Here is a 99,064-nt window from a genome sequence, read left to right as displayed (position 1 = left end):
CCGGCGAAGTCGCCGAGCGGGCTCATGACATGGAAAACCTTGCTCATCAACCACTGCCAGCCCGAGAGCTTGGGCAAGCCGCCGCCGCGCGGCCCGTGGGTAAGGAAGATCTCCCCGGCGACCTGCGGTGGCAGGAGAGCTTCGAAAAGGACGGGGAAATCACTCGAAAACGAAGGCGGAGCGGGAATCGGCGCAGACTGCATCCGCCCAATCAAAACATCTGTTAGGAAAGTACCAGTGCAACCTGCATCATCCGCCCATCTTTATCTAACAGGTCCTTAAAGGCATTGGGATTTATCCCGCCCGAAAGGTAGGTTCGCCGGTCCTGTGAAGCGGGATGAATCCCGCGCTCCCGGCCCAACAATGACGACGGCATGAAACTACTAAACCCATAATACTCCGCCTCGACTTTCATTCGTCCTCCTCCGGGATCTCCAACTTCTTGACCTTCATGTAGAAGAGTTCGAGGTCCCCACCGCATTCCGCGAGCAGCTTGTGGAACATCGGCACGTGCTTCTGATAGGTATGAAGCGAGACGAGATCGGCGTTGTTGATGTCGCGCGTCAGCCAGCCTTCGAGTCCGCGGCCACCCCACTTGCGCCGGAGTTCGCGGAACCGGTCGCGCAGATCCCCGAAGATCGCGGCCTTCCGACGGCGCATCTCTTCCGGCGGCAGATCGGATGCGTAGAGCTTCTCGATCTCCGCCCGGGTCCGGTCAATCCGCCCATAGAATTCGGCGCGGCGAACGAGCCGGGCTTCGAACTTTTTCAGGTCCTCCATCCGGCCCTCATGCCGCAGCCAGCGCTTCACTCCCTCCTCTGCGACCGCAGTGGCGAAGGACTCGTTGAAGACCGTCGCACCACCCCGGAAATACTTCCGGTGCGTGAGTTCGTGGAAGATCAGCTCGGCGAGATCCACGTCCGCGGAGTGGACGAAGGTGTTCAGCACCGGGTCGTGAAACCAGCCGAGCGTCGAATAGGCATCCACGCCGCCGACCTGCACGTCGTAGCCCTCACCGCGCAACTCATCCGCGAGTTCGTTCGCATCCGCCTCCTTGAAAAACCCGCGATAGTCGAGTTCACCGAGCGTCGGATACCACCAGTGCTTCGGCTCCAGCGAAAACTCCGGCGCGGCATACAGGGTCCACGTCACATACTGGCGTCCCAGATCAGCGTATTTGCCATAACTGTCGTTGCCCGGCAGCGAAAGATGGTCGCTGGCAAACCGCCGGATATTCTCCACCGCGACTAGTTGCTTGCGCAGCTTCGGGTCCGTGTCTTTCGACGCGATGATTGGGCCGCTCGGCCGGCTCTTGCGCAAGATCTCCATCTGCCCGCCGACGGCTTGAGTGTAGAACTCAAGCGTTTGGCAGGAGGAGAGTAACAGGATCACACCGGCTGCCGATGCTCTAACTCCTACGCAAGCCATAGCCGGGATGCCGCCGGTTGTGCCGGAGAACGAGGACGAAGATGTCGTCGCGCCGAATCCGGAAAAGGAAGTGATACGGAAAGCGCTTGAGATTGCAGCGACGAAATCCCGAAGCGTCGATGTGACACCTTTCCGGATCCGCGGCAGCCAGCGCGACATTGCGCATGAAGTCAGCATAGAACTGGTCCGCCAGAATCTCGCCCGATTCTTCTTCGTAGTGACGGACAATATCCCAGACATCGTGCTGCGTTCGACGGTGAAACGAAACCTTCATCGTCCGCGCAAGCGGGCGACTCCCCGCTCGAACTCTTCCAAAGAGATACATGCGGCAGGATCAAGTTCCGCTTCGCGCTCCCTCCGCAGTGCCTCCGCGACCCCTTCGTCTTCCTCATCGAGAACCGGAGGAAGCGACGAAAGAAGCCGGGCGGCAAGGTCCGCCCGATCGCGCTCCGGCAGGGCGAGCACTTGCGGCTCCAGTTCACTGAGCGTGGCCATGGGCGCAGGGTAACCCAAACCCTCCATCGGGCAACGTCGTTCTCACTTCCACGCCTCCCGCCATTGCTCCGCATGCCAGCGCCCCTCGTCCATCTCGATCAGGTCGAAATCCGTCACCGCGCCACAATCCTCCGCCAGCCCGTAGTTGCCGATCTGCGCCGGGATGAATTCGTCAGTCTCATCGTCGCGCCAGCCGCGCTTGCTCATGAAGCTGTTATAGATGAGCACCTCTTCCGCGGTCAGACGGCGGCCATGTTCATGGCACCACGCGAGCGCCTCTTCATTCGTCATGCCCGCGAGCACCTGATGGCTCACCGCTTCATAGCTCACGCCCAGATAGCGGCAGGTGCGCCCGTCGAAGCCCTGGCCGAGCATGTCGAAGTAGTCGGCGGGCAGCTTGCCTTCCGCATGAAGCCGGATCTTCGAGCACATCCGCGCGAAATAGAACATGTCGCGTGTCTTCTCATAGCAGCCGGAAATGCCGTCGATCTTCATGATGCGCGAACAAGCTGCACGGCTTCCCGCCATCCGCCACGCGAAATTCCTGCCACCCAAAATCGCAAACTCCCGGCGAATCCCCGGGGTTGCCACCCGAAAGAGATTCGGCTAACGAACCGTATCCCCGCGACACCAAACACATGAACCTTGACGAAAAAGTGACCATTTCCGCCACCGGACGCCGGAATTTCCTCAGAACCCTTGGTGGTGTGGGAGCCGCGATGACGGCCGCAGCCGGCATGGCGAACGCCCAGGGCACCCCTTCCCGCCCGTCCGGCGCGAAGTACATGGGTGACTTCGCCGCGCCCAAGCTCGAAAAGGTGAAGGTCGCCATCATCGGCGTGGGTGCCCGCGGGTCCGGTCACATCACCCAGCTCGCCGTGATCGAGGGCGTCGAGGTCGTCGGCATCTGCGACCTCGATGAGGGCCGCGCCAAGCGCTCGATGGAAAAGGTCACGGCCAAAGGCCACAAACCGAAGTCCTACTCCGGCGACGAAAACGCATGGAAGAAGATGCTTTCCGAAACCAAGCCGGACGCCGTCTTCATCGCCACCCCATGGCAGCTTCACGGACCACAGGCCGTCGCCGCCATGAAGGCCGGTGCGCACGCCTTCGTCGAGATCCCGATCGCCCTGACCATCGAGGAGATGTGGGACATCGTGAACACCTCCGAGGCCACCGGCCGCCACTGCATGTTGATGGAAAACGTCAACTACGGCCGCGAGGAACTGCTTTACCTCAACATGGTCCGCCAAGGCGTGATCGGCGAGTTGCTTCACGGCGAGGCCGCCTACATCCACGAGCTGCGCGGCCAGATGACCGGGGGCGATTCGACCGGTTCCTGGCGCACGCTTCACTACGCCAAGCGCAATGGCAACCTCTACCCCTGCCACGGCCTCGGCCCGGTGGCGCAGTACATGAGCCTGGCCCGCGGCGAGGATAACTTCCGCCGCCTCGTCTCCTTCGGTTCGCCGGCGAAAGGCCGCAACCTCTACGCCCAGAAGTCGAACAACCTCACCAAGCCGGAGTTCAAGACCCTCGACTACATCTGTGCCGACATCAGCACGTCGATCATCAAGACCACGCTCGGCCGCACCGTGATGGTGCAGTGGGATGAAACCTCGCCGCGCCCGTATTCCCGTCACAACCTCATCCAAGGAACGCTCGGCACGCTCAAGGGCTTCCCGAACGGCATGGCCATCGAGGGCGTCACCAAGAGCTTCCACCAGTGGACCAGCTCGGAAGAGTTCGAAACCATCGCCGCCAAATACGAGCACCCGCTCTACAAGCGCATGGGCGAGCTTTCCTCCAAGATGGGCGGCCACGGCGGCATGGATTTCCTCATGCTCTTCCGCATCATCGAGTGTCTCCGCAAGGGCGAGCCGCTCGACCAGAACGTCTATGAAGGCTGCTACTGGTCCTCGGTCGCCCCGCTCAGCGAGAAGTCGGTCAAGGAAGACGGCATGCCCCAGGACTTCCCGGATTACACCCGCGGCGGCTGGAAGACCACCAAGCCGCTGGCTGTGGTGAGCTGACGTCCTTGGACGTCCGTCCATAGATCATCCATCCTCTGTATTGACATGGACACGGCCTTCACAGGCCGTGTCCTTTTTTATATCTATTTTTCACGCAAAGAAACTTCCGTGCGCGGCGTTCCCCGTCTAATCCCCTCATAGATGCGCCCGGGAATCACACTCGCCGCCCTGATGCTGCCTTGGCCGGTGACGGCCCAGCAGCCGGCCGCGCCCCCGTCCCCACCGGCGACGACCGTGGATTTCAGCGACCCCCTGGCCCGGCTCGCCGCACTCGGCTTGCCGGACATGAAGGGGGCCACCTGGGTGAAGACGCCGAAGGAGGCCTCCGACTTGCCCCAGCAATCCCACCAGTTCCAGAATCTCGGCGCCCGGCTGCACGGCGGCGCATGGAAGTTGGCCGGCGACCCGCCGCGAATGATCGGCTTCGGCACCGCCCATGCGATCGAGTCCGAAGACGGTGGCGAAGGCGAGGAGAAGCCTGCCCCGGATGCCGCAGCCAAGCCGGGACTGCTGGAGCGGATGTTGCGCAATCATGCCGCCAGCCAGCCCCCCAAGGAGGAACCGCCCAAACCCGGGATCTCCGTGGAAGAGGATGCGAAGCGGCTCATCGATGCCTTGAGCGACACCACCACGGTCACCCGCTTGGTCGAGCGCCTGGAGTATGACTCGGACATCCTCGCGATCCCCGCCCACTGCCTGATCTTCGCCGCCCAGCTCCACGCCGCTGGACATGCCGACACGGCCAACCGGCTCGCCGCCGCCGTGTTTGCGGCATTCCCCGATGCCACCCGGAATGTCGATTCTGCGGTGGGCTACTTCGCCGCCGGGGAGTTGGCGAAGGTGACCGACTCGTTTTTCGAGAAGCACGATTGGAAGACCTACCGCGACAGCTTGAAGGCGCTGCTGGAGAAATACCCGCGCGGTTGGAGTGCTGCTTCCGGCATCGCGATGCTGGTGCCCGCACTCGACAAGCGCGTGGCGGGAGAGCAGCCGCCAGTGCCATCTCTGCCTGACATTACCCTCAAGCCCGAGGCGCTGGCCGCCCTCGGGAAATTCCTCGAGGTCGAGACCGCCCCCGAAGGAGAGGCTCCCATAAGGGGACTGCCGGCAGGCATGGACCTCTCGGACATCCCCGCCGAGCACCGGGCCGAAATCCTGAAGATGATGCGCCGCCAGGGAGCGGGCATGAGCATCGGCGAGAGCCGCAGCGGCCTGTGGATCCTGCCACAGGATTCCAAGGAAGCTCCGGCGGGTGCCGTCGAGCAACTCCAGGCCATGGGCATGGACGGCCTGATCGCCTTTGCCGCCGTCGCGGAGGACACCACCTTGGTCCCGGTGCGCAATAGCTCGCACTACTCCGGCGATCCCTTCGACAACGACGACGACGAATCGCCCCAGCAGATCTACGACAGCCTCGACCGGCCGAAGACCCGCGGCGAGATCGCCTGCGACGTGCTCGCGATGACCCTCCCCCGCTCCGAGGACGACGATACCTCCGACCCCGCGACCCTGCGCGTTGCCGCCGTGGATTTCTGGAAGAAGCACCGCACCAAGTCCCCCATCGAGCTGGCGGTGCTCTTCGCCCGCGAAGGCGACGATAACCAGCGGCAGCAGGCCTCCCACTACCTCTCCCAACGTCCCGATGAAGAGGCGCGACAAGCCTTCGAGAAGCTCGTGCTCGGAGCCGATCAACCGTCGGCCTATGCCTCGGTGGTCGAAACCTACCTCGATCTCCGCAAGGCCGAGGCGCGCGGATTCTTCGACGCCTACGCCAAGGTACTGAGCCGCGAACTGGAAGGGGTCAATCTGAACGACGCCCGTTCCTCCAGGGGCCTCTATCAGATCGCCGCGGCCGGGACGGTGGAGAAATATCTCAAGAAGCTTTCCCTCAAGGTCGGCGCGGTTTCGTTGCAGGAGCTGATCGATGAAGCGCTCAAGCAACCCGCCGCGAAGAAAGGACCGCAAAGGTCGGAGTCGCCCATGGCCGCACTCGCTTCGGCGATGTCCAGCGTGCCCGTGCCGGACTGCCTGAAGGCGATCGCCGCTGCGGCCCCGCGGGCCACGCCGGAGCAGTGGCTGGACCTGCACCAGGCATTGCTCAGCCGGGCGTATCGCGACCGCCGCGGCACCCGCTCGTTGGAGCCGGTCAAGCTCCCTGCGGAGCTGATCGATGGCTGGCGCCCCTTGCTGGCCAAGGGCGACGAGCTTCCGCCGAAGCATCAATTCACCTCGTGGGTGAAGGGCTATGGCGGATCCACCTTGGGCGAAGCCTCCATGTTGGTGCTGGAAGTCGCCGCCTTTCCCGCATCCGGCGAACGCTTCAATGAGTACTTGCGGATCTGCGACCCGCCCGACAGCACCGCCACCTTTGTGACGAGCCGGGTCCACGCGTGGATCGACGGCAAGGAACCACCGGCCTGGCCGGATGCGGAAAAAGTGCCGGAAGCACGTCAGGAGGAGATCACCACCAAGCTCGGCAGCCTTCCCGCCGCGGAGATCCGGCCTTTCGTGAAGGCGCTCGATCTCAGCGAACGCCTCGCCGTTGCCGAGTGGGTCTCCGGATTCGACGAGGAAACGCCACCCCCCCCCGGGCTGCTGGACCTCCGCGACCAGGTCGTGGAGCTGAGGCCCTTCAATCTAGGTTTCCCGCATGACCCCGCGATCCTCGCTGAGTTCGGCATCCAAGCCGGCTACAAGGTAGAAGCAGGCGCATTGGTGAAACTCGCGGAGAAGCTGGCCACGGACGCCAAGGCCCGCTCGGGCACCGCGGTCTCCTTCTATCAGGCACCCATGGGCCTCGGCATGTTTGCCTCCGCGGCACGCAAGAATGACGAGACCTCGTTCGCTTCGGATTACTACCTCCAGCGTCAGGCCCATTGGTTCCAGCGTTTCGAGGACGCCGACGCGCTCGCGATGGTGGCCAATGAGCAGTTCGTCGACTTCTGGACGGTCAAGGATGGCAAGGCCGAGCCCGTCCCGCAGGAGGATGCTGATTCATCCGCCATCGAATCCCTGAAGACTCACTTCGCCTCCAAGTCGATGGATGCCCCCTACATCATGATTTCCGTGCTGACCCGCGAAGACGCGGAAAAGCTCATGCCCGACAACTCCGACGAAGAGTTCGAAGAAGAATAAACCAACTCCCTCCGCTCATGTCCACCGCCACTCAAGAACCCGCCGCCCGTTGGGAACAGGTGCAGGAACGCGCCGCCGCCATTCGCCGCGAAACCGCCCGCGTCATCGTCGGCCAGGATGAAATCGTCGAGCAGTTGCTCACCTCGCTGCTGTGCAAGGGCCACTGCCTGCTCGTCGGCGTCCCCGGCCTCGCCAAGACGCTGCTCGTTTCCACCCTCGGCCGCATCCTCGGGCTGAAGTTCCAGCGCATCCAGTTCACGCCCGACCTCATGCCGTCGGACATCGTCGGCACTGAGATCCTGCAGACCGCCGACGATGGCTCTCGCGAGTTCAAGTTCGCCCCCGGCCCGATCTTCGCGAACCTCATCCTCGCCGACGAAATCAACCGCACCCCGCCGAAGACCCAGGCCGCCCTGTTAGAGGCGATGCAGGAAAAGCAGGTGACCGTGAATGGCGTCACCCGCCGGCTCGACGAGCCCTTCACCGTCTTCGCCACCCAGAACCCCATCGAGCACGAAGGCACCTACCCATTGCCGGAGGCCCAGCTCGATCGCTTCTTCTTCGAGCTCCGCATCGGCTATCCGACCATGGCGGAGGAAGAGCAAATCGTCCTACGCACCACCGGCCGCGGCATGCCCGAGGCGCAGCCCTTGCTCGATGCTGCCGGAGTAATGGATCTCCAGGACGCCACCCACGACATTCCGCTGCCGGAGTCGGTCGTAAAAGCCATCCTCAAGCTCGTCCACTCGACCCGCCCGGACTCCGAGCACGCCACCGCGGACGTGAAGAACTACGTGTCCTTCGGCGCCGGCCCGCGTGCCTCGCAATGCCTCGCCCGCGCCGTCAAAGCCCTCGCCCTGCTGCGTGGCCAACCCACCGCTTCCATCGACGAAGTCCGCACCCTCGCCCTGCCCATCCTCCGCCACCGCGTGATCCCGAACTACAACGCCACCGGCGAAGGAGTGACCACCGATAGCATCGTGGCGAAACTGGCAGCCGGCCTCTGACTTCGTCTGCCTTTCACTGATCACCGATCACTGATCACCCGGCACTCTTCCATGCCCACCCACAAATACCTCAAGCCCGAGGACATCCGCCGGCTGAAGAACTACGAGTTCGGTGCCAAGGCGATGGTCGAGGGCTATCTATCCGGGCGGCATCGGTCGAAGCAACGCGGCTCTTCCATCGAGTTCCACGAGTTCCGCCAATACACGCCGGGCGACCCGCTCTCCCAGGTGGACTGGCGCGTCTTCGCCCGCAACGACAAGCTCTTCCTCCGCACCTTCGAGCAAGAGACCAATCTCGAGTGCCACCTGTTCCTCGACGGCTCCGCCTCCATGGGCTTCCCCGAGGACAGCGACCGCCTCACCAAGCTCGAATACGCCTCCTTCTTCGCCGCCTGCCTCGCGTGGCTGGTCGTCTCGAAAAACGACCGCGTCTCCCTCACCCTCTTCGACGATGGCATCCGTAAGTTCCTGCCACCCGGCTCCACTCGAAAACACCTCAACGAACTCCTCGTCACCCTCGAGCGCAACCAAGCGGGCAATGGCACCTCCATCCTCGAAGCACTCCGCCGCGCCAACCCACTACTCAAGCGCCGCGGCACCCTCGTCCTGCTCTCCGATTTCTTCTGCGATCCCGCCGAACTCTTCCAAGCGCTCAATCCCTACCTTCACCGCGGCTTCCGCGTACATCTCTTCCACCTGTTAGACCCCTCGGAGCTCGATCTCGGCGACCGCGGCCTCGCCCGCTTCGTCGACATGGAAACCGGCGAGCGCCTCATCGTGCATCCGCAGTCGCTCAGCCAGGCATGGAAGGACCACATCCAAAACCACGTCCGCGCCCTCCGCTCTCTAGCCGCCTCCCGCAAGGCCGACTACTGCCTCGTCCCCACCACCGAGTCCTACTTCACCCTCCTCGACCGCCTCCGCGACTAACCCAATCACCCCAATCACCTAATTCCCCCAATTATCCCACTTATCCCACTTATCCCAATCCCCCAAATCCCTTGTCCCTATTCCTCCAGCACCCCGCCTTGCTAAGCCTGCTCGCCCTCGCCGGCGTGCCGTTGCTCGTGCACCTGCTGGCCCGCGCAAAGCCACCGCATTACCGCTTCTCGAACATCGAGTTCCTGAAAAAGGTCATGCGGCTCACCTCGCGCTTCCGCAAGCCGAAGGACTGGCTGCTGCTCGCCCTGCGCACGCTGGCGGTGCTCGCCCTCGCCGCCGCCTTCCTCGGACCGCTGTTGCTTTCGAAGAACGCGCCGCTGCCGGGTGAAAAGCGCTCCGTCATTCTCCTCGTCGACCGCAGTGCCTCGATGGCTGCGAAGGAAGGCGCTGCCAGCCGCTTCGAAGCCGCCTGCGCTGCCGCTGGCGAGATCCTCGACAGCTCGCGCCCCGACCTCGCCAATATCGTCTGGCTCGACGCGGCACCGGACGCCGTCTTTCCCGACCTCGCGCCGAACCGCGACTACCTCACCGAAGAGCTGACCAAAGCCATCGCCCGGCCCGAGGCCGGTGCCATCGACGCCGCGGTGGACCTCGCCCTGCGCCAACTCCGCGAGGCCGGCGGTCGCCGCGAGCTGCACATCATCTCGGATTTCCAAGCCACCGCGTGGCAAAACTTCTCGCCCGTGATCCCGGATGGCATCGACCTCCGCATGGTCCCGGTCGCGAAGGAAGACGTGCCGAACCTCGCCGTGACCTTGCTCGTCGCCATGCCGGCCGCACCCGTCGCCGGGCAACAAATGGTCGTCCAGTGCCGCGTCGCCAATTCCTCGCGAGAAGCGCGCCGCGTTTCCCTTACGCTCGATGCCGGTGGCTCACGCCAATCCCAGCCACTCGACCTGCCACCGCAAGGCGAAGCCGAGGCTGCCTTCTCCGTCCGCTGCGCCACCTCCGGCCTGATGCCTCTAACAGCGGAGATGGATGCCGATGGCTTCCCCGGCGACGACCGCCGCCATGCCGTGGTCCGCGTGCGCGAGTCGCTGCGGCTCGCAATCGTCGCGCCCGACGGCGATCCAGCCGCCGCGACCTTGACGCAAGTCGCCCGCGCCGTGCCGTGGCTCGAAGCCGTGCCCGGAGCCACTCTCGAAAAGCTCCCACCGTGCGAGCTTCTGTTCCTGCCCGCGTGGAATGGCATCGCCCCGGACCAACTCCGCGACTTGGCTGCGAAAGGTACGGCAGTCCTAGTACAAGCAGCACCTGATTGCCCCGCCGGTGCCGTCGAGGCGCTCTTCAGCGGGACCACCACAGCCCAGACCGGTCCACTCGGCCTCGAAACCTCCGAACAAGGTTGGGAAGCCACCCCCTCCGCCGAGCATCCCGCCTTCAAGCTCTTCGCCGGCGGCGAGTTCGGCAATCCGCTCGGTGGTCGCTTCCGCCAGCGGGTCCGGCTTGCCGCGATCCCTTCTGCCTCGACCGTCGCCACCTTTGCCGACGGCAAACCCGCGCTGTTAGAAGCCAAAGACCGACCGCTGCTATTGAGCAACCTCTCGCTCGATCCCGCCGGCTCCACCTGGTCGCGCGAGTCGGCCTTCCTGCCAGCGGTCGCGGAAATCCTGCTGCACCTGATGCCAAAACAGGCTTCCGGAAACTTCACCGTCGAACCCGGCGGTGTCATCGCCTGGACCAATCCCTCCGCCGATACCGCCGCCACGCCGGTGCTCGAAGCCCCCGATGGCAGCCGCCCCGAGATCCAATCCAACGGCGCCACCTGGCAAGCCACGGCGAGCGCGACGCCCGGCATCTATCGCTGGCTCGTCTCGGACCAGCCCGTCCACCTCATCTCCGTCCCCTTCCCTGAAAGCGAGTCGCTGCTGCGCCCGCTCGACGCTCCACCCGCAGCCGGGCCGGCGGTCGCGAACAACGACGTCGCCCGCCGCGCCGCGCTCGACCAGGGACTTCCGCTCTGGCCTTGGCTCATCGCCGCGGCGCTGCTCTTCCTCCTCATCGAGGGCATCATCACCGGCCTCCGCTCTGCTCCCAAGCCCGCCTTATCCTGATCACTGATCGTGTGACCCTTCTTCTGTGAATCCCCCCCTTCCACTCCCGATCCTGCTGCCCCTGCTCGCGCTGGCCCTCGTGCTGGCCGACTGGCTGTCGTGGCGCGGCTCGGCCGGGCTGCCGACGGGAAAGCGCGCCATGCTGCTGCTGCTCCGCATGCTCGGCGTCGCGGCCCTCTGCGCACTCCTCCTGAATCCCGGCAAGTGGGTCCGGCCGACCGAGGACCGCAAGCGCCCGTGGCTGGTTTTGTTAGATCGCTCGGCCTCGATGGCACAGCCCGCGGACAAGGGCAGCCGTGCCGATGAGGCGAAGGAGCACGCGGAACAGCTTGCCAAACGAGTGCCCGCTGAAGTGCCAGTCCGCTATCACCCATTCGACACCGTCGCAGCGGCTGCCATCGAAGACCCAACCAAGCTCGAAGCACCGAGCGGCACCGGGACCGACCTTCACGGCTCACTGAAGCGCTTGGTCGAGGAAGCCGCGGCGGCGGGCGATTCCTTTGCCGGAGTGCTCGCCCTCACCGACGGACGCCAGACGGCCCAGCCATCGGACGCCGAGCTTGAATCCCTCGCCCTGCGCCTTCGTTCCCGCAAGACACCGTTCCATGCGATCGCCATCGGCGCCGGCATCCCGCCGCGCGACCTGATCGTGCGTGTCACGCGACCGACAGTCACCGTCTTCAAGGACCAGAAGGCGCGCATCCCGATCGCCCTCGAGGCGGAGGGACTCGGGCCGCAGAAGCCGGACGTCCGCCTGGTCGATGAAGCAGGAAAAGTCCTATCTACGATAAACATCGAAGTTCTCCCCGGGAAGCCGGCCTTCGCCGTCTTCGAGGTCGATGCTCCCGCCGCCAGCGCGCGCTGGACCATCGAGACCGACGCGCTTTCGGATGAGACGAATCCCGGCAACAACCGCGGCCACGCCAATATCCGCCTGCTGGAATCGAAGACCCGCGTCTTCCTCGCCGAGGGCGCGCCCTACTGGGATAGCAAGTTCCTCGCCCAACTCCTGCGCCAACAGAGGCAGATGGAAGTCCACTCGGTGCACCGGCTTTCGGACGAACGCTACTTCCGGATCGACTCCGGCGAAGCCGAACCCACCGAGACCCCGCAGGCGATCTTTCCGGAAACGCTTGAGGAACTCGCGCGCTACGACCTCGTCATCTTCGGCAAGAACGTCGATGCCTTCCTGACGCCGACCCGCCTAGAAGCCCTGCGCAGCTACGTCCGCGACCGCGGCGGCGCGGTCCTCTTCGCGCGCGGCAAGCCAGTCACCGGCACCCTCGCCGGGCTAGATGCGCTGGAGCCGGTCACCTGGGCCTCCACCACCGTCGGCGACTTCCGCTTCCAGCCCGCCGCCGATGGCGAAGCGGCCGGCCTCTTCGGCGAAGCCTTGCCACCTGCCTCGGCCTCGCTGTGGGCGGCCTTGCCCACCTTGAAGGACGCCCGCCAGATCTCGATGGTGAAGCCCTTCACCCGCGTCCTCGCCAGCGGCCGTGACGTAGGCGCCACTGGCTTCTCCAAGGACATCCCCTCCCTGTTAGTGCGACGCTACGGCCAAGGCGTCTGCGGCCTCGTCAATGGCGACGGCCTCTGGAAGTGGGACTTCTATCCCGAGGCGCGCGAACTCGGGAACATGTACGAGGACTTCTGGACCCAGCTGATCCAGTGGATGGCCTCCTACTCCGAGTTCCTCCCCGGCCAGGATTTCTCCCTCCGCCTCCCCGCCCTGCGCGGTCGCGCCGGCGATCCCGTCAGCGTCTCCATGTCCTTCCGCGGCAGCGGCACCGCCCCATCTCCCGTGCTGCGCATCATATCACCGGACGGCAAATCCACCGACCTCCAGCCCGCCGCCTATCCCGACCCCGGCGGCCATCCGCACTGGCGAGCATCCTTCTCTCCCGACTCCCCCGGAGCCTGGAAATTGAACCTCGTCGATCCCCGTGAAAAAGCCCCACCCACACCAGAAGCAAGCTTCCTCGTCCCCCCCCCTCCCGCCGAAACCGACAACCTCGCCGCCGACCCCGCCTTCCTCGCCCGCCTCGCCGATGCCACCGGCGGCAGCCTCATCGCACCCGCGGAGCTGCCCGCTTTCATGCAGAAGTCCTTCACGCCCGAAGCTCCAACCGCCCGCAGCTCCGGTGCCATCTGGCAACCCTCCTGGAGCCGCTGGCCGCTCGCCCTGCTCATCGCCCTCCCGCTGGCGCTGGAGTGGTACCTACGCCGGAGGCAGGGACTCGCCTGAATCACCCCATGAGACTCATTCCGATGACACTGTCTCTTGCTCTGCTTACCTCCTGCGGGAATTCATCTCCCGAAGGTGAGGACCAGATCACGCCGGTCACGAGGTCGAGTATTGATCTCATTCTCAACAACCCTCGGAACACACGAATCAAAAGCCTTCCACTCGACCGTGAATCGAAGCGCGCCTTCGCGTTGGAGAGAGCGGCCGATCTGGTGATTGAGTTCACGGGCGAGGGCAGGTTCGACATCGGCGTGGGCAGGATAAAATCCGCCGATGGAAATAGCTACAGGGACCCGCACTACTTCAGCCTTGGGGAACTGGTTGAGTTCTTCGATGACCAACGCCACAAGGATCTTATCGTGGTGAATTTCCACAAGGCCGCCTGGATCCGGGACTCGTTGGAGTCCGACATCGCTAGGATCAACGATTACTTCAGGGATCGCGGCTACCGGCGGGTCGTGATCTGCCAGTTTACCAGTTCGAGCCGTCCCATTCATTCCGACACCAAATTCCGGCAATGACCTTCCCCTACACACTCAATCGCATCCGCCGCTGGCGGCGCAGCCCACAGGGGCGGATGACATTGAAGCCGTGCCCACCCAAGCTACACTGAAGCATGCAAGTCACACTTCCAGCAGGCCTCGAAAATCAACTCACGGAGCGGGAGGCCAAGCTCGCCATGGCTCTCGGGCTCTACGTGAACGGAAAGTTGAGCTTCGGCAACGCCGCATCATTGGCGGGCGTCTCGCGCCCGGAATTCCAGCAGTCCATGGCGAAGCATCGCCTTCCCATGGACTACACTTTGGAGGACTTGGCGGATGACGTCGCTGCCATCCGACCCCGGAAGCCATGATCGTCATCTCCGACACGACCGCTATCTCGAACCTGCTGAAAATCGGCAGGGAGCGGCTACTACCCGATTTGTTCGGTCGTGTCGTCATTCCACCAGAAGTCCGCGAAGAGTTTCTCCAACTCGCGGGAGAGATTGAATGAGTTCTTCCCAATCACGACTCGCCATGAACTTCCCCTCCACACTCAATCGCATCCGCCGCTGGCGGCGTTGCGGGCGCTGGCTGGCGGCCCTGCTGGCTGCGGTGGCGCTCGCCTGCCTGCTGGCGCTTGGCGCGGGGCTTGCAGATGCCGGCCTCGCCTTCGAGACGTCGGGACGCACCGCGCTCGTTGTTACGATGCTCGTCGTACTTTCGCTCGCCACGCTGGCCGTGCTCGCAGCAGCCAGCCTCATTTCGCGGAAGCGCGCTGCGGAAACAGCCGACTGCCTGCTCGGTTCACCGCGCCGTCCCGCCAGCGCGGCACTGACGCTCGATCCTTCCGCCGCGGAAACACCGCTGGCCCGTCACCTCGCGGAACGCTCGCACCGTGAAGCCGCCGCCGAACTCGCCGCCATTCCCGCATCGCGAATCATCCCGTGGAAGTCCATCGGCCTCGCCGCGCTGGCGTTGCTGCTGGCGTCCATGCCGCTCGGCATCCTGTGGCTCACCAAGCCCGAGGCCTCCCGCACGGTCGCGAAGCGCCTGTTAGAGCCGGGCACCGACCTTCCGCCATGGAGCTCGCTGCGCTTCACCATCGATCCGGCGTCGCCCTCCACCGTCTATGGCGGCGAACTTGAAGTGGCCGTGGAGATCACCGGCGCACCGCTCGATCACCCCGTCGAGCTGCTGGTCCGCCGCCCGGGAGAATCCGAAGTACGACGTTTGCCGTCGTTCCGCGAATCCGACACGCGCTTCTCCCGAACGCTCGACGCGCTGACCGAGCCGGTGTCGATCGCCTTCGCCTGCGGCAAGGCACGCTCGCCGTGGCTGCCGGTGGAGCTGCGGCTCCAGCCAAAGGTGCTTGCGGGAAAGGTCACCATCACTCCGCCCGCCTATACCGGCCGCGAGGCAGCGAGCACCCCGCTCGACACCAGCGAGATTGCCGCCATCGAGGGCTCCCAGGTCGTCCTCGAAGTCACCAGCAACCGACCGCTTGCCCCATCGACGCTGGTATTCACGCCGGCGACGCCTCCGGGAGTCGAGGCCGTGCCCGAAGAGATTCCCGGCGAAGTCGTTTCCACCGAAGCCATTGCCTTCCGCTGGATCGCGACTCGTCCGGGCAAGCTCAGCGCCCTGCTCCACGACGTGCGCGGCACGCCTGCCACCGCGCCTCTGGACCTCACCCTGAAAGCACTGCCCGATCAGGCACCAGTGGTCGATCTCGCGTCGCCACCGCGTTTCCTGCTGGCCACTCCATCATCCACGCTGCGTCTCGTCGGCCGAGCCGAGGACGATCACGCGTTGGCAAAGGTCCAACTCGTCCGCACGCTCGAAGGCTTCCGCGACCGCACCCGCGTGGTGGCACCGGTCTTGCGAGACAAGGCATTCGAGTTCGCCGATGCGGTCCAGCTTTCGACCCTCGGCGTCCATCCGGGCCAGATCATCGAGCTCTTCCTCCAGGCCTCCGACCACAATCCCTCCCTGCTCGGCCAAGGTGCCTCGGAGATCTCGCGCGTGCAGATCATTTCCGAGGACGACTACGCCTACCGCATCCGCGCCAAGACCACGCTGGAGCAATTCAGCGCGCGCTACGCCGCCATCGCCAAGGCATTTCAACAAGCGAAGGAGTCGCTCGATGCGATGGACAAGGCCGCCGACCTCAACGATCCCGCCGCCGTCGAGAAAGCGCGGCAGGATGCCATCACCGCACACCAGCAGGCGGCGGAGATGTTAGAGGCGTTGGCAGCGGACTTCCCGGCCTTCGAGCTCGAGCAGCGCTTGAAGGATCTCGCCGCCAAGGGTGCCGCAGACGCCAAGCAGAATCTCGCCCAGCTCGGGAACTTCGACCCGAAGGGCAGCGAGGCCGACCAACGCCGCGCAATCCGGGAGATGCGTGACCGGCTCGGTGCCCGCGAGCAGGAGCACCAGCAGCTTCAGGAGGATGCCAAGATGGTCGCCGAAGCCGGCAAGATCCTGGAGATGTCCGCCAAGTTCCAGCAGATCTATCAGACCCAGGTTTCCCTCAGCAAACGCATCCGCACCATCGCGGAAGAGATCCACAAGGGCAACGACCAGAACCGCCGCCTGCTGCCGGCACTTGCCGAGACCCAGGACAAGAATCGCGTGGCGCTCGACGAGTTTGCTGCCGAGCTGAAGAAGCGTGCGGATGCCTGCAAGGACCCGGCGCTCGCCCCGCTGGTGGAGTCATCGTTGCAGTTCCTCGAGGCCTTGCGGCTTGCCGATCCGCAGTCGGTCATGGAGAGCGGAGCCAAGGCAGGCCGGCTGGGAGTGGCCAATGATGCCTTCGTCCAGGCCGAGCTCGCGCGCGGCCTATTAGAAGCACTGATGCAGCAGGAGGAGAATGCCTTCTCCAAAGCGTGCCAAGGACAGTGCATGAAATTCTCCATCCCTCGCCCGGACGTGAACCAGACCATGCAGCAGATGCTCGAAGGCCTGATGTGCCAGAATCCCGGCATGTCGCCGAACCAAGGCCAGGGCGGCGGCGGCATGGGTGGGGGGGGCACCGGGCCGACGGGCAATGCCGCGCCCGGCTTTTCCATGATGGACCTGCCCGTCGTCGGCCCACAGCGGATGATGTTCGAGCCCGCATCGATGGGCGGCAGCGCCGATGGCAAGGGCCAGACCACGCCCGGCAAACAAGCCGCCACCGCCGCGGAATCCGAAAGCATGAAGCCATCCCAACTTCCCCGCGAGACCCAGTCCGCGCCCGAACCCGAGTCCGTCCCCGAGCCTTACCGCGAGGCCGTGAAACGCTACTTCGACCCCGAATCCTGAATCCGTACCTGATATCGCCATGAAAGCATTGATCGCTCTCACCCTGGCCCTTTGCCCGCTCCTTCATGCGAAGGAAGGCGCGGTCGAATGCGGCAACCTCATCTACGCCGGCACCAAGACCTCGAAGTGCTTCAGCGACGAGTTCCTGTCCACCGTCCAACAGAAGACCTCGATCGCGACCGAGCGCCGCTTCAAGCCGGTCAAGCTCGCCTCCGACGAACTGTTCAAGATGCCCTTCGTCATCATGACCGGCGAAGGCGACTTCACGCTGGCCGCCGACGAACGCGAGCACCTGAAGAAGTATCTCGAGAATGGCGGTTTCCTGCTCGCATCGGCGTCGTGCTCGAATGAGGCATGGGACGGTGCCTTCCAGCGCGAGGTCAAGCGGCTCTTCGGCAACGACTGCCTGAAGGACATCCCGATGGATCATGAGATCTTCCGCACGATCTTCACCGTGAAGGACCTCAAGCTCGCGAAGTCGAGCGGCGAGTCGCGGCTGCGCGGCGTCTTCCGCGATGGCAAGATCGTGGTGGTTTACTCGAATGACGGCCTCAACGACACCTCGCACACCGAGGGCTGCTGCTGCTGCGGTGGCAATGAGATCCAGAATTCCATGGAGATCAACGCGAACATCCTCGCCTACGCGCTGCTGCACTGAGCCCTGCCCCTTTGCGTGAAACCGCTGCTCCTCCTACTCTGTGCCGCGTTCGCCGTCTCCGCCCAGGAGCCGGTCGCGGATGCCATCAAGGCATTGAAGGCGGAGCCACCGACGGCAGCGACCTTGGCGAAGGCCGTGCCCTTGCTGGCGGATCCCGCGGGGCGGAGCAGCGTGCGGCTCACCATCCTCAGCCTGGAGCCCTTCCCCTCCGCCGAGCTGATGAACTTGCTCTCCCACGCCGATCTCGCCGTGCGGCTCGGCGCGTTGGAGCTGTTAGAGGAAAAGGCTGGCGGCGACTTCGGTTTCAATCCGTGGAATTCCCCGGGCTCACCGGAGAATGAAGGCCCGCTCGCCCGCTGGAAACAGTGGACCGGCGAGAAGCCCGGCACCGCGGGCAAACGGGATCTCTTCGGCGACGAACAGCGCCGCAGCTACCTGCACGACCTGCTTGGCAATGACAGCGACAAGTCTGCACGCGCCCGTCGCATGCTGGAAGCCGACGGGCTCGGCGCGGTGGGTTTCCTCGAGACCTTCCTTTCAAGCTCCGCCACCCTGCCCACCGGCAGCCGTGCGAAAGTACGAGAAGCGCAGTACCAAATCGTGCTTTCCCGTCCGCTCGGCCCGCAGGCCGCCACGACCGCACGCCAGCTCGCCTTCGGCAGCCGCGACCAGACGCTCTCAGCGCTCGGCACCCTGCGCGGTGCCGGTCTCGTCGCCCTGCCGATCTTGCGCGACTTCCTCCAGCATGCCGACCCGCTGGTCCGCGAGACCGCGATCGATGCGATGCTCTCCGCCGGTGGCGCGCAGTCGCTGCCGGTGGTGGCCCCGGTGCTCACCGCGGAGACCGACGTCAATGTCATCCACGGTGCCCTGCGCCGCCTGAAGGAAATCCCCGGCGATGCCTCGCTCAAGCTCGCCGCTTCCTTCCTTTCGCACGAGGACGAGGACCTGCTCGTCTCCGCCATCCAGGCTTGTCTCAAGCTCGCCGGCGGCAGCGAGAACGACATGATGTTCAGCGGCAGCAACCGCAAGCCGAAGCTCGCGGAAGGCGTGCAGGCCGAGGTGAACCAGGCAATCCTCAAGGCGCTCTCCGATCCCCGCTGGCGCGTCCGCACCGCCGCTCTCGAATTCGTCGCCGGCCGCAAGGTCATGGAGGCCAAGCCGCGCTGCGTCGAGCTGCTATCCGATCCCGACGAGTTTGTCCGCTTCAGCGCGATCAAGGCCGCCGCGGCCCTCGGTGCCGAAGGCGCGGCCGAGAAGCTCAAGGAGATGTTCCTTTCCGACCCCGGCATGGTCGGTCCGGTGCTCGAAGGCTATGCGGCACTCAGCAAGGAGCCCGACGCAGCGATGATCGAGAAGCTTTCGGCCTATCCGCCGGATGCCCGCCTCGCTGCCATCCGCGCCGCTGAAGCGGACTCGGATCTCTCGGACATCGTCATCCGCTTCGCGAACGATCCCGACCTGGACGTCTCCTGCGCGGCCATCCGCTTCCTTTCCGCCGATGCCGATCGCGTGAAGACCAATGAAGTCGCGAGCGTGCTGGTGTCCGCCCTCCGCTCTAACAGCCCGGAGAAACGCGCCGCCGCCCTCGATCGCCTCGCCCTGCCGCCGGTGTCGGGCAAGCAACCCGACCCCACGCTTCAGCAGGCTCTGAGACTGGTCGGCAGCGATGGCGAGAAGACCGCGCTCGACCCACTCTACGATGCTTTCTTGAAAGCGGCCGGGCAGCAGGCGGCGGCTCCCGCCCCCGCCGTGCAGGTCATCCCCGGTGCCCAGGCGGAGCTCATGAAGGCGCTCAACGGGATCGCCGCTGAAACCAGCGAATCATCCTTCCGCGCCGCCCTCTGCCTCGCGCGTGCCGGCGATCCCGGCGGCCTCGGCGTGCTCGTCTCGCGTTTGCCCCAGCTTTCGACTGCCCAACGCGCCGCCATCGCCGAGCAGCTCTACAATCCCACGCGCAAGGAAGCCCTGGACCTCCTCCGTCTGCTCCTGCGCGACCCGATCGAAGAGATCCGCGGTGCGGCAGCCGGATCGACGCTGTCGAACGAGAACGCCCCTGCCTTCCTCTCGATGCTGCTAGAGGAACTCGCCGCACCCGGTGCCAAGCTCCAGCCGCAGGAGATCTACTCGTATCACTTCGAGTCCGTGGCCCGCGAAAACAAGATGGTCCCCACCTTGCGGGCTTGGGCGCTGTCCGTGCTCCGCGATGACAAGGCGAGCCATCCCTTGCAGGTGCTCGCGCTCATCTCCCTGCGTCAGAATTTCCCGGCCTCCGCCGCCGAGCCGGTGCTCGCGCTGGCGAAAGGCTCGTCCGACCGCTGGGTCCGCCGCGCCGCGTGGCACGCCATGGGCACGACCGGTGCCGCCGTTTTCCGACAGAATCTCGCCACGCTCGCGGGCGACCCCTCCCCCCAGGTGCGGGCCGTCCTGGCCGAGGTCAGCGGGCGCATGGACTCGGCGTGGATGCACCGCTTCGACGATACCCGCGCGGTGCGCGACAGCTCCTGGTATTCCGAGCGGACCTCGCGTCGCCTCACCCCCGAAGCCAAGTCGGCGCTGGAGAAGATGGCTGCCACCGATCCCGACGAGAACGTTCGCTTCGAGTCGCTGTTCGCGCTGCTCTCCCACGGCCAGACCATCGATGCCGAAGCCTTCGCCGGTCTGATCTCCCGCCAGCCTGAGGAGACTGCGGCTTCCTACCGCATCGCCGACTGGATGGGAGAGAACTCGAGCCGCATCGGCCCCGGTCTGGCCCCGATCGCGGCGGCGCTCGACACCTCCACGATCAATTCGGAGCGGATGCAGACGATCATCGCCCGCCTCGCGCCGAAGGAAGAGGGAGGCGGATTCGCCAGCTTCGCCGCCCTGGTCGCCGGTGCCGAAGCGGTTGCCGCCGCACCGCAGCAAACCGCCGTGGCGGAAGACGACAGCGAGGAAAAGCCCGCACGCGAATCGCTCAAGGTCGTGTACTTCTTCAAGCCCGGCTGCGCCGAGTGCGAGAAGGCGAGCCAGTTGTTAGAAACGGTGAAAGCCGACTTCCCCCTGCTGCAGGTGGAGAAGCACAACATCAACGAGACCGACGGCACCGTGCTCAACCAGGCCTTGTGCTCGCGCTTCCAGGTTCCCTCTAACAAGCACACGATCGCTCCCGCGATCTTCAGCCAGACCGGCTTTCTGGTCCGTGAGGACATCGTGCCACAGGCACTTGGCGGCCTGCTCTCCGCCACCATGTCGAAGACCCAGGACGACTCGTGGAGCGTGATTGCGCGACCGGAAATCGCCGCCGCGCAGGAGGTGGTGCAGGAGCGCTTCAAAGCGTTGACCTTGCCGGTCGTTCTCGCCGCCGGCCTCATCGACGGGATCAACCCGTGCGCATTCGCCACCATCATATTCTTCCTCTCCTACCTCCAGATCGCACGGCGCACGCCGCGCGAGATGCTGATGGTCGGCGCGGCGTTCATCATCGCCGTGTTCCTGGCCTACTTCCTCGCCGGACTGGTGCTACACAAGGTGTTGGCGCAGATGACCGACCGCATCGCCGGCATCAAGCCATGGCTGGACTGGATCTTCGGCGGGCTCGCATTGGTCGCCGCCTTCCTGTCATTCCGCGATGCCTTGAAGGCACGCGCCGGCAAGATCGATGAGATGTCGCTCCAGCTCCCCGGCTTCCTCAAGGACCGCATCCGAGGTGTCATCCGCACGGGTGCCCGCGCGCGGCGCTTCGTGGCGGGTGCCTTCTTCGCCGGCCTGGCCATCTCCTTCCTGGAACTCGCTTGCACCGGCCAGGTCTATGCGCCGATCATCTATCACATCCAACAGGGACGAATGGATGCCGTTGCGTGGCTCCTCGCTTACAATCTCGCCTTCATCGTGCCGCTGATCGTGATCTTCGGCCTCGCCTTCACCGGCATGACCAGCAATGCACTGATCGCCTTCCAGACCAAGCACACGTTTGCGGTGAAGGTTGCGCTGGGGCTCGTGTTTGTCGCACTCGCGTGGGTGATCGTGTTCGGCCAGCAGATGCTTCACACATGAGCGGTGCGGCTCGCCTCAAGCACGGCACCGCTCGAAATCGAGACCGAACTTCGCGAGGTATTTCTTCAAGCGATCCGCGTCATTGGTCACCGCCCGCTTCTTGCGCGACACCGAGAACAATTCGCGCCCCGCCTCCGAAAGCGTCCGCGACTTCCGGCAGATGGCCACGACATGGGCGAGCTGCATGCGATCGAAAGGGTCGATCTCGTCATCCAGCAATCCCTCCAGGGAAATACAATCTACGGCGTCCGCCGTACTTCCCGGCCGCTTCCAGCTTTCCCGCAGGCGCGCAATTTCCTCATCCACCTCCTCCACCCGGATGCGCCCGCGTGGCGCAAGGGTCGCCATGCGGGTGATCGCGGCATTGAGATCGCGGAAGTTCCCGCTCCACAGCGTATCGGCGGCCTCGGCGAACTTCAGGAACGCCTGGCGCGCCTCCTTGTTGAAGCTGGCCTGCTTGCCATTCGCGCGGGCGAAGCGCTCCAGCTCGAACTCCAGATTCGGCGCGATGTCTTCCCGCCGCTGCTTCAGCGCCGGCAGCTCGAAGGTCCATAGATGAATCCGCGCTAACAGATCCTCGCGGAAGCGACCGCTCACCACCGACTCGCGCAGATCGCGGTTGGTCCCGGCGATGAGCTGGAAGTCGCTGCTCACCGGCTTGTCGGAACCGACCGGCAAGAAGGTCTTGTCCTCCAGCGCACGCAGCAGCATCGCCTGCTCGTCCGGACCGAGTTCGCCGATCTCATCGAGGAAGAGCAGGCCGCCGTCAGCTTCACGGAGCAGGCCCGGCCGGTCCTTCTGCGCCCCGGTGAAGGAGCCCCGCACGTGGCCGAACAACGCCGAGGCCGCCGTGTCGCCCCGCAGCGTGGCGCAGTTCATTTCCACGAAGCTGCCGCGCAGGCCGCCGCGCTGCTTGCGCAGTTCGAAGATGCGCCGGGCGAGCTGGGACTTGCCCGCCCCGGTCGGACCGCAGAGCAGCATCGGCGCCTGCGAGCGCAGCGCCACCTGTTCGATCCGGTCGATCAGCCGGTTGAAGCCGGCATTGCGGGTCGCGATCCCGCTCTTCAGGAAAGCCGTCGTCTCCACCGCATCGCGGGCGAAGCGGGTACTAAGCGCGTCGTACTTTGATAGATCGAGGTCGATCACCGCATAGCGCCCGGCCGGATCGGACGACCGCTGGATGGAGCGCGGCGAGGTCTGGATCAGCTTCGCCGGCACATAGCCCGCCTCCACCAGCAGGAAAAACGAGATCTGCGCGATGTGCGTGCCGGTCGTGATGTGCACCCAGTATTCCTCCCGCTCCGGATCGAAGGTGTAATCGCGCGCCCACTCGTGGAGCGCGCCATACACCGCGGCGAGGTCCCACGGGTCCTTGCCGAAATCGACGACGTGCCGGCGGACCTCCGTCTCCGGCGAGACCAGCCGGACATCCTCGGCGACCCGGTTCTGGAGATGGGAGAACTGCTGCTCCGCCAGGAGCTCGAAGCGGTCAAACAGCAGCTCCTCATGCTGGAACAACGACACGCTCGGCCGCCAGCCGTCCCAGCGGTTCGGCTCGACCCCTCCATCGAGCTTCGTTCCAAGCAAACCAATGACCACGCGTTTCACGCTCCCCATCCAATCCTATCCATTCAGATAAAGCACGCGCTTTCTAGCGATTTCACCCCTCACTCCAACCCGGAGCCAAAGCCCCCGAAAAACTCTACCAAAATTTCTTATCCGCTGTATTCCAACACCTTCCATCTCCAATCCACCATCCCACGTCTCACGTTGGCACACCCCCTGCCATACCTCTTCTCATCCGGCACAACCCCCGGATAACCAAAATGGCGAATAAGAACCTCTTCCAAGCGATCCGCGGCGCACTGGTGCCCGCGGCCACCGTCCGCAATGACGCGGGCGCCCCGGCCTACGAGTTGTCGCCAAAGGCCACCCTCGCACGACTCGCGGCTACCGGGTGCCTCACCCGCACCTACTACGCCACTGCCGAAACCCAGCTCGACCGCGTGCTCGAGCTGGCCCGCCAGGTGGACGTCGATTTCCTCGCACAGACCGCCCTCTACGCCCGGCGCAAGGGCTTCATGAAGGACATGCCGGCCTTGCTCTGCGCGGTGCTTGCCACCCGCGACCTCGACCGGCTCGCCGAAATCTTCCCGCAAGTCATCGACAACGGGAAGATGCTCCGGAACTTCGTGCAGATCCTGCGCTCCGGCGTCACCGGGCGGAAGTCCCTCGGCTCCGCGCCAAAGCGGCTCGTCCGCCAGTGGCTCGAGCGGGCCAACGAACGTCAGCTCGTCAACGCGACGATCGGCAACGATCCCTCGCTGGCGGATGTCGTGAAGATGGTCCACCCGCGTCCGGCCGATGCCACCCGCGAGGCCTTCTACGCCTGGCTGGTCGGCAAGCCCTTCGACGCCGCCGCCCTTCCCGAAACCTTGCGTGCCTACGAGGCATGGAAGCTTTCCAAGGAAGGCGAGGTCCCCGACGTGCCGTTCCAGATGCTCACCGCCCTCGATCTCGGAGACCGGGAGTGGTCGATGATCGCCGGAAACGCGTCGTGGCAAACCACCCGCATGAACCTGAACACCTTTGCCCGTCACGGTGTGTTCAAGTTCGGCGGCATGACGGAAAAGCTGGCCGCACGGCTGGCCGATCCCGAGCAAGTCCGGCGCGCCCGGGTGTTCCCCTATCAGCTTCTGGTCGCGTTTTTGAATGCGGACAAGGCGGTGCCGGGAGTGCTCCGGGAGGCTCTTCAGGACGCAATGGAAGTTGCGATCTCGAACGTGCCGGAAATCAACGGATCGGTCGTCGTCTGCGCTGACGTCTCCGGCTCGATGCACGGTCCGGTGACCGGCTACCGGCCGGGTGCCAGCTCGGTCGTGCGCTGCGTCGATGTCGCCGGCCTAGTGGCCGCCGCCTTCCTGCGGAAGAACCGGAACGCCCGGATCATCCCGTTCAAGGAAGACGTCGTCTCACTGGAACTCAACCCGCGCGATACCGTCATGACCAATGCGACCAAGCTGTCGAGCCTGCCACCGGGCGCGACCAACTGCTCGGCCCCGCTGCGGCTGCTCAACACGGAAAAGGCGGCCCCCGATCTGGTGGTCTTCGTTTCCGACAATGAATCCTGGGCCGACCCGCGGGCCAATCGTGGAACCGCCATGATGGTCGAGTGGGAGAAGCTCAAGACCCGTAACCCGAAGGCCCGTCTCGTCTGCATCGATCTGGTGCCAAACACCACCGCGCAGGCGCCGGACCGCAAGGACATCCTCAATATCGGCGGCTTCAGTGACTCCGTCTTCGACCTTATCGCCGCCTTCGCGGCCGGGGCCGATGGAACCGATCACTGGATCAGCGAGATCGAACTCCAGCCTCTAACAGAACGCATGAAACTCGCATGACCGTAGCTGGGGCATCTTGCCCCAGTCCGTTGCGGGAGCGTCTCGCTCCCGAGCCTGATCTGCCGGCGCGGCGGATGCCGGTGAAGACTACAACTCCATTGCTCATGGCACGACCGTCTTCGCTTTCCTCGCCGCCGCGCCGGCCTCGCCTCGACCGTGGCTGCGGCATCTAGCCACAGCCTCTAACAATCCGCCGGCGCGGTGGATGCCAGGGAGACTACACGCTCAAAACGTTCGAGCCTCTCAAGCTCGCTGTCTCCCGAATCCTCGCCACCGTGCCGGCCTCGCTTGATCGTGGCTGCGGCATCTGCCGCAAGCCTTCCTGAAAATTCTGTCGTCACGGCGGATGCCGGTGGGACTACATGTCTACAAACTACATTGGGCTGTGACACGCCCGACGTCTCACCTCACCTCGCCGCCGTGCCGACACACCCTCTCTTGCCGAATGCAGACGAGACTACATCACGCCGGAGGTCGCGGGTTCGATTCCCGCCTCCGCCTTTGGGCGGAGTGGAGCAATGGTAGCTCGCCGGCCATTCATCTCGTCGCCCCTTGTCGGCAACTTCCATTTCCGCGAATGCCCGGGAAGATTACACGGGTCGTTGGTTCGAGTCCAACCCCGCTCCGGCGGGTAGCTCAGTCGGGTAGAGCAGTCATCACGGATCTTCCCAATCTTTGTCGCGGTTCCCTTCAACGCTGAATGCCCGCGGGACTACATGCAGGATTTGCTCCTGTTCCGTAATGAAAGAAACATTCGGGATGACGTCCCGCAAATACTTGTCAGCGCCCCTCTCCCGCGAATGCAGGGAGGACTACATACATTAATCCATTGGTCGCCGGTTCGACTCCGGCCCCGCTCCGGCGGGTAGCTCAGCTTGGTAGAGCAGTGGCAAAACGTCTTTCCGATCCTTGTCGCGGATCTTCCTTTCACCATCGATTCCCATGATCACCAACGTCCACGCCAACGAACGCCCCTCGCGCTTTCTCAAGTCGCGGATCGAGAACTTCGCCGAAGCCCTCGCGTTCTTCACGCCCATGCCCCAGCGGCAGGTGGCGTTCCTGCTCCAGATCGATTTCTGGGACTGGGAAATGGATGAGATCCTCTACGCCGTCTCGAACTTCGGCGACCGGGAACAAGCCTGGCGTCTGAGCGGACGGACCGCCGATGACCTGCTCGGCTCACAAGGCATCCTGCTCCGCGCAAAGACCCGCAAGAGCTACGGTGCGGCCGTGCAAGTCACCAAGGTCGTCGCGCCCCTCGTGGATCTGCGCAACCTCGTTGATCAGTGGAACGACCTCGTCGCACGCTGCGAGGCGCTGCTCGATCGCGGTGAGATCGAAAAGACTCTCATCGTCGGAGGCAAGGTCCTGCAAGACCTCTCCAAGTATCGCAAGACCCTGACCCCTTGAGAAAATCACGGCGAATGCCGGTGAAACTACATCATTCGTAATGACCAGGTCGCCGGTTCGAGTCCGGTCCGGACCTCTCTCGGTCCGGTAGCTCAGTTGGTAGAGCAGGAACGTTTCACCAATCCCTTGTCGCCGATCCCTTTCATCGTGAATGCCGCAAAGACTACAGTGGTTAATACCTGTGCGGGTAACCAATCCCGCCGGGCCTCGTGCCCGTGGCGGAAATCAGACGCACCAGAATGAAGTCTTCGCTCTCCTTGTCACGATGATCCCCTCCAACCCCTCCCTCCCATGACTCCATCTCTTCCCACTATCGAAGCTTCCGATCACGCCTGGATGAATCTTGGAGATTGGAACGATCGGGATACTCTGGCCGGAAATCATGCCGCCTTCGAGGCGCTGCGGAATGCCATCGACAAGCTGCTCTCGGAGACCTCGGAGAAGGTGTATATCCAGAGCGAAGAAATCCAGATCGCCTGCCTGCAACTCCAGTCCGAGCAGCCGAAAATCCTCCCGACTTCCTTCATCACCAAAGTGGCGGGCTTCGGGGTCACCATCCTCCTGGGTCTTGTCTTCTTCCTTGGCATCGCAAGCCTGCTTGGCCTCGTTGCCGCACTTTTCTCCTAGCTTTGAATCATTCCCAGTCTCGTCAGCCCGTGCAACCAGACATCCGACATCCCTGCCCATGCTGTGGCTATCGAAGCTACGCGCTTCCCGCAGGCGGAACGATGCAGCTCTGCCCGGTGTGCTTGTGGGAAGATGCACCGGGCGACGCTCCCTTCAATCATTCCAACGAGGTTTCGCTCGTCGAAGGACAACGACATTTCCTGACTAACGGAGCATGCGAAGCTCAGTTCGAAGGGGAAACCCGCGCTCCACTTCCTGAAGAAGCCCGCTCTCCGCAGTGGCTGTCATTCGATATGCTCCGGGAAAAGATCATCACTTCAATCGAACGAGCATTTCGCAAGGTATCCCGCGATGGAGGAATCACGCTTCATCAGATGGATCTGGTCGATGGAAACTACCTGGGAACTCACATAGCCATGAAAATCGCCGAGGAAGAGGACCCGGAAACTCGCTGGCAGGATATCCCGGCCGGCAAGCTGTCCGAATTCCATGAATCATTGGTCTTCTTGGATGATCTTGGATTCCGGTTCTATCTGCCTGCATTCATGACCCACGCCTTGGCGACGGCTTTTCCCGATATCGCCTACGCCGAGTTTAACGGAGTCCTCTGGTCGCTGGACGGAGGACCTGAAGACCCCTACCGACGGGATTCAATCGCACTGCTCAATCTTGAGCAAAAGCAAGCGACTGCCGCCTTCCTCCAACTCATCGCGACTTTTGCTGACGGTTCCGACGCTGGCTATGCCAAGAAAGGCTTGAGGAAAGGGTGGGACGCCTTCGTTCCGCTCTACGTGACACAGGCCACGCTCTAAGGAAATCATCTTCTCGGTTCAACTTACCCCACCCAATAAACTTTTCCCATGACCATCCACAAGACCGACGAAGCCCTCGGCTTCATTCCGCTCCCCGGCGATGCCGGCAAGCCGATCACCGTGGTCGGCACCGACGCGATCCGCGATTCCTTCGACGAGACTTGCCTCCAGCAAGCCGTGAACTCACGGATGGCGCCGGGCGTGACCGAACTCGTCCTGAACCCCGACGCGCACGCCGGCTACGGCGCGCCGGTCGGCTGTGTGATGATCTCGCCGACCCACATCTATCCCGGCCCGGTCGGCGTGGATATCAAGTGCTCCATGAGCCTGCTCCAGCTCGATATCCCGGAGGACGCGATCAAGGACAAGCAGACCCGCCGTGCGCTGATCGATGCCATCATCCAGCGCACCCCGACCGGTGCCGGCAAGGGCCAGCGCTCGGTGAAGAAGGCGCGCCATGTCGATGAACTCATCGGCGTGCCTGCCGTGACGGAGGGCGCGACCCAGCGCGTGTGCCAGGCACTCGGCATCCCGCCGGAGTGGGCCATCCGCTGTGAGGACTCCAGCCATACCGGCCACGATGGGACCTACGATGCCCTTCGTACTCGCCTGGAGAAGATCCTGGCCGAGGGCCGCATCCGGAACTTCGCCGACAAGATCGGCCAGCTCGGGTCCTACGGCGGGGGCAATCACTTCGGCGAGTGCGAGATCACCAAGGTCACCGACCGGCCGTGGGCGCGCGAGACTGCGAAGTCCTTTGGCATGAAGGATGGCCACGTCTCCTTCCTCAGCCACTGCGGATCGCGCGGCTTCGGAAACCTGCTCGCGCAGGGCCAGTTCCGGGACCTGGAACACAAGTTCCGCACCTGGTCCACGCCCTTCCCGGCCGGCGACAAGCAGCTCGTCTACGCCCCGCTCGGAACTCCGGAAGCAGATGCCTACCTCGATGACATGGCACTCGGCGCGAACTTCGCCACCGTGAACCACCTCCTGATCAACGCCCTCGTGTTAGAGGCATTCCAGGAAGTGCTGCCCGGCGCGAAGGGCAAGCTCGTCTATTTCATCTCGCACAATATCGCGCGGGAAGAAATCCACGAGGGCCGCAAGTCATGGGTCCACCGCAAGGGCGCGACGCGCGCGATCCCCGGCGGCCACTTCTCGCTGGCGGGAACTCCATTTGAGAAAACCGGCCACCCGATCCTGCTGCCGGGCAACCCGCGCGACGGCTCCGTCGTGATGGTCGCCCGCGCAGGTGCCGAGCGCACCGCCTACTCCGTGAATCACGGCGCCGGTCGCCGCATGGGCCGCAAGCACGCGGCGCGAACCCTGGATCAAGTGGCGGTGGACGCCGACTTCGACCGCGACGATATCCTCAGCAACTGCCGCAAGTACCCGATCGATGAAGCACCGGACGCTTACAAGAGCTTCCCGGAAGTGCTCCGCAGCGTGGAAAGCGCCGGCCTGGCAGAAACCGTCGCGAGCCTGAAGGCCCGCTTCGTCATCAAGGATGAGACTGCTGCGGATGACTAACACAAGGAATAGGTCCTATGAGACCCATAGGACCTATTCTCTCCTCTCTCCATGAAACCCCTCCAACTCGACGGCTCCTCCGGCGGCGGGCAGATGCTCCGCACCGCACTCTCGCTCGCAATGGTGACCGGCCAGCCATTCCGCATGACGAATATCCGCGGCAAGCGCTCGCGGCCGGGACTGATGCGCCAGCATCTCACCTGCGTGAAGGCCGCCTGTGAAATCTCCGGCGGCACCGCGGACGGCGCGGAGATCGGCTCCACCGAGCTGGTCTTCCGCGCCGGCAAAGTACGAGCCGGATCGTACCAATTCGCCATCGGCACCGCAGGCAGCACGGGGCTGTTATTCCAGACCCTCTTGCCCGCCCTGTGGCAACCGGACGGGCCGAGCACGCTGCGTCTGGAAGGAGGCACGCACAATCCCCTCGCACCGCCCTTCGATTTCCTCGATCGTGTCTTCTTGCCTGCTTTGAAGAAGGCAGGCGTGGAGGCCGGACTTTCACTCGAAAGCGCCGGCTTCGCACCCGCCGGCGGCGGCGCGATCACAGCCATCATCCATCCTTGCGCCAAGCTCGCCCCGCTCGACCTCTCCACCCGCCCGGAACTCACCGGCTCGCGCATCCGCGTGCTCACGCGACACCTTCCGCTCTCCATCGCCGGGCGGATGCTCGATGCCGCCCTCGAGCTCATCCCCTGCAAGGACGCCGCCGTGGAGAACTGCGAGCCCGGCCCGGGAGCCGGCGTGTGTTGCCTCGTCGAGAGCGAATTCGGAGACTTGCGTGAACTCACCAGCGCCTTCGGTGAACAAGGCACCAGCGCCGACAAGATCGGCCATCGCGCCGCGAAGTTGATGCAGGATTTCATCGGCTGCGGCGCTCCGGTCGGACGCTGTCTCGCCGACCAATTGCTGCTGCCCATGGCCCTCGCGGGTGACGGCCGCATCGTCACGATGTCGCCGGATGCCCACGTGCCGACGAATATCTCGGTGATCGAGAAGTTCCTGCCGGTGAAGTTCCGCGTCCACGATGGCGAGCGGGGCACGAAGGTAATCGAGGTGACCCGCGATTGAAACTTCGTCTCGCGTCCTCAAGGCTTGCGGCAGGATGCCGCAGCCACTTTCATCCGCCCGCGATGAAGCCCGGCCTGATTTTCGATCTCGATGGCACCCTGATTGATTCCTTGCCCGGGATCGCGGCTTCCTTGAATCACGCGCTCGAGCGTTGCGGCCTGCCGGGCCACGTCCACGCCGACGTCCGCCGCTTCATCGGCAATGGCTCGTATGAACTCGCTCGACGGGCGATGCCGGAAGGTTCGCTGCCCGCCGAGATCCTGGCGGTCGAGACCGCCTTCAAGGACGACTATGCCGTCACTTGGCCGCAGGGCACCGCTCCCTACCATGGCATTCCCGCGTGCTTGGAAAACCTCGCAGCCGCCGGCTACCGGCTCGCGGTCCTTTCCAACAAGCCGCACCCCTTCACGGTCGAAATCGTACAACGCCTCTTCCCCGGCCTGCCCTTCGACCCCGTCTTCGGCCAGCGCCCGGAAACCCCGCGCAAGCCGCACCCGGAAGCCGCCCTCCAGATCGCCCGCCATTGGGGAGTCGCGCCCGAGAGCTGCCGCTTCATCGGCGACTCCACGGTGGACCTCGAAACCGCCCGTGCGGCGGGCATGCCGGCCATCGCCGTCGGCTGGGGCTATCACGATGCCCCCGCCCTGCTCGAAGCAGGGGCAACGTCCGTCCTCGCAAAAATGACGGATCTGGACGCATTCCTCGCCGCTTCTTGAGGCTCAGCGAAATCCGCGTCAGCGGCCGGATTTTCACGCATACCCCTTTGTATTTACGATGCAAAGGATGCCGCGATTTCCACAAGAACGGGGTGGCAAAATCGCCACGGATGGTCCAGTCTGCTAGGTGGATAAGGGCGGATAAAACCGCCGTCCATTCACCCACCAACAAAACAGGAGAATAGACTATGCAAACCGCAAACGTGAACCTGCCCATTACGGTCACCGTCCGTCATGAATCCGTGACCGATTCGCTGCGCGAGTACGCCCAAAAGAAAATCGAGGGTCTCCACCTCGACTACCCGCGAATTATCGAAGCGAAGGCCATTCTCGACGTGCAGAAAAACCGCCACATCGCGGAAATCATTCTTTTTTGCGCCAACCACATTACGATCGAGGCCCACACGGAAGGGCAGGATATGTACGCCGCCATCGACGAAACGATCGACAAGATCGCCCGCCGCATGCGGAAGCACAAGACGCGCCTCATGAAGAAGAAGCGCCCGCACCGGAACGACTCCATCCGGCATCTCGACGAGCGCTACTTCCGTGAGGAAATCATCGACCACCCGGAAGAGTCCGAGGCCGATCCCGAGCCATTCCTGGTCCACCCCGAAAAGTACCGCCTCAAGACCATGTATAAGGAAGACGCCGTCATGGAGCTGGAGCTCTCGGAACGGCCCTTCGTCCTCTACAAGAGCGCACGCCGCGGTTGCCTGACCATCCTGTATCGCCGCAAGGACGGCGAGTACGGAGCCATCGACGTGAAGGAGTAATCCTTCCTCTTTTTCCAATCCACGCCCGCCCCGGCCTTCGCCGCGGCGGGTGTTTCGTTTTTTGCAGGTTGATCCCCGCCACCCGATTTTTTTATCGCCCGTAGAGCTCGTCCACCGGCAGCACAATCTTCTTTCGCTCCTCGGGAGGACCATGATACACCGTGATCTTTTCGTCAGTGATGCGATAGGTCGCGAATTTGAAAGTTCGCCAAGTGCTCTCCTTCACGATGTAGAGCCATTCTCCAGAGTAGCGTCGAGGATCGAGGGATTGCTTTCCATGGACCTTCTTACCCCGGATGAGCTTCAACAATTTGCCGTCCTTCATCACCCCGACAAAAACCGCTCGATCGACGTCCCTGTAAAACGCATCCAGCGGATCCGCGGCCATCGAACCGGTGAGGATGAGCGCGAGGAAAGCGTGGATGCTGAACTTGTTCATGTTTTTCCCGGAAACGTCGGGGTGCATATGAGCCGGGCCGGAGTGTCAGTGCAATCCGGGAATGTCACCGGGCAATCGAGCTTCATGGAACGTCAACGCATGCGAGGAGCTTGGTGGAGAGCAACACGCATCTCACCGGCACATCGCCGAAGGCCTTTGAAAGCACCTCACGGTAAGCCGTCATCTGCCCGGAATAGCGTTCGGTCAGTTGCCTTGGCTCTTGGATCGCGTCCGTCTTGAAATCGATCAGCTCAAGAGTGGCAACCTTTCCTCCGGAGTCACGGATGACGTGAAGCCGGTCGATCACCCCGCTCAGCCACTTTCCGTCGAGAATCGCTTCCACCGGCTGCTCACGGAAGAGTTCCACGTTTCGGCCGCCTCGCTCGAAGAGCGCGACAATCTCAGGCCTCGCGAGAAGATCGCGGACCAGCGCCCCAGCGTCACCCGGCAAGAACTTCGGCGTTGTCTCATCAAGCCAGCCGATGGCTTCGAAGGCGGCATGCACCTCGCGACCGAAGATCATGCCCGCAGGAGAAGGCGTGGCGAACTTGTCCGCCTTCGCGCCCGAGGGCGTAATCCGGGCACGGCGGGCCTTCGCCACACCCAATTGAGGAATGGCCAGCTTTTCGGCGGACTCACGATCCGGCACGTCGCACCACCACGACGCGTCGCCGGACTGGAAGCTGTCGCCGGCGGAGCGGGCAACCCAATTCGAGGAGGACTTCCACTCGCCCGGATCCTTCCGGGACTTTGGGACCTCCGGCAGCAGGACGTAGAGCCCGCGCTTGGCCCGCGTGAGGGCGACGTAGAGCACGCACATCGCCTGGTAGCGTTGGTCATCCGCCCACACTTCTTCCGCCGCGGAAAGCGCTGGCACCAGCGAACGGACCCACGAAGCCGGCGGCTCCAGCAACCAAGGACAAGCGCCGTGGAGGCCGCGGGCAACATTGAAATCGCCGTGATTCGGCACCTGCGTGTCCTCGATCTCGGGCAGGACCACGACATCAAAGCCCAGCCCCTTCGATTTGTGAATGGTCAGCACCTGCACCGCCGCGGCACCGGGAGCCTGCGGGATTTCGAGGTCGGCGATCCAGCGCACCGCCTCACGCGGCGTGGCGGCACCCGAGGCGTCGAATACCGCCAAGGCGCCGATCACGTCCCCCGCGCGACGGCGGGAGAACTCGGAAAGCTCCGGCCATAGCGGCTCGATGAGTTGCTCGATCATCGCGGCGAAGCCATGCAGGCGAGCGGTCTTCAGCAGCCCTTCCCACGCCGCTTGCCAGTATTCGCCATAGCGTTCCTTGAGAATCGCCTCGAGCGGCGACATGGCGATCACTTGCCGCGCGAAGGCATCGTTCGGGTCCGCGAGCCAGCGAATCAGGTGCGACAACGTCACGCCCGGGGCATTGTCGACCACCGGCTGGCGACGGCCTTCCTCGATGACGTCGAAGCCATGCTCGCGCAGCAGCGCGGCGGTCGCGCGCACTTGGGCATTCGTTCTAACAAGCACACCGCACGTGAGGTTCTTCCGGCCGATGCCGATTTCCCGCAGCAGCTCGACCAAGCGGGCCTCGCGGTCGTCCTTCGCCACGACTTCCACCCGTGCCTCGCCGGTGAGCTGAGGCTTGGCCGAGACGTGATCTTCCCACGGCCAACGCCGCTCCATCTCCTCGCCGAAGAGATCACGGATGGTCGCAAGATCACCGCACACGGCATTCACCAGATCGAGCACGGCCGGACAGGACCGCCACGACTCCGGCATCGTGCGCGTCGCGAGGCCTCCGCCGTAACGGTGCTCCACCTCGTCGAAAAGGGTCACATCGCCGCCGCGCCAACCATAGATCGCCTGCTTGCGGTCGCCGACGACGAAGAGCGTGCCATCATCGCGCGTCGCCGCCTCGTCTAACAACGGCATCAAGCCATCCCACTCGGCACGACTGGTATCCTGGAATTCATCCAGCAACCAGTGGTCGTAATGGGCATCGAGCCGGAAATCGACCGCCTCGCGCCGCAGACGGGATTCCTCGTCCAGCGTCCACCGGCCCATCAAGACCTTCACGTCGTCGAAGCCTAAAAGACCTTTCCGCCGCAGCCGCCTCTCGCATTCTCCATCGAGGCTGGCCACCAGCTCCGCCACCGCGCGGGTGCGGGCGACCGCCGCGGCGAGCTCGCAGCCGGCCAGCAGCATGATGGCCTCGCGCAGTACCTGCTCGGCGCAGCCGCCGAGGTCGAACTCCTTGTAGTGCCTCAATCGCAGCGGTGAAGTCCCCACGACCAGCGCCTCCGCACACGTCTTGAAGAAATCGCTCGCGACCCTTCCGCTGCCGACCGTGTGCTCGATCAAGCTGGCCGCCACCTGCTGCATTTTTTCCGGCTGCCGCTTGTCCGTCCATGTGATGTCGCGACACGCGGCATCCAGCTTGCGCGCCAGTTCGTGCTTCTGTTGCTCCCATGCCTCGACTCCCGGCAGCAGCTCGAAAAGCCCCGCCCCGCCCCAGCCATCGAGCGGGATGCCGGACTTCCACAGCCCGTGCCAGTTGCCGAGGAACTTCTCGATGTCCTTCAGCACGCACGTGCCTTCCTTGCCCATCGTCGCGCGGCGGAAGGCGCTGAGAAAATCCTCCGCTCCCTCCCGTTCCAGTGCGGCGCCGAGGACCTCCCCGAGCATGTCGGACATCGCGGCCTCGAGCTTGGGGCCCTCGATCAACTCAAAGGTGCCACCGGTCAACCCGAGTTCGTACTGGAACCCTCGTACCACACGCGCGAAGAAGCCGTCCATGGTGCCGAGCTGGAAGGTCGGCAAGGCCCGCACGATACGGGCAAGGGTCGGCCCGGCCGCGAAGGCCTCGCCGATCTGCTGGCCCAATTTCCGCTCCTGCTCCGGATCCATCGCACACTCGGCGAGCTTCGACAGCACCGAGTCCGCGAACTCGCCCGCCGCCTTGCGGGTGAAGGTCAGCGCCACGATCCGTGCGGGATCCACTCCCCGCGAGCCGACCAAGCCAATCACGCGGTTGCCGAGCTGGAAGGTTTTCCCCGATCCTGCGGAGGCGAGGATCATGAGGTTCTTGGAAAGGATGGGAGGCACGCTCACGCGGCACCTCCCTTCCTCGCGACCGCTTCATCCAGGCTGCGGCCCAGCGCGAGCACCGCATAGTCATCGAAATCGACCTTCTCCGCCGGCGGCCAGAATACCCGGTTCTTCACTTGCCCGACCACCCAGCGGGCACAGGCGAGCGCCGAATCGCGGTCGGCAATGGAGAAGCCCTCCCACAGCGAAAGCTTCACGTCGCCCTCCGTCGCACCGAGTTGGAAATAGCCGAGCTCATCCACGTCCCCCAGCGCCGCGGCGTAGAGAGGCACCTGGAGGTTCTTCCAGCGCTTCGGCTTCCCGTCCCCACCCGTGGATAGGATCTGCGGGACATTCTCCAGATGCGCGGGGAAGCGGGTGCTGGCGATGATGCCGGTGCGGTGCGAGCCTTCTACGAGACCTGCCGTAGTTCCCGTCTTGTAGTCGAGCACACGACGGCGTCCGTCGTCGTGACGCTCGATCCGATCGACGCGACCGACGATGGTCACGCCTTCGATATCCAGTTCGAACTTCTTCTCCACCTCCGCGATCCGCCAGCCGTTAGACCGCTGGCATGCCTGCACGCCGGCGAACCACGACAGGCGCTGGCGCATCGATTCACGCTGGATGCGCACCGCCAGCGGCACCTTCTGGCCGAAGCGTTCCGCGATCACCCGATCGAGTTCTTCGTGCACCCATGCCTCGATCGCTTCCGCTCTCGAGAAGTCCTTTGCCTCATCATCGAGCGCCCAGCGTTCCACCACGATGTGAGCGACGTTGCCGAAATCGCGCTGGTTCCATTCCACCCGTTCCGGCGCCGGTTCGCTCATGCCCGCGACATACTTCAGGTAGAAGCGGAAGGGACACGCGAGGTAATCCGCAAACGTGGTCACGCTGATGCGAAGCTCCTTCTCAATCGCGGGCGGCTGCCACTTCCACGCTTCATCGAGCGTCCACGCGAGCGACGAATCCGGTGGCTCGATCTCATGGAAGAGTTGTTTCACCCGTGCGTGTAGCTCGGCCTCCTCCGCCGCCAGCAGCAAACGCGATGGCAGCAACACGTCCCCCTCCGAGCCGGCCTTCGCGAGCAGCAGATCGACACGACCACCGGTCCGGCGCACTTCCATCATTGCCGTGAGCAGATAGGCGTCGCGGGCATGTCGTGCGGCATCGTTCGACAATCCTAACAGCTTGCGCGTGCCCTCCGGCAGCCAGGCATCGGTGCTGGCGCGGCCGGGGACCAAGCCCTCGTTCATGCCACAGATGATCAAGTGCTTCCCGGGCTCGTGGAAAAGCTCCAGCCATCCTTGCACATCGAGCACGCGATCCTCCGGCGCGGTAGCCGCCGCCTCGGGCAAGCTGGAGCACAGCACGTCAATCCAGAACCCAGCTTCGCGGCGCACCTCCGTCGCAACGGAGGCGGTGGCATCGAGCCATTCGAAGATGGCAGCGCTATGCTCACCGCCGGGATCGACTCGTTCTAACATACGGGCCAGCCCCGCATGGATTCCCTCGCGGAGAAAGACCCCGCGATGACGGTGGAGCGCTTCCAGCGTTTCCTCCGCAAGCTGGATTGCCTCCGGATTGCGAGGATTCAGCGCGGTGATCCGCTGCAAGTCATCCCGATCGCGGGCCAGCCACTGGTCACGGGCGGCAGACAGCGCGACGACCCGCTGGGCACGCTTGCCACCGGTCAACGCGCCGGTTTCCACGAAGCCTAACAGATCAATCGCCGCCGCGGCGTCCGGCCGTGAAACAAACTGCCGCCACGTCGCCAGCCACGCCTTCAAGGGCGCAGGCGGCAAGTGCGCCGGATCGTGCAGCACCCAGCCGCCACGGCCAAACGCGCGGACCAACTCGCCCGCCGTGGCCTCGTCGGCGGAGCCGAGCGCGAGTTCATCGGATGGCGTGCCCGCCGCAGCCGCGAGCCGCATCGCTTCCGCAGCCTGTTGGCGCGGATCGGCGGTGAGGGTGACGCTCCCGCATTGCGGCCAAGCGATCCTTCGCTCCGCCCACTCCGGAATCGGCCGGCCCAGTTCATCAAACTCCCCTGCCTCGCTTTCAGGCGCTCCGATTAGAACGATCGCATTCGACAAATGGCGAGCCACCGCCGCCGGGAAATCCGGCACGCCGGCCAACACCACGCGCCGCGTGTCATCGATATCCCCCCCTCGCGCCAGCACACGGCTGCGGCTCTCAAATCTCCAGCGCTTCAATTGCAGCTCCACCTTTGCCTCCAGATCGGCAAGCGCTTCCCAACGCTCGCCCTCCACGGTCTTTCCCAACCGCCGAGCGGCATCGATGAGCAGCAGGGCATTCTCCTGCAGGTTCTTCCTGACCCCCGCGAGCGACTTTGCGAGCCCCAGTGCCCAGCCAGGGGACTCGCCCTCGCCGGGCGGCAGAGGAAAAGCCGCGGCATACGGCGACCAGTCGCGGATCGACTCCAGCACCTCCACCCAGGCCAGCAGTTCAACAGCGTCCGGCGCGGCATTTTCGGTCCGCAGGAAATGCCCAGGCGTCACCACCTTCGGCGCAAGCAAGCCCCCTGCCGCCTCGGCCAGCGCTTCCCGCAACAACCGTCCGGCCTGAGCCGTCGGGACCACCACGAGCATGCCCGGCAGTTCATCCCGCCGTGCCAACAACCACTCGGTCAGCACCCTCAGGAAGGGCCTGCTCCAGCCCAAGAAAACGCGCTCCGCCATGGCGGCATCTCAAAGCCGACAGCCACGGCCCGAAAGAAAAATCTCGGAAACAGGGTTTGGACGCGATTCACCCCGCTCCTTGGCTACCACAGCAGATTCCTCAGCCACGACAGCTTGTAGGCCTTGGTCTTGAGCGGCAGGAACAGGAACTCGTCTTCACCGGCCACCTTCAGCGACAGCAGCGGCTTGCCGCCCGCGTCGTTGACCTTCACCAGCAGGGTCTTTCCCGGTTTCAAACGATCGACGTAGCCCGCCACCTTGCCGTCCTGATAGACCACCAGCCGCTGCGGCGCGCCGGTGTCGTTCTTGATCGCGATGTTGGCGGCTTGGGCGGCTCCAGCGAGGAACAGGCTGGTGAAGAAGAGGGAAAGCGTTTTCATGCGGCGGTTCGGACGCCGGGGACCCTCGCCCCATTCATTCCATTTTCCAGGGGGAAAATTCGGCAATCCAGCCGGCCGTCGAATCGATCGGAGGCAGGCAGACCTGATCCGTGCAGACGATCACGTCGCCATCACCCGGCGAACGCGTCCACACGGCCCGCGGCAACCACGACCGGCGCATGGCTTCGGCAAAGGCAGGCTCGGGGGTGCCGCGGACTTCGATCTTCGTCACGCCGCGCTGGAGAAGATCGAGCGCCCCCAGCAGCACCGGCACGGCGAATGGCTGCACCTGCGCGGTGCGGGATCCGGCGCGTATGATGGCTTCGGCCCGGGTGGCATAAGCGGGCTCATCTAACAAGACGGCCAGCTTCAGCAGGTTCTCCGCAGCCACGTGGTTCGGGGCCGGCTCGGCACCATCGTAGTCCTCGCGGATCACGAGCAGCGGTTCACCATTCAGGTCGGTGCGGATCACGTAGCCGGCCTGATCTTCCTCCCAGTGGTCACGGTCGAGCGCGGATTGAAGCTCGCTCGCCCAATCCAGCCACGCGGGATCACCATCGGCACCGTGCATCTCGATCAGCCCGGAAATGAGAAACGAATAGTCCGCGGCAAAGCCGGGAGCATCACCGCGCTTGCCGCGATAGCTGCGCCATAGCTTCTCACCGTCCCACAATTCCTTGCGGATGAACTCTAGCGCCCCCTTGGCAGCATCGATCAAGTCGGCGCGGCCTAACACCCGGCCACCGCGGGCAAGCGCACCCACCATCAGACCATTCCACGCGGTGATGAGTTTGTCATCGCGATGCGGAAGCGGGCGCTTCCCACGAGCCTCTAACAGCACCTTGGAAGCTTGATCGAGCATCGCACGAATCTCGGCTTCAGACAGGTCGAATTGCTCAGCCAGCCCACTCATACTCACCGCCCGGAAGAGCGTATTGCGGCCTTCGAGCTCGCCATGCGGATCGCTCTCCGGCCGGGAATTACCGCTCTCCTCGACCCCATACGCCGCACAAAAGATTGCCGCACTTCGCGTATCCAGCAGCCGATAGATCTCCGCGGCTTCCCAAGTCCAATAGGCACCTTCCTTCTTCTCCGAGTCACTCGCTGAGATGAGGCTGTCGGCATCCTCGGCCGCATGGAAGGCACCGCTCGGGTCAAGAAGCTCGGTGAGCACATAGCGGAAGATGTCCTCCGCCACCTCACGGTCGCGATCATCGCCAGCAGCCTGCCAGGACTCCAGATAGAGCAAGGCGAGCTGCGCCTGATCGTAGAGCATCTTTTCGTAGTGCGGCACGTGCCAGTAGCGATCCACCGAGTAGCGGTGGAAGCCGCCGGCCAGTTGATCGTGCATACCTCCCGCCGCCATTGCACGCAGCGTGCGGCTGGTCATCTGCAGCGCCGCCTCCCTTTCATCACCGTCAAAACGATCGGCAAGCTGGAGCAACAACCGCGGCACCACCGGCCGCGGGAACTTCGGCGCGTTCCCCCAGCCACCCAGCGCCGGATCGAACATCGACTCACAGCGGTCAATGAAGTCGCCGAAGACTTTCGCCGGCGGCAGCCCCTGAAGCACGGACTCGGCGGCCGACTCCTCGCGAAGATGAGCCATCACCTTCGTCGCGCTGTCTTCCATGCGGGCGCGATCGTCCTGCCACAGCCGGCCGATCTCGGCACAGAGCCGCGGAAACCCGGCACGCCCGTAGCGGTCCTCGGGCGGGAAGTAAGTCCCGCCGACCACCGGCTTGCCCTCCGGCGTAAGCCACACGCTCATCGGCCAGCCGCCCTGACCGGTGGTCGCCTGGACGAAGGCCATGTAGGTCGCGTCGATGTCCGGCCTCTCCTCGCGATCCACCTTCACGCAGATGAAATTAGCGTTCATCACCCCGGCGATCGCCTCGTTCTCGAAGCTCTCCCGCTCCATCACGTGGCACCAGTGGCAGGTCGAGTAGCCGATCGAGAGGAAGACCAGCTTGTCCTCCGCTTTCGCCCGCGTGAATGCCGACTCGCTCCACGGCAGCCAGTTCACGGGATTGTGCGCGTGCTGGAGCAGGTAGGGCGAGGTCTCGTCCGCGAGGGCATTCGGCATGCGGGAAGCAAACCATGGAATGACCGGAAGACACGGATTTTGACAAATGCAGAATGGAACCCGCTCCGGCTCTCGCCATTTGCCGGACATTTCCTCAGATTTCTTCCAAGGAATCCCCCGCCCGCGGGTCTTGAGCAGGAGGTTCTACCACCACCATGAAAGCGACGACATCAAGTAGCACGCGGATCGTGTGGATCACGGGACTGGTGCTCGTGGCCGGATTGGCGCTGCTGCTTCGCCAGCGTGACCATGCCCGTGGACCTTCCGCAGACGGCGTAATCCACGAACCCTCCTCCGGAAAAGCCCCTGGGATCTCCTCACCCGCCAAGAACGGAGAGGGCCCGCCCTCGCTTCCTCGGGAGAGTGGCCCGCGAACATCGCTCACCGTGGATGAATTGGTGGCCATTTATGAAAAGAAGGGCGCGGCGGCGGCACTCGCTGCCGCCAAAGGCATCACCGGACCGGACCGCGACGGCCAGGTAGTCTTCATCCTCACCTATCTGGCACAGATCGATCCCGAGTGGGTTGCGGAAGCCTTGGCAGAAGCCGGGCTCTCCCACGTCCATCAGGGCTTCATCGTCAGCGCGGTGATGAATCACTGGAAGGATGGGGAGAAAGCCCTGGCATGGGCATCCGGCTTCACCGGTGATCTTCGCAAAAGCGCCGTCGGCCAAGCGCTACGCATCCTGGTGCGGACGAATCCCGAAAAGGCGACCGCCTACGTGGAAGCGATGCCCGAAAGCGGCAACCGCAGCCAGGCGCTGACCGACCTCCTTGTCTCCTGGGGCGGACACGACCCCAAGGCGGCCCTTGCCTATCTCGATCGCAGTCTTTCCCCGGATGAACGGGCGCACTCGCTCGAACTCGTGGTAGCCGCATGGGCGAGGACCTACCCGAAGGAGGCGCTCGCTTGGATCGGCACGATTCAGGATAAGACGCTGTCCGCCCGGTTGATCCATGAGGCCGCGCTGAGCTGGTCCTCGGTCTCGCCCGATGATGCCTCGGCATGGTTGGCCACCCTGCCGGACGATGCGCTCAAGGCCGGAATTCTTGACGCCATCGCCGAGCGAGAACGGAACACGATTCGATGCGAGTTCGGCTCGATCCAAGCGCCGGACCAAGGATGGAAAAACAAACCGGTCGCCGAACGGACAGTGGTGGACTTAAGAAACTGGGCAACCCAGGATCCCACCGGAGCTCGCAAGCATCTGGAACAGGCCAGCGATGGCACCGGCCTGAACGATCTCGCGACCTCTGTCGCCGCCGGCATCTCGACCAAGGAGGGACCTGCCGCCGCCTTCGAATGGGCGCAGGGACTGAACGCGGAGTCGAAGGCCACGGCCTTGCGGCTGGCAGTGATTTCATGGGCAGGCAAAAACCCAAGCGAAGCCGCGAGCGCAATTGAAAAGGTGGAGCCCGAACAACGCACAGCCCTGGCAAGCGCGCTCGTCGGAAGATGGAGCACAATCGATCCCGCAGCCGCAGCCGTATGGGTGGCGAACTCTCCGGAAAGCGATCGGAAGCCCTTGATACGCGAACTCTTGCAGCAGTGGTCCGGCTCGGAACCGCGGGAAGCCTATGCGTGGCTAGGATCGCAGCCATCCGGGGAAAGCCGCGACGAGGGCATCTCTTACATGATCGTCCGCGAAGCCTCCTCCGATCCCGCGTCACTTGTCCCTTGGATCGAGATGCTCTCCACCCCCGCCCTGCGCGAGGAAAAGCGGAAGCTGCTGGACCAATACCTCAAGCGAGCGGAGACGGAGTGATCCGCTCTTGACCGTAGGCGCTTTCGCGTAGGCGCACTGGTGACAGTGCGGAGCGGTCCCTCGTGGCGGACTGCTCCCGTGCTCCCGCGTTGCAACCAACGCGCCTACGGAGGGGAGCGTGCGGCCGCTCCGCAGACAAGCGCCTACGGCGAGTAAACCACCACCGGCCCCGTACTCCCCCCTTGCACGCGCCTGAGTTTCTCCACCGACTTCTTCACCGCCTCCGCAGCCGCCATCGCTTCCTCCATCGTGTTCAGACACGAGAAGCCGAAGCGCAGGCTGCTCTTCGCCTTCACGTCGGAAAAACCCATCGCCTTCTGCACATGCGACGGCTGCTGCTTGCCCGTCATGCAAGCGGAACCGGCCGAGCAAGCGACCCCGAGATCATCTAACAAAATCAACAAACCCGCAGCCTCGCAACCGGTGAAGGAAAGATGACTGGTCCCCGGCAGGCGGTGGAGCAAGTCACCATTCACCGTCACACCACTCACTTCCCCGACAATCTTCGCCTCGAAGGCATTCCGCAGAGCCGCTGGATTGACGCCTTGTGAAAGCCGCTCCATCGCCAGCTCCGCCGCCTTCCCGAGACCTACGATGCCTGCCGTATTCTCCGTCCCGCTGCGTCGGTCCTTCTCCTGGCCGCCACCGCGGATCATCGGCTCAAAGCGGCACCCACTGCGGATGTAGAGCGCGCCGACTCCCTTCGGCCCGTGGAACTTGTGGGCGGACAGCGAAAGATAATCCACTGGCACCTCGCGCACGTTCACCGGGATCTTGCCGACTGCTTGGATCGCATCGGTGTGAAACGCGAGGCCGCGCTCCTTGGCCACCGCGCAAGCCTCTTCGATCGGCTGGATCACCCCCGTCTCGTTGTTCGCCCACATAAGGGACACGAATCCACCCCCATCCTTCGCAGCGTCACACGCCGCCTCGATGTCCTCAAGCTTGAGACGCCCTCCTCCATCCACGCCAATCCGGGCGACCTCATAGCCCACCTCGGCAAACGTCTCGCAGGGCTTGAGCACCGCGCTGTGCTCGATGGCGCTCGTAATCACACGGCCGGACTTCCTTCCGACCAGCCGCGCCAGCCACTTCAGCGCGGAATTCGTGCTCTCGGTGCCACCGCCGGTGAAGACGACTTCATCCGACTCCGCACCGATCAACGCTGCAACCTTCTCCCGCGCGTCCTCGATCGCCTTGCGCGCGTCCTTCGCACCTCGGTAGCTGGCATTTGGGTTGTGAAAGCCTTCGCGCAGCCATGGCAGCATCGCGTCTAGCACCTCCGGCAGCAGCGACGTGGTGGCATTGGCATCGAGATAAATCACGCCATGACGCTAGCCGCCCCAGGCCCGCCCTGCAACGGCCTCGTCACCTCCGGTGACAATTCGTCCCGCCGTCTGCAACGCAATTGCCACGTGAGAAAATCGCCACACCGAAAGCGATGCACATTGCGAACGCATCTGTGCCTATCAGCACGGATCGTGGCGTCGCCATGTCATGGTCCATCCCCCAAACGAAAAAAGAAAAAGCAGCGACCATACCTATGAAATCAAACTCCTTGCGCTCCCGCCTCGCACTCACGGCGGCCCTCCTCGGCACCCAGGCCGCTTTCGCTGGCACCGATGTCTGGTTCACCCCGCTGACCCAGTCGGCCCCTGTGGTCCCGGCGAATTCCCTGGGCGAAACTTCCTCCCCGTGGGTCACCCCCGAAGGCATCCACCAGAAGAACATCCTCAGCCTGCGCGAAGTCGAGGACCAGATCCTCAGCCCGGGACAGTCGGTCATCCGCGTTCCCGGCCAAGGCACCAGCGCATCCATGTTCGACATGCTCGCCTATGACCCGACCGGCCAGTATCTCTTCATCCCCCACGAGACGCCGATCGGCGCCGGCTGCACCCGCATCAGCCTGTACGACAACCACGCCGAAGTGATCCTCGCCGGCGACCAAAAGGGCGCCAACGGCGACTGGAGCAATGACTTCGGTGCCTTCGACCCCAGCCGCTGGACTCCGAATGGCACCCTTTTCCTCGCCGAGGAGTGGTCCGGCGAAGGTCGCGTGATCGAGATCCTCAACCCGCTCGCCCCGGCCGCCGAGATCGAGTCCCGCGAACTGAACAGCATCCCGAACGTCTCCCACGAAGGCATCAACTTCAGCGAAAAGTTCGAGGACACGATCTACTTCATCGACGAATACAACTCCGGCTCGATCTACAAGTTCGTGATGAGCAAGAAGGGCGACTACACCAAGGGCCAGTCCTTCGTGCTCTCGGTGGATGCCTTCCTTTCCAGCGGGGGCAATCCGGTGGCAAACTACAATGCCGGCTCCAACGCCACCGCCGTCCGCGAGGGCATGGCGACCTGGATCCCGCTGACCGACAAGAACGGCGTGCCGCTTCCCGGCATCTCCGATCCCTTCGTCAATGGCCCGACCGGCCCCGCCACCCTCGCCGGTCGCAAGGCGGCGGATGACGCGGGGGGCACCCCCTACGGTCGTCCGGAAGACATGGCGGTTGGCCGGGCCACCAATGGTCGCGAGATGCTCTACGTCGCCGTCACCTCGGAGAACGCGGTGATTTCCATCGAGATCCTCGAGAACCGCAAGGGCAACTCCTACACCGCCACCGGCAAGGCCATCGTCCGCGTCATGGCCAACAATTCCACCCCAAAGAACCTCGGCTACGCGCCGACCACCGGCACCATCAGCTCGCCGGATAACATCGCCCTCGACTCGCAGGGCAACGTCTACGTCATCGAAGACGCCCCGAACGGCTCGTCCACCGGTGGCGACATCTGGTTCTTCCGCGACAAGAACAGCGACGGCGTGGCCGAGTCCGTCGACCACTTCATGAGCATCCGCGTCCATGGCTCGGAAGCCACCGGCATGATCTTCAACCCGGCCAACCCGCTGGAGTTCTGCGTCAGCGTTCAGCACCCGACCAGCACCGACCTCGCCGTCATCCCGAACGGCCTTGGCGACGCCGTGTGGATGTTCAACCTCGCGAACATCCCGAATAAAGGCTTCGTGAAGAACCTCGAAAAGGGCCGCACCAACACCAACCAGTAATCTCCGACGGAGCGCATCCGTGACACCCGAGGGCGGGCCCGCAAGGGCCCGCCTTCTCTTTCGTAGGCGCGGTGGTGACACCGCGGAGGCCACCGGAGAAGCGACCTTCACCTATGACTCCCGCGCTTCCACGAACGCGCCTACGGAAGATTCGCCATGTATCAAAATCGCCCCATAGCCGCGATTTCTCTTCCTCGGGTCATTTCTTACGTGACCGGACGCAGCCCCACCGACCGCCCCATGAAACTGTCCCGTCACCTCCTCGCCGCATTCCTCTCCGGTGCCGCCGCGCAAGCGGAGGATTCGCCAATTTACCAACAGATCCTCGACTCGCTGAAAACCAGCCAAGAGGTCCTGCCACGCCAGCCGAACGTAGCTCCCGCCAGTCTGCTCTACAATGCCGAGGGCGTGGTCCCCCCGATGTGCTACACGCGCACCGAGATCCGGAACAACCCCTGCTATGTCTGCCACCAGGATGGCATCGACGGCCGCGAGAACGTGATGAACGACGCCGATCTCCAGCAAGCCTACAGCTTCAGCGACGTCGGCCTGGAGAACCACTGGAAGAACCTTTTTGAAGATCGCACGGAACGGATCAAGGCGATCAGCGACGACGACATCCTGAATTACATCGCCGTCGACAACTACTCAGGACTCCCCTCACGCCTGCGCGCCGCGGATTTCAAGGGCTGGATCCCCGATCTCAAGAATCTCCATCTCGGCAAGGACGCGTTCGACGAACACGGCTTCGCCAAGGACGGCAGCCATTGGGTCGCCTTCAACTACAAGCCCTTCCCCAGCACCTTCTGGCCCACCAATGGCTCGACCGACGACGTGATGATCCGCCTGCCGGAAATCTTCCGCACCGACAAGGCGGGCAATTTCTCCGCGGACATCTACAAGGCGAATCTCGCCATCCTCGAGGCGAACATCAAGGGCGAGCAAAGCATCGGCACCCTGCCGGTCAGCGAGATCGTGATCGGAAAGGACCTCGATGGCGACGGCAAGCCCGGCACCGCGACCCGCATCAAGACCGTCACCGGCTGGGTCGGAGCAGCGGAGGACACCGCGATCGAGAGCTTCCTGTACCCGGAAGGCACCGAGTTCCTCCACACCGTGCGCTACGTCGGCATCGGCAAGGACGGCGGGATCGGCCCCTCCCCGCGCATGAAGGAGGTCCGCTACTCGAAAAAAGCGAAGGCCTACTCGAAGCCGATGTACGCCAGGAAGTACGAGCTCGAAGCGATGGAAAAGGAGCGCGGCAACCTGCCCGCCTACTACGACCTCGGGCACTACGGCCTCGACAACGGGAATGGCTGGGCACTGCACGGATTCATCGAGGACCGCCAGGGCCAGCTCCGCTCTATGACCTACGAGGAAAACTTCTCCTGCATGGGCTGCCACAACTCGGTCGGCTCGACCATCGACAAGACCTTCAGCTTCCCGCGCAAGCTCGATGGCTCGAAGGGCTGGGGCTATCTGGACCTGAAAGGCATGCCCGACGCGCCGAACAAGGGCGAGTCGCTCGGCGAGATCGTCACCTACCTCAGCCGCGCCGGCGGTGGCAGCGAGTTCCGCAACAACGACGAGATGACCGCGAAGTGGTTCAAGCCGGATGGCTCGGTGGACCACGAGAAGCTGCTCGCGGCCAAGGACGTTTACGACCTGATCACGCCATCCCGGGAGCGAGCCCTCGCCCTGAACAAGGCCTACCGGACCATCGTGGAGGACCAGGACTTCATCTACGGCAAGGACCCCGTGCTCACCCCGCCGAAGAACGTTTACGACAAGATCGACAACGAGAACACGCCCACCCTTCCGGAAGAGCGGACCTTCAAGTGGAATATCCTGCTCGATTGGCCGGAATAACGCGGACCCCACTGACCGCTACTCTCGCTCGAAGTCCGCCTCGTGTTCGAGCATGTAGATGTAGAGGAAGAGATCGTCCTCTTCATACTCTCCCGCCTCCACCGGAAGGCCGCCCTCCTGAAGCGCGGACAACTGCCTGCGGAAGTCGTCCCCAAGCGCTTTAATCCGGCTCTTTCTCACCTCCGGATTCCGTTCCATGGCGACCGGGCCCAGAATTGCCATGAACGCCTCCACCCACGCCGCGCGGGCCGGTGCTCCCGTCTCCCGAAATGCCTCCACTATTTCTGCCAAGGAAACACCTTCCAGTTCATCATGCTCCACCAAGATCATGAGATTCCCATTCGAAATCGCGTAGGACGCCCGGTAGGCGATCATCACCGCGCGCTCACGGTCGTTCAAATTCGCGACACCGCCGCGATAAGCACGCCCACCGATGCTATCGGGATGAGGAAGCCCCCGGAGAGCGGCCAATTCCATCCCGGCCCGAGCCCGGACCTCCGCTCCGGAGTCGATCAGGAGTTTCAACAGACGCTCGCCCTCTGACGGATCCACCGTAGCCGCGGCGCGTGCCATCTGCAGGCGAACCGCCACATCACGATAACTTCGCGGTTGCCCGACGGGTGCGTATTCGATGGGGGGCAGTGGCACCTTGGCGTCGTTCATCGCCGAAAAAATGTCGAGGAACAGCGGATGTTCCGCGGTCAAGTACTCCGGCGAAGTCAAGATGCGCATCGCCCAGTCGCGATCGAGTTCGAGTAGCGCTGCCGCGATACCCAATTGAATTCCGTCAGCGGCGCGAGAATCAAGCAATGGCAGCAGCATCTTGAACATCTGGACCCGATAATGAGGCTGCGCATCGCCGCTGGTGCAGGCTTTGATCACATCGGTGGCGACACCGCGATACCTCTTGGCACCGAGGATGCGGGAAACCCATGGCAGGGCGTCGTCTTGACCGGAAGCGATGATCGCCCCACGGACTGAATCGCCGGAAAGCCAGTCGCCGCCATACTTCTCTTCGAGCTGGATCAAGGCAGCCAACCGCTGGGTCGCGGGAAGCTTCTCCGCCGCTCTCAGTGCCCTTGTAGCCGCTTCGATCCGCATCGGCCGCCGAAACTTCCACCAGTGCCGCAGCATCACCGGCTGGCCATGAAACTTGCCAACGGGAAGAAAGCGCCAAAGCAGCCACGCCACCGTGACGACAACCGCTGCGGGAATCACATACGCGGGCATGGAAGGCCACGAATTGAATCGCCGGCGTCACGTGGGTCCAGCAGTTTCACAGAACCGAACGCCTAGGATCAGCTTCGATCTGGCAGGCAAAGCGAATTGCAAGCGACCTGTTGCCGCATTGGTTCCGGTCGGTTAGAGTCCCGCGATGCCAAGCCAGGAAACCTTCGCCGCCATCCTCGCCGCGGGGCTGCTGATTTTTCACGGGCTGGGTATTTTCCTCGTCATCCATGCGCTGATGAACGTGCGCACGTCCCAAGGGACGATCGCGTGGATCGTTTCGCTGATGGCGGCACCATGGATTGCCGTCCCGATGTATTACCTGACCGGCAAGACCCGCTTCACCGGCTACGTGCGCGCGCGCCGCGGCGGGGACGCCGACCTGCGCAAGCTCGCCGAGGACATGCACCGGCGGCTGCGTCACTACGAAATCAAGCCGGACGATGCCTTCGGCAGGGCCGCGGAGTTCCTCGGCGGCCTGCCCTTCACCCGCGGCAATGAGTTGACCCTGCTCATCGACGGCGAGGAAACCTTCGAGGCCTTGTTCTCGGCCATCGCGTCCGCCGAGAAATACCTGCTCGTCAATTTCTTCATCGTGAAGAACGACCGTGTGGGAAAGCGCTTCCAGCGCGCCCTGATCGACCGGGCAAAAGCCGGCGTCCGGGTTTACTTCCTCTACGACGAGCTCGGCTCGAACAAGCTGTCCCGCGCCTACCTGAAGGAACTCGCCGCGGCGGGAATCGCCCACGCTTCCTTCGGCCGGAACCGGCACTGGATTTCGCGCTTGCAGCTCAATTTCCGCAACCACCGCAAGATCGTCGTCGTCGATGGCAAGGAAGCCTTCGTTGGCGGCATCAATGTCGGCGACGAATACCTCGGCCGCGACCAGCGCTTCGGCGCGTGGCGCGATACCCATCTCAAATTGAAAGGCCCGTCGGTACAGGCGATCCAGCTCGTCTTCATCGAGGACTGGAACTGGGCCGCCGACGAGATTCCCGATCTCGAATGGTCCGGTCACGCGGAAACCGCCGACCAGATCGCCGCGGTGATCCCTACCGGTCCGGCCGATCCCGTCGAGTCGTGGCAACTAGTCGTCGCCGAGATGGCCAATACCGCCCGCGAGCGACTGTGGATCGCCTCGCCCTACTTCGTCCCGGACGGCGGCGTGATGACCGCCCTGCAGGCCGCCGCGATCCGCGGCATCGACGTGCGCATCCTGATCCCGGAGAAGGCGGATCACCTGCTGGTCTGGCTTTCCGCCTTCACCTATTTCGAGCCGTCCATCGCGTGCGGCATCAAGCTCTTCCGCTACACCCGCGGCTTTCTCCACCAGAAGGTGATGCTGAGCGACCAACTCGCCTGCGTGGGAACCGCCAACCTCGACAACCGCTCGTTCCGGCTGAACTTCGAGATCTCCGCGCTCTCCGCCGATCCGGCGTTTTCAGACGAAGTAGCGCACATGCTCGAGATGGACTTCGCCCAATCACGCGAGGTGAAGGTGGAAGAGTTCACCGAACGCTCCTTTGCCTTCCGCCTCGCCTGCCGCGCCGCCCGGCTGATGGCACCCGTCCAGTGAATGATGGCCGCGGACTATATCTGCTCTCCAGCCCCAACGCATCGGCTCCTCAGCCACAACGTATCGGCCCTTCAGCCCCAACGGGGCGAGATTCCTCAGCTCCGCCCAACGGGCGGGGTTCCAGCGAGTGACAGGATGGCGGCCTGAAGGGCCGCGATACGCTGACGGCCGCCGAAGTCCAAAATCCACCAATCCGTAGTGGTGGGTGGATTCAAAACGAGGTGACCCTGGTGACCCCGGACTTACTACTTGTCCCCAACATGTGGCAGCGGTCTATTGCGGATCGGAGCAAAAAATCCCCCCTGCTCCGCGCGTCCCTCCCTGGCCATGAAAACTTCGCTTCTTCTCGCGGCGGTGCTCCTCGCTCCGCTTGCCCTTCGCGCCGACCTGATCGGCCATGACTCCTTCCACTATCCCGATGGCCCCATTCAAGGCGCCAGTGGCGGAGCCTTCTGGGACCGCCGGAATGTTGCTCCGGCCGGTCACGATGGCGGCGTTTCCGACTGGGATGCATTGGCCGGCACTCCTCTCATCAGCGGGGGAGCGCTCGTCACCAGCAACTTCGCTTCCGCCATCCGCGAGTACCACGGCCCGGGTGAAGGCTTTCCCCCCAGCGACGAGGCGGATGGCGCGGTGAACGAAGGCCACGTCGCGAAGGCGGTCTATTACCGGGTCAGCTTCACCCCCACGGCCGGCGTGAGCTTCGCTGGCATGAGTTCGTTCGACTTCCCCTCGGAGCAGATCTTTTTCGGCGTGCCCTTTGGCGAGACGAATTTCGGCATCGATGTGGTAGGGGTCAGCCGGAACATGTCGTCCATCCCCGCCACGGCCGGCCAGACCTACACGCTGGTTGCCAAGGTGGACTTCGCCAATGACCTGCTGGCGCTTTACATCAATCCCAACCTGACCGCACCGGAATCTTCATCCGTGCCGGCGGTCACCGTCCCCTACACCGGCACCAATTGGAGCACCGCCGTGCGACTCGCCAGCGGCGGCTCCGGCACTGCATCGTGGGACGATCTCGGCGTGGCCACCACCTGGGACTCGCTCCGGACCCGCATGGTCCTCAATGCCGGCGATACCGGAGCCGACACCCTGCGCCAAACGATTGCTGATGCCATCGCCAGCGGTGGCCGCATCACCTTCGCACCGGGGCTTTCCGGGCAGACAATCGCCCTGACCTCGGGAAACATTGAGTTCACCGGCAGCAGCGGCATTTTCATCGACGCATCGAACCTCGCACAAGGCGTCACTCTCGACACCGGCGGCCTCTCTCACCATTTCTACGTCGGCACCTCCTCGGCCGTGGCGATCAACCGCCTGAAGCTCGTCAACGGGCGGCATTGGTCGATCTACAGCGAAGGGCTGCTTTTTCTCACCGACTGCGCCCTCTCCGGCAACCGTGCTCCCCTGGGCGGCTCCGCACTCCGGGCCCACGGCAGGTCATTCCTTTCCGGCTGCACCTTCACGGACAATACCTCGTCCGCCGACGCACCGGCGATCGCGAACTACGGCCAGCCGATGCAACTCGTGAATTGCACCCTTCACGGCAACACCGCCGGTAGCAACGGCGGCACCATCTACAGCTCCGCGCCGCTGGCCCTCACCCGTTGCACCGTCACCGGCAACCACGCCGGGAACAAAGGCGGCGCGATCTTCTTCGCGTCAACCTCGCTGACCGTGACCAACTCCATCATTTCCGGAAACTCCGCCGCCGCCTCGCCCGGCATCCACAATTTGAGCGGCGCGCTTGTTGTTGAAGGCAACAACCTCATCCAGTCCTTCCACAGTGAAGGCCCCGGCACCACCTTCGGCGGATCCGGCACCATCACCGATGCCGACCCGCTGCTCACCCCGCTGGGCCGCTTCGGCGGACCGACGATGACGCGCCACCCGCTGGTCGGCTCACCGGCCATCGATGGCGGCGGCGGATCCGTCCGCCCCACCGACCAGCGCGGCTTTTCCGGCAGCGTCGGTGCCTTGCCGGACATCGGCGCGGTCGAGGCCGGGCCCTTGTTGCTTGTCACCACCCGCACCGATGAAAACAACGGCTCCTCTGCGGGTGCCGGCCGGTCCTTGCGCGAGGCACTTGCCGAGGCCACCACTCCCGGGCATCGCGTGGTGATCCCGCCGTTCTCGCCGATGGGAGCAATCAACCTGACCCTTGGCGAGCTCTCCATCCCTGCCAACGCCGGGCTGGTCATCGATGCGTCGCTCGGCCCCATCCCGGTCAATGCCGCCAGTCAATCACGCGGCTTCCACATCGGTGCCGGTGCCACCGTCGCCATGTACCATCTGTCTATCTATAACGGCAGATCCTCAGATGGCACGGATGCCACGGAGTTGCCGGTCACTTATGGAACTCCTGGCCAAGACGGTGGCGGGATTCTGAATGAAGGCACTCTCACTGTGATGAATGCCACCATCGCGAACAACCGCTGCGGAGCGGGGGGCGATGGCTTGGTGCTTCCTCCGCCGATTCCAGGAGCTCCGGCGGGTTACATTTTCGGAGGCCGGGGTGGCAGCGGCGGTGCCATCGCCAACACGGGCATTCTGGCAATTCACAGCTCCATCCTCTCGCAAAACGTCACAGGTCGGGCAGGTACACTCAACATCACCGGTCTCGGCGGCTGCATCTCGAATCACGGCATCCTCGAAATCGACACCTGCCACCTCGGCTCGAACTCCACGGCGGATCAGGACAGTAACGGCGGAGCAATTTTCAACGAAGGATCCTTGGCCCTCTTCCGCTCCACTCTCTCCGACAATTCCGCCCAGTCAGGCGGCGCAATCTTGAACGAGGCCACCGCCCGTCTGGAGAACTGCACACTCTCCGGAAATCGCGTCAGTTCAGGCGGCGGAGCGGCGGAGAACACCAGTGGCAGCACCTTGACCTTGTTCCACTGCACGATCTCTTCAAACACCGCTGGCGGGTTCGGCGGTGGCGCCATCTACAACGCGGGAAGCCTGATCGCGAACCATACCATCGCCGCCGGCAACCTCCCTAACAACCTGATCGGCAATCCACTGACCGGCAGCGGAAATTTCACCGCTGGCGATCCGGGACTGTCCCCGCTCCGATTTTGGAGCCCCGGCTTCCCCACGCACGTTCCCCTGCCCGCCTCACCAGTCATCGATGCCACCACGGGCCCCTCCACCGCCACCGACCAGCGCGGCCTGCCACGCGTTTCCACCGCGGACATCGGCGCGACGGAATTCCAAGGCTACCCGGACCTCGCCGCTTTCTGGGAAGAAGACTTCGACAACGACGGCAACACGTTCGGCATCGAGCACGCCCTCGGCACCGACCCGCTGGTCTTCGACCGGTCCTCGTCCCAAAACCCTGCCGTGCGAAACGACGGCTCTAACTTTCAGGTCCAACTCGGCTTCAATGCCGCAGCCGCTCCCTACACCCGCTGGATCCTGAAGCGATCGACCAACCTCATCAATTTCAACGAAACGATCTTCACCTACGACGGCCCGAACAACCAACCTCTGGCCGGTCCCGGTTTCACCTTCAGCCCCGGCGAAGCCTACTTTGGCATCTCCCAGCTCTCCACCCCGCCGAAAGCCTTCTTCCGCTTCGAAGCCGAATTGGTCCCACCATGACCCCGAAAGCAACGGACCGAGGCTCTTGCTTGGAAGCGCAGATATCCAAGCCGGCCCGGGCGAAGAATTTGAACCGCGGAATAGCGCGAAAATACGCGAAATCTGTTAGATAGGGAATTTTCTCCTGCTTTTAGATTTCGCGCTTTTTCGCGTAATTTCGCGGTTCACTCAAAACTTCCAACTCGCCCAAAAAGCTCGAGCCGTTGGCTCTAAACGTCGTCGTAGATCTGCTCGACGTACGTGTGAGTCATCCACGCCAGGCGGCGCGCGAGATTGCGGGCGATTTCCAGCGTGATTTCATGGCTGCCGGCAATCACTGATGCCGCATCTCTCACCACGGCGAAGGTGCAGGGCGTCAGCGCGACGACCGTGGCGGTGGCAGGCACCCCGAGCAGTGCGGACATTTCACCGATGGCCGAGCCTTCCTTGGAGATCCGCCCGATCGAGAGCTGATCGCGCGTGACTTCCACCTCGCCGTTCTTCAGGAGAAAAAGGTCACCCGAGGGCGCGCCCTCCTTGATGACGACATCGCCCTCGGCGAAATGGATTTCAGGGACATCTCCAACAAGTTCCAACAAGCTCGGCATCCCAGAGCCGCTAGGCCCTGCCCATCCTTGCATCAACCCAACAATGGTGACGAAATCGCCCGATCCCCTCAGTTCGGCGGAGCGGCGCTGCGGAAGATACCCATCATTTTCCCGAGCAGCACCGCCGCGAGGCCAGCGCGCTTCTCCTCGTGGTTCTCGTCATGGGCCGCGTTTTCCTTCGCGTGCCGGCGGAGATTGCGGCCGGCGAGATTGTGGCTGAGCTGTGTCATGATGTCGGGATTCGCCTCCAGCAGCGGCGTGACCGCCTGGCGGTCGATCCGGTAGGCCGCGCCGCCGGTCGCCGCACGGATCGTCGCGGTCCGGGGCTCGCCGGTGAGCAGCGACATTTCTCCGAAGTAGTCGCCCGCGTGCATCGAGGCGACAAGCACCTCGCGGCCATCGACGGTGACCAGCACCTCCACCGCGCCCTCGACCAGCAGGAACATGTCGTGATCCTCGTTGCCTTGACGGATCAGCACCTCGCCTTTGTCGAAGCGGACCAGGGCAGCGCTTTCCGCCAGGCGGTCGAGCGAGCCGTGATTCACCCCATGGAAAAGCGCCAGCCTGCCCAGCAGCTTCGCGCGGGCGGCGGGCGTGACGCTGTCCAGAAGCTCCCGCTGCTCGCGATGCAGGATCACCTTCTCCGAAAGCGGGATGCCGGATAGCTGCAGGTGCCGCAGGACGCTGCGCGCCACCGTGTCGATCGCGAGGTCCGATGAATGCGCAGCGGGGTCGAGCCAGAAGCGGATCCAGTACACCACGCCGGACGCCTCCATCCCCGTGATGAGCACATCAGGAGCTTTTCCAGCATCCGGTCCGCCCTCAATGCCGACGGTCCCCTCCACGGCGGCCAGTAGAACCTCGCGCGCCCGGTCGGGATCGAGCTCGGGCGGCAGCTTCACCTTCAGGTCGAAGCGGCTGAGCCGCGATGGCCGCGAGTAGTTCGTGATGATCGCGGTGCTCAGCGTACTATTGGGACACACCACCAGATTGCCCGAGCGCGTCCGCAAGTGTGTGGTCCGCCAATTGATTTCCTCCACCCAGCCAGCTTGCGGGGTCGCACCGCTGCGCCGCGCAATCTCGATCCAGTCACCGATCCGGAATGCCGAGTCGAGATTCGCGCTGAGACCGGAAAAGATATCGAGGATGATGGGCCGCAACGCGAGACCCACGACCACCGCAATGACGCTGGAAAGCGTGAGCAAGCTGGTGAAGGCACCGCTGAAAACGACATTCACCGACAGCAGGATTGCCGCGAACACGAACACCATCCCGATGAGGTGCTTGAGGATCCTCGGCACCGGCCGGCCCTTGGTCCTCGCCACCGCCATGTCCAGCACCACCGTGCAGAACAGCCGGTAGATCAGCGCGAAGCCCAGCAGGATGCAGGACACCGCCGCCACTTTTTGCCAGTCTTCCTCGCTGATGAATCCGCCGCCCCGGTAGCGGTCGAGCACGGCGACCAATACCAGTCCCGCGAACGGAACGGCAGTCTCGCGGAAAATGCGAGCCAGGGGATGTGGGCGGACCGGGGAGGTCATGTCGGCTTCACGATGATTGCGCACGCTGCGCGCTTCCCCAGCGTCGTCTCCAGCACAATTCAGGCCGGAAGCAATTTGTCACAAAAGCGTCACAGCCTTACCCAACGAGCCGCAATCCTCATCCCAAGCTACGATCCCCATGTGACGATTTCATCACGAAGCGAGTATTTGCCTTGTTGCCCCCGCCGACGGGAGGACCATGCGGGGGATGGCCTTCCCCCTCCCTCGGGCCTTGTGGTTGGTGGCAATCTCCGTCGCCACGGCCGCGGCCGAACCCTCAAAGGAGGGGGGTAAAATCGTCGCCACAGAGAACGAGGTCGATCGCTCTGCCGCTCCCGCGAAATGGGTGAAGGCAGCCATCGGCGATGGGATGAAATGGCAGGAGCAGGTCCGTACCGGCGAACTCAGCCGCGCGGCCATCGAACTCTCGACCGGCGGTGTCCTCAGGATGAGCGAACTGACCAGCCTGCGCCTTCAGCCACCGTCGACCGGCCAGGCGGACGGCCGCAGCAAGATCGATTTCGGCAAGGGCGTTGTCTATTTCTTCAGCCGCTCCGATGCGGAGTCAGATATCAAGACGCCGACCGCCAGCCTCAACATCCGCGGCACCGAATTCGTCCTCGAGGCCACCGGTGGAAAGACCGTGGTGACGATGATCGACGGTGCCGTCACGCTCTCGAACCCCATCGGCGCGATCGATCTGGCAAGCGGTGAGCAAGGCATCGCCGAGCCCGGCAAGGTCCCGCGCAAGACCGCCGTGCTGGATGCCTCGGAGGACATCCAGTGGTTTCTCTACTACCCCGGCATCGCGAATCCCGCCGGGTTCCCAGGGCTGGGCGGAAATTTCGCCGCGTCGCGGAAAGCGTATGCGGAGGGCGATCTACTACGCGCACTGGAGTTGCTGCCGGCGGCGCGTACGGCAGAAGAACACCGCTACTCTGCGGCGGTGAAATTGGCGAGCGGGCGGATCGATGAGGTCGAGGAAGACTTGCGGCAAGCCGGTGACGGACCGCTGACCGAGTCGCTGCGCCTCTTGATCGATGTCGTGAAAAGACCCGCGGCAGAAATGGCACACGTGAATGCTCCCGCCACCCTGGAGGGGCGGATGGCGCTTTCGTATGCGCTGCAATCCCGCGGCGAACTCGAGGGATCCTTGGCCGCGGCGAAGGAAGCAGTCACCATGTCGCCGGACTTCGGCCTCGGCTGGGCTCGGGTGGCGGAGCTGGAATTCAGTTTCGGCCGGACCAAGGAAGCCATCGCCGCGGTGGAGAAGGCACTGGCGATCTCGCCACGGAATGCGCAGGCGATCTCATTGAAGGCCTATCTGGAGATGTCGCGCAATCGCATCCCGGAAGCACGGCAGCTCTTCGCGCAAGCCATCGCCATCGATCCCGCGCTGGGCAATGCCTGGCTCGGCCAAGGACTCGCGCACTTCCAAATGCGAAACCGCGAGCAGGGCGTGCGCTCGATCACCATCGCCGCGGCGGTGGAGCCCAACCGCTCGTTTCTCCGCAGCTATCTCGGCAAGGCATTCGCCGAAACCCGCAGGGACGCGCGCGCCGGACATGAACTCGGGCTCGCAATGAAGCTCGATCCCGGCGACCCGACCCCACCCTTCTACCGCGCGCTGCTCGATCAGCGGGACAACGCCTACAACAAGGGCATCGCCGACCTTGAGGAATCCATCGAGCTCAACGACAATCGCTCGATCTACCGCTCCGGCTTCCTCCTCGACAAGGACCGCTCCGTCCGCGAGTCGAACCTCGCCGCCTTCTATCACAATGTCGGCATGACCGAGGTGAGCCTGGAAGAAGCGCGGCGCTCGGTGGTCAGCGACTACCTCAATCCCTCGGCTCACCTCTTTCTCTCTAACAGCGCCGCCGCCCTCCGCGATCCGCGGCGGGTCTCGCTGCGGCAGGAAACGCCATGGTTCAATGAACTGCTGATGGCGAATATCATCTCCCCGGCCGGCACCGCCCTGCTACCGCAGAACATTTCGCAGCAGGAATACACCGAACTCTTCGATACCCGGCCCTTCGGCTTCACCAACCGCACCAACTACCGCGGCGATGGCGAGTTCCTCTCCACCGGCACCGCGATGATGCGCTTCGACCGCACCAGCATCGCGCTCGACTACGACATCTTCAACGCTGACGGCGACCGGCCGAATCAGGACGTCGAGCGCTCCACCGCCTACCTCCAGCTACGGCATGCGCTGACCCCGCAGGACAGCATCTACCTTCACCTGAAGTTCCAGGATTTCGAGGGCGGCGACCTGCGGCAACTCTACGACCCCACGACCTACGATCCGGACTTCCGCGTCGAGCAGGAGCAGTCGCCGGTGACGATGGTCAGCTACCAGCACGAGTGGTCGCCGGAGAGCCGCACGCTGATGCTCGGTGGTGCATTGACCGATCGAATCCGCAGCCGCAACGCCGGTGCCACGAGCTTCGCGATGTTGATCGATCGTGCGAACCCGGGCCTCTCGACACCGCTCTCCTTTACCAGTGACATCACGCAGGAGCGGGAAACCGAAGTCTATTTCGGCGAAGTGCAGCACATTTGGAGCACTGAGCACCAGACGCTGCTCTTCGGCACGCGCTTCGAAAGCGGCAGCTTCCCCACGACCAATACGCTTTCGAAACAATCCATAAGCGGCATCTTGCCGGACGATCCCTTCGTCCTTTCTGCGGACCCGGACTACGAGCGTTGGGTCGCCTACATCTACTACACCCGCGAGCTCGTAAAAGGACTTTGGGCGACCGGCGGTCTCGCCTACGATTGGCAGGAGTATCCCTTCAACAGCAGCCTGCCGCCGGTCTCCAACGCCCGCGAAGAAAGCTCCGCACTCCTGCCGAAAGCTGGCCTCGTCTGGACACCCTCCCACGAGCTCACGATGCGCCTCGGCTACGCGCGTTCGCAGGGCGGCTCCACCTTCGACGAAAGCGTGCGTCTCGAGCCAACGCAGGTCGCGGGCTTCACCCAGTCCTTCCGCACCTTGATCAATGAATCGGTTGTGGGCGGCGTTCCCGGGCTGCTGTTCGACATCGGCGGTGCGAGCGTGCTCTACAAATTCCCCACCCGCACTTACCTCGGCGGCGAGGCCTTCGTTCGCACCGCCGCAGCGGATCGCGGTGTCGGCGTGCTGGCGGTCGATTCCTCGACGTTCACTTACTACGACACCGTGCAAATCGCCGAGGATCTCGACTACCAGGAATGGGGAGGCACCGCCTACGTGAACCAGCTCCTCGGTGAGGAATGGGCGCTCGGCGCACGCTACAGCTATACCAGCGCCGATCTTGACCGCTCGTTCCCGGAACTCACCGCATCCGGGGTGCCGGGCTTTTCCTCCGCCGAATCCTCAGACCTTCATCAAGCCGAGGCCTACCTGATCTGGAACCATGCCAGTGGCTGGTTCAGCCGCTTGAACGCGCGCTTCTTCTCGCAGGATAATTCCGGCTACACGCCCACCCGGCCCGGCGACTCGTGGACGCAGCTCGACTTTTCCCTCGGAAAGCGTTTCCTCGACAATCGCGGCTCGCTCGAAGCCGGCGTCCTCAACCTCACCGGTGAGGACTACCGCTTCAATCCCCTGCTCACGCTGCCCGACTTTCCCCGTGACCGCACCTTCTTCGTCGAGATGCGCTTCGACCTGTAGAATTCCCCGCCCAAGATCATGAAAATCTTCCCGCTTCTCCGAGAAGGCCTGCTCTGGATGCTCCTCGCTCTCGCTACGCCGGTGGCCAGCGCGCAGGTCATCACCAACGCGGGCATCGACGCGACCGTCGCCGACTACGATGACGATGGCTCGGTCACGCTCAAGCTCGACGGCAGCGGTAGCCACGCGTCTCTCGGAGACCCCGCCGCCGTGACCTACGACTGGACCTGGACAGGCGGCAACGCGAGCGCAGGCGGCAACGCGAGCGGCCGCATCACGGAAGGCGTCTTCCCTGTCACGAATTCGCCTGTCACCGTCACGCTTGTCGTCACCGACCAATTTGGGAACAACGCCAGCGACACCCTCCAGGTCACCGCCTATTCCAAGCAAGCCGGACTCTTCACCGAGTTCGTGAAGCCTTCCTACTCTGGCGTCGATCCTTCCACCATCGGGTCGCGGGTCGTAGGCACCTTGAAAGGGAACACCTTCGTCATCGATCCCATCGGCGAAGGTGTGCCCGAGATCTACCGCCTCCAGGCAGGCGTGTGGACTCCGTCGCCCTTCATCGCAAACGTGCATGACATCCGCGCTGTCGAAGAAAACACGTTGGTCAGCGGCCGCTTCTACAATGGGACGAATTTCACCGTCCACCGCTTCGTCTCCGGCTCATGGGTCGCCACGCCGCTCGGTCTCTCCGCGACGCCCCCCATCGTGTCGCGCTTCGACTACGCCTTCGATCCCGAAACGGTGGTCTTCGCCGATCTGTTCAATACCTTTCACGCTTCCGGCGGAGGCCGCGTCTTCGCCTACGACTGGACCGGCAACACCTGGACCCACTCCGAGCTTCTCCCTCCCTCGCCAGGCCCCAATCCCATCACGCCCGGCACGGCATGGGGAGCAGCCATCGACATCGATGACGACTTGATGGTGGTGGTGCACCGGGGACCTCCCGCGCCTTCCGCGAATCTGCATCTATTCAAAAAGATCGCCGGAAACTGGGTCCACCAGATCGCCCTCGCGCCGCCCATCGAGCCGGGTGGCTACGGCCAGTCCTACTTCGGCGAAGTCGTCTCCGTCGGCAATGGCGTCGTCGTCGCGCAGCGGAACTTCCCCCACACCCTTTTCGTCATCGAGTTCAATGGGACCTCATGGACCCAGACTCAGTTGCCGGCCAATGGGATGCCGTCCAATGGCTACACCGGCCTCGACATGGATGATGATGGCAAGGCCTTCGTCGCCCATGACCAGTCCGGGAATTTCGTCCTATTTGAAGACGACCCGCTCACTCCCCTCTGGACCCAGCGTGTCCTTCCGGTGGCCGACTTGACTCCCAGCGACAAGCTGCTCGCGACCGAGTTCTCCGGCGGCAAGATCGTGATCTCGGATCCGCTCGGCGGCGTGGTGCGTATCATCGATAAATCCACCCCCTTCGACACGGCGAATGCCGAGCCCGTCGCCAATGCGGGGCCCGACATCACGACCACCAGCTTCGACGGCCAACCGGTCCGGGTCTTTCTCAATGGCGGTGCCTCGATCGACATCGATGCCCACGCCCAACCTCAGGCCATCTGGTCTTGGAACGGCGGCAGCGTTCCAGGTCTGCAAGCTTTCGCCTCGATCCCTCCGGAAGTGACCAGCATCGAACTGACGGTCATCGACGAGAAGGGAGCGATCTCCCGCGATACCCTCAGCGTGGACGTCAGTCGTCCGCCGGTCGTGAACCCCGGCGCGAATGCCGTGGTCGCGGATTCGGATGGCGATGGCCTCATCCATCTTCATCTCGACCCCGCAGTGGTCTCTCAGGACAATCCCATTGTCTCATGGAACTGGCACTGGCCCGGTGGTTCCTTCAGCGGCCAATCCGGCACCATCACGCTAGGACCGGACGCCGATGGAAAACCGGTCACCCTGGAGGTGATCGACTCCAACGGCTTGTCCAGTTCAAGCCAGTTCTCCTTCGACCTTCTCAAGCCGAATCCGGTGCCCGACATCCTCGAACCGGCGGATGGCAAGGCGCTCGACAACTACGGCTGGTCGGTGGCGATCAACGATGACACCGCCTTCATCGGTGCTCCGGACAAATTGCTCGGCTCCCTGCGGCTCGGCGCGACCTACGTCGCCGGGAATATCAACAGCGTCTGGCAGCAGCTATCGCTGTCGCCTTACAGCATCCAGGGCGACGCCGTGCTGCTGGATGACGACTTCGCCTTCGTGGGCGCACGGGCTCGCACCGATGGAAGCCAGGGCACCGGACGCGTCGTCGTCTATCAGAAATCCTTCGGTCAGTGGGTCGCGGCACAAACGCTCGACCCTCCCGATGCAGACGGGTTATCGTTCGGCGCATCGATCGCACGCAGCGGGAATTTCCTGGTGATCGGCGCGCCGGAATCGACCACCTCGGGCGTCTCGGGTGCCGGTGCCGCGTACATCTTCGAGTTGCTCGGCGGCGTCTGGATCCAGAGGATGCGGTTGCCCGTTCCGACCGGACACACGCCGTCGTCCTATGAGAACTTCGGTGCCACCGTGGCCATCGACGCGACTTCCATCGCGGTGTCGTGCCCGGGCTTCGCTTCACCCAGCAAGGTATTCTTCTACGAGCGCACGGGGTCTGTGATCTGGCTCTCGTCCGGGACGGTGCAGTCCGAGGTCCCCCGGGCACCCCAAGGTCGCAGCGCCATCAGCGAGGGCGACTACTTCGGCGGGGCTCTCGCCATCGCGGGCAACGAACTGCTGATCGGCTCGCCCCAGGACGACAAGGTCTTCCGCTATGCCAGGAACGCCGGCACATGGACCGCGAATGGCAGCATCTATCCCGGCTATTATCGCTTCGGCAAGAGCATCGCCCTGCACGATGGCGTGCTGGTGGTCGGCTCGGTATTGGACAACGTCGGTGCCCCCGGCATCATTCCCGGCAGCGTCTCCACCTTTCTCCTCAACGGCGGCTCCTGGCAGGAGATCGGTTATCTTACGACGAATGCGACCTTGGATCCCACCGCCGGCAGCAGTCCCGACTACGGCTACTCGGTGGCCCATGATGGCAAGGACTTGATCGTCGGCCTGCCGAAGGCGCGCAAGACCGGCAACATCCAGTCCGGCAAGGCTTACATCTACCGCAACTACGCCGCGCTCAATCCCAATGCCAATTACGAGCCCTTGGCAGATGCGGGCCCGGACCTGTTCATCACCGACACCATCGTCCGCGGCCCGGCACCGGGCTACGCGATTGTCGAGCCTCCCGGCTCGGAGGAAGTGGTGCTGGACGCCTCCGCCTCGACCGACCGGGAGAATGCCATCGTCTCCTACGAATGGACCTGGCCCGGCGGCAGCGCCACGGGCGAGAGCGCGATCGCCCGCTTCCCGGTCGGCTCCACCCCCGTGACACTCACGGTGAAGGACGGAGCCAACCTCCTCCATTCCGACACGGTGGTCGTATACATCGGCTTGCCGCAGACGCCGCCTGACAGTGTGCCAGTCACCACCGGAAATACCCTCACCGTGAACCTTCCGGTCCCCGGCGCAAAGTGGCGGCTATCTTCCGAATTCCTCTGGCACGGCGATGGCGAAAGCGTGAATGACGTGGTGCTCGACGAAGACTACCAGGTGGAAATCATCCCGTGGCCCGGTGCCGCGGATGCAGTCACCACCATCGTCACGGTGGATACTACGAATGCCGTAGCAGACCTGAGCCTCGTGTTGCCCGTGCGGCCCTTGACCACCGGCGTCGTCCGCTTCCCGGAAACCGCCCAAGGCTTCACCTGGCGTCTCACAGGCGAGTCCGCGTGGCGCAACGTGACCGACGACAACGATGGCACCGATGAGCTGATCGACTTCGTGCTCCCGGTCGGCGACTACCGCATCGAGTTCAAGCCAGTCTCGGGCTACGCCACCCCGCAGTCGCGACTGATCGGCATCCGCGAGAACCTCGGCCTCGGGCTGAACTGGAGTGATTACCTGCGTATCAACAATTTCGACGCTTCGAAAACCTTCAGCGTCGCAACCCCCGACCTCTCGGCCAATCCCTGGCAATACGTCGGCATGATCCGCACCCCGCTCGGTCGCGGCACCGGCACGGTGGTGGCAGAGCGCGTGGTCCTGACAGCAGGCCACCTGTTCTTCGATTCCACCGGCCTGCAATGGGCCGACACCCAGTGGTTCTCCCGCCAGCAGCAGGGCACCCGGCAGGCCCCGCCGGTCACACCGCGCGGCATCCTCTACCGCACCAGCTATGCGAAACTCGTCGCGCCCGACTCGGTCGAGGGCACCGTCGCGAATTTGCCCGATGACGACCAGGAGGTGGACTTCGCCGTGCTCTACTTCGGCACCGAGTCCGACTGGCTCCAGGGATCCTCGAATTTCCTGCAAAGCAGCAGCGCACGCAATTGGCTCACCGGCCCCGAAAGCAAGCGCGCTGTCGCCTACCCGCAACGCAGCCAGGCCTACGAACAGCGCGGCATGATCTTTGAGAAGAGCTTCACCACCGCGCTGAGTCCGCTCGACTCCCACGCGCTGCCGAAGCTCTACGAAACGGGCGAGGTCTTCGGCGATGGCGGGGCCAGCGGCAGCGCGCTCTTCGTCCAGCCACAGGGAGCGGCGGCATTCTACCCGGCGGCCATCCTGTTTGCCGGCCAGGGCCGCGCGGTCTATCACGTGATCGATGACGACGTCGGCCGCATGATCAAGGACGGTCAGGACGCGGCCTCGGGCAATGACGAGGTGCTCGACAACAACTCCTCGCTCGTGACCTACGGCGGACTCGGCGGCTTCACCACGCTCGCGGTCAATATCGGCACCCCCTCTGTCCTCTCGACCGCACGCTGGTCCGTCACGCCGAATTCCGGAACCGGCTATTCGAATCTCAAGCCAACCCAGCAGGTCGCCTTCAATGCTAACTGGGCCAGCTTCACGATCTCCTTCAGCGCGGTCTCCGGCTTCGTGACCCCGCCACCGCGGACCTTTCTGAAAGCCGAGGTCGCGCCCGGCGGCACCAATACCCTGCCCGTGATCTACGATCCGGTCACCGGCTACGACCTGTGGAAGCAAACCCAAGGCATTGCCAGTGACGACGACGACCGCGACCACGACGGTCGCGGGGCACTCATCGAATATGCGATCAACGGCAATCCAAACTCGGGCAGCGATCCCACGCCGATTCGCATCGCCGCGAATCCCTCGCAAAATGTGAACGCCGAGTTCGAGGTCTTCGTCAGCTCCACTGCCGATGCCGTCCGCTACACCGTGAAGGCCTCCAACACCCTCCCCCCGACCAACATCTCAACCCTTGCGACCTTCACCCAGGCGGACGGCAGCAACGGCTACAAGCGCGTCACCGATAGCCAGCCCCGCAGTTCATCTAACAAACGCTTCGCCTGGGTCGAGATCACCCACGACCGCAGCCTTTCCACCGGACCGTGACGAAGCGCCGCTGGACAAAAAGCCGCAAGCGGATCGCCGCCACCTTCGTGGTGGGACTGGCCGGCCTCGTCTGGGGATGGATGCTATGGCAGCTCAACTTGGGCCAAGGCCTGCGACTGGCGAGCTACGACCTGCCCTTCCGCTTCGGCGAGCACACGCCCCCGGACGACATCGTGCTCGTCTATCTCGACGAATCCTCTCACGCGCAACTCGGGCAGTCGCTTTCGCAACCGTGGGACCGTCGGCTTCATGCACGCCTTGTCGAGCGACTCACCGAAATGGGCGCGCGGATGATCGTCTTCGACATCCTCTTCCATGAGGAGAATCCGGAGCAGGACGCGGCTTTCGCGGCGGCCATCCGCAAGCATGGCAACGTCATCCTCGCGGGCGAGCTCGTCCGCAACGACACCGAAAGCACCGAACAACAGAGCCTCCTGCTCGCCACGCCTGAGCTTCGCCGCACGGCTGCAGGCTGGGGATTGACCGAGCTTCCCGTGGATGCGGATGGCGTGGTCCGGCAGATCCAACATCAGATCCCCACCGACTTCGGCGACAAGCCGGGCCTCGCCGAAATGGTCCGCCAGCGCGCCACCGGACAAGCCCCGCGAACCGCCGCCGGCACCGAATTGATCGCCTTCTACGGCCGGGCCGGAACCTTTCCCGGCTACTCGTATGCCGGCACCCTGGAAGGCCTCGGCATTCCCGGAAATCCCTTCCACGACAAGATCGTCATCGTCGGCGCGCGGCAGAATTCCGGACTCTCCGATGCGGGCAAGGATGTCTTCCCTACGCCCTACACGCCGCTGCCCGTCGAGGAAGGCAAGGGCAAGAAGGTCCGCCGCCTCACCGCAGGCATGGAGATCCAGGCCACGGCCATTGCAAATCTGTTAGAGAATCGCAGCATCGTCACCATGCCTCGCGACCGCGAGAGGCTCGTGGTCGTGCTGGCTCCCTTCCTGCTCGCCGGTCTGGCGTGCTTGCTGTCGCCCGGACGCGGCTTCCCGCTCTGCATCCTGTTAGGCGCTGGCATCGCGCTGGCGGGGATCCTTCTTCAGCAGAAGATCGGCTTCCATTTCCTGTGGACCATCCCCGCCTTCGGCCAGATGCCGCTGGTCGCCGCGCTGTCGCTCGGTGCCCACTACCTCATCGAGTACTCCGCCCGCTGGAAACTTCGGAGGGCCTTCAAGTCCTACATGTCCGACGAGCAGGCCCGGCAGATCGATGAAGACGAAGTGCATTTGGAACCCGGCGGCAAGGAGATCGAAGCGACGATCCTCTTCAGCGATCTCGCCGGCTTCACCTCGATGTCCGAAGGCCTGCCTCCCCAAGCCTTGGCAAAGGCACTCATCGCCTACTTCGAGTCCGCCACCGAGGGCATCCTCAACAACAACGGGACCATCATCAAATACATCGGCGACGCCGTCCTCGCGACCTGGGGCGCGCCCCTGAAAACCGACCGCAAGGCCGGCCGCGCCATCGACGCCGCGATCCAGATGCAGCTCGCCAGCGTGACCCCGGTGACCTTGGAAACCGAGAACGGCAACATCGAGCAAGTGCTGGAAACCCGCGTCGGCATCAATCACGGCATCGTTCTCGCCGGCAATCTCGGCAGCAGCCGGCGCTTCGACTACACGGTGGTCGGCGACAACGTGAACATCGCCGCACGCCTCGAAGGCATGAACAAGATGCTGGGCACCTCGATCCTCGTGACCGGGGCGGTGCTCACGAAATGCACCGAAGCCGGGCAATACCTCACCCGCCCGATGGGCCATTTCGTGATGAAGGGCAAGGTGATCGGCATCCAGGTTTTCGAAATCTTCGGTCGCAGGGACGACCCCGCCGGACCGGTCAGGACACGAAGCGCCGAATACCTCCGGCTCTATCAGGAAGGACTCAATGCCTTCGAAAGCGGCAACTTGTCTCTCGCTGCAGATCGCTTCGGAAAATCGCTCACTCTCCACGACCGGTTCCCGGAAGACCCGGCCTCGCGGCTCTTCCTGGACGCCATCACCGCCGCCGGCTCCGACCTCTCCGGCTGGCGTGGCGAGGTGATTCTCGATTCCAAATAAAGAGCCTCACCACTCGATCCCCACGCCCTCTTCGGGAATCAGGATCTTCTCGCTGATGCCCAGCCGGTCGGCCTCCATCAGCAGGCGCTCGACGGGTTCGCCGATCGGTTCGTTGCCGAGCGGGAAGGTGCCGTAGTGCATCGGGATCATCACCTTCGCGCCGATCTCGGCAAACGCGCGCACTGCCTCTTCCGGATTCAAGTGCACATCACGGCCACTCGGCGCATCATACGCACCGATCGGCATCAGCGCCACGTCGATGTTAGGCAAGCGCCGCCCGATCTCTGCGAAGCCATCGAACCACGCACTATCCCCGCAGTGGAAGACGCTCTTCCCCCCGGACTCGATCAGATACCCGCCGTAGTCGCGGTGGATGTCGTGCAGGTAGCGCGCGCCCCAGTGATGACTCGGCGTATGGACCACGTTGAGGCTGTTGTACTCGAAGTGATCCCACACTTTCACTTCGTGCACGGCGGGAAAGCCGAGTCGCCTCACCAGGTTGCCACTGCCGCGCGGGACGATGATGCCGCCGCGCGATTGCAGGACCTTGAGGCTCGGCTTGTGCAGATGGTCGAAGTGCGCATGGCTCACCGCCACTAGGTCGAGTTCCGGGATCGCCTTCAGCGGCAGGCCGGGTTCGCGCAGGCGCTTCACGAAGCCATGCCAACGCGCCCAGTTCGGATCGACCATCACCGAGTGGTCGGCGAATTGCAGCAGGAAGGAAGCGTGGCCGATCCATGTTACCCGCACGCAGCCATTCTCCGGCACGGTCAGCACGGGATCCTGCTCCAGGCCGCCGCGCTTGGAAAACATCCCGGGCACAATGCGATGCCGGAAGAACTTGTAGTTCCGCCCGGGCCAACCCTTTTGGGGCAACAGGCCGGAATAATGGGCGGTCACTTGACCACTCTTCGGGTGTTCTTTCCTCGGCATCAGTGTGACACGTTAGCCTTTGCTACGGACTCACGCGACCGCTTCTTCGTAGGCTTGGGAAATTCTCGTAGCCCATGAGATTGCGCGGTCGCGGTAGCTATTGCCATCGTCAGCATAAAGAATGCCGCGGGAGACATTGATCACGTCCGGGGCAGTCCGCGCGGCAGCGGCGAGTGCGGCAAGATCACCGCCCTGGGCACCGAGGCCGGGCACCAATAGCGGGGCGTCCGGGATCTTCGCCAGCACACCGGCCGCATTCGTCAAGCCGACCACATAGCCGACATCCGTCGGCAGGCCTTTCGCCCGCTCCCCGAGCGCCGTGACCAACTCGAAGACAGCGCGGCCGTCCGCCAGCGTCTGGCGTTGGAAATCGGCCGAGCCCGCATTCGAGGTCACCGCCAGCAGATAGATCCCCTTTCCCTCCCAGCCGAGGAAGGGCTCGATGGAATCGTAGCCGAGGAAGGGATTGAGCGTCACCGCATCCACTTTCCAGTGGCCGAAGTAACTATGGGCGTAGTATTTCTGCGTCTCGCCGATGTCGCTGCGTTTCGCATCGAGGATGACTGGCACCTCGGAGGGCATTTCGCCCAGCAGCTTTTCGAGGATCTCTATTCCCCGCAGACCCATCGCTTCGAAGTAGGCCATGTTCGGCTTGAAGGCCGCGGCGTGCTGCCAGGTTTCATCCACGACCCGCTTCAGGAAATCCGGCACCGCCTCGATTCCTCCATCACCCGGCCGGGGGTCGAGGCCCACACAGAGACGGGAGCCGGTGGCCGCAATCCTCGCCTGCAAACGTTCGCGGTAGCGCATGCCGGACTTTTAGCAGCGCAGGCCGTGGCGGCAACCCCCGACCCGCGACATCCGGCACCCGGAAACTCAGGACTCGCCAGCCGACGATCGATCCGGTAAATATATTACGTGATTCTGAAATATCTAGCTATCTTCAGTTTCTGTGCCGCCCTTCACGCGGGAGCTGCCGGTCGCGAGACTCTGCCATGGCAGGCCCTTGACGACACCGAGTTGCAGCGCTTCGCCAAGCAGCTCGGCGACCGCTTCGATCCCGAGGAAGTCTTCGGCACCCCGGCCATGTCACGGGTCGATGGGGTCCGAGTCCGCATTTACCCCAAGGGCACCCGCGATCTGCTGATCGTCGAAACCAGCCCGGGAAACAAGGAATCGCCGGAGCTGGAGCGCTTCCACGCCGTGCGGTTGCAGCGCGCCTTCGAGGTCAAGATGATCGGCATGGACGCCGGCACCATCCGCACCGTCTGGGAAATCTGCATCCGCGCCAAGCCCGCGGCGGCGAAGAGCCTGCTCCAGCGCTTGTTGAAGTGAGCGGCCGCTCAGCCCGGCAGCTTCATCTTCGTCCCGCCGAAGACATGCCCGGTCCCTCGCCGGCCCAGCCACCAGAGGATCAGGATCGCCAGCCAATATCCCCCGAACTCCACGAACTTGAACGTGTAGTTCATCGGCGAGCCATCCGGATTCCCGGTGCAGCCGCACGCGATGTTCAGGCCCTTGCTCCACGCATGCCCGACCCCGACGGCGAAGAAGGCCACCAGTCCCGCCAGCGCCAGCAGGGCCCCGCGTTTCCACAGGCCCAGGATCAGGCAAAGGCCCACCACCATTTCCACCCACGGGATGGTGTAGGCGACCACGGCGTCCCATGGAGAATAGACGATCTTGTAGTTTCCGACCGCCCGCGTGAACTCGTTGAGACCGGTCTGAAACACCTTCGCCCACCCGCTCCACGCAAAAAAGCCCCCGAGAGCCAGCCTCAGGGCTAGCTCCAGCCAGGGAGCAATTTCGTTGGTTTTCCGGGATGCCACGGTTGGGCCTTTAGCTTATATTGACCTTCAAGCCAAGCTCGAAAGCATGCAATCTGCCCATGCGGTCCGCCTCCCGGGTTTCCTCAGGGCTTGAAAACGAAGCACAGGTCCGTCGTCGCCGCCAACTCCTCCACCCGCATCCGCCGCGGTTTGTCCCGCCCGGTCCAGCTCTCGAGGAACAGCACTTCCTTCCGCTCCGCGTTGTAGCCGACCACCACCGAGGCGTGCAGTGGCGCGGTCTCGCCCGGCCATGAAGCACGCTCGGCGGCAGCCGCCGGATCCGGCAATGTCGCCGCGGGATCGCGTGAAAGCTGCCGCATGAAGCGGGTGTGAAGCTGGTTCCGGTCGTGGGAAAAGCGCCGCCACACGATCACCGGGAAGCCTTGCGAAATCGCCCGCGACGCCGCGGAGGCATCGAATTTCGTCGTGCGATCCAGCCCCAGCCCGGCCTCCGAGGCCACCGCGTGATACACCTTCACCATATTCGCCCCATCGGCGCGACCGGTATTCTGGAAGCCGGCGGCCACCGCCAGCCAGTCCTCATCGAGGTGCAGGCCGAAGTGGCGGGCCGCCATCGCCAAGCTATTGAGCCCGCAGTAGGGCCGGTAGCCCTGCGGAATCGGCTGCAAATCCGGCAGGCGCACGGTGCCGTCGTCATCGCGCGCCACCGTGGCAGCGAGCTTGGCCAGTTGCTCCCGCTCCGGCAGCGCCGCTACCGCCGGGTCGAGCCACTGGTCGGCATCGGTCGCCGCGATGCTCACCCGCAGCAGCCGGTTGTTCGCCGCCAGCAGGCGGACGTGCTTGCCATTCTTCTGCCACTCCTCGACCGGCGTCTTCAACCCCCGGGTCCGGCCGATCTTCGCCTCCACCGGCTTGGCGTCCCCACAGGCGGAGGAAATCGCCATTCGCAGGTCCGTATGCGCGTCGGTGTAAATCTTCGTGAATTCGGTCTGCTTCGCCGCCAGCCGGATTTCGACCTCCTTGCGAGTCTCGCGCTTGCTCAGGCCCTCCGGCAGTTCCTCGTCGAAGTAGCCGAAGAACGAACCCGCATCGACGAACGTCGCCTCCAGCGATTCCAGCTTCCCCCCGCGCGTCACCGACCGCAGCAGGATCACCTCGTGCCCGAAAAGTTTCGGCCGCGCCCGCAGATGCGAAATCGTCGCGGTGGCGATCTGGCCTTCCTCATTCCACTCGCCGGGCAGCCCGGCCGCATCATCCCACACCCCGGCCGCAAATAACTGGTCGGTGAGATCCTGACCATTCAGCGGACTCTCCGCCGCGAACACCGGCCCGAGGATCGAATTCGGCAAGGCGACCGCGCTCTCCAAAAGCACACCCGTCAGCAACAGCGACGCAAGCACCCGCTTCATCCCGCTATGGATAACCGCATCCCGCCACATTCCAAGCCGCGAAACGTGCAGAGCGAGACGGGCCTCCACCTTGGGATCCAGAAATGGCAGGCGGATGGAAGATGGTAGGTCGTAGTCGGGAGCGGCCTCCCGGGAGCGCCGGTCTTCAGACCGGCTCGAATGGTCCTTCGCTGCCAATCCTAAACCAGACGCTTCCCCGGGACACACGGCGGCCCGCCCCAGTAGTCGGAGACCCGGACTGCGTGCGGCCCTGCTGCCGCCCGAAGCCAGCAGCCCTGCAGCGGGGAAGCCCCCGTGTGCATCCGCCATCACCAAAAAAGTCTGGGTGGAGAACCACGAACCAACCGAAACAGACGAAATTGGATTCAGGCAAGCTCACCTGCCTTCCAGCGCCAACGGCGCGCCATCCCTCAGCCCGGGGCAAGCGCAGCGTCGCCCCGGGTCCATCCGCCCAACACCCGGCGCCCTGAAGGGGCGCGATACCCTGACCGCCGCCAAAACCCGAAATCCCCCAATCCGTGTTAGTTGCCGCATTCAAAACGAAGCATCCCACGACCACCTACCTCCCCGCCGCCCGGAACTTAAACTCCAGTTCCGCCACCTCATCCCTTTCACCACCCTCGATCCAGCACGTCGAACGCACCGTCTTCTGCTCCTCCCTCCCCCAGTCGGTGTGCAGTGCGACCCGGAACGTGGCATCGCTCTTCGAATAAATTTTCACCCGATACACTCCCGGCACGCCGCGACGGATCACGAACTCGGCCACCCCGGGTGCCGCCACCAGACGCCCGCCGATCGGACTCGCTCCCCACGTGATCAGCCGCATCCCGGTCGGATCAACCACCTCGATCTCAGGCTCCACCCCAGCGAACTGCGACTGCACCGTGATCCTCAGGTCACAAGGCAGATTCCCCGCCATCTTCGGGAAAGCATGTGGATCGAGCCGATTCACCTCCGTCAGGGCAATCACCGCGCCCTGCATCGATTCGCTCGCTTTCACCGCCACACCGAGCAAGTCCGCCACCTCGCGGGGAGTGTCCTCCGTTTCCGCAAGGGCAAACTCCACCGGCAATCCACCCTCCTCCGCCGGCAGATCGCGCAGCACCTGCGCCGCCACCGCGGGCTTCCCGAATTCCATCAACCAGAACGCCGCCGCCCGCCCATTCCCGCGCTCGGACAGCGTCGAAATCACCCGCGTCGCCAGCAAATCGTGACCCGCCGCGAACAAACGTCGCGAAGCCTCGATATAAAAGCGGTCCGGCCGTAGCTTGCCGTCCTTCACCGCGAGATACGCGCGAAGCGGCTCCTCGCCCGCCTTCAATCGCGCCTCGAACGCAGCCAGATCCGGCACCTCCGCCTCCGAAGGATCGACCAACCGGATGGTCCCTGCCGTCGCGCGGCGCTCCTGACCATCGCCGATCGCCCCATCCGAAGAACCACCCGCCGCCGGTTCTTCCGTCACCCACACATCCTCATCGCTCACCACCGGCCCCTCGTCCGCGGGATTGGACTCCGGAGCCTCGGCGAAGGGATCCATGCTGCTGGAATCATACGGCTCGCTCTCCACCACCACCATGTCGCCGGGTCTCAGCTCGATGTCCTCGAAGCGCTTGCTCATTGCATTGAAGACCGTCTTGCCGCCGCTCCGATAGAGTGCCACGCGTTCCAGCACGCCATCCCACAGCGGACCACCCGCCTTCGCCACCGACTCCTTCAGGGTCAGCTTGCCCTTCACCCGCACCTGCCCCGGCCGCGCCACCAACCCGCGCACGGACACCACGAGCGGCTTGCCCGCTGGCGGCGGATCGACCGGTGTCTTCGCAAGCCCCGGCCCTTCCGCCATCAAGGCCTCGATCTGTCCAAGCCACGCCTGGTAAGCCGCCTCATCAGGCAAAGCATCCCATCTCTCGATCAAGGCCAGCGCCCGATCATGCCAACCGGTCACCGCAGCAAAAGCCTTCGCATCCAAGTCTCCCGGCTGAAACACCTTCTCGACCGAACTCTTCCACACGCCGATCTGGCGCAGCCGCGGCAGCAGCACGTACTCAAGTCCCGGATAAGCTGTGCCATGCCACGCCAGCCGGCCCTTCCACGCTGCGGCCAGATCATTTCCACGCCGCTGACGTCGGAAGGCGAGTTCCTCATCATAGCGCTTCCTCAAGTCCGGCTCCGGCGGCGGGATCTCATAGGTCAGGTGATCTTCGAAGCGCTCCAGCACGATCAACGACGTCTCGCCACTGACCAAGCCGTGCTTGCGACAGTGCTCGACGATCGTCCCGCGATCGGCATGCCGTTCCAGTTCGGTCAGCTTGTCCTGCGCCCACAGCCGCCGGATAAGCCCCTCATCCGGCATCGTCGCAGGCAATGCCACCTGACGCCGCACGCGCGACTCAGTGCCCACGCCATAGGAGATTTCGAGACTGCCCTTCGTCCCCGTCGTCAGACGACCGCTCACCCGCACCGGCATGCCCGGCGAGATCACGGCGTGCTCCACCTGGAAATCCTCCACGCCATCGCCCGACACGCCGGTCACGCGAAACGGCATCACCTGCAAGCGCCGGAGCGCCACCGCCGGATCTTCCCGGTCCACATTCACCAGCGCCCCGCCAGTCGAGCGAGCCCGCTCTTCCAGCACGGCGGACGTTTCGCCCGCGCCGCGATGCAGCACGAACAGCGGACACTGGATCACCCCCGTCGTCGCGCCACCCCAAGTCGCCGCCCCATCGCCACAGTAAATCACCAGCTCCGAGTCCCCGCGCTCAAGCCCTGCCACCGAAGTCGCGCCGTCGTAATCCACCGCTTCCAGCACCTTCCGGATCGCGCTCCAGTCGCCGCCGCGCACCTCATGCACACCCGCGTCCTCGATCGCGTCCCGCAGCAGCTTCACCGCGACTTTCACCTCTCTCTGCCCGCGGAACCACTCGTCTAACAAGCGGAACGTCGCCGCCGGATCCAGCCGCGCGCCCGACTCCGAGGCATCCCAGTAAATCGTCACCAGCCGCGCCGGTGGCCGCTTCTCTTCCGGCAAGTCGGGAAAGACATCGTTGAGCAGGAAAGCTGGCTCCTTTTCTCCTTCCACCACCAGCTCCGGCCCCGCGGCCAAGGGCACTCGCAATTCCAGCTCGCCCGCCAGCCGCACCGACTCCGCCTTGCAAACCCGCTTTCCTTTGCCATCCGCCACGAAGGACACCGGCACGCTGCCATTCAGCTTCAGCGAGGCACCGTCCGCGACCGTGATCTCGCCCCGAAAATCCTTTAGGAGCCCCTCGAACTTCAGCGGCACCCGGTAGCGATAGCCGTCCGCTTCCCGCGGCAAGCTCTCCACATAGCCGATGCGCAACCGCTTCGTCCCCTCCGCCGGCACCGGGAACACGCGCGTCCGATACACATTGCCCGCCTGCCTCTCGACGATCCCCGGATCAATCATCTGCCGCTTGATGGTTTCATACGCGCGGCTCGCCCGCTCCTTCTCCACCGCTACCGCCTCTCGCAGCGCGCCATTCACCTCCAGCGCATAGCTCGACACCGTCGCGCCCTCCGGCAGCGGCAGCGTGAACTCCCCCTCGACCATCCGCTTCGTGTCGTTGCGGAAAACCAGCTCCATCTCCGTGCGTGCCACCCCGCCCACCACGCGGATATCCACCTCCGCCTTCTCGATCTCCAGGATCGTCTGCGTCCCCGCCACCGTCATCCGCGGCCCTTGCGCATGCAGCACCAGCGCCGCCCCGAGCCACAGCAAGACACCAAGGAGCCGTTTCATGGCTTTGACACGGGCAACACATCGGCCTTCACAAAAACCAACTGCCTGGTCGCCGCCGCCGGCACCGCCGCTGGCTTCGGCGTGAAGACATTGAACAGCTCGAAGGTCCCGGGGACCAACGTGATGGCGCTGGTCAACCGTCGCGTGTCAAAGATCGGCATCTTTACTGAGGCATCACCCCACTCATCCCGGAACTCCATCCACGTCGCGAGCGATTCGAGGTCCACCATTTCGAACGCAAGCCGTAGGTCAATGAAGCCCCCGTCTTCGCTGACCATCGGCTCGATCTCCAGTAGGGTTCCCGCGTGCCTAGTCTCGAATGAGAAATCCGACGGCCGAAGGATGGGAGGAAACTCTTGCTTGGCGTCCAGCGGGAGTTGGGCCCCCCCGAGATCGGGGGGCTCCCACTCCGTCGGATAGATCACTTCCGCGATCGACTCGGTGAGGGCTTTCTCCCCGCTCCTGGCGATCAGCACATTGGTATCCACAATCTCCGCGCCACCGGCGAGCGCGAGCTTCACCGCCCGCTCATGGAGTTCGGAACCGGGTAGCTTTTCGCCGGCCGTCCACTTCGTCAGCTCCGGGTGTGGCACCTCGATCACCCGCAAGGTCACGCGGACCTGCTGGGCCATGGCGCTTGCCGCGAGAAGCATCAGGAAGACAGCCGCTTTCATCCCGGTGAAAAGTTAGCGACCTACGCTCAGCACGTCACAGCGGACGAAAACCATCAGCTTCCGCTTGAAGTCGGGAAAGCCGTTCTCACCTTTCGGCGACAACGCCGCCACCAGCAGCGGCTGACCGTCCAACAGGGTCACTGCAGTGGAGAGACGAGCGGTATACATGCTCGGCATCCGGACGGAGGCATCACCCCTTTTGTCCTTCCACTCGGCCCAAGTCTCGTTGCCAACATGATAGACGATCTGGGGCTCCAGCCGCAGGTCAATGATCTTGCCGTTCTCCGAAAGCGTCGGCGCGATCTCGAGGGAGGATCCGAGATTGCGGGTCTCGAAGGAAGTCGGAGTAGGACCTACCGCACTGTCCCGCGAGATGCCTTCCAGCTTCCCCCCGTTCGCGGTCGTGTGGATTTCTTTCGAAATCTCGGCCGGCTCGTATTCGGTCGGATAAATGTATTCCTTGAGCGACTCCGCCAACGACTTCTCCCCGCTCCGGCCGGTGCACAGCATCGTCTCCACCACCGTCGCCTTGCCTTCCTCCGCCAGCTTCGCGAGGTCCTGGCGCAGCCCGCTATCGTCGGCACCCTCCCGCGGCTTGAGCAAGAGCTTCGTCAGCGTCTCATGTGACACCTCGATGAATTCCGCCTGCACCCGCACCAATCGCGGCAGCTCCACCTTCTCGCCCAGCGGATCAAACTCCGGTGTCGCCTCCTGAGCAGACGCACCGGCACTCAAAATCATCCACGCACCGGCGATGATGCTACGAAAGAAGGGGGAGCGCATGGTCGCGATCTGACGGGATTCGCCGCCGCAGGGTCAAGCGCCAAGGTTCATTTGAATAACTGGGAAAGACCCACGTCAAAGACAGTTTCGGCCGCGCCCGCCCGGGAAACCCATGAACCCGGGCAAGCGCGGCCGCTTTCTCTAACTCCGCAGGAGTCCTGTTACTGGTCTTGGCTGACGCGTAGCTGGGTGAAGAGCTTCGCCGGAGCCGTCCCGGTGATGGTGGCGGTCACCGTCGTGATGCCTGCCGACGGCGTGTTCGCACTGGCGACGAAGGTGACCGTGGTTCCCCCATTGGCTTCACCGCTGTCATGCCACGTCCCGAGATCGCTGCTCCAGCGGTAGGCACCGCTTACATCACTGGCAGGCGCGCCACTTTGCGGATGCTGGAAGGTCACGGTGCTGCCGCTCTTCGCGACTTGCGTGATACCGGCATTCGTGGCGGACGGATCGGTGCCAAAGTAGTTCTCCACGCCATTCGCCAGACCATCGTGATCGGCATCCTGGTCGAATCCATCGAACTCACCCACCCCCGGGTAACCCGCGATCCACGCGGCGAAGTTCGCAGGAGGATTGGTGTTGAGTGTCACGCTATCGAAGCTGCTGCCCCAACGCACTTCGTCCCAAGCCACCGAATTGCTCGCGTAGTCGGAGAAGGCCAGCGAGTCGAAGGCGATGTCGAGGTCGCTCAACGTGCTGCCACCGACCGGCTCACCCGATCCAAGCGCAGGATCGATCCACACCGTCAGACTATCGCCGCCACCCGCATCGCTCAGGTCGAACTTCACCACGAACAGGTGCACGTTTCCATCGACCGGCAGGTTCAGGTTGCCGACCTGCGAGTCGTTGTAACGGAAGCCGAAATTCGTGGTCGCAAAGTCCGCATCGGAAATGCCCGCCTCGAAGGTGCGCCGCGCGGCATCGCCGGAGGGATTCGCGCCGCCGGTATCCTGATAGAGCGAGAGCACCGAGTGGACATACGGCTGGGCCACGGCGTTTTCGTTGCCATTGCGGTACAGCCAGCTCAAGTAGCGGGTGCCGGTCGTGTTCCCGACGACGACTTGGGCGGGTGCGAGCTTCCGGTAAGTGCGGCCACTGTTGTCGGCACCGACGCCGGCCGCGTCCGCTGCCTTGCCCACATGATCGCCCGACGAGCCTAGGTAGAGCGGGTCCGCATAGGTCAGCGATCCCGCGATCACCCCGGGCTCGGCATCGCCGAAGTCGATCTCGGTCCACGCGCCCACGTAGCCGGTGATCGTCGGATCCTGCAGCGGCAGTTCGCCGATCGCGTATCCTGCCGCGGTATCGATCGCATCGTGACTCACCAGGCCATTCCATGGCGGAAACACGACCACCGTCGCATTGTCCGATGTGGACTTCAGGCCCGCTTCGACGCTGTCGGTGACTTCCACGAAATAGACACCGCCAACGTCGCCATCGACATTCGAGAGGGTCAGCGTCTCGGCCGTCTCGCCGCTCAGGAGCGTGCTGTTCTTGTACCACTGGTAGGTCAGCGCTTCATACCCCGTGGCCGAAACCGAAAGCTGCACCGACGAGCCCTCGACCGCGTAGGTGTCCGCCGGCTGGGTGGTGATGGAAGGCTCGGCATAGAAGACATCGAGGAAAGCCGTGTCGCTCGTGACCGAGGTGTTGGTATTGGTCGCGATGACCCGGTAGTAGCCCTCGTCGGCGAAGGTGATACCATTGAGCACGAGCGTTGCCGAGGTCTGGTCATCGATGAGTTCCCAACCGGAAGTTCCATTGGCAGAATACTCCCACTCGTAGGTCGGTGCCGGATCCGCAACCGCCGAGGCGGTGAAGGTGGCGGTCGAATTCACGGCCGCCGATTGATCCTCCGGCTGCAAGCCGAACTCCGGCACCGTGCCCAGGTCGGCGACGACCTGGAAGCCGGCGATGCCCCCCCACTCGTCGTTGTCGCGCATCTGCACCGTGACGACTTGAGAAGCGCCCGTCAGGTTGTCGAAGACGGCATAATTCGCGCCGATGGCATAGCCCCCCGCGGTGGTATCGGTGGCCTGAGTCAGGGTAGCGTTGCTGCCGCTGATACTGGCGGCGCCCAGCATCTTGAAATAGTACGTGGTTACGCCGTCGCTCACCGTGCCCTCACGGTCCGCACCGTCGGAGGAGAAATAGACGATGATCTTGTAGTCGGGATACGGGATCTGGGAGATGGTGACCGATGACGAAGTGACCGGCGGGTTCCAGCCGGCCGGACCGGCATTCAGGTAGCCGTTGAGCAGCTCCTTGTTGGAGCTGCCATCACCATCGACGCCGGGATGACTGGCTTGGATGTTCCAGTTGTTGAACGAGGCGTAGGCGAGGTCGAGCGTGGTCGCCTCGCCGTTCTTGTCGATGAGATTGGTGGTCGGATTGGTCGGCCACGAATTGTTCCAATTCGCGGCGGGGGAAACACCCGCGACGGCGCTGCCGGAAACGGTGCCGTTGCGATCGTAGTTCCAACTCACGGTCGAGGCCTGCGCCGTGAAGGTCGCGGCGAGAACGAGGGCAATCTGCTTTTTCATGGGTTCTGTCTTGGGTTCGAGGAGAGGAGCCGCACTAGGTCCGCGGTTCCGGGAAAGACCGATTCACGCACGACGGCGGCGCAGCAGGCCGAGCAGCCCCAGGCCACCAAGCAAGGCGGCCGACGGTTCGGGCACGGCGACGACTTGGAAGCCGGCAATTCCGCCCCATTCGTCGTTGTCGCGCATCTGCAGGGTGATCGTTTGCGACGCGCCGCTCAGGCTGGAGAAGATCGCATAGTTGGCACCTGCGTAGTCCGAGGTACTGGTCGAAGTCGTCTGCGTCAGCGTGGCATTCGATCCCGCGATGCTGGCCGCGCCGAGCGTACTGAAATAGAAGGTGGTCGAGCCGTTTCCGACCTGCCCCTCCCGGTTCGCGCCGTCCGACGAGAAGTAAACGATGATGTTGTAGCTCGCGTAGGGAATCTGGGAAATGGCGACCGAGGAGGAGGTCACCGGCGGATTCCAACCCGCGGGACCGGCGTTGAGGTAGCCGTTGAGGAGCTCCTTGTTGGAGCTGCCGTCACCATCGACGCCGGGGTGGCTGCCTTGGATGTTCCAGTTGTTGAACGAAGCGTAGCTGAGGTCGATGGTGGTTGATGCGCCGATATCGTCGATGAGATCGGTGGTCGGGTTGCTCGGCCACGAGTTATTCCAGTTGGCGACCGGCACCACGCCGGCCACGGCCGTGCCGGTGACCGTGCCATTGCGGTCGTAGTTCCAACTGACCGTCGCCGCCGGGGCCGTGGTGGCGATCGCGAGACTGAGGAGGATCAGGGTTCGGGTAGTGTGTGTTGGGTTCATGGGTTTGGAGAGTTTTTGCTCAAGGGCGGCTGAGCCGGTAGAAACGCGGGGAGTCCCCGATGGGCACCACGATCGAGTTTCCTTCAGGCTGGGGATCGGCCGGCTCCCAGTCCGTGAGATCGTCGCTTTCCTCTAACAGAATCGTCCCCAGTCCAGCCGGCCACGAGAGCAAGCCGGTGGTGCCGCCCGCCTGCAGGCTGATCTGAAGCTTCGCCGCCGGCAGCGGATCGACCTGGGGCACGATCTGAATCGCCGCGATGCCGCCCCACTCATCGTTGTCGCGCATTTGCACCGCCACCGTCTTGTCTCCCCCGCTCAGCCCGCTGAAGATCGCGTAGTTCGCACCCGGCCATGCCGCCGAACTGGCCTGCGTGGTGCGGGTCAACGTCGCATTCGACCCCGCGATGCTCGCCGGCCCCAGCGTAGTGAAGTAGTAGGTCGTGGTCCCGTCGGTGACCTGACCTTCGCGACCCGCTTGATCGGAGGAGAAGTAAACGATGAGGTCGTAGTAGCCGTGCGGGACCTGCGAGAGCGTCACGGATGAGCGGCTCACCGGCGGGTTCCACGCCGCAGGGCCGGCGTTCAGGTAGCCATTGAGGAGGCGCTTATTGGAAGTGCCATTGCCATCGAGCGCGGGTGAGCTGCCCTGGATGCTCCACGTGTTCTGGGAGCCGTAGGTAATGTCGAGCGAGGTCGGATTGCCCGCGCTGTCGATCAGGTTGCTGAGCGGATTGCTCGGCCATGAATTGTTCCAGTTCGCCACGGGCACCACCCCGGCGATGGCACTGCCGGTGACCGTGCCAAAGCGGTCGTAGTTCCAGCTCACCGTCAGCGGCGCGCCCGCCGGAGTCGCGGCATGGGCTCCCGAGTCCGGCGTCTCCTCTCCGGAAACGATGGCCGACACGACGTAGTAGTAGGTCGTGCCATTCACCACCGAGTTGTCGGTGAAAGTCGTGGCATCCAGGTTGTCGGCGAGCACGGTGAACGGCCCGCCTTCAGAAGTCCCGCGCTTCAGCCGGTAGGATGTCGCCGTCGCAAGATCTTCCCAACTCACGCTGACCGTGCCGTCCCCGGCAGTCGCGCCAATCATCCACGGCGTGGGCAACACTTCGCCAGAGAGCCGGTAGAGCGCCGCACCATGAGAGGGCATGAAGGGCGAGAAGGTGCCGCTGTAGGCACCGAGATCACTCTGATCCCACAATGAGCGAACTTGCGCGGCACCGCTGAAACCGAGAGTCGCAAGATTCACCGGCACGTTCGCAGCGGAGGATCCTGTGTTGAAGACCGCGAGGTACTTGTCCGTCGAGTTTTCCCTATCGGCGACCCACGCGACGAGATCGCCATTGCGGAAGAGTTGGCGGTTGTGCGTGCTGTGCTGATTCACCGCAAGGACCTCGTCATTCGTCAGCAGCGATAACGTGAACGGATCCATCTGCGTCATGTCCCCGCCGTGGATCAGCGGCGATCGCGCGATGGCCCACAGGCTCATCAGCGTGTACTGCTCGTTCGTGGTGAAGTTGGTGACGCGGCCGAGAGCGGTATTGTTGCCGCCCTGGATCTTGCCAAGCGGCAGCATATCGGCGTCCGGGAAATGCCCGGGTCCGCGATACGGCGTCCAATCGTGCAGCCGCTTGAACTGATCGTAGAGCGCACCCCAGTTGTCCCAGAAGTCATCGCTGATCCGCCATTGGTTGGCATGGTTCATCACGTGCGTGCCACGGTCCACCGGCGTCTCGCCGGGCGAGGTGCTGAGCACGATCGGCCGGCCGGTCTTGTCGATCGCCTTGCGGATCGCCTCGATCTCCTTGAGATGATAAGGCCGGCTGAGGTCATCGATCTTCACGAAGTCCACCTCCCACGAAGCGACCAGCTCCATGATCGAATCATAGTAGGCCTGCGCGCCCGGCTTGGTCATGTCCACGCCATACATGTCCGGATTCCACGCACAGGTGCTGTTAGGATCGGCGATGTCCTTCGCGGAATACACCGTGCCCTTCACCGGCAAGTCCTGCTGCCATGCCTGGCGTGGAATCCCGCGCATCATGTGGATGCCGAACTTTAGCCCCTTCGAGTGAACGTAGTCGGCCAGCGGCTTGAATCCCGCGCCACCGGCCGCGGAGGGAAAGCGATTGGTCGCCGGCGTCAGGCGACCCCACTCGTCCATCACCAGCGTGGCGTTGGCGTTGTAGTTGAAGCCCGTGGCATTCGGCTCGTACCACTGAATGTCCACCGTGATGAGATCCCAGCCGTGCGCCAAGAGATTGGCGGCCATGTAGTCGGCCTGCGCCTTGGACTTGGTCTCGTTGATCGACGTCCCGTAAAAGTCCCAGCTATTCCACCCCATCACCGGCCGCTCCGCCCACGCGTGAAAGGCGGTCTCCGCCGACAGGAGTGGCGAGAAAACGAGACAAAGGGGCAGCAACAGCCGCGGGACGGACAGGGTCACAAGGGTTCTGGGAATGATGGGTTTGCGAGCCCCGGAATCTCCGGGCACTCGTCGGACACCGTATCAGTCCCACCCTTTTCCCCCAATACCCTCAACTGCGGGTAGTCCCGCTGCCGCCGCGCCCGGTGATGTACTTCGCCACCGCCTCTGCCCGCGAGTGGACGTGCATCTTCTCGTAGATGTTCTTCAGGTAGCTGCGGATCGTCTCCACGCTCAGCGAGAGCTTGTCGGCGATTTCCTTGTTCACGAAGCCCTTCGCCAGCAGGTCCAGCACCTCCGTCTCCCGCTGGCTGAGCCGCGCCGTTTCGAGACGGACCTCACCACGCCGGCGGAAAAATCCCGCCACCCGCCGGGCGATGCCGCTCGTCATCGGCACCCCGCCATGCAGCACATCCAGCAAGGCGTGGTGCAGCTCCGCGGGCGTCGAGTGCTTCAGCAAGTAGCCGTCCGCCCCGGCCTCCAGCGCGGGAAAGACCATCTCCTCGTCATCGGATGCTGTTAGAATGAGCACGCGGCTTTCCGGGATGACCACCTTCAGCCGCACCGTGCACTCGATGCCCGACATCCCCGGCAGGAAAATGTCCATCAGCACGATGTCCGGCCGCAGCGGCGGGATCGCCTGCAGGGCCTCCTCGCCCGAAGCGCAGGCGCACACACACGAAAACCCATCGAAGCCATTGAGAAAGCTCGCCCACTGTTCGCGCACCTCGCGGCGATCTTCAACGAGGGCCACCCGGTGAACGGGCGGCGTGGGGGAACTGCGTGTCATGGCGGGGTCATTCAGCCGGGCCGCGTTTGCGGTTCCAAGGGAAAAGCCGTGCGATGCCAAAGCGCGCCGGCGCTTGGAAGGGCACGCGGAACTCGATCGCGCTGCCCTCCCCCACCCGGGTCTCCACCTTGAAGCTCCCTCCCGCCTCAGCCGCGCGCATCGCCATGTTGCGCAGGCCATTGCCCTCTCCTCCTTTCGCCGCATCGAAACCGCGGCCATTGTCGCGGATGGTCACCACCAGCTCGTTCCGCTGGCGATGAATCTCAAGCTCCACCGCAGTCGCCTGAGCGTGTCGAAGCGTGTTGTTCAGCGCCTCCTTCACCGCGAGATACAAGTTCCGCCGGATGCCCAGGTCGCACGGAAGCGGCGGCAGATCCTCCTCGATCTCGAAGCGACAACGCACCGGCGAGCCCTTGAAAAAGCTCTCCGCATACTTCGCCACGTACGAAGCGAAGTCGCGGATCGTGTCCCGCCGCGAATTGATCAGCCACACCGTCTCATTCATCCCCTGCACCAGGCCGCGCGATTGATCGCACAGACGCGCCAAGGCATCCGCCACCGGTGAATTCCCCGCGACCTCGCGACGCGACGTTTCCCCGAGCAGCACCAACTGCGTGAGACCGCCGCCCAGATCGTCGTGCAGGTCCACCGCGATCCGCTCGCGCTCGCGCCGCACCACCTTCTCCATCTGCGATTTCAGGAACAACCGGCTCCCCAGGAAAAGCCCCGTCACAATCCCCGCGATCGCCAGCGACGACAGCGAAACCTGGAACCACTTCCGCTGCCAAAGCGCGATCTCCAGCGGCTCCGAAATCGGTGCCTGATAGATCTGCGGTCGGTAGGAGTCATGAGGCGGATACAGTACCTTGGCCGCCGGCCACTGCTCCCAGGCGCGCGTCTTCTCCTGCCACCGCTTCGCATCATTCGGCGCGATCTTCCATGAATCGTCCGACGCAACCTCGATCACCCGGCCGTCGCTCAATTCGACCCGCAGGCTGAAGATCAGGCCCGCCACGTCGAAGTCGTTCAGCGCGCTCAGCGCCAGCACGTGCTCGCCGGGGGTCAGCAGCAGCTTCACATCATACTCGATCAGGACCCGCCAGTCCCCTCCCCGCCCGATCGGCTGGCCATCCAGGAAAAGCTGGTACGAATTATCCGCCGTCACCCGCAGCCGGGCGGTCGTCACCTCCGCCCCGCGCGGGATCTCGAAGGCCCGCACGAACCGGCACTCCTGCCGGTCGAAAGCCTTCCCGGCCCAGATCCACAACCCCGCGCCGACCTCCGGGTGGAGCGGGATTTCCGCGCCAGCCGACGCCAAGGCGAGCGCCAGAATCAGCCCAGCGAGTCGGAAAATGCGGCAGCGCCCCTCCATGGAACCCGCCAAATAGCCCTCCCCCCCGCAGCCCAGCAAGGCGCAACCGCGTCCCCGCGTTCACACCGCCGCCCGGCACGCTGGGTGCGCGGAGCCTCCGGCCCGCAGAGTGGTCCTTCGGGCATGCAGTCCGGTCCCGCCCGCATCGCCAGATCCCGCCATCCCCATGCTTCTCGGCGAGGCTGCCCCGCGTCCCCACCGCTACGTGCAACCAGCCCTCGCCCGCCGCCCGGCACGCTGGGAGCGCGGAGCCTCCGGCCCGCAGAGTGGTCATTCCGGTATGCCGCCCGGTCCCGCCCGCATCGCAGAACCCGCCATTCCCATGCGTCTCGGCGAGGCGCAACCGCGTCCCCACCGCTACGTGCAACCTGCCCTTGCCCGCCGCCCGGCCAGAGGTTACAGGCCCCGCATGCACGGATTCGCCTACCGCCATGGCTCGCTGCACTGCGAGGACGTCAATCTCCAGACCCTCGCCGACGAGCACGGCACCCCGCTTTACGTTTATTCCGCCAATACGATCCGCGATCACTATCGCCGGCTCGACCAGGCGCTCGGCTCGATCGACCACGAGGTGGCCTACGCGGTGAAGGCGAATTCGAACCTCTCCGTGCTCAAGCTGCTCGTCGCGGAGCATGCCGGCTTCGACATCGTCTCCGGCGGCGAACTCTTCCGCGTGATCAAGGCCGGCGGCGACCCGGCCAAGTGCACCTTCGCCGGCGTCGGCAAGACCCGCGCGGAAATCGAGTACGCGCTCCAGCAGGGCATCTACTCCTTCAATGTCGAGAGCGAGGAAGAGCTGCGCTACCTCAATGAGGTCGCCGCCGACCTCGGCGTGATCGCTCCCGCCGCCGTGCGCGTGAACCCGAACGTGGACGCCAAGACCCACAAGTACATCTCCACCGGCAAGTCAGAGAACAAGTTCGGCGTCGATTTCGATGCCATCCCCGACCTCTACGCCCGCGCCGCCAAGGAGCTCGCCCACGTGAAGCTCCGCGGCCTGCAAATGCACATCGGCTCGCAGCTCACCTCCATCGATCCCTTCATCGAGGCCGTCGAAAAGGTCGCGCCGCTGGCCACCCACCTCAAGGTCACCCACGGCATCGAGTTCTGGTCCATCGGCGGCGGCATCGGCATCGTCTATCATGACTCGCTCGACTCCGGCGGCAGCGGCTGGTGGGAAGGCAAGCCCGAGGGCGAGCGCCCGCTGACCATCGCGCAATACGGCGAAGCCCTCTTCCCGCGCCTCGAACACCTCGGCCTCAAGATCCTGCTCGAGCCCGGCCGCCTCATCGTCGGCAATGCCGGCGTGCTGCTCACCAAGTGCCTCTTCGAAAAGCGCGGCAAGGCCAAGACCTTCAAGGTCGTCGACGCCGGCATGAATGACCTCATCCGCCCCGCCCTCTACGAAGGCCACCACGAGATCGCCCCGCTCAAGCAACCGACCGGCGAGACCCGCAAGGTCGATGTCGTCGGCCCCATCTGTGAAAGCGGTGACTTCTTCTGCCAGGACCGCGAGCTCCCCGACTTCCAGCCCGGCGAGACCGTCGCCCTGCTCAGCGCCGGCGCCTACGGCTTCGTCATGGCCTCGAACTACAACACCCGCCCGCTCCCCGCCGAGATCCTCGTCGATGGAGACACGGCCCGCGTCGTTCGCAAGCGCCAGACCCTCGACGACCTCATCGCCGGCGAATCGTGACCACCTGAGATCTATCGAATTTCGCCAGGAAGGTGGGGGACTTCATCTCCCTCGCCGCTTCACTTCTGGCTCTCCGTCAGGTTTGCTCACCCCGAGTGGTCTGGTTCGGACAGGATCTCACGGGTGCTGGCCGTTCAGAAAAGGCGGAGCCCTTCTCCTATAAGGAGCCGGGACCTTACTGTCCCGTCCATTCCCGTACACACTTCCCCGCCAAGACGTTCGGGCAGGATCTCATGGGTGCTGGCCGTCAGAAAAAGCGGATCTCTTCTCCTATAAGAAGCCGGGACCTTACTGTCCCGTCCATTCCCGTACACACTTCCCCGCCAAGACGCTCGGACAGGATCTCACGGGTGCTGGCCGTTCAGAAAAGGCGGAGCCCTTCTCCTATAAGGACCGGGACCTTACTGTCCCGTCCATTCCCGTACACACTTCCCCGCCAAGACGTCTTGAGGCGAGACGAAGAGGCCGGTCTGTCCAAAGCGACAGTAAGGTCGCCGCTACTTACTCTAGGAACGACGGGCAAATCTGGCGGAGAGCCATATTTCTCAGACAGCTTCTTAGAAGATTCCCCCGCCTTTTCACTTCCTCGGCCCTGATCTCCAAGGTATCTGCCATGGGGCTCCCATCATCTTCCGATCCCGCCACCACCATCCTTCATTCACCCCCCAATCCACAACAACACATGAGCGTGACGGACCGATCCCGCAAGATGACCACCGACCCCAAGGTGCTCGCGGAGAAATTTGACATCCTCGCCGCGCTCGTCGCCGCGGCGGGTGGCGAGGTCAGGATTCCACCCGACCAGATGGGCGGACATGAGCGCCTCGAGTTCTTCTTCGACAACTCGACCAACGAGCACGTCGTCAAGCTGGGCCCAGCCGTCGAAACGGTCTATGTCAGCCAGGTTCCGCAATCCCTGGCGGATCCAGAGACGGCCTGGAGAGTCACCATGCCCAGTGCCTGGCGCACGATCGTCAGCCGCATCGCGAACGAATTGCTCGCCATGCAACCCGGCTCGGACCTGAACATCGCCGGCTGGCTGGATACCGGCGAGCACTTCGTCCTCTGCACTGACCAAGGCCTCTGCGGCCGCGCCTTCGAACTCTCCGGCCAGAACTTCGCCGTCATCGAAACCGAGATCTCCGGCAGCGCCGCCCCCTACCGCCGCCTCTCAAAAATCATCGTCCGGCGGCACCCCTAAGCACTCCCTGCAAGCCAGGCGAAACCGTCGCCCCTCTCTGCGCCGGTGCCTACCGCTCGTCGCGTCGTGGCCACGGACGACACCCCCGGCCGTTGCCCGCCGGGGTTCTGGTCGATGGAAGTACGGCACGCATAGTAATCAAGCGCTCGATCTCCGACGATCTCAGCGCCCGCCTAGCGGGACCGAGTGCCGTCATGGGATCGTCACCGCAAGTTGGTAGAAACGCGCCGGATCGACGGTGACCGGGAGCGTAACGACCACTTCTTCCACGCTGCCGAGATCGACGGTCTGGATCGACAGCGTGTTCTCGGCGAGCGTCTGCCAGTTCCCGAGAGTGGTCGAGGCACGAAGTTGCACGGTAAAGCCGCCGATGTTCTTCGCTCGGCGATAGACTAGCTTCAGTATCCCGCCATCCCGCGAGAAGACCGGCCCCGCTGGACGCGAAGCCTCTTGGAGCGGGTGGGTGCCGTGGTAAAACTCCAGCAGGTTCGCCGAACCGTCGCGATCCGGGTCGTCGTCCGCGTCGGACATGCCCGCTACAAAGGGAAATATTCCCACCCATTGAGAAAAGGACACCGTGACCGGCGGCGGCTGGATCGAGTTGATCAATGCCTGCGCCTCGGCGGCGTTGCTCGCGGTGAAGGCGTTCTGGTTGATCACGATCTCGCGGAAGCCGTGCGTGGCGGAGGCGCGGACCAGGTTCATTACCACCACCCGGCGGCGGTCGTTGCCCCAGTCGTAGAGGTTGCTGGAGTTCACGCCGTTCGGGTAGCCACCACGGTAGTAACCGAGCAGCACGCGCGGGGTCTGGCGCTGGATATTCGCGTCGAGGCCCCACTTCTCGTATCCGTTGGCAGTGGCGAAGGAGGAATTCGTGCTGTCCCACTGCGCCGCGGGTTCGGTCGAGAGCAGCAGGCTGTCGATCTCGATGCCGTGGTTGTTCCTACCGCGCAGGGCCCCTCGTGACGCAGCATTGAAGTGGTCGAGCACTCCGTCACCCACTGCGCTGGCGTTGCTTTGGCAAAACGGACACCACGGGGTCATCATCATCAGCACGAGGATCCTGCCCTCGTAGGCGTCGAGGCTGGAGCTGGAGAATTGGTTGCCGTTGCGCACGGCGAAGGACTGGTTTGCGGAGATGGTGTCCGGCGGCAGCTCCATGGCGGAAGCTGCGAGCGCGGTGGTAAGCAGGAGGGCCGGGGATTTCATGGTAATGACTGTTAGAAGCGGTAGGATCCCGCGAGGCGAAAGGTCCACCATTCGCGGTCGCGATAGAGGTTGCCGAAGAAGCGATTGTCGGCAGAGAGGGCCTCGTAGTCGGCGTCGAGGAAGCCGACGCCGCCGCCGATCGCGAGGTCGCCGCGGTCCCACCGCAGGCCGACGAAAATCTCGGACGATTCGAGCGCGGGTGCCTGGGCGTTGAAGCCGGAGGCCTCGATCTCCCCGGTGTCCTCGTATATCCGGTAGCCGGCGCTCGCGGTCCATTGCGGGAGGAAATCCCACTCGATCAGGGCGGTGCCGTAGAAGGCCTCGAAGGCGGGCGATTCCTCGCTGTAGCCGCCGCCAAGTCGGAAGCCGACCGGCCCGGCGGTGGCCGCCCACGAATGGCGGATGCTGAATCGCGGCTGGCGGTCGGAGGTCTGGCGCGCGGTCAGGGCAGCCTCGGTCTTCAGCCAGCCGTTGAGGGACTGCTCGACCCTCAGGCTACCCCCGGTGGTGTCGAGCGTCTCCCGGTCTGCGACCGGCTGGCCCAGCTCGGGATTGAAGCTCCAGCCGGGCGCGATGTCGTCCCGCCCCGTCTCCAACGAGAACTCCGCCTTGCCCGAGCCGGGAAGGTAGTTCCAGACCGCCATGCCGCCGAATGAGAAGCCTTTCGGATCCGGATCGCGGTAGCCGCTGAATGCCCCGAAGAACTGACGGTAGAACTCGGAGATCCAGATCGAGCGATAGTCCGAGAATCCGTCGTAGGCCCGGAAACGCAGCGAGCCCGCCCACTCCTTGCCAAACTCGCGGGTCACGGCGAGATCGGCCTGCAGCGTGCCCCTGTCGATGCGCTCGGTGGTGCCGAAGAGCACCGGCTGGTAGTCGAGCGAGTATTCGTTCCATCCCACGCCCAGATCGACGGTCCACGGCCCCTCCTCACCCGTGTAGGATAGGCGATACCCCTGCACCGTGATATCGCTGGCCGCAAGCACCTCGCCGGTGGCCTCGATCTCCTGCGGACCGGATAACCACAGGTCGCTGCCGACCGCCGCGGAAGGTGCCGCCGCCAGTATCCAAAAGATCGCTTTCATGGCAGTCATCTGCAAGAGGCGCATCCGCCGGCGGAAACGGTCGCGCTGGTGCGGCCGGTTTCGAGCTGGCTCGAAAGCCCGCACTCCATCGAGCGAGGGCCGGTGGAGGCAAAATCGAAGACGGGCCGGCTGAGGCCCGGCTGGTCTGCCAGGGTAACCGGCCTGCACGACACGAGCAGGCCCAGGAAAAAAGGAAGAGCGAGGGGTTTCATTGCGATGAGGGTATTCAGGAGGCAACTGCAAGGGTCCTGACTCATCCACGAACGGGACGCGGATTTGATTGCAGGGAAATTTCCAAAGGCGGTGAGATTGCCGAAAGTCTCGCCTTTCGCCCCGCGTCCCTCAGCGTCCGCGGGTCCGACACACCCGTGAAACACTACCTCCAGCTCCATCTCCTCGTCCTCCTCCTCGCCACCACGGCGATCCTTGGCGAGCTGATCTCGTTGCCGGCGGCGGGGCTGGTCATCTGGCGCACCTTGTTCGCGGCCCTCGGGGCGGCGGTGTGGGTCGGACTGGTGCGGCGGCGTCCGCTGTGGCCGGGCAAGCGCGCGGCGCTGGCGTTCCTGGGCATCGGCTTTGTCGTCGGGCTTCACTGGATCTGCTTCTTCGGCGCGGTGAAGCTGGCGAATATCTCCGTCTGCCTCGCCGGCATGGCGACGATCTCGCTGTTCACCGCGTTCACCGAGCCCTTGCTGGAAAAGCGCCGCGTGCGCCCCTTCGAAGTCCTGCTCGGCCTGCTGGTCGTCGCCGGCATCGGGCTGGTCGCCGGCTTCGTGCCCCGCGAGCATCTGCTAGGACTGGGGGTCGCCCTGCTGAGCGCCTTCCTCGCCGCGATTTTCCCGGTGCTGAACCGCAAGCTGGTCACCGGTGGCAGCGATCCGCTGACAATGGTTGCCTGGGAAATGGTGGGAGCCCTTACCGCGGCCTTGCTGCTGTTCCCCTTCGTCGGCGGTGGTGTGTCACTGCTCGCGTGGCAAGGCCTCGACTGGCTGTGGCTCCTGCTGCTCGCCCTGGTGTGCACCGTCTTCGCCCACGGCTTCCACATCGGCCTGCTGAAGCACCTCAGCGCCTACACCATGAACCTCGCGTTCAATTTCGAGCCGCTCTACGGCATCCTCGCCGCCGCCCTGTTCTTCGGCGAGCACAAGCAACTCCACCCGCTCTTCTACGCCGGCCTCGCGACCATCCTGTTAGCCAACGTCCTGCATCCACTGGTCCAGCATCGGCTCCAGAAATCGCGCGGCGTGGCACTTGCCGCTAGTGAGAAGCCCTCGCCTCCACGATCGCCGCCATCATTACACGAGTGAATCCCACCGACGCCGTATCGCGCGACCCATCGTCGACGCGATCCCGGGCCGACAAGAATGGCGTCAGTTGTTCCATCGGATTCGCCGTGGCCAGCGTGTAGATTGTCTCGCCCTTCGTCCACGAGGCGAAGCTCCAGCCATCAAGCTCACGCACCACCGCTTGCGCCGATCCCGGCTGATCGCGGAAATCCTCGGTGCGGGCGACCAGCAGATGGACAAGGTCTCCCGGCCCTCGGTCCGCCTTGCTCACCCGCCAGTAGCAGGAGAGATAGGCATTGCGACCCTTCACATCGACCACCTGACAGGCAGCACTTTCCAACGACTGGAGCTTGGCGGGGATCTCCATATCGGCCGGTGCCCCTTGGGAGACCAGCCAGGTGCGTAGTTCCGATTTGTCCTGCAAGGGCGGCAGCAGTTCGGATTTCTCCTTGAAGAACTCGATCACCCGTGGCGGAAGCGCCGCGTACGATACAGCCCCTACATCGCGGGTGGCCCACCATCCCCCCGTCATCGCAAGCGCGACCGCCGCAGCGACCGCGCCAATGAAGCGAACCCAGCGTTTCCGCCCAGGGAATGCCACGGTCTTCTCCCCGCCGGCAGCAGCCTCACGACCGCGCGCAAGGATCGCTTCCAGCTTCTCGGCTGGCAGCGACTGCTTGTCGTAGTGATCGCGAACTTGTTTGCGGAAGTCGGACATCGGCGTGGGCTATCTAGCGGGAAAGAAATATCGTCAATGTAATGAGCACAACGAACAAGAGCAGGAGTTGATTGCGGGAAACCGCTTCCGCGGCGACCTCTCCAAGCTTGCGTAGTTTTGCAAGCGAGCGGTGGATCAGGCTCAGCACCGTGCCGCGGCTCTGGCCATTGAGCTGGCAGATCTCCTCCGCCGTGTGGCCTTGGTAGTAGTGCAGGAAGATGACTTCACGCTCGGTCGGCTTCAGGCGGCCGAGTAGATCCGCCAGTTCGCCCCTTACACAAGGCTCGTCCACCGGGATCTCCGCCACCTCCGGCATACCCTCATCGTCGAGCGAATCGAAGTGTACCAGCTTCCTCCGTCGGCATTGGTCGATGTGGAGATTCCGCAGCGCCGTGAAGAGCACCGCGCGGTTCTCCACCTTGCCGTAGCGGCGGCACAGGTTCAGCCAACTCTCCTGCACCAGATCCTCCGCCTCCTCCCGGTGGTGGGTCAGCGCCAGCGCATAGCGGAAACCTGCCTGGAGCAATTCGGCTTCGCTGGGTTCGGGGCGTTGGTCGGATGTGTCCAAATTGATCGAACGGGGCACTGGCAATCGCCTCGCCATGGCTAGTGCCCTCTCGGCCTTCACGCAAATCCCAAATCCCCGCAGAGGCGGATCGCCAGGTGCCCCACGAAAAAAATACGAATCACGCAATCAAACTCCGCCCTCCTTCGTCGCCCCCGATAGATGAAGGCATCTTCCATTCTCACCGCCGCCCGCAGCGCGCATGAAAAACTCATCGCCGGCGCGGACCTAGCCAAGTCGCCGCTGCTGCTCGCCGTGCGCCTCTACTGGGGCTGGCAGTTCTTCACCGCCGGCAAGGGCAAGCTCATGGACCTCCCGGCCACCGCTAGCTTCTTCAAGGAACTCGGCATCCCGCTGCCCATGTTCAATGCAGTGGTGGCCTCCTGCACCGAGTGCTTCGGCGGCTTGCTGCTCCTAATGGGCCTTGCCTCCCGCCTGACCGCGATCCCGCTGCTCGTCACCATGATCGTCGCCTACCTCACGGCGGACATGGAAGTGGTGAAGGGCATCTTCAGCGATCCCGATGCCTTTGTCACCGCGGCACCCTTCCTCTTTCTCCTCTCCTCGCTGCTGGTCCTCGTTTTCGGACCCGGCGTGGTCTCAATCGACCACCTTCTCGCGCGGAAATTCCGCGCCTCACCTTCCGCCACGCTCGTGGAGGCCTGACGCCCTTTCAACCGCGGGGCATCGCCACTGACGGCACCCTCCGTGGAAGAACCATCCCGGCATCCGCCGGACCAACAACAAGCAACAAACAAACAACCAAGAACATGAAGACCAACAACACCATCATCGCCGGCGCCGCCCTCGCGGGAATCCTCACCGGTGGCTTCGCATTCGGAAAGAACACCACCTCCTCGTCTTCTGACGACAGCAGCATGAGCGCTGGCATCCAGGCCGCCGACGAGAAGGGCGAGACCCACGATTGCAAGGGCAAGAACTCCTGCAAGGGCAAGGGCGGCTGCAAGGGCGGTGACAACGGCTGCGCCGGCAAGAACTCCTGCAAGGGCAAGGGTGGCTGCGCCATGAAGGACGGCAAGCCCGTCAAAAAGGACAAGTAATCCGCGACCACCCGAAAGCTCCGGCCATCCGTTGGCCGGAGCTGTTCCCTTTTCCATCCACGGCCATGAAAGGTTCTCGCTTCACTCAATTCGAAGACTACGGCGTCGGCATCGGCCTGCGCATTCCTCACTACCAGCACATCCTCGAAAAGAAGCCGGTGGTCGATTGGTTCGAAATCATCTCCGAGAACTACATGGCCGATGGCGGCAGGCCGCTCGCCGTGCTCGATCAAATCCTGGAGCAATATCGCGTGGTCCAGCATGGTGTCTCGATGTACTTCGGTAACAGCTCACGGCCGAACCGGAGCCACCTGAAGAAACTGAAGGCGCTCACCAAGCGCACCAAGACCCCGTGGGTCAGCGATCACCTCTGCTGGGGCAGTGTCGATGGCCGCTTCACCCACGATCTACTACCCATGCCGTACACGTGGGAAGCAGTGAAGACCACCGCCCGCAATATCCGCGAGGTGCAGGATTTCCTCGAGCTGCCGGTGGCGGTCGAGAACGTCAGCAGCTATGCCGAATTCCATCTTTCGGAAATGACCGAGTGGGAGTTCCTCAATGAAGTCGTGGAAGCCGCCGACTGCGGAATCCTCCTCGACGTGAACAACATCTACGTCTCCTCACGGAATCACAGCTTCGACCCGCGCGACTACGTCGATGCCGTGCCGCCAGAACGCGTCGCCCAAATCCATCTCGCCGGTCACACCGAGTTCAAGAAATACATCCTGGATACCCACGATCACCCCGTGATTGACCCGGTGTGGGACCTCTACGAGCGTGCCATCGGACGCTGCGGCCGGGTGGCCACCTTGCTCGAATGGGACGACAAGATACCAAGCTTCGAGGAAGTCCACCGCGAAGCCCTCAAAGCCAACCGTTTCCTACCCGATGCCGCGTGACCGCAAAGCCGGCGATCTCGCCCGTTTCCAGGCATCGCTCGCCCGCGCCATCATGATGCCGCTGGGCCCCGGCGATGCGATGCGACGCGAGAGCCGGAGCACGGCCGACGAGTTCGTAAAGCCGAACGACCGGCTCGTCGCCGCGGACCGCCTTCAAATCTACAACCAGCAGTACTGGTGGCGGCTGCTCGGATCCCTGGGCGAGGATTTCCGCGGCCTGCGTGCCGTCCTCGGCGAACGACGATTCCACCGTCTTGCAGTGGCTTACCTCGGCACATGCGGCTCCACCTCGTGGAACCTGCGCGACCTCGGCTCCAAGCTCGGAGCTTATCTTATCGATCATCCCGGGACCATAGCTCCCTTTGATTGCCTTGCACTCGACATGGCAAGCGTTGAATGGGCCAGGGTCGTGGCCTTCGATGGTGAGCAGAAGCCATCGATCGACCCGCATGAATTTGCAGCGCGGAGCCCGGAGCGAATGACGCTCGGCCTGCAGCCCTACCTCTCACTGCTCGAACTGCGGTATCCGGTGGACCACTTGCTGAAGCGGCTCAAGCACGCGGAGAACCATGCTGCCAGCAACACCTTATCCGGAGATGCCGCATCACGACCCGTGCGGCTGAAGGCAAAGGCAGCCGCCGCGCCAATCCAACTGGTGGTGCACCGGTCGGAACTCATCGTTTACTACAAGCGCATCGAGCCGGAAGCCTTCCGCTTGTTGCAGTCGCTTCGCCAAGGCATGCCGTTGGACAAAGCCTGCGACGTGGCATTCTCCGGCACCGCGGAAGCAGCCGAAGCCGTCGCAGGGAAAGTCCGCACATGGTTCACCTGCTGGATGTCATTCGGCTGGTTGTGCGCGAAATGAGGCTAGAAGCAGTCCCCCATCCGCCCGCACGGACATTCACCGCAGCGGCCGCCCCATCATCTCCTGCTGCCAACGCTGTTGCTCGCCCATCCGCTTCTCCATCTCCTCTCTCATTTCCTTCTGCATCCGCTCCCGGAGCTCCTTGCTCATTTCCTTGCCGGGGTTTTCCAGCCGTTCGAGCAAGGCATCGAGCTGGGTGCGCTGGCCTTCGTCGAAATCATTCCGGCGCTCGGTGGCGTAGGCCTTCACTCCCTCGACATACGGTCCTGGAACCCGGGTGGTGTAGCGGGTCCAGTCGAGAAACATCGCCGGCTCCAGGCGGGCCCGCACCTGCGGATCCTTCAGAATGGAAAGCATCATGCCCATCTGGCTCATCGACACCGACGGACGCTCGATGATTTTCATGAGCTCTGCGGAGCAGGGATGCAGCAAGCCGACCCGGAACATGAACGGAAGTGTTGAGTCGAAGTGCATGCGCATGCCGTCGCGATCGGACAGCCGGCCGGGAGCGACGCCGTCCAGCTTGCAGCTTTCCAGGCCGGCTTTCAGCGAGGCCGCATCACTGGCGGCGAGGTGGACCAGCAGCGAAGCCTCGGCGCGAATTTCCGGATCCTCGCGAGTGGCCAGCGCCGCAGCGAAGGAGCGGACCGCAACAGCGGAGGCCTCGGGGAGCTTGGCATCGTGCCGGTCGGCCGCATACCAGAAGCAGATCGTGGTGATGGACAGCCATCGCCGCACGAACTGATCCATCTCGGCCCCCGCGGGAGCCTGGCGGATCGCCAGAGCCATGGCCTCGATCCCGGAGGAGTCGCCAGCGTGGAAGCGGGACTTCACCGCGGCCGCGCACACGTTCGCAGTGACCGGATTGCGGGGTTGGCCGCTGAAAACGGCGCGGAATTCCTTCGCCGCCATCTCACCGGCGAACTCGTCAAGAGCCGGCACATGTTCGCGATTGGCCTTGCTGGTCAATTGAAGATCGTTACACAGCGCCATGCGATCGGTGAGCGAAAACGCGGCGCTCCGCTTCTCGAATTCACCGGCCAGCCGCTTGATGCGGTCGACGCGGGATTCCACAGGGGCGTCGGCTTCCCGGGCATCGTTCATCATCGAAATCATCACCCGCAGGCGAAAGGCCTCCGGGGAATCCAGTGCGGCCAGCTTGCCGGCGAGTTCCTCCATCTCCTTCGAGTATGCCGGCGACCCGCTGTAGCTCGATAGGCCGCTCTGACTGGGCGGCGGCAAGAACGCGAGGGCCTCTTTGATCCGACCTTTCTTCAGGCAATGAAGGATCATCTGATAATCGCCCGAGAATCGCTCGCTGGCGGCAGCCACCCAGCGGTCGATCAACTCGTCGTCATCCAAAACGACCAGCACCGAACTGACCTGGCCGCTGGAGAAGTGCCGGTTGAGCTTCCCACCCGGCACCTTCGCCAGGACGAACTTGAGGAAGGCCGCCGTCTCGGCGGGATGGACGGCCGTGCGCCAGCGGTCCTCCCCTTTCGCTTGGCCGGACTCCTGCATCTGCAATTGCACGCGTCCCCATAGCTTGAAGACGCCTTCCAGCATCTCGCCCGCCGTATTCTGGGGCAGCTCCTTGATACCCGCGAGCAAGCCGGGAGTGCGCTCCATGAGGTCCGCCGCATTGTCGAGCTGGGCGAGCCGCTTGAAGATTTCCTCCATGAGTATCGTCAGCTCCCCGGGAGTGGCCCCCGCAGCTTTCATGGCCTCCAACAGGCCGAGCGGTGCGATCCCTGTGCTGCGAAACTTCCCGTGATCCTCCAGCTGGTCCATCTCGACAAACCAGCCGAGGGCATGGTGCGTCAGGGCATCGCCCTTGGCAGCCTCCTTCGACGCTTTCAGCCAATCATTGTCATTGATGTCCTCGGCGCGGAAATGCGTGTGCGCCCCGAGCAGCAGCCGCACCTGCATGCGCGGCGACAGCTTGGCGAAGCGCGGCCAGACATCCGGATTCGGCAGCCGCCCCCATGATATCAAGCCCCAGGCCGTGGAGAACGGATCCTCGCCACTGGCAGTCCACGCGGGAACACCATCCGCCCACAGCCGGTCGATCATGCGCAGCCGGAGAAACACCTCGCCAGCGTCCTTGCCGCAGTCGCTGAAAAGCCCGAGGGCAAAGGCATTGAAGTTCTGGTCGGTGACTTTCGGCTGCTTCGAGCGCCAGAAGGTCACGATCTCCTCGGCGAGTTCCGGAGCTTCCAAGGCGACCTCGCCAGCGAGCCGGCCGGCCTCGCTGGCTCCGCCCAGAAGGCCCCCCGCGCCTTTCAGCGCCTCGAAGCGCGCGCGGGTTTTCTTCACCTTTGCTTCGCTCTGATCCTTGAGCCGGGCGCGCAACCGGTTCGCGACCGGCTTCGGGAGATCATCCGCATCCACGAGACCGAGATCGGAGGTGAGCCTGTCGATAACGCCCTCGCGAATCCCGTCCGGGAGTTTTTCCAGCTCCGGCAGCGCAAGCTTGAGCGCGCGCTTTCCGAACGCCTTGTCGCTCGTGATCGCTTCCGCCCGCATCAGGTCGAGGAAGGATGCCTTCGGGTTGTTAGAGACTTCCCTCGCGAAGGTCTGGAGATCCAGCCCCGGCATCTGGCTCGTCACCGAGCGGATGGAATCCTGGAAGGTCCACTGGTAGATCATCTGCGGTTTGCCATCTTTCACCACGGCGCTCCGCCGCCAGAAGCCTGTGAGCAGAGCCTCGCGCAGCCGCGTGCCGGGAAGATCCTCCCACTTCGCGCGACGCGGCGCTCGCAGATCGCCCCCCCACAGCACCGCCAGCGATTCACTCGGGTCGGCCCATTGGTGCTTCAGTTGCCACAGGGAGAAGGAATTCAAGACCCCGACGAAGACGCCGCTGTCCGAATTCTGGACCGAGCGAACGATCATCCCGGTAGCGGTCGTCAGCTTCTCGTTCGAGTCATTCCATTCCTTGCGCGGCCCCGCGCTCGCCTCCAGCAGGATGAGCAAGCGCTTCTCCAGAGTCTTCTCTTTGGCGGCGGCCCGCAGGCTTTCGCGAATGACATGGGTCACATTTCCCGAGACCGTTTGCAGCCGGTTCTCGCGGAAGAGTTTTTCTAACAAATCCTCCCGGCCGGCGAGATGGATCGCTCGCAGCATCGCGGCCTCGTGCCTCGCGAGCGCCAGGCCTCCGCGGGCAGCGGAACCCATGACGGTGACATCCCCGATCAGGTCGGGCAACTCGGTGGCCCGCTGGGTGGCGAGCAGCTTGCCGATCCAAGCCTCAAGGTCAGGATCAACCGCCTTCAGCCGCCCGCGCAAGTCGTCCGAAAAGAGGACATCGTCGCCCTTCTCCTTCGCGACAATGACCAGCCATTCCAGCGCAGCCGGAGCCTCGGGAAGCTGGACCAGGGTCAGCCCGCCCAGGCCTAGGTCAGTCAGCGTGTAGGCTCCGCTGAGCAGCGCTTGCCACGCGGCGTCCTCCACCGCGGCCGGGTCCTTCCCGCGAGTGGTCGAGTAGAGGGAGCGGAAGGCCATCTCCGCGCTCCGCGGGTCGGTCAGCGCCAGCTTGGCGAAGCGCTGGTAAAGCTCGCTCCACTCCTTCGCCTGGGCTTTATCGTTGGTCCTCGACTTGGTGCCCAGTGCGATGGTCGCGGAACCCAGCCACGACCGGTCCGCCTGCGGCCGCTCCATCCAGTCGGCAAGTCGTCCATACTCGACCATGCCGGGGCCGTCCGATCCGCCACGGCCGAAGAATTCCTCGAGCAACTTGCGGGCGAAGTCCGGGCGGCCCGCCACTTCATCCAACAAGCGAATGGCCTCTTCCCGCTCATCAGTGAGCAGGGCGAGCTCCACCGCCCAGCGGGTATCCCACGGCCGCATCCGGTGAATGCCAGCGACGATCGACCGCGCATCCGCTTTCTTTTCCGCGGCCTCCATCAGCACCAGCATTGCCATCCGGCGGGACAGGCCGGCGTCCTCCGGCAGTTGCACTTTCGCGAGCGCCTCGTCCAGCAG

The 99,064-nt window shown here is 63.9% G+C and carries 69 protein-coding genes and 2 tRNA genes (1 of these 71 cut by a window edge); 38 read left to right on the top strand and 33 right to left on the bottom strand.

Going from position 1 to position 99,064, the window contains the following annotated elements; all coding sequences use genetic code 11:
- The 5 genes from OKA05_RS18635 to OKA05_RS18615 all read right to left on the bottom strand — a co-directional run.
- Positions 1–203 (bottom strand): hypothetical protein (locus OKA05_RS18635; RefSeq protein WP_264488692.1); only part of this gene is annotated, 203 nt, incomplete at its 3' end.
- Between the two features lie 208 nt (positions 204–411).
- On the bottom strand, positions 412–1,392 hold the full coding sequence (locus OKA05_RS18630; protein WP_264488691.1) for an aminopeptidase: 981 nt from the start codon (positions 1,390–1,392) through the stop codon (positions 412–414).
- 16 nt (positions 1,393–1,408) lie between these two features.
- A complete protein-coding gene (locus OKA05_RS18625; protein WP_264488690.1) occupies positions 1,409–1,702 on the bottom strand; it encodes a type II toxin-antitoxin system RelE/ParE family toxin in 294 nt (97 codons plus the stop codon).
- Positions 1,699–1,923 (bottom strand): addiction module protein, encoded by a 225-nt coding sequence (locus tag OKA05_RS18620; RefSeq protein WP_264488689.1) that lies wholly within the window; start codon positions 1,921–1,923, stop codon positions 1,699–1,701. The genes OKA05_RS18625 and OKA05_RS18620 overlap by 4 nt, the downstream gene beginning before the upstream one ends.
- Positions 1,924–1,965: 42 nt before the next feature.
- Positions 1,966–2,418, bottom strand: a complete 453-nt coding sequence (locus OKA05_RS18615) for a DUF5069 domain-containing protein (RefSeq protein WP_264488688.1) — start codon at positions 2,416–2,418, stop codon at positions 1,966–1,968.
- 143 nt (positions 2,419–2,561) lie between these two features.
- Between OKA05_RS18615 and OKA05_RS18610 the strand changes: the two genes are divergently transcribed.
- The 12 genes from OKA05_RS18610 to OKA05_RS18555 all read left to right on the top strand — a co-directional run bounded on the left by OKA05_RS18610 (position 2,562) and on the right by OKA05_RS18555 (position 21,817).
- Positions 2,562–3,956 (top strand): Gfo/Idh/MocA family protein, encoded by a 1,395-nt coding sequence (locus tag OKA05_RS18610; protein WP_264488687.1) that lies wholly within the window; start codon positions 2,562–2,564, stop codon positions 3,954–3,956.
- 141 nt (positions 3,957–4,097) lie between these two features.
- Positions 4,098–7,091, top strand: a complete 2,994-nt coding sequence (locus tag OKA05_RS18605; RefSeq protein WP_264488686.1) for a hypothetical protein — start codon at positions 4,098–4,100, stop codon at positions 7,089–7,091.
- A 17-nt stretch (positions 7,092–7,108) separates the two neighbouring features.
- A complete protein-coding gene (locus OKA05_RS18600; RefSeq protein ID WP_264488685.1) occupies positions 7,109–8,098 on the top strand; it encodes an AAA family ATPase in 990 nt (329 codons plus the stop codon).
- A 51-nt stretch (positions 8,099–8,149) separates the two neighbouring features.
- On the top strand, positions 8,150–9,028 hold the full coding sequence (locus OKA05_RS18595) for a DUF58 domain-containing protein (protein ID WP_264488684.1): 879 nt from the start codon (positions 8,150–8,152) through the stop codon (positions 9,026–9,028).
- 71 nt (positions 9,029–9,099) lie between these two features.
- Entirely contained in the window at positions 9,100–11,094 is a 1,995-nt protein-coding gene (locus tag OKA05_RS18590) for a vWA domain-containing protein (protein WP_264488683.1), read from the top strand.
- A 25-nt stretch (positions 11,095–11,119) separates the two neighbouring features.
- Positions 11,120–13,339, top strand: a complete 2,220-nt coding sequence (locus tag OKA05_RS18585) for a hypothetical protein (protein WP_264488682.1) — start codon at positions 11,120–11,122, stop codon at positions 13,337–13,339.
- An 8-nt stretch (positions 13,340–13,347) separates the two neighbouring features.
- Positions 13,348–13,860 carry a hypothetical protein gene (locus OKA05_RS18580; RefSeq protein ID WP_264488681.1) on the top strand — a complete coding sequence of 171 codons (513 nt, stop codon included), beginning with the start codon at positions 13,348–13,350 and terminating at the stop codon, positions 13,858–13,860.
- Between the two features lie 95 nt (positions 13,861–13,955).
- Positions 13,956–14,192, top strand: a complete 237-nt coding sequence (locus OKA05_RS18575) for a UPF0175 family protein (protein ID WP_264488680.1) — start codon at positions 13,956–13,958, stop codon at positions 14,190–14,192.
- Positions 14,189–14,332 carry a PIN domain-containing protein gene (locus tag OKA05_RS18570; protein ID WP_264488679.1) on the top strand — a complete coding sequence of 48 codons (144 nt, stop codon included), beginning with the start codon at positions 14,189–14,191 and terminating at the stop codon, positions 14,330–14,332. Before OKA05_RS18575 ends, OKA05_RS18570 begins: the two co-directional genes overlap by 4 nt.
- A gap of 23 nt (positions 14,333–14,355) precedes the next feature.
- A complete protein-coding gene (locus OKA05_RS18565) occupies positions 14,356–17,124 on the top strand; it encodes a hypothetical protein (RefSeq protein WP_264488678.1) in 2,769 nt (922 codons plus the stop codon).
- A 19-nt stretch (positions 17,125–17,143) separates the two neighbouring features.
- Positions 17,144–17,782, top strand: a complete 639-nt coding sequence (locus OKA05_RS18560; protein ID WP_264488677.1) for a DUF4159 domain-containing protein — start codon at positions 17,144–17,146, stop codon at positions 17,780–17,782.
- Between the two features lie 15 nt (positions 17,783–17,797).
- Positions 17,798–21,817, top strand: coding sequence for a HEAT repeat domain-containing protein (locus OKA05_RS18555; RefSeq protein WP_264488676.1), 4,020 nt, complete (start codon positions 17,798–17,800; stop codon positions 21,815–21,817).
- A gap of 15 nt (positions 21,818–21,832) precedes the next feature.
- On the opposite strand, the gene rtcR is transcribed toward OKA05_RS18555, so the two are convergent.
- Entirely contained in the window at positions 21,833–23,434 is a 1,602-nt protein-coding gene (gene rtcR, locus OKA05_RS18550) for an RNA repair transcriptional activator RtcR (RefSeq protein WP_264488675.1), read from the bottom strand.
- A 209-nt stretch (positions 23,435–23,643) separates the two neighbouring features.
- Between rtcR and OKA05_RS18545 the strand changes: the two genes are divergently transcribed.
- The 10 genes from OKA05_RS18545 to hpf all read left to right on the top strand — a co-directional run bounded on the left by OKA05_RS18545 (position 23,644) and on the right by hpf (position 32,157).
- Complete coding sequence (locus OKA05_RS18545) at positions 23,644–25,218, top strand: RNA-binding protein (RefSeq protein ID WP_264488674.1); 1,575 nt, start codon at positions 23,644–23,646, stop codon at positions 25,216–25,218.
- A 503-nt stretch (positions 25,219–25,721) separates the two neighbouring features.
- Positions 25,722–25,844 (top strand) — tRNA-OTHER (locus OKA05_RS18540).
- A 316-nt stretch (positions 25,845–26,160) separates the two neighbouring features.
- Entirely contained in the window at positions 26,161–26,628 is a 468-nt protein-coding gene (locus OKA05_RS18535; RefSeq protein ID WP_264488673.1) for a hypothetical protein, read from the top strand.
- Between the two features lie 80 nt (positions 26,629–26,708).
- Positions 26,709–26,837 (top strand) — tRNA-OTHER (locus tag OKA05_RS18530).
- A gap of 82 nt (positions 26,838–26,919) precedes the next feature.
- A complete protein-coding gene (locus tag OKA05_RS18525) occupies positions 26,920–27,255 on the top strand; it encodes a hypothetical protein (RefSeq protein ID WP_264488672.1) in 336 nt (111 codons plus the stop codon).
- 29 nt (positions 27,256–27,284) lie between these two features.
- Positions 27,285–28,067: a DUF6714 family protein gene (locus OKA05_RS18520; protein WP_264488671.1), complete on the top strand. Its 783-nt coding sequence runs from the start codon at positions 27,285–27,287 to the stop codon at positions 28,065–28,067.
- 48 nt (positions 28,068–28,115) lie between these two features.
- Positions 28,116–29,597: an RtcB family protein gene (locus OKA05_RS18515; RefSeq protein WP_264488670.1), complete on the top strand. Its 1,482-nt coding sequence runs from the start codon at positions 28,116–28,118 to the stop codon at positions 29,595–29,597.
- 51 nt (positions 29,598–29,648) lie between these two features.
- Positions 29,649–30,665: an RNA 3'-terminal phosphate cyclase gene (gene rtcA / locus OKA05_RS18510; RefSeq protein WP_264488669.1), complete on the top strand. Its 1,017-nt coding sequence runs from the start codon at positions 29,649–29,651 to the stop codon at positions 30,663–30,665.
- Between the two features lie 62 nt (positions 30,666–30,727).
- Positions 30,728–31,381, top strand: coding sequence for an HAD family hydrolase (locus OKA05_RS18505; protein ID WP_264488668.1), 654 nt, complete (start codon positions 30,728–30,730; stop codon positions 31,379–31,381).
- Positions 31,382–31,569: 188 nt separating this feature from the next.
- Positions 31,570–32,157, top strand: coding sequence for a ribosome hibernation-promoting factor, HPF/YfiA family (hpf, locus tag OKA05_RS18500; protein ID WP_264488667.1), 588 nt, complete (start codon positions 31,570–31,572; stop codon positions 32,155–32,157).
- A 91-nt stretch (positions 32,158–32,248) separates the two neighbouring features.
- On the opposite strand, the gene OKA05_RS18495 is transcribed toward hpf, so the two are convergent.
- The 5 genes from OKA05_RS18495 to OKA05_RS18475 all read right to left on the bottom strand — a co-directional run bounded on the left by OKA05_RS18495 (position 32,249) and on the right by OKA05_RS18475 (position 40,834).
- Complete coding sequence (locus tag OKA05_RS18495; protein ID WP_264488666.1) at positions 32,249–32,596, bottom strand: hypothetical protein; 348 nt, start codon at positions 32,594–32,596, stop codon at positions 32,249–32,251.
- A gap of 82 nt (positions 32,597–32,678) precedes the next feature.
- Positions 32,679–35,684: a UvrD-helicase domain-containing protein gene (locus OKA05_RS18490; RefSeq protein WP_264488665.1), complete on the bottom strand. Its 3,006-nt coding sequence runs from the start codon at positions 35,682–35,684 to the stop codon at positions 32,679–32,681.
- Between the two features lie 2 nt (positions 35,685–35,686).
- Entirely contained in the window at positions 35,687–38,368 is a 2,682-nt protein-coding gene (locus OKA05_RS18485) for a PD-(D/E)XK nuclease family protein (protein WP_264488664.1), read from the bottom strand.
- Between the two features lie 83 nt (positions 38,369–38,451).
- Entirely contained in the window at positions 38,452–38,748 is a 297-nt protein-coding gene (locus OKA05_RS18480) for a hypothetical protein (RefSeq protein WP_264488663.1), read from the bottom strand.
- 34 nt (positions 38,749–38,782) lie between these two features.
- On the bottom strand, positions 38,783–40,834 hold the full coding sequence (locus OKA05_RS18475; RefSeq protein ID WP_264488662.1) for a thioredoxin domain-containing protein: 2,052 nt from the start codon (positions 40,832–40,834) through the stop codon (positions 38,783–38,785).
- A 155-nt stretch (positions 40,835–40,989) separates the two neighbouring features.
- Between OKA05_RS18475 and OKA05_RS18470 the strand changes: the two genes are divergently transcribed.
- Positions 40,990–42,600 carry a hypothetical protein gene (locus tag OKA05_RS18470; RefSeq protein WP_264488661.1) on the top strand — a complete coding sequence of 537 codons (1,611 nt, stop codon included), beginning with the start codon at positions 40,990–40,992 and terminating at the stop codon, positions 42,598–42,600.
- A gap of 143 nt (positions 42,601–42,743) precedes the next feature.
- Here OKA05_RS18470 and OKA05_RS18465 read toward each other — a convergent pair whose 3' ends face one another.
- Positions 42,744–43,925: a cysteine desulfurase family protein gene (locus OKA05_RS18465; protein ID WP_264488660.1), complete on the bottom strand. Its 1,182-nt coding sequence runs from the start codon at positions 43,923–43,925 to the stop codon at positions 42,744–42,746.
- 233 nt (positions 43,926–44,158) lie between these two features.
- Here OKA05_RS18465 and OKA05_RS18460 point away from each other — a divergent pair, with 233 nt between their 5' ends.
- Positions 44,159–45,664 (top strand): alkaline phosphatase PhoX, encoded by a 1,506-nt coding sequence (locus OKA05_RS18460; RefSeq protein ID WP_264488659.1) that lies wholly within the window; start codon positions 44,159–44,161, stop codon positions 45,662–45,664.
- A gap of 240 nt (positions 45,665–45,904) precedes the next feature.
- On the top strand, positions 45,905–47,533 hold the full coding sequence (locus OKA05_RS18455; RefSeq protein WP_264488658.1) for an Aq_1262 family (lipo)protein: 1,629 nt from the start codon (positions 45,905–45,907) through the stop codon (positions 47,531–47,533).
- A gap of 18 nt (positions 47,534–47,551) precedes the next feature.
- On the opposite strand, the gene OKA05_RS18450 is transcribed toward OKA05_RS18455, so the two are convergent.
- On the bottom strand, positions 47,552–48,763 hold the full coding sequence (locus tag OKA05_RS18450; RefSeq protein ID WP_264488657.1) for a hypothetical protein: 1,212 nt from the start codon (positions 48,761–48,763) through the stop codon (positions 47,552–47,554).
- 145 nt (positions 48,764–48,908) lie between these two features.
- On the opposite strand from OKA05_RS18450, the gene cls reads away from it, so the two are divergent.
- On the top strand, positions 48,909–50,336 hold the full coding sequence (cls, locus tag OKA05_RS18445; protein ID WP_264488656.1) for a cardiolipin synthase: 1,428 nt from the start codon (positions 48,909–48,911) through the stop codon (positions 50,334–50,336).
- 327 nt (positions 50,337–50,663) lie between these two features.
- The gene (locus tag OKA05_RS18440) at positions 50,664–53,945 is read left to right on the top strand and encodes a right-handed parallel beta-helix repeat-containing protein (protein WP_264488655.1); all 3,282 of its coding nucleotides are present in this window, start codon (positions 50,664–50,666) and stop codon (positions 53,943–53,945) included.
- Positions 53,946–54,154: 209 nt separating this feature from the next.
- Here the strand turns inward: OKA05_RS18440 and OKA05_RS18435 are convergent, their stop codons facing one another.
- On the bottom strand, positions 54,155–54,532 hold the full coding sequence (locus tag OKA05_RS18435) for a Crp/Fnr family transcriptional regulator (protein WP_264488654.1): 378 nt from the start codon (positions 54,530–54,532) through the stop codon (positions 54,155–54,157).
- A 68-nt stretch (positions 54,533–54,600) separates the two neighbouring features.
- Positions 54,601–56,073, bottom strand: a complete 1,473-nt coding sequence (locus OKA05_RS18430) for a mechanosensitive ion channel family protein (RefSeq protein WP_264488653.1) — start codon at positions 56,071–56,073, stop codon at positions 54,601–54,603.
- A gap of 208 nt (positions 56,074–56,281) precedes the next feature.
- On the opposite strand from OKA05_RS18430, the gene OKA05_RS18425 reads away from it, so the two are divergent.
- The 3 genes from OKA05_RS18425 to OKA05_RS18415 are packed head-to-tail and all read left to right on the top strand — an operon-like array spanning position 56,282 to position 67,212.
- A complete protein-coding gene (locus tag OKA05_RS18425) occupies positions 56,282–59,731 on the top strand; it encodes a TonB-dependent receptor domain-containing protein (RefSeq protein ID WP_264488652.1) in 3,450 nt (1,149 codons plus the stop codon).
- A gap of 18 nt (positions 59,732–59,749) precedes the next feature.
- Positions 59,750–65,143 (top strand): hypothetical protein, encoded by a 5,394-nt coding sequence (locus OKA05_RS18420; RefSeq protein ID WP_264488651.1) that lies wholly within the window; start codon positions 59,750–59,752, stop codon positions 65,141–65,143.
- Positions 65,140–67,212, top strand: a complete 2,073-nt coding sequence (locus OKA05_RS18415) for a CHASE2 domain-containing protein (RefSeq protein WP_264488650.1) — start codon at positions 65,140–65,142, stop codon at positions 67,210–67,212. The genes OKA05_RS18420 and OKA05_RS18415 overlap by 4 nt, the downstream gene beginning before the upstream one ends.
- A gap of 6 nt (positions 67,213–67,218) precedes the next feature.
- Here OKA05_RS18415 and OKA05_RS18410 read toward each other — a convergent pair whose 3' ends face one another.
- Positions 67,219–68,145 carry an MBL fold metallo-hydrolase gene (locus OKA05_RS18410; RefSeq protein ID WP_264488649.1) on the bottom strand — a complete coding sequence of 309 codons (927 nt, stop codon included), beginning with the start codon at positions 68,143–68,145 and terminating at the stop codon, positions 67,219–67,221.
- Between the two features lie 30 nt (positions 68,146–68,175).
- The gene (pyrF, locus tag OKA05_RS18405) at positions 68,176–68,955 is read right to left on the bottom strand and encodes an orotidine-5'-phosphate decarboxylase (RefSeq protein WP_264488648.1); all 780 of its coding nucleotides are present in this window, start codon (positions 68,953–68,955) and stop codon (positions 68,176–68,178) included.
- 108 nt (positions 68,956–69,063) lie between these two features.
- Here pyrF and OKA05_RS18400 point away from each other — a divergent pair, with 108 nt between their 5' ends.
- The gene (locus OKA05_RS18400; RefSeq protein WP_264488647.1) at positions 69,064–69,480 is read left to right on the top strand and encodes a hypothetical protein; all 417 of its coding nucleotides are present in this window, start codon (positions 69,064–69,066) and stop codon (positions 69,478–69,480) included.
- 8 nt (positions 69,481–69,488) lie between these two features.
- Here OKA05_RS18400 and OKA05_RS18395 read toward each other — a convergent pair whose 3' ends face one another.
- The 10 genes from OKA05_RS18395 to OKA05_RS18350 all read right to left on the bottom strand — a co-directional run bounded on the left by OKA05_RS18395 (position 69,489) and on the right by OKA05_RS18350 (position 84,492).
- Positions 69,489–69,974, bottom strand: coding sequence for a DoxX family protein (locus OKA05_RS18395; RefSeq protein WP_264488646.1), 486 nt, complete (start codon positions 69,972–69,974; stop codon positions 69,489–69,491).
- A gap of 83 nt (positions 69,975–70,057) precedes the next feature.
- On the bottom strand, positions 70,058–71,344 hold the full coding sequence (locus OKA05_RS18390; RefSeq protein ID WP_264488645.1) for a C39 family peptidase: 1,287 nt from the start codon (positions 71,342–71,344) through the stop codon (positions 70,058–70,060).
- A 559-nt stretch (positions 71,345–71,903) separates the two neighbouring features.
- Positions 71,904–75,104 carry a VIT domain-containing protein gene (locus OKA05_RS18385; RefSeq protein ID WP_264488644.1) on the bottom strand — a complete coding sequence of 1,067 codons (3,201 nt, stop codon included), beginning with the start codon at positions 75,102–75,104 and terminating at the stop codon, positions 71,904–71,906.
- Positions 75,101–75,778, bottom strand: coding sequence for a hypothetical protein (locus OKA05_RS18380; RefSeq protein WP_264488643.1), 678 nt, complete (start codon positions 75,776–75,778; stop codon positions 75,101–75,103). Before OKA05_RS18380 ends, OKA05_RS18385 begins: the two co-directional genes overlap by 4 nt.
- A 12-nt stretch (positions 75,779–75,790) precedes the next feature.
- Positions 75,791–76,561, bottom strand: a complete 771-nt coding sequence (locus tag OKA05_RS18375) for a hypothetical protein (RefSeq protein ID WP_264488642.1) — start codon at positions 76,559–76,561, stop codon at positions 75,791–75,793.
- A 161-nt stretch (positions 76,562–76,722) separates the two neighbouring features.
- Positions 76,723–79,104: an immunoglobulin domain-containing protein gene (locus OKA05_RS18370; RefSeq protein WP_264488641.1), complete on the bottom strand. Its 2,382-nt coding sequence runs from the start codon at positions 79,102–79,104 to the stop codon at positions 76,723–76,725.
- A gap of 63 nt (positions 79,105–79,167) precedes the next feature.
- Complete coding sequence (locus tag OKA05_RS18365; protein ID WP_264488640.1) at positions 79,168–79,905, bottom strand: PEP-CTERM sorting domain-containing protein; 738 nt, start codon at positions 79,903–79,905, stop codon at positions 79,168–79,170.
- Between the two features lie 19 nt (positions 79,906–79,924).
- The gene (locus tag OKA05_RS18360) at positions 79,925–82,351 is read right to left on the bottom strand and encodes a glycoside hydrolase family 27 protein (RefSeq protein ID WP_264488639.1); all 2,427 of its coding nucleotides are present in this window, start codon (positions 82,349–82,351) and stop codon (positions 79,925–79,927) included.
- Between the two features lie 91 nt (positions 82,352–82,442).
- Positions 82,443–83,120 (bottom strand): response regulator transcription factor, encoded by a 678-nt coding sequence (locus tag OKA05_RS18355; protein ID WP_264488638.1) that lies wholly within the window; start codon positions 83,118–83,120, stop codon positions 82,443–82,445.
- A 7-nt stretch (positions 83,121–83,127) separates the two neighbouring features.
- Complete coding sequence (locus OKA05_RS18350; RefSeq protein WP_264488637.1) at positions 83,128–84,492, bottom strand: ATP-binding protein; 1,365 nt, start codon at positions 84,490–84,492, stop codon at positions 83,128–83,130.
- Positions 84,493–84,658: 166 nt separating this feature from the next.
- Here OKA05_RS18350 and lysA point away from each other — a divergent pair, with 166 nt between their 5' ends.
- A complete protein-coding gene (lysA, locus tag OKA05_RS18345) occupies positions 84,659–86,188 on the top strand; it encodes a diaminopimelate decarboxylase (RefSeq protein ID WP_264488636.1) in 1,530 nt (509 codons plus the stop codon).
- 709 nt (positions 86,189–86,897) lie between these two features.
- Positions 86,898–87,389 carry a hypothetical protein gene (locus OKA05_RS18340; RefSeq protein ID WP_264488635.1) on the top strand — a complete coding sequence of 164 codons (492 nt, stop codon included), beginning with the start codon at positions 86,898–86,900 and terminating at the stop codon, positions 87,387–87,389.
- Positions 87,390–87,581: 192 nt separating this feature from the next.
- On the opposite strand, the gene OKA05_RS18335 is transcribed toward OKA05_RS18340, so the two are convergent.
- Genes OKA05_RS18335 through OKA05_RS18325 form a run of 3 tightly spaced genes read right to left on the bottom strand, consistent with a single transcriptional unit; the run spans position 87,582 to position 89,895 of the window.
- On the bottom strand, positions 87,582–88,598 hold the full coding sequence (locus OKA05_RS18335) for a hypothetical protein (RefSeq protein WP_264488634.1): 1,017 nt from the start codon (positions 88,596–88,598) through the stop codon (positions 87,582–87,584).
- A gap of 11 nt (positions 88,599–88,609) precedes the next feature.
- Positions 88,610–89,683 (bottom strand): hypothetical protein, encoded by a 1,074-nt coding sequence (locus OKA05_RS18330; RefSeq protein WP_264488633.1) that lies wholly within the window; start codon positions 89,681–89,683, stop codon positions 88,610–88,612.
- 5 nt (positions 89,684–89,688) lie between these two features.
- A complete protein-coding gene (locus tag OKA05_RS18325; RefSeq protein ID WP_264488632.1) occupies positions 89,689–89,895 on the bottom strand; it encodes a hypothetical protein in 207 nt (68 codons plus the stop codon).
- 156 nt (positions 89,896–90,051) lie between these two features.
- Between OKA05_RS18325 and OKA05_RS18320 the strand changes: the two genes are divergently transcribed.
- Positions 90,052–90,990 carry a DMT family transporter gene (locus OKA05_RS18320; RefSeq protein WP_264488631.1) on the top strand — a complete coding sequence of 313 codons (939 nt, stop codon included), beginning with the start codon at positions 90,052–90,054 and terminating at the stop codon, positions 90,988–90,990.
- On the opposite strand, the gene OKA05_RS18315 is transcribed toward OKA05_RS18320, so the two are convergent.
- Both OKA05_RS18315 and OKA05_RS18310 read right to left on the bottom strand, forming a co-directional pair.
- Positions 90,941–91,687, bottom strand: a complete 747-nt coding sequence (locus tag OKA05_RS18315) for a hypothetical protein (protein WP_264488630.1) — start codon at positions 91,685–91,687, stop codon at positions 90,941–90,943. The genes OKA05_RS18320 and OKA05_RS18315 overlap by 50 nt on opposite strands.
- A 13-nt stretch (positions 91,688–91,700) precedes the next feature.
- Complete coding sequence (locus OKA05_RS18310) at positions 91,701–92,255, bottom strand: RNA polymerase sigma factor (protein WP_264488629.1); 555 nt, start codon at positions 92,253–92,255, stop codon at positions 91,701–91,703.
- A gap of 159 nt (positions 92,256–92,414) precedes the next feature.
- Here OKA05_RS18310 and OKA05_RS18305 point away from each other — a divergent pair, with 159 nt between their 5' ends.
- The 4 genes from OKA05_RS18305 (at position 92,415) to OKA05_RS18290 (ending at position 95,080) form a co-directional block, all read left to right on the top strand.
- Positions 92,415–92,918 (top strand): DoxX family protein, encoded by a 504-nt coding sequence (locus OKA05_RS18305; protein ID WP_264488628.1) that lies wholly within the window; start codon positions 92,415–92,417, stop codon positions 92,916–92,918.
- Between the two features lie 104 nt (positions 92,919–93,022).
- Complete coding sequence (locus OKA05_RS18300; RefSeq protein WP_264488627.1) at positions 93,023–93,313, top strand: hypothetical protein; 291 nt, start codon at positions 93,023–93,025, stop codon at positions 93,311–93,313.
- A 65-nt stretch (positions 93,314–93,378) separates the two neighbouring features.
- Positions 93,379–94,215, top strand: a complete 837-nt coding sequence (bufB, locus tag OKA05_RS18295) for an MNIO family bufferin maturase (RefSeq protein ID WP_264488626.1) — start codon at positions 93,379–93,381, stop codon at positions 94,213–94,215.
- Positions 94,205–95,080 (top strand): HvfC/BufC family peptide modification chaperone, encoded by an 876-nt coding sequence (locus tag OKA05_RS18290; RefSeq protein ID WP_264488625.1) that lies wholly within the window; start codon positions 94,205–94,207, stop codon positions 95,078–95,080. The genes bufB and OKA05_RS18290 overlap by 11 nt, the downstream gene beginning before the upstream one ends.
- A 36-nt stretch (positions 95,081–95,116) precedes the next feature.
- On the opposite strand, the gene OKA05_RS18285 is transcribed toward OKA05_RS18290, so the two are convergent.
- Positions 95,117–99,064: the final stretch of a tetratricopeptide repeat protein gene (locus tag OKA05_RS18285; RefSeq protein ID WP_264488624.1), read on the bottom strand. 4,227 nt of this gene lie beyond the right edge of the window; 3,948 of the gene's 8,175 nt are visible here — the last part of the coding sequence; the start codon falls outside the window, past its right edge; the stop codon is at positions 95,117–95,119.

The sequence above is a fragment of the Luteolibacter arcticus genome (genome assembly GCF_025950235.1).
Lineage (GTDB): Bacteria > Verrucomicrobiota > Verrucomicrobiia > Verrucomicrobiales > Akkermansiaceae > Haloferula > Haloferula arctica.
This window is presented reverse-complemented; position numbering and strand designations above follow the sequence as displayed.

Coding starts and splice junctions, on each gene's coding strand:
- OKA05_RS18625 (WP_264488690.1), bottom strand. CDS start 1,702: ATGAAGGTTTCGTTTCACCGTCGAACGCAGCACGATGTCTGGGATATT.
- OKA05_RS18620 (WP_264488689.1), bottom strand. CDS start 1,923: ATGGCCACGCTCAGTGAACTGGAGCCGCAAGTGCTCGCCCTGCCGGAG.
- OKA05_RS18615 (WP_264488688.1), bottom strand. CDS start 2,418: ATGAAGATCGACGGCATTTCCGGCTGCTATGAGAAGACACGCGACATG.
- OKA05_RS18610 (WP_264488687.1), top strand. CDS start 2,562: ATGAACCTTGACGAAAAAGTGACCATTTCCGCCACCGGACGCCGGAAT.
- OKA05_RS18605 (WP_264488686.1), top strand. CDS start 4,098: ATGCGCCCGGGAATCACACTCGCCGCCCTGATGCTGCCTTGGCCGGTG.
- OKA05_RS18600 (WP_264488685.1), top strand. CDS start 7,109: ATGTCCACCGCCACTCAAGAACCCGCCGCCCGTTGGGAACAGGTGCAG.
- OKA05_RS18595 (WP_264488684.1), top strand. CDS start 8,150: ATGCCCACCCACAAATACCTCAAGCCCGAGGACATCCGCCGGCTGAAG.
- OKA05_RS18580 (WP_264488681.1), top strand. CDS start 13,348: ATGAGACTCATTCCGATGACACTGTCTCTTGCTCTGCTTACCTCCTGC.
- OKA05_RS18575 (WP_264488680.1), top strand. CDS start 13,956: ATGCAAGTCACACTTCCAGCAGGCCTCGAAAATCAACTCACGGAGCGG.
- OKA05_RS18570 (WP_264488679.1), top strand. CDS start 14,189: ATGATCGTCATCTCCGACACGACCGCTATCTCGAACCTGCTGAAAATC.
- OKA05_RS18565 (WP_264488678.1), top strand. CDS start 14,356: ATGAACTTCCCCTCCACACTCAATCGCATCCGCCGCTGGCGGCGTTGC.
- OKA05_RS18560 (WP_264488677.1), top strand. CDS start 17,144: ATGAAAGCATTGATCGCTCTCACCCTGGCCCTTTGCCCGCTCCTTCAT.
- rtcR (WP_264488675.1), bottom strand. CDS start 23,434: ATGGGGAGCGTGAAACGCGTGGTCATTGGTTTGCTTGGAACGAAGCTC.
- OKA05_RS18545 (WP_264488674.1), top strand. CDS start 23,644: ATGGCGAATAAGAACCTCTTCCAAGCGATCCGCGGCGCACTGGTGCCC.
- OKA05_RS18535 (WP_264488673.1), top strand. CDS start 26,161: ATGATCACCAACGTCCACGCCAACGAACGCCCCTCGCGCTTTCTCAAG.
- OKA05_RS18525 (WP_264488672.1), top strand. CDS start 26,920: ATGACTCCATCTCTTCCCACTATCGAAGCTTCCGATCACGCCTGGATG.
- OKA05_RS18515 (WP_264488670.1), top strand. CDS start 28,116: ATGACCATCCACAAGACCGACGAAGCCCTCGGCTTCATTCCGCTCCCC.
- rtcA (WP_264488669.1), top strand. CDS start 29,649: ATGAAACCCCTCCAACTCGACGGCTCCTCCGGCGGCGGGCAGATGCTC.
- OKA05_RS18505 (WP_264488668.1), top strand. CDS start 30,728: ATGAAGCCCGGCCTGATTTTCGATCTCGATGGCACCCTGATTGATTCC.
- hpf (WP_264488667.1), top strand. CDS start 31,570: ATGCAAACCGCAAACGTGAACCTGCCCATTACGGTCACCGTCCGTCAT.
- OKA05_RS18495 (WP_264488666.1), bottom strand. CDS start 32,596: ATGAACAAGTTCAGCATCCACGCTTTCCTCGCGCTCATCCTCACCGGT.
- OKA05_RS18485 (WP_264488664.1), bottom strand. CDS start 38,368: ATGGCGGAGCGCGTTTTCTTGGGCTGGAGCAGGCCCTTCCTGAGGGTG.
- OKA05_RS18480 (WP_264488663.1), bottom strand. CDS start 38,748: ATGAAAACGCTTTCCCTCTTCTTCACCAGCCTGTTCCTCGCTGGAGCC.
- OKA05_RS18475 (WP_264488662.1), bottom strand. CDS start 40,834: ATGCCGAATGCCCTCGCGGACGAGACCTCGCCCTACCTGCTCCAGCAC.
- OKA05_RS18470 (WP_264488661.1), top strand. CDS start 40,990: ATGAAAGCGACGACATCAAGTAGCACGCGGATCGTGTGGATCACGGGA.
- OKA05_RS18455 (WP_264488658.1), top strand. CDS start 45,905: ATGAAACTGTCCCGTCACCTCCTCGCCGCATTCCTCTCCGGTGCCGCC.
- OKA05_RS18450 (WP_264488657.1), bottom strand. CDS start 48,763: ATGCCCGCGTATGTGATTCCCGCAGCGGTTGTCGTCACGGTGGCGTGG.
- cls (WP_264488656.1), top strand. CDS start 48,909: ATGCCAAGCCAGGAAACCTTCGCCGCCATCCTCGCCGCGGGGCTGCTG.
- OKA05_RS18440 (WP_264488655.1), top strand. CDS start 50,664: ATGAAAACTTCGCTTCTTCTCGCGGCGGTGCTCCTCGCTCCGCTTGCC.
- OKA05_RS18435 (WP_264488654.1), bottom strand. CDS start 54,532: ATGCCGAGCTTGTTGGAACTTGTTGGAGATGTCCCTGAAATCCATTTC.
- OKA05_RS18430 (WP_264488653.1), bottom strand. CDS start 56,073: ATGACCTCCCCGGTCCGCCCACATCCCCTGGCTCGCATTTTCCGCGAG.
- OKA05_RS18425 (WP_264488652.1), top strand. CDS start 56,282: ATGGCCTTCCCCCTCCCTCGGGCCTTGTGGTTGGTGGCAATCTCCGTC.
- OKA05_RS18420 (WP_264488651.1), top strand. CDS start 59,750: ATGAAAATCTTCCCGCTTCTCCGAGAAGGCCTGCTCTGGATGCTCCTC.
- OKA05_RS18410 (WP_264488649.1), bottom strand. CDS start 68,145: ATGCCGAGGAAAGAACACCCGAAGAGTGGTCAAGTGACCGCCCATTAT.
- pyrF (WP_264488648.1), bottom strand. CDS start 68,955: ATGCGCTACCGCGAACGTTTGCAGGCGAGGATTGCGGCCACCGGCTCC.
- OKA05_RS18390 (WP_264488645.1), bottom strand. CDS start 71,344: ATGAAGCGGGTGCTTGCGTCGCTGTTGCTGACGGGTGTGCTTTTGGAG.
- OKA05_RS18385 (WP_264488644.1), bottom strand. CDS start 75,104: ATGAAACGGCTCCTTGGTGTCTTGCTGTGGCTCGGGGCGGCGCTGGTG.
- OKA05_RS18380 (WP_264488643.1), bottom strand. CDS start 75,778: ATGAAAGCGGCTGTCTTCCTGATGCTTCTCGCGGCAAGCGCCATGGCC.
- OKA05_RS18375 (WP_264488642.1), bottom strand. CDS start 76,561: ATGCGCTCCCCCTTCTTTCGTAGCATCATCGCCGGTGCGTGGATGATT.
- OKA05_RS18370 (WP_264488641.1), bottom strand. CDS start 79,104: ATGAAAAAGCAGATTGCCCTCGTTCTCGCCGCGACCTTCACGGCGCAG.
- OKA05_RS18365 (WP_264488640.1), bottom strand. CDS start 79,905: ATGAACCCAACACACACTACCCGAACCCTGATCCTCCTCAGTCTCGCG.
- OKA05_RS18355 (WP_264488638.1), bottom strand. CDS start 83,120: ATGACACGCAGTTCCCCCACGCCGCCCGTTCACCGGGTGGCCCTCGTT.
- OKA05_RS18350 (WP_264488637.1), bottom strand. CDS start 84,492: ATGGAGGGGCGCTGCCGCATTTTCCGACTCGCTGGGCTGATTCTGGCG.
- lysA (WP_264488636.1), top strand. CDS start 84,659: ATGCTTCTCGGCGAGGCTGCCCCGCGTCCCCACCGCTACGTGCAACCA.
- OKA05_RS18340 (WP_264488635.1), top strand. CDS start 86,898: ATGACCACCGACCCCAAGGTGCTCGCGGAGAAATTTGACATCCTCGCC.
- OKA05_RS18335 (WP_264488634.1), bottom strand. CDS start 88,598: ATGAAATCCCCGGCCCTCCTGCTTACCACCGCGCTCGCAGCTTCCGCC.
- OKA05_RS18330 (WP_264488633.1), bottom strand. CDS start 89,683: ATGAAAGCGATCTTTTGGATACTGGCGGCGGCACCTTCCGCGGCGGTC.
- OKA05_RS18325 (WP_264488632.1), bottom strand. CDS start 89,895: ATGAAACCCCTCGCTCTTCCTTTTTTCCTGGGCCTGCTCGTGTCGTGC.
- OKA05_RS18315 (WP_264488630.1), bottom strand. CDS start 91,687: ATGTCCGACTTCCGCAAACAAGTTCGCGATCACTACGACAAGCAGTCG.
- OKA05_RS18305 (WP_264488628.1), top strand. CDS start 92,415: ATGAAGGCATCTTCCATTCTCACCGCCGCCCGCAGCGCGCATGAAAAA.
- OKA05_RS18300 (WP_264488627.1), top strand. CDS start 93,023: ATGAAGACCAACAACACCATCATCGCCGGCGCCGCCCTCGCGGGAATC.
- bufB (WP_264488626.1), top strand. CDS start 93,379: ATGAAAGGTTCTCGCTTCACTCAATTCGAAGACTACGGCGTCGGCATC.
- OKA05_RS18290 (WP_264488625.1), top strand. CDS start 94,205: ATGCCGCGTGACCGCAAAGCCGGCGATCTCGCCCGTTTCCAGGCATCG.